The organism is Massilia suwonensis (assembly GCF_042655665.1).
GTDB lineage: Bacteria > Pseudomonadota > Gammaproteobacteria > Burkholderiales > Burkholderiaceae_D > Telluria > Telluria suwonensis.
Map to the genome: position 1 here is coordinate 560,219 of NZ_JBHSMR010000014.1, position 112,091 is coordinate 672,309.

Genomic DNA, 112,091 nt, shown 5'->3' on the forward strand with positions numbered 1-112,091 from the left:
TCATGAAGTCCTTGATCACGCGGTGGAAGATCGTGTTGGTGAAGTGACCCTTGTTCACGTAGTCCAGGAAGTTGGCAACGGTCTTCGGCGCTTTCTCGGCGTCGAGTTCGATGGTGATGTTGCCCTTGTTAGTGGTCAGCAGTACGGAGGTCATGTTGGATCCTGTTCTATTTGTTGAAGAAACCTGCAAGACGCTTATTTTACAACTTATTGAATGCGCTTCTCGCCTGTCAGGACGGTCGTGGAGCGGATCACGATCGGCGTCACCGGCACGTTCTGCATGCCGCGCATGTCGTCGACCATCACGGCCTTGATCTTGTCGACCGTTTCCTGGCCCTGCACGACGCGCCCGAACACGGTGTAACCGGTGCCGTCCTGGCCCGGATAATCGAGGCCGGCATTGTCGTTGACGTTGATGAAGAACTGCGAGCTGGCGGAATTCGGATCGGCGGTACGGGCCATCGCCAGCGTGTAGGGCTTGTTCGACAGTCCGTTCTTCGATTCGCTCGCAATGGGCTTACGAACTCCAGGCTTGTCGATCAGCTTCTCGGTATAGCCGCCGGCCTGGATCATGAAGCCGTCGATCACGCGGTGAAACACCGTGCCTTTATAAAAGCCGGACTTTACGTATTGCATGAAGTTGGCCGTGCTCTTCGGTGCGTGCTCGGCGTCGAGCTCGACCACGATGTCGCCCATGGTGGTCTTGATCGCGACCTGCGGATTCTCGGCGGCGAAGGCGTGTCCGGCAAAGCTCAGGGCCAGCGCGGCGGCGGCAAGCCGGGTGAAGAGTGCGCGGCGGGATTGTTTTTGTGCGTGCATGGAGCGTCTCCTCGGTGGACGTGGCGCAAAGCCCTGTCAAGTCTTTTGCAGAAAAATAAACCTGAGCCATATGCGGCCAGTCGGGATTTTATCAATGCTATACTTTGCGCAGAACGTCCCATTCTATCAAAAGTAGTGGTATCCAAGAACAACAAAGAGGGTTGACGGTTCCGACGCAAGACTCCAATCCCGACGCGCGCTTCTCATACGGCGAACGTGTCCGGGATTCGTATTGCTCGGGCTTCCGATCCCCTCTCGAAACATCGTCACCCATGAGCCAATTAAAGATCTACAACACGCTGGCGCGCGAAAAACAGGTATTCGTCCCGAAGGAAACCGGCAAGGTCGGCATGTATGTCTGCGGCATGACCGTCTACGACTACTGCCACGTCGGCCACGCGCGCATGATGATGGCCTTCGACCTCATCTATCGCTGGCTCATGGAATCGGGTTACGAGGTCAAGTACGTCCGTAACATCACGGACATCGAAGACAAGATCATCAAGCGTGCTGCCGAGAATGGCGAAACCATGTCCTCGCTGGTGAGCCGTTTCACCAAGTACATGGACGAAGACATCGCCGCGCTCGGCATCCTGCAGCCCAATGTTGTTCCGCGCGCCACCGAGCACGTGCCGGGCATGCTGTCGATCATCGAGATGCTCGAAGCCAAGGGCCTGGCCTACCGCAGCGACGACGGCGACGTCAACTTTGCTGTGCGCAAGTTCGAAGGCTACGGCAAGCTGTCCGGCAAGTCGCTGGACGACCTGCGCGCCGGCGAACGCGTCGACGTCAACACCGGCAAGCACGATCCGCTCGACTTCGTGCTGTGGAAAGCGGCCAAGGAGTCCGAGCCGGAGGAAGCCAAATGGGATTCGAAGTGGGGCCGCGGCCGTCCGGGCTGGCACATCGAATGCTCGGCCATGAGCTGCGCGACGCTGGGCGAGCACTTCGACATCCACGGCGGCGGCCAGGACCTGCAGTTCCCGCACCACGAGAACGAGATCGCCCAGAGCGAGGGCGCTTTCGGCGGCCCGATGGTCAATTACTGGGTCCACAACGGCTTCGTGCGCGTCGATAACGAAAAGATGTCCAAGTCCCTGCGCAACTTCTTCACCATCCGCGACGTGCTCAAGAAATACGACGCCGAAGTCGTGCGCTTCTTCATCGTGCGTACCCATTACCGCAGCCCGCTGAACTATTCCGACGCCCATATCGACGACGCCAAGGGCGCGCTGACGCGCCTCTACACGGCGCTGAGCGACGTCGATCTCGGCGGCGAGACCCCGGCGGTCGACTGGGACGAGGCCCATGCCCAGCGCTTCCGCGAGGCGATGGACGACGACTTCAACACCCCGCTGGCCGTGGCCGAGCTGTTCGACCTGGCAAGCGAAGTCAACCGCACCAAGTCGCTGCCGGCCGCGCGCCAGCTGAAGGCCCTGGCCGGCGTGCTGGGCCTGCTCGAGCGTGCGCCGCAGGAATTCCTGCGTGGCGGCAGCAGTGCAGGGGGGCTGGGCGAAGCCGAGATCGGCGACCTGATCGCTGCCCGCGCCGCCGCCAAGAAGGCGCGCAACTTCGCCGAAGCCGACGGCATCCGCGCCGAGCTGCTGGCCGCCGGCGTCATCCTGGAAGACAAACCGGACGGGACGACGAACTGGCGTCGCGCATGATGGCAGCGGAAAAGGACAACGGCGGCGCGAGCGTGCCGGAATTCGAGGTGCCCGCGTACTGGGCCGAAGCCAAGGAAGAGCTGATGCGGCGCGACCGCATCATGAAGCGCCTCATCCCGCAATTCGGCGACATGCACCTGAAAGGGCACCCCGATCCGTTCACGACCCTGGCCCGTTCGATCGTCGGCCAACAGGTCACGCCGAAGGCGGCCGACGCCGCCTGGACCAAGCTGAACGCCTGCTGCCCGAAGCTGACCCCGGGCGCGATCATCAAGCTCGGCGCCGAACAGCTGTCCGCCTGCGGTCTCTCGAAACGCAAGACCGAATACATCCTCGACCTGGCCGACCACTTCAAGGCCAAGCGCGTGCACACCAACCTCTGGTCCGAAATGGACGACGAGGCGGTGATCGCCGAACTCGTGCAGATCCGCGGCATTACCCGCTGGACCGCCGAGATGTTCCTCATCTTTAACCTGCTGCGCCCGAACGTCCTGCCGCTCGACGACGCCGGCCTGATCCAGGGCATCAGCCAAAACTATTTCTCCGGCGAACCGGTATCGCGCAGCGATGCGCGCGAGGTCGCCGCCAACTGGGAGCCGTGGCGCACCGTCGCCACCTGGTATCTGTGGCGCAGCCTCGATCCGGGTTCTGCGTCAGGATTGGCGTCCGCAGCGGCGTCCGGTACGGTAGAATAGCGCCAAATCGCCAGCGCGCCGTGTCCATGCCCGCGCGTCCCGGCCACAGAACAACCCCGGAGGTACAATGACTAAAACAACTTTCCTCAGTTTCGAGCAGCCTATTGCCGAGCTCGATTCGAAGATCGAAGAGCTGCGTTTCGTCCAGGACGATTCCGCCGTCGACATCTCGGAAGAGATCGACCGCCTCGACAAGAAGAGCCAGCAGCTCACGAAAGACATCTACGCCAAGCTGACTCCGTGGCAAGTCTCGCAGATCGCGCGCCATCCGCAGCGTCCTTACACGATGGACTACGTGAACGCGATCTTCACCGACTTCCACGAACTGCACGGCGACCGTACCTTCGCGGACGACCAGTCGATCGTCGGCGGCCTCGCGCGTTTCAACGGCCAGGCCTGCATGGTCATCGGCCACCAGAAGGGCCGCGACACCAAAGAGCGCGCGATGCGCAATTTCGGCATGCCGAAACCGGAAGGCTACCGCAAGGCCATGCGCCTGATGAAGGTCGCCGAAAAGTTCAACCTGCCGATCTTCACCTTCGTCGACACCCCGGGCGCCTTCCCGGGCATCGACGCCGAAGAGCGCGGCCAGTCGGAAGCGATCGGCCACAACCTGTACGTCATGGCCGAGCTGAAAGTGCCGCTCATCGCCACCATCATCGGTGAAGGCGGCTCCGGCGGCGCGCTGGCGATCGCCGTCGGCGACGCGGTGCTGATGCTGCAATACTCGACCTATTCGGTGATTTCGCCGGAAGGCTGCGCCTCGATCCTGTGGAAGACCTCGGAACGCGCGGCCGACGCCGCCGACGCCCTGGGCCTGACCGCGCACCGCCTGAAGGCGATGGGCGTGATCGACAAGATCGTCACCGAACCGCTGGGCGGCGCCCACCGCGATCCGAAAGGCATGGCGCAGATGCTCAAGCGCGCACTGGCCGACACCCTGCGCCAGTTCCAGGGCATGAAGACCAAGGACCTGCTCGAAGCCCGTCACCAGAAACTGATGGCTTACGGTAAGTTCAAGGAAACGACGCCAAGCGACGAGTGAGTCTTGTTCAGTGAGTAGCGCAGTTGAGTAAATTCGAAGCCGGGTCCGTCCCGGCCAGTTTCGCGCGCGCACTCGCTGCGCTGCGCGAACAGTTTTCCCCTTCCTCCATAGCGATCGCCTGCAGCGGCGGCCTCGATTCGATGGCCTTGCTGCAGCTGGCTTCCAGCTGGTGCCAGGCGCAGTCGCTGCCTTTGTCCGTTTTCCACGTTCACCATGGGCTCAGCCCGCATGCCGACGCCTGGCAGAGCCATGTCGCGGCAGCGGCCAGCGCGCGTGTTCTGAGGTTCGACGTGCGCCAGGTGGCCGTCGATGGCGCCGGGACCGGCACCGAGGCGGCGGCGCGCAAGCTGCGCTACCGCGCGCTCGGCGCCATGTGCCGCGAACACGGCGCGACGTTGCTGCTCACCGCCCACCATCTCGACGACCAGGCCGAAACCGTGCTGCTGCAACTGCTGCGCGGCTCCGGGCCGGCCGGACTGTCCGGAATGGACGCGGCCAACAGCGCGCCCGAACTGCTGGGCAACCCGGATCTCGTGATGGCGCGGCCCTTGCTGCCCCTGTCGCGTGCGGAACTCGAAGCCTACGCACGGGATGCGGGCCTGGCATGGGTCGAGGACGAGTCCAACCTGGATCCGCGCTACGCCCGCAATGCGTTGCGTCACCAGGTGATGCCGGCGCTGGCGCAAGCCTTTCCCGGCTTCCAGGCCAGGTTCGCGCGCAGCGCCGCGCACGCCCAGTCGGCCCAGCGCCTGTTGACGGAGTTGGCGGCGCAGGATCTGGACGCGACCCTGGTCGACGGTGCCATCGACGTCGCCCGCCTGCGGAGCATGAGCCTGGACCGCGTCTACAACCTGCTGCGCTACTGGTTTGCCGGACAGAACCTGGCGATGCCCTCGACCGCCTGGCTGGGGGAACTGGTGGCGCAACTGATCGAGGCGCGACACGACGCACAGCTGCTGGTCACGCACCCGGCCTGTCACCTGCGGCGCCACCGCGACCGCCTGTACGTCACACCCAAGCTGCCCGATCTTCCCGGCATGCGCGACCCCGACGACGAGGGCGTGCTCGAGCGGGAGGGAGAATCCTTCCGCTGGCAGGGCGAGGTCAGCATCGCGTTTCCGGATTACGGCGGCGTGCTGCACTTCGAAACGGGCGAGCCGGGCATCGGCTTCGACCCGGCCTGGCTGCGCCGGCAGGAGCTGGTGATCGATTTCCGCAAAGGCGGCGAGCGCCTCAAGCTGGCCGCGAACCGGCCGACCCGTCCGCTGAAAGCGCATTACCAGGCTGTCGACATTCCCGCCTGGGAACGTACCCGTTTGCCGATCGTCAGCAGCGGGCGCGACTTGCTGTTCGCCGCCGGGTTGGGCATGGATTGCCGTCACTTCGCCGCCGCCGCCGACACCGTATCCCTGCGCTGGGAAAGCACAGCGAAATAGTTTCTATTCGAAAAGCGTATTACTTTATTTTCTTTTCATATAGCTTTTCGAACTTCCCCTCATTGCGATCTTGCAGTGCAACATGCTAGAGTAGGTGTTCCCCTTTTCACCTTTACATGCTGGGAAGCTTCCTGTTATGGCATTAATTGTCCACAAATATGGTGGTACGTCGATGGGTTCGACGGACCGCATCAAGAACGTCGCGGCCCGCGTCGCCAAATGGCACGACGCCGGCCACAAGATCGTCGTGGTGCCGTCGGCGATGTCGGGCGAAACGAATCGCCTGATCGGCCTGGCAAAGGAAATCATGGCGCAGCCGGATCCGCGCGAGCTGGACATGATCGCCTCGACCGGCGAGCAGGTCTCGGTAGGCCTGCTGGCGATGGCGCTGCTGGCCATCGGCAAGGACGCCGTCTCCTACACCGGCTGGCAAGCCGGCATCCGCACCGACTCCGCCTTCACCAAGGCGCGCATCCAGTCGATCGACGACACGCGCGTGCGCGCCGACCTCGACGCGGGTAAGATCGTCATCATCACCGGCTTCCAGGGCATGGACGAAGAGGGCAACATCTCGACGCTGGGCCGCGGCGGTTCGGACACCTCGGCCGTGGCGATCGCCGCCGCGCTGAAGGCCGACGAATGCCTGATCTACACCGACGTCGACGGCGTCTACACGACCGACCCGCGCGTGGTCGACGAAGCGCGCCGCCTGGAAAAGATCACGTTCGAAGAAATGCTGGAACTGGCCTCGCTCGGCTCGAAAGTGCTGCAGACCCGCTCGGTCGAGTTCGCCGGTAACTACCAGGTCCCGACGCGCGTGCTGTCGTCGCTGACCAACCCCCTGATGCCCTTGGAAGAAGAAGCCAAGTCCGGCACCCTGATTTCGTTTGAGGAAGAAACCAACATGGAACAAGCCGTCATCTCCGGTATCGCATTCACCCGTGATGAAGCCAAGATTACCGTCATCGGCGTGCCGGACAAGCCGGGCGTCGCTTTCCACATCCTGGGTCCGGTGTCGGATGCCAACATCGAAGTGGACATGATCATCCAGAACCAGTCGGTGGACGGCAAGACCGACTTCACCTTCACCGTGTCGCGCAACGATTACCAGCGCGCCATGTCGGTGCTGGAATCCCAGCGCGACGAGCTCGGCTACACCCGCCTGGTCGGCGACGCCAAGGTGTCGAAGGTCTCGGCCGTCGGCGTCGGCATGCGCAGCCATGTGGGCGTGGCCTCGCAGATGTTCCGCACGCTGGCCGAAGAGGGCATCAACATCATGATGATCTCGACTTCCGAGATCAAGATTTCGGTCCTGATCGACGAGAAATACATGGAGCTCGCGGTCCGTGCCCTGCATAAAGCTTTTGACTTGGAAAAAGCTTAACTTTTTCCATATTTTTGGCCGTGTCGCCTTGACCAAACCGGCACCGGCCATTAAGATGCTTGCACTCAGCGCTAGCGCAGTTTGCTGGAGTTGATTGGAGACGTGGCCGAGTGGCCGAAGGCACATCCCTGCTAAGGATGCATATGGCTTATACCCGTATCGTGGGTTCGAATCCCACCGTCTCCGCCAAGTTACAAAAGAGAAAGCCACCCACTGGGTGGCTTTTTCTTTTGTAACTTGGCGGAGACGAGGAGAGCGCCTTCGCGCTCTCCGCGTGGGATTCGAAGCGGTGCGCATATTTGCGCACCGGCGGCCCGCGGGACGTGGGCGAATCCCATCGTACCTATAAGCCACCGCCAGGTGGCTTCTATTTGGTATTTTGGTTTTGATCACGGCCTGCGCTTCCGCCCCACCATCCCCGCCCGCAGCAAATGCCCATGCTTCACCACCCCATTCCCCGGCCGTGCCAGCACCAGCGCCAGATCCGCCGTCAGCCGATGCAGCGACAACAGATCCGCCGCCGCGTCCAGCGCCCAGCGCCCGAGCGCCGCATCGCCTCCTTCGACTTGCATAACGATCCGGTGCAGGGAGGCCAGCAGCAGCGCATTCTGCGCCAGCCGCTCGTGCAGGCCGTCGAAGGCCAGCGCCTCCATCACCCTCTCCTCATGCGCCAGGTCCGCTTCGATCGCCGCCACGACCGCCTGGAAGGCCGCGCAGAATGCGGCATCCGGCTCCGCATGCAGCTGATGTATCCGCACGAACAGCAGCTTGCGCGCATGGCGCAGGGCGGCCGCGGCCGTGTGGGATGTGGAGGAGGAAAGCGGGACCATCGCGAACTGCGCCTGAGATGTTCTGACCGAATGCGAGGCTCTTCGTGCCAGACCAAGATGTTAGGCCATCATCTCCCCGCCGGAGTTCCCGCGTCGCTTGCATAGGTGGCCCGAATTCGACACGGAACAGGCTTCTTATCGCCAGTCAAAGTCGCCTGTGCAATGCGGTGGGAGCATGGTTCGTTTCCAGGAAGCGCGGAGCCGGCATGGACGATTTGCTGCGGTATTTCGAGGAAGAGCTGGGCGTGTTCGGCCAGTATGCGCGCGAGTTCCGCAGCCGTTTTCCGAAGCCGGCCGGCGAGCTGCACATCGCCGGCGAAGCCTACGAGGACCCGAGCGTCGCGCGCCTGATCCAGTCGGTCGCGCTGCTCAGCGCGCGCATCCACAAGCGGCTCGACGACGACCATCCGAAATTCACGGAGTCCCTGCTCGAGAGCCTGTATCCGCATTACCTGCGCCCGCTGCCTTCGTATTCGGTGGCCCGGCTGGCGGCTGTGGGACAGGACACGGGCGAGTTCGCCAGCATCCCGCGCGGCACACCGCTGCGCAGCAGCCCCGTAGCCGGCACGGTCTGCCAGTTCCGCACCGTGTACCCGGTCCTGAGCGGCCCGCTGCGCATCGTCCACGCGGCCTTTTCCATCCCCATCGGCACGCCGCGCGGGGCGCGCCTGCCGCGCGGCGTGACGGCCGCCGTCGCGCTCACGCTGGAAGTGAAAGGCGGACTCGCGGCGCTGTGCGCCCGCGGCCTGGGCCGGGTGCGGCTCTTCGTCGACGGCGAGCCTTCGCTGCGCGCCGCCCTCATCGACGCGCTCTTCATGCGCGCGCGCGGCGCCTGGGTGGCGGCCGGGGCCGCCCCTGGCGAACCCTGGCTGGCGCTGGACGCGGTCCCGCTCGGCCTGGCCGGTTTCGACGCGGACGAGGCGCTGCTGCCGGCGCCGGCGCGCTCGCATCCGGCCTTTCGCCTGCTGACCGAGTATTTCGCCTATCCGGAAAAATTCCACTTCATCGACATCGACCTGCGCGAGGCCGCACGCCGCCTGCCTGCGGGCTGCGAACGCTTCACGCTGCACGTCGGCCTGGCCGGGATGGCCGGCGACGGCAGCGCCGCGCGCGTGCTGGCGCAGCTGGGAGCGCGCCACCTGCTGCCGGGCTGCACGCCGGTGGTGAACCTGTTTCGCAAGGCGGGCGACCCGATCCAGCTCTCGCACACGCGCGCCGAATACCGGCTGGCGGCCGACGGCGCGCACGCGGCCGCCTACGAGATCCACAGCATCGACCGGGTCAGCGTGGTGCGCGAAGCGCGCGGGCAGGCCAGCGTCACCGCATTCGGTCCGCTGTACGCCGTGCGCCAGGGCGGGGACGCGGCGCCTGGCCACTTCTGGGTCGCGCGGCGCGACGAGGCGCTGGCGCGGACCAGTCCCGGCCACGAGATCAGACTGTCCCTGGTCGATCCGGATTTCACGCCGAACGAGCTCGCCAATGCCACGCTCTCCACCGAACTGACCTGCTCGAACCGCGATCTGCCGACCCAGCTTCCGATGCAGCCAAACACCGGCGGACCCGGCGCCGACCTGCTGGCCGATTCCGCAAGCGGCGCGGTCGCCTTCGGCCTGCTGCGCAAGCCGACGCCGAGCTGGCGTTTCGCGGCAGGCGACGGCGCCCACTGGCGCCTGATCGCGCACCTGGCCCTGTGCCACGCGGGCCTGACGACGGCCGATCTGCCCGACCTGCAGAAGATGCTGGCCCTGTACGACCTGCCGCGCTCGCCGAGCGCGCGGCGCCAGATCGCGGGAATCGTGGGCCTCGAACACGGCAGCACGCGCGCCTGGCTCAAGACCCGGCCCGTGTCCGCGCTGATGCCGGGCGTGGCCATCCGCATGACGCTCGACGAGGAAGCCTTCGCCGGCAGTTCGCTGGCGGTGTTCGCGCAGGTGATGGACCGCTATTTCGCGCTGAACAGCCAGCTCAATTGCTTTATCCGGCTGGCGATCGTCTCGCACGGAAGCGGAGAGGAATTGTTCGCATGCGCCCCACGCACCGCCGAGCCACTACGCCCCTGATCGAGCGCCTGATGGCGGCGCCGCAGGAATTCGAATTCGTCCAGGCGGTCTCGATCCTGCTGGCCTGGCTGGCCGGGCAGGGCCTGCCTTTCGACGCGGCCCTGCGCGACTGCCTGCGTTTCGAGAACAGCCTGCGCCTGGGCTTTCCCGCCTCCGAGATCGAAGCCATCGTGCACGCCGAGGCACCGGCCGGCGAGGAGGGCGGGCCCGGTCACCGGTTCACGGTCACGCCGGCCTTCATGGGGCTGCTCGGCGCGCACGGGGTCTTGCCGGCCCACGTCACCGAACGCATCGCCGCCTGGCAAGGCGCACACGGCGACGCGGCGCCGCGCGCCTTTCTCGACCTGCTGTCGAACCGCATGCTCGCCTTGTTCTACCGCGCCTGGCGCAAGCACCGGGTCGAGCACATGGCGGCGCCGGCGAGCGGGCGCGATGGCTTCCGGCCGCTGCTGCTGGCCCTGGCCGGCTGTGCGTCCAGCGGCCAGGCAGGGACCGCGCCGCCCGTGCCGGACGAGCTGGTCGCGCATTTCGCCGGCCTGCTGCATCAGCAGCCACGCTCGGGCCTCGCGCTCGAACGCCTGCTGGCCGAATACTTCGGCGTCGGTATCGCACTCGAGGAGGCGGTCGGCTACTGGGACCGCCTGCAGGCCGGCGAACAGGCCGCCCTGGGCGTCAATGCCGAGCTCGGCGAGAATGTGCTGCTGGGCGAGCGCAGCTGGCGTCCGGACCTGCGCGCGCGCCTGCGCATCGGTCCGCTGGATGCGGCGCGCTTTGCGTACTTCCTGCCCAGCGGCGCAGGCAGCGCCGCCTTGCGCGCCATCCTGCGCCGCTTCGCGCCGCCGACGGTCGGCTTCGAAGTGCAGCTGATTTTGCACGCAGGCGAAGTCAGGCCGGTCCAGCTCAGTGGACAAGCAAGTGGACAGCCGGGCGGCCCGGCACGTCTGGGACGCGACAGCTTTCTCGTCACCACCGGCGTGCGCGACGACCGCGCCGACATGCGCTACCTGTTGCTGCCGATGGACCCGCTCACGCCTTAGCCCGGCCCGCCCCGCGCATGCCGCCGGGCGACGGCGGCATGCGCGCATTCGCTGCGCTTACTTCAGGGTCAGATCGGACAAATCGATCGCCTTGCTGTTAAAGGCGACTGCACAGCCCCCGCCAGCCGGATAGGCGTAATCGAAGGCGATCTTGCCCGCGCTGTCGAGTGCAACGAGTTGCGTGCGTTCGCGTGCGGCCGCCACCGAGTAGGTGATGAGGTAGTGGTTCGCTGCAGTCCCTTCGTAGACGCTCGAGCAGATGTCCGAAAAGATGGCCGGCGTCGGGGAATAGGTCCAGGTTTCGGTGGCGGTGCGAGCGTGTTCGTCGATCGCGTAGCGCGAGGGCGTGCTGTAGTCGCGCGTGAGGCCCGCGGAGGTATCGGGCGGCTGGTTGAGGCTGCCGTACCCGTTATTGAAGAGCAGCAGCTCCCCGTTTCCGGCGATCGACAGCGAATGCTGGCCAATGGGCGGCTTGCCTGAATTAAGTTTCAGGCTCAGCGCGCGCAGCGACGGATAGTCCACGTACCAGTGCTTGGTGGTGTCGCCCAGCAGCCACTTGATACGACCGGTTGCGTAGTCGATCTTGACGACGAAGTTCTCGCGGCTCGAAATCAATAGCGAATCGTCGGCGGCCACATAGATGGCCGAGTTCATGTGGAACCAGTCGACACCGTCGCGCACGAAGTTCGACGGATCGTCGCCGCCGGCCTGCATGGCGGCGCGGAAGATGGCGGCCATGTCCCATTCCTTGATGATCTCGCCCGTCTCGCTGACCTCGGCCACGATCGACTCGATGCGCGGCACGCCGCCCTCCAGGGCATCGAGCTCGGCCAGGTAGCCGATTTTTCCGCGAACGAAGTCATGGTGGAAGTTGGTATAACGGGTCGAGGCCAGCGGCCGGGCGACGAAGCTGCCGTTGAGTTCGACCCGGTAGAGAACGGGCGTGGTCGCGCTCCCGACGAGGAAGGCGTCTTCGTTGAACAAGGACGAGATCGAGTTGACCGGCTCGGTACCGATCCAGCGCAAGTTGCCGTCGGTGTCGAGCACCGCCGGCGTGGTCACGCCGTTCTGCAGCATCATGTAGTCGAAGCCGGGCGACACGGCAGCCGTGCGCGGGGTGCGCACCTCCGGCGTGGTGTAGACGGTGGCGGGGCCGGCGTAGGCGGGCGCCGCGATCGTCAGGGGCTGGACGTGGGTCGAGCCGTCGCGAAAGCGCGCGATCAGGGTGACGCCGTTCTGGTAGTTGGCGTATAAGCCGAAGACGGCGAAGGACAGGCGTTTGCCGGCCGCGTTCCAGGCGCCGGTCCGTTCGAGCCGGGCGCGGGTGTAGGTGACGGCGACGGGCTTCGAGAAGGTTCCCGGCTTGGCGGCGACGGTGTAGGAAACGCTGTCGAGATTGGCGAACTCCTCGAGCCTGAGCGCGAGGTTGACGATGAAGGGCGTCGGCCCCGCTGTCTGCTCCGCGACCGAGACGTGGGCCGCCTCCGCATGGGTTTCGTCTTCTTCGGCCAGCCGGCTGCACGCCGCCGCCAGCAGGCAGGCCAGCAGCACCATACAATAACGGGCCGCGCTGTGGATGTGATCTTTCATGCATTCTCCTGGTAAGGAAACCGACGAGTTAACTCTTCGATACGGAACGCGGCAGTAAGTTCAAAGCCGCGGCTTGATCGAGAATGGGATCGGAAGGCGGCGCCGCCGGCGCTTGACCTTCCCACGATGGGAAGGACCAGGATGGCAGCATCGAAAAGCGAGTACCCCATGAACAAGAACATCGACCAGCTTGCCAAGACCGGTGCGGCCAGCTTTGATATTTCCGGTATGACATGCGCCTCCTGCGTCGCGCGTGTCGAGAAAGCCATACGCGCGGTGCCCGGCGTGACCGCTGCCGGCGTCAACCTGGCGACCGAGCGCGCCAGCGTGCAGGGCACGGCGGCGCCCGATGCGGTGCTCGAGGCCGTGCGCCGCGCCGGCTACGAGGCGGCCGTCACGCCCGAGGCGCGGCCGGCGCCTGCGCAAGGCGCGACTCCGGCGCGCTGGCCCCTGTTGCTGGCCGCGCTGCTGACGGCGCCGCTGCTGGCGCCGATGCCGGCCCAGCTCGCGGGCCTCGACTGGTCGCTGCCGGGCTGGCTGCAGTGGCTGCTGGCGACGCCGGTGCAGTTCTGGCTGGGCGCGCGCTTCTACCGCGCCGGCTGGAAGGCGCTGCGCGCCGGCAGCGGCAACATGGACCTGCTGGTCGCGATCGGCACCAGCGCGGCCTACGGGCTCTCCGTCTACCTGCTGCTGCGCGGCGGCGTCCACGGTGTCGGCAACAGCGGCGCCCACCTCTACTTCGAATCCTCGGCCACCGTGATCACCCTGGTCCTGCTCGGCAAATGGCTGGAGGCGCGCGCCAAGGGCCAGACCGTGGAGGCCATCCGGGCGCTGGAAGCCTTGCGTGCGAGCGAAGCCATCGTGCGCAGGGACGGCATCGACATCGCGATCGCCCTCGATGCGCTGCGCGTGGGCGACCGGCTGGTGGTGCGTCCCGGCGCGCGCGTGGCCGCCGACGGCCGCGTGCTCGAGGGCCGCAGCCATCTCGACGAGTCGCTGCTGACCGGCGAGAGCCTGCCGCTGGCGAAAGAGCCGGGCGCGCGCGTCACCGGCGGCGCCGTGAACGGCGAAGGCCTGCTGCTGGTCGAGGTCACCGCTGTCGGACATGATTCGATGCTGTCGAAGATCATCCGCCAGGTCGAGGATGCGCAGGCCGTCAAGGCGCCGGTGCAGCGCCTGGTCGACCGCGTCAGCGCCGTGTTCGTGCCGGTGGTGCTTCTGATTTCGCTGCTCACGCTGCTCGGCTGGGGCCTGGCGACGGGCGACTGGCAGGCGGCCCTGCTCAATGCGGTGGCGGTGCAGGTGATCGCCTGTCCCTGCGCGCTGGGCCTCGCGACGCCGACCGCGATCATGGTCGGCACCGGCGCCGCCGCGCGCCACGGCATCCTGATCCGCGACGCCGAAGCGCTGGAGAGGGCGCACGCGCTCGACACCGTTGTCTTCGACAAGACCGGCACCCTGACCGAGGGCCGGCCGCAGGTCGCCGCGGTGGAGGGCGCCGATCCGGACCTCGTAGCTAGGCTGGCCGGCGCCGTGCAGCGGCACAGCGATCATCCGCTGGCCCATGCCGTGGACGCCTGGGTGCGCGAACGCGGCCTGACGGTGCCGCCGGCCGGCGCCGCGCGCGCCTTGCCGGGACGCGGCGTGCAGGCCGAGATCGAGGGCACGCCGGTGTATCTCGGTAACACGCGGCTGATGGAGGAACTGGACGCCGATACGCGCTTGCTGCAGGCGCAGGCCGCACGCCACGAGAGCGAAGGGCGCACCGTGTCCTGGCTGGCGCGCGGACAGCAGGGCGCCATCGAGGTGCTGGGCCTGCTCGCCTTCGGCGACCGCGTCAAGGAAGGCGCCGTCGAGGCCGTGGCGCGCCTGAAGGCGATTGGTGTCACGCCGCGCATGCTCACGGGCGACAATGCGGGTGCCGCGCGCGCGGTGGCGACAGTGCTCGGCATCGAGGACTACACGGCGCAGGTGCTGCCGCACGAGAAGGCCGAGGCGGTGCGCGCGGCGATCGCGGCCGGCGGCACGGTGGCGATGGTCGGCGACGGCATCAACGACGCGCCGGCGCTGGCCGCCGCCGACGTCGGCATCGCGATGGCGGGCGGCCTGGATGTCGCGATGCACACGGCCGGCATCACGCTGATGCGCGGCGATCCGCGCCTGGTGGCCGACGCCATCGACGTCTCGCAGCGCACCTGGCGCAAGATCCGCCAGAACCTGGGCTGGGCCTTCGTGTACAACCTGGTCGGCATTCCGCTGGCCGCTTTCGGCCTGCTCAACCCGATCCTGGCGGGGGCCGCGATGGCCCTGAGTTCCGTCAGCGTGGTCGCCAACGCGCTGCTGCTGCGCGGCTGGCGGCCGTCGCCATCACTTTCAACCAGGGCCGGCACTGTGCCGGCACCTCAATCGACAGGAGAAGAAACGATGTATGAACTGACCGTGGAAGGCATGAGCTGCGGCCACTGCGTGGGCCGCGTCACCAGGACCGTGCAGGGACTGGACCAGGAGGCGAAGGTTGAGATCGACCTGGCCAGCAAGATGGTCAGGATCGACAGCCGCGCGGACCTGGACAAGATCGCCGCCGCGATCGACGAGGCGGGCTATCCGGTGACTGGGCGCTCGAACGCTTAAGTGTTCGAAAGAGAATATTTCGGCAGCTTGTGGCGCCATGACCACGCTTACCAATTGTCAATAAAAGTTGATGCTGGTAAGCTCCTGTTGTCGAAATATTCATAAGGAGGCCGCAGTGGCCTGGATCGTCCAGCTATTCATTGCGCGCCGCCGCAAGAACCAGCACGAACTCGCGGGCCGCGCCGCCGAAGTCGTTGCGCACGTGCTGTCCGACATCGGCATCGACCGCTTCCTGAACGGCACCATGCTGATCGACCACCGCCTGCGCGTGCGCTTCGTCAGCTGCGGCGTCGACATCGGGAGCGTGCATGCGGCCGTGCGCACCGATACGCTGGCCGAGGCCAGGGTGCTGCGCAGCGGCGACGGCAGCCTGGCCCTGGCCGCGCAGGCCCTGCAGCAGCAGGTCGTGCGCCTGGTCGAGGAATTGATGGCCGCCTTCCTGAGCCAGTCCGCCACGCTGCGCGGCTTGCCCGCGCGCCGCTACCGCATTGCCGAACGCAAGGCCGCCGCCTCGAAATAAACCCGCGTGATCGCGGGATCGAGTTCTTCCACCGCGCGTTCCAGGCGCGCGATCGCCAGGTCCACTTCGTCGATGCGCATGCCGCGCTTGAAGCGCACCGCCGCCGTCAGCAGCACGTCCTCGGGGCCGAGCTGCATCGTCATCAGCTGGCCGACCGTCTCGATGGCCGGATCGGCGCGAAAGACTTCCTTCAGTTTCCCGGTCTGCTCGACGCCCACGCTTTCCCCCAGCAGCAGGGCGCCGGTTTCGCGCGCCAGCGTAAAGGCGGCGCCCACCAGCAGCAGGCCGATCGCGATCGAGGCCGCCGGATCGATGTAGGGATTGTCGAACAGGTGGCCGAGCCAGATGCCGAGCGCCGCCACCACGATCCCGAGCAGGGCCGCGCTGTCCTCGATGAAGACGGTGAAGGTCGAGGCGTCCTTGCTGGCGCGGACCGTCTGCCAAAGAGAAGCGCCGGGTTTGCGCTTGCCGTTCAGTGCGCGGCGCGAAACGTTCCAGCTGTATCCTTCGAACAGGAAGGCCACGCCCAGCACGACGTAGTTCCAGGTCGGGTCGCCGAGCGGCTCCGGCGCGCGCAGACTGTGGATGCCGTGCACGATCGAGAGTCCGCCGCCCAGCGAAAACACGGACAGGGCCACGATCAGGGCCCAGAAATACACGGCCTTGCCGTAGCCGAAGGGATGGCGCGCGTCGGGCTTGCGCGCGGCGATCTTTTCGCCGACCAGCAGCAGGAGTTCGTTGCCGGTGTCGACCGCGGAGTGGATGCCTTCGGCCAGCATGGCGGCGCTGCCGGTGAGGGCGGCGACGGTGAATTTCGCCGCGGCGATGCCGAGGTTGGCGACGATGGCGGCGTAGATCACCTTGCGGCTGTCGGGCGCATTTTCTTGTTCGGTCATCTTGGTCTTGTCGGGAGGAGGTTGGCTTGAGGTCCAGTCTAGCGATTTCGCAGCTTTCGAAGGGCACGCCTGCAAGCGAGGGGTGGCGATGAGCGTTCGCAACCTCAATAAACTGTTCGCGCCGCGCTCGGTGGCCCTGATCGGCGCCTCGAACCGGCCCGGCAGCCTCGGCGCGACCCTGCTGCACAACCTGAGCGCGGGCGGCTTCGCTGGCGCGATCTACCCGGTCAATCCGAAGCACACCGAGCTGGCGGGCCTGCCGGTCGTGGCCAGCGTCGCCGACCTCGCGGCCGCGCCCGACCTGGCCGTGATCTGCACGCCGCCCGCCACCATCCCGGCGATCATCCGCCAGCTGGGCGAGAAGGGCACGCGCGCGGCCATCGTGCTGAGCGCAGGCCTGGCGGACGCGCGCGACGAGCGTGGGCGCTCGCTGAAGCAGGCCATGCTGGATGCGGCCCACCCCTACCTGCTGCGCATCCTGGGGCCGAACAGCGCCGGGCTGCTGGCCCCTGCAATCAAACTGAATGCGAGTGTCGCCAACAGCGGCGCGCTGCCGGGTCGGATCGCTTTCGTCTCGCAATCGGGCGCCCTGATGACGGGTGTGCTGGACCGGGCGCGCTCGCGCGGCATCGGCTTCTCCCACTTCATCGCCCTGGGCGACTCGAGCGACGTCGACCTCGGCGACGTGCTCGATTACCTGGCCAGCGACGGCGCGACCGGCTCGATCCTGCTGTACGTGGAGCACCTGCGCTATGCGCGCAAGTTCATGTCGGCTGCGCGCGCGGCGGCGCGCAGCAAGCCGACCCTGGTGCTGAAAGCCGGCCGCGCCGGTGCCGGCGAACGCGCCGCCGCCAGCGAGAGCGGGGCCCTGGCCGGCATGGACGACGTGTTCGACGCGGCCATCCGGCGCGCCGGCATGCTGCGCGTATTCACCACCGAGCAGCTGTTCGCGGCGGTCGAAACGCTGGCCCACGCCAAGCCGCTGCACGGCGAACGCCTGGCGATCGTCGCCAACGGCGCCGGTCCCGGCGTGCTCGCCTTTGACGCGCTGGTGTGCGGCGGCGGCACTGCGGCGTCGCTGGCGCCCGAGACTGTGGCAAGCCTGGCCGCGCTACTGCCTGCGGGCGGCCGAACGAATCCGGTCAACCTGCACGGCGACGCCGAGCCGGAGCGCTACCGCCAGGCCCTGGAGCTGCTGCTGCGCGATCCGAACACGGATGCGGTGCTGGTCGTGCACGCGCCCACCGCCAACGTCGACAGCGCCGACATCGCGCGCGCGATCGCGCCGCTGGCCAAAGGCGCCTCGCGCAACGTGCTGTCCTGCTGGCTGGGCGGCGATTCGGTCGCGGGCGCGCGCGAGATCGCATCAAGCGCCGGCATCCCGACCTTCGACACGCCCGAAGACGCGGTCGCGGGTTTTCTCCAGATCGTGCACTACCGGCGCAACCAGAACCTCCTGATGCAGGTGCCGCCCTCGGTCTCGAGCATCGCCGCCAGCGAGCGGGGCACGGCGCGCGCGCTGGTGCGCGAAGCCCTGGCCGCGGGACGCTACCTGCTGTCCGACCCTGAGACCAAAGCCATCCTGCGCGCCTACGGCATGTCGCTGGTCGAAACGCGCGCGGCCAGTACCGTCGACGAGGCGGTCGCGGCCGCGCGCGGGATCGGTTTTCCTGTAGCGGTGAAGATCCTGTCGCCGGACGTGATGCACAAGTCCGACGTCGGCGGCGTGGCCCTCGACCTGGACTCGGAAGCGGCGGTGCGCGCGGCGGCCCAGCGCGTGCGCAAGCGCCTGCAGGAGATGCGGCCGGACGCGCGCTTCGAGGGCTTTTCGGTGCAGGCCATGGCGCGCCGGCCGGAAGGGCATGAACTCATTCTGGGCGCCGCCACCGATCCCGTGTTCGGGCCGGTGATCCTGTTCGGCCAGGGCGGCATCGCGGTGCAGGTGGCGGACGACCACGCGGTCGCGCTGCCGCCGCTGAACGCCGTGCTGGCGCGCGACATGATAGCCCGCACGCGCGTCTCCCGGCTGCTGGCCGGCTACCGCAACCGGCCCCCAAGCGACATGGACGCCATCGTCGCCACCCTGGTGCAGGTCTCGCGCCTCGTTTGCGACATCCCGGAGATCGTCGAACTCGACATCAATCCGCTGCTGGCCGACGCCAACGGCGCCATCGTGCTGGACGCGCGCATGCGTCTGGCGCTGGCCGACCGCTCCGGCAGCACCCTCGACCGGCTGGCGATCCGGCCCTATCCGCGCGAGCTGGAAGAGAGCATCGATTTCGGAGGCGGCCAGCTGCTGCTGCGCCCCGTGCGGCCCGAGGACGGCCCGGCCCACCTGCGCTTCTTCGACGCGCTCACGCCCGACGACGTGCGCTACCGCATGTTCGTGCGCATCCGCGAACTGAATCCCTCGCAGCTGGCGCGCTTCACGCAGATCGACTATGACCGCGAGATGGCTTTCATCGCCACCCGCACCGGTCCTGACGGTTTGCCGGAGACCCTTGCCGTGGGACGCGTCGTGGCCGACCCGGACAACGTCAGCGCCGAATTCGCGGTGACGGTGCGCTCCGACCTGAAGGGGCAGGGACTTGGGAAAATCCTGATGCAGAAGCTGATCGACTACTGCCGCCTGCGCGGCACGCGCGAGATCGTGGGCGAGGCGCTGCCGCAGAATAACCGGATCATCGGACTGGTCAAGAAGCTGGGCTTCGAAGTGTTCCCGGCGAGGGAGGAGGGGGTGCGCAAATTCAGGTTAGTGCTGCGGTGAAATAATATTTCACGCAAAAGAGGCATGTGAAATATTATTTCACTGGTGTTCATGCGGGCGTTGAACGCGTGGGCGGAGGATCCGCCCACCTTACGGGGCCGATATCCAATCCTAGCGCCGGAAGCGCACGTCTTCCGTTACCACCTTCGCGTCGCCCTTCGGCTTCTTCGGTTTCTTCGGCTTCTTGATCACCTCGCCGCTGGCATTCGTCTCCGGCACCCGGTGGTCCGGCGCGAAGCCGGGTTCCTCGACGCGTTCCAGGGCCTGGCGGGTCAGGCCCTCGATCGCCGCCAGCTGGTTCACCTCATCGGCGCAGACCAGCGAGACCGCTTCGCCAGTGGCGCCGGCGCGGCCCGTGCGGCCGGTGCGGTGCACGTAGTCCTCGGCGACGATCGGCAGGTCGACGTTCACTACTACCGGCAGGTCTTCGATGTCGAGCCCGCGTGCGGCGACGTCGGTGGCCACCAGGATGCGCACCTCGCCCGCCTTGAAGCGCTCCAGCGCGCGCAGGCGCGCCGGCTGCGGCTTGTCGCCGTGGATCGAGTCGGCCGCGATGCGCTTGGCCGCCAAGAGCTCGACCAGCTCGTCGACGCCGCGGCGCGTTTTCACGAAGGCGAGCACCTGGCCCCAGGCATGCTTCTTCAGCAGGTGCAGGAACAGTTCGGCCTTGCGCTTCTTGTCGACCGTCACCACCCACTGCCTGATCGCCTTGACCGTGGTGTTGCGCGGCGCCGTCTCGATCCGGACCGGGTCGCGCAGCAGCCGGTTGGCCAGCGCGCGGATCGGATCGGAGAAGGTGGCCGAGAACAGCAGGGTCTGGCGCTTCTTCGGCAGGGCTTCCAGGATCTGGTCGAGTTCGCGCGAGAAGCCGAGGTCGAGCATGCGGTCCGCTTCGTCGAGCACCAGCATCGTCACGCCGTTCAGTTTCAGGGCGTTCTGGCGCACCAGGTCGAGCAGGCGGCCGGGCGTGGCCACCAGCAGGTCCACGCCTTTGCGCAGGTTCATCATCTGCGGATTGATGCTGACGCCGCCGTAGGCCACCATGGTGCGCAGGGGCAGGCCGGCGCCATAGGCCTTGACGCTCTCGTGCACCTGCTCGGCCAGTTCGCGCGTCGGCACCAGCACCAGCGCGCGCGCCGAATTGGGCGCCGCCTGGCCTTTCATGGCGAGGCGCTGGAGCAGGGGCAGGGCGAAGCCGGCCGTCTTGCCGGTGCCGGTCTGGGCCGCGGCCATGACGTCGCGGCCGGCCAGCACGGCGGGAATCGCCTCGGTCTGGACCGGAGTGGGTGCGTTGTAGCCGAGCGTGGCGAGGGTGCCTGCGATCTGGTCGATCAGGCCGAGCGAAGAAAACGACATGTAAACCTTGAAGCGAATGAACAGCCGACAGTGTAGCGCGCACTGGCCTCGGCGGACAGTGCGGTGCGGGAGTGCGTCGCCCTAGAAGTCGCGCTTTAGAAATCTATAAAGCAGACCAGGGGTTTTGCCGCAATCGGCTTGACCGGCTCCTTACGGCCCTGGCAGGCGCTGGCCAGCAGACAGGCCAGGACGACGGCGCCGCAGCGCACAACATGCGATCTCATGGCGATTCCTCCTCCGCCTTCATGATACGCCTCCTTCCTGGGCACCGGCCTCAGAAACGATAGGACACGGCCGCGCGCAGCACCGGATACACTTTGTAGTCCGAGGTATCGTCGGCCAGGCGCGCCTCTTCCGCCGCGACGTCGCGCGCCAGGCGTTCGCACAGGACGGTGGCGACCACGCAGCCTTCGCTGCGCAGGCTGACCCGTGCCGAGCCCTGGTAGAACACGCCGAGGTCGCCGCCGAAGCTCCAGCCGCGCTCGCTGTTCAGGGCATTGCCCCAGCCGATGCCGAGATAGGGCGCCGCCTTGCGGAAGTCGACCTTGCCGCGCAACAGGCCGACGTCGGCGGCGCTGTAGCGGGTGCCGTTCAGGCTGAAGCTGCCGAGCTGGTCGGGTGCGGCGGTGGCGTCGAAGCGCGTGTCGTTGTAGAGCACGCCGGCCGTGACGCGGAAATTACCCCCCGCCCGCGGATACCAGTCGAGCAGGGCGTCGACCGTCTGCAGCTTGCCGTCGAGGTCGTATTCGACCTGGCCCGAGCGCTTGGTGAAGTCGTGCTTGAAATAGTTGAGGCCGACCCGCCCGTTCAGCCCCGGGGAGATCGGCAGCACCAGGTGGGCGCCGACCCCGGTGGTGCCGAGGTCGAGCGTGGCGCCGACCTGAGCCTGGGCCGATATCGTGGTGAAAGTGCCGGCGGCGAGCAGGCAGGCGCCGCTCAGCAGGAGAGGAAGACGGCTCATCGAAGACCTCGCATGGGTTGTCCTTGTTCCGATTGTAGCGAGGCCGCCGTGACGGCCCGCGTTCTATTCCGCGCAGAAAGGAGACTGATGGATTTTGTAAATGTGTGTTGCAACGTACAAAGTCTTCACATTGCGTCTGATAAAGTTCGGCCAACATCACTAGAGAGGACTTCCATGAAATCCCCGATCCGTTCCCTGATTCTCGGCGCCGCCCTCGTTGCCGCCGCCCTCCCGGCCATGGCCCAGACCAACGTCAGCATCAACATCGGCCAGCCCGGCTTCTACGGCCGCATCGACCTCGGCGACTTCGCCCAGCGTCCGGTGGTCTACACCCAGCAGCCAGTCATCATCCGTGAAGTGCGCCACGTGCGCACCGAGCCGATCTACCTGCGCGTGCCGCCACGCCACCGCCAGAACTGGTCGCGCTACTGCGGCCGCTACGAAGCCTGCGGCCGTCCAGTGATGTTCGTGCGCGACGACTGGTACACGAATACCTATGCGCCGCATTACCGCGAGCGCCACTACCGCGAGCGTCCGGTGGTGCGCGAAGTCGTGCGCGAGGTGCGCTATGTGGAACGCGACGACCGCCGCGACCACCACGACCGTCACGACAAGCACGACAAGCATGACAAGCATGACAAGCACGGCCACGGTCATGGCAACGGCCACGGTAATGGCCACGGCCGCGGCCACTGACACGCTTCGATGTTCCCGCGCGGCCATGGCCGCGCTCGATTTCTCCTCCGGGTGTACACTTGCCATGTAGCCAATAACCGGCTCGGCCGGCGGCAGGACAAACGGAGGAAAGTTTGCGAAGCGAAATCGTCATCGTAGGTGGTGGGGCGGGCGGACTGGAACTGGCCTGCAAACTGGGGCGCAAGCTCGGCCCCGCCAAGGTCATGCTGGTCGACATGCGGCTCTACCATATCTGGAAACCCTCGCTGCACGAGGTGGCCGCCGGCACCCTCGACATCCACCAGGAGGGCCTGTCCTACCAGATGCTGGCCCACGATAACGGTTTCACCTTCGTCTACGGCCCGATGACCGCACTCGACCACGAAGCGCGCCGCCTCACGGTCGGCGCCGTGCGCGCGGCCGACGGCGAGGACGTGCTGCACGAGCGCAGCATCGAGTACGGCTCGCTCGTGATGGCGGTCGGCAGCACCTCCAACTACTTCGGCGTGCCCGGCGCGCGCGAACACACGATTTCCCTGAACGCCACCGAAGACGCCGAACGCTTCCGCCTGCGCATGCTGCGCCTGATGGCGGTCGCCGAGCAGGCGCGCGAAGAGCGCAAGGACATCGACGCGGCCCTCGACGTCGTCATCATCGGCGGCGGCGCGACCGGCGTCGAACTGGCGGCCGAACTGCGCGAAGCCTCGGGCGTGTACGCCACCTACGGCTTCTCGCGCCTGCAGGTGAAACGCGACGTGCGCATCACGCTGCTCGAAGGCGCGCCGCGCATCCTGGCGCCGCTGCCCGAACGGGTCTCGAACGCGGCCCTGAAACTGCTCGACGAGCGCGGCATCCGCGTCGTCGCCAACTGCCGCGTCACCAGGATCGAGGCCGATCGGGTGACGGACAACGACGGCAACGTCTATCCCGCAAGCCTGTGCGTGTGGGCGGCCGGCATCCGCGCTCCGGAATTTCTGGGCGCGCTCGGCCTGCCGGTCAACAAGGGCGGCCAGATCGAGGTCGACGGCAACCTGCGCGTGAAGGGCGTGGCCGGCGTGTATGCGCTGGGCGACTGCGCCGCCTGCATCGACGCCTCCGGCAAGCCGGTCCCGCCGCGCGCCCAGGCCGCGCACCAGCAGGCCGACTACCTGCTCAAGGAATTCCTGCGCCGCGCGAAGGGCAAGCCGCATGACGACAGGCCGTACCAGTACCGCGACTACGGCTCGCTGGTTTCGCTGGGCAAGACGACCAGCGTCGGCAGTCTGATGGGCTCGCTGAGCGGGGCCAGCTGGTTCGTGGAGGGGATGATCGGGCGGGTGATGTACACCAGTTTGCACCTGATGCATCACCAGGCGGTGCTGGGGGCGGTGCGCACAGGGGTGCTGGCGGTTGCGCGGTTTTTGATTCGCAGGACGACGCCGCTGGTGAAATTGCATTGACCGTCGGGTGTGCATGAACACGTAAACGCGTGGGCATGCCCACCCTACGGTGCACTGCCGCCGCGGACGATGCATATGTTTCCGTGCGCTTTACCCCGAGATCGACGCGTAACGTAGGGTGTGCATGCCCACGCGTTACGTGCCGATGAACACCCGACTGCCTGCCAACTTACGCCCCGGCGCGCTCCCGCGGCAAAATCATCGTCAACGCGGTCCCGCCGCCGTCGACGCCGGAAAGCGTCAAACTCCCACCCAGCGCCCGCGCCCGTTCGCGCAGCAGGCGCAAGCCGTGGCAACGCAGCGATTCCGGCGCCGGCGGTTCTTCCAGCCCCACACCATCGTCGCGCACCGTCAGCATCAGCTGCTCGCCATCGTCGTCGAGGATGACGTCGACCGCCCGCGCCTGCGCATGGTTCAGGGCATTCCTCAAACCTTCCTCGGCGCAGCGCAGCAGCGCCACGCCCTGTTCGCGCGGATAGGCGTCGTCGTCGTCGGGCAGGCTGACGCGCGCCGTCATGCCGTGCTCCTGGCCGAACTCGGCCACCAGCTCGGTCAGCGCCGCCTTGATGCCCAGAAATTCCAGCTTGTCGTTCCAGAGCCCGAGCTGGACCTTGCGGTTGGTTTCGATGATGCCGTTCAGCAGGCTCTTCATCTGTCCCGCGCGTTCCTGGGCCTTGGGGTCCAGCAGCCCCTTGGACAGCAGCCCCAGGTGCATGGTCAGCGCCGTCATCGACGAACCCAGGCTGTCGTGGAGTTTGCGCGCAAGCAGGCGCCGCTCGTCGTCCCAGCAACTCATCAGGTGGGCGACCAGCTCGGTCAATGCGGCGGTGCGTTCTGCAACCAGCCGTTCCAGGTCCGGGTCGTGGTGTTGCGGGTCCGGTGCGGTCATCGTGGGCTCGGTTGAATGTTTCCCAAATCATACAACACCTCGGTCCGGGAAGTGCGCACACTGAGGCGTCTGCGTGCGCTGCCGAACAGTACATCGAGCCGTTTCGGACGATGCTGGAGTCCTGGAAGCCTTAATAAAACCATCACACCTTCAAGGAGTTCTCATGCCTGATACCAACAAGCCAATCGACGCCGTCGAACTGCTGACGCAGCAGCACCGTGAAGTCGAAGAGATGTTCGAGCGCTTCGAGAAGATGACCGACCGCGCCAAGGTCAGCAAGAAGAAGCTGGCCGACGAGATCTGCAACGCCCTGATCATGCACACCACGATCGAGGAAGAGATCTTCTATCCGGCCACGCGCGAAGCGAGCGAGGATACCGAAGACATGGTCGACGAAGCCGTCGTCGAGCACGCCTCGGCCAAGGACCTGATCGCCCAGATCATGGAAATGGATCCGGACGACGACCTGTACGATGCGAAAGTGAAAGTGCTGTCGGAAATGATCGACCACCACGTCGAGGAAGAAGAGAAGGAAATGTTCCCGAAGACGAAGCAGCTGAAACTCGACCTCAAGGCCCTGGGCCAGGAAATGCAGGCGCGCCAGAAAGAGATCGAAGCGTCGCAGTAAGCCAGGCACGCAGCATAAAAAAAAGCCGCACGGTCAGTTGTGCGGCTTTTTTATTGGCGCTGCCGGCTCAGCCGGCGGACGCCGGTAGCGGCGAGGGCTCGCCCAGGGCGCCGAGCAGCTGGGCGATGTCGACCGGTTTCACCAGGTGCATGTCGAAGCCGGCTTCCAGTACGCGGCGCTGGTCCTCGGCCAGGCCGTAGCCGGTGAGGGCGATCAGGCGCATGGCGCCGGTAGCCGGATTGGCGCGCAGGCGGCGCGCCACCTCGTAGCCGTCGATGCCGGGCAGGCCGATGTCGACCAGGGCCACGTTCGGCAGGTGGGCGGTGGCCAGGGCCACGCCGTCCAGGCCATCAGCCGACTGCAGCACCGGGTAGCCGTACACGTCGAGCATGGTGGCCATCATTTCGCGGCCATCCTCGTTGTCTTCGATCAGCAGCACGGCCGGCTTATTGGGCACACCTGCGGCGCTGGCGGCGGGCAGGACGGCTTGCGGCGCGGCCGCCGCTTGCGGCGCCTCGGCGCGCGGCAGGCGGATCGTGAAGGCGCTGCCTTCGCCGGCGCCGCCGCTGGTGGCGCTGACGCTGCCGCCGTGCAGTTCGACCAGGCGGCGCACCAGCGACAGGCCGATGCCCAGGCCCCCTTGTGCGCGGTCGAGGCTGATCGAACCCTGCACGAACACGTCGAACACGTGCGGCAGCAGGTCGGAGGCAATGCCGACGCCGCTGTCGCGCACGCTCAGCAGCACCTCGTCCGCCTCGGCGCCGATCGTGATGTCGATGGTGCCGCCGGTCGGCGTGTATTTCAATGCGTTGTCGATCAGGTTGGTCGCGATCTGCTCGAGGCGGGTCGGGTCGCCGTCGACCCAGTTCGGCGCCAGGTCGACGTTGATGCGGTAACCGCCGGTGCGGCCGGTGGCGCGGAAGGTGTCGAGGCAGGCGCCGACCAGGCTCGCCATGTCTACGGGCTTACGGGCCAGCAGGATCTTGCCCGACATCGCGCGCGACAGGTCGAGCAGGTCGTCGACGATGCGCGACAGGTGCTGGGTCTGGCGCTGGATGATCTGGCGTGCGCGCGAACCCATTTCGGCGTGCGCGCCCGGCATGTCGATCAGGGCCGCGGCGCTGGAAATCGCCGACAGGGGATTGCGCAGCTCGTGGCCCAGCATGGCCAGGAATTCGTCCTTCGCATGGCTCTTGCGCTCGGCCGCCTGGCGTTCCTCGATCTCGCTCATCAGGCGCTCGTTGGTCGCGGTCAGCTCGAGGGTGCGCTGCGACAGCTTTTCGGTCTGGCGCCGCAATTGTTCGTTCTTGTTGGCCAGGGCGACGAAGACCGAGACCTTGGCGTGCAGGATCTGCGGGATCACCGGCGTGAACAGGAAGTCGGCGGCGCCGCGCTGGTAGGCCTTCAGGCGGTCGATCTCGTCGGCCAGGAAGGCGGTCACGAAGATGATCGGGATGTCGGCGGAACGGGCGCGCTGGTGGATCGCCTCGGCCGTCTCGAAGCCGTCCATGCCGGGCATGTTGACGTCGAGGATGATCACGGCGAAATCGTGCAGCAGCACCTGGCGCAGTGCTTCCTGGCCGGAACGCGCCGCCAGTACCGTATAGCCGGTTTCCACGGCCCATTGGTCCAGCAGGCTCGTCAGGGCCAGCAGGCTGGCAGCATCGTCATTAACGACCAGAATCTTTGGTTTGTCGGTTGTTGGCACGTCGTTCCTGCTGCGTTCGTCGAAAAGGGCCAGAATTGTCGCGGTCTGAAAGGATAGCAGAGCGTCGCGTGTTTTCCAAAGTAAAGACACAATTGGCGCGTGCGAATGATAGCACGGCAATTTCTGGTGTTTACAGGCAATCGTGCGCGCGCTGCCCGGGTGTTGCATGTTCGCCAGCGCACATACTCTTGCAGGCGTCCATGCGATAGTGGAAGCGACTCTCCGGAGACGGATCGGCCCCGGGGAACAGGCTGCTTACTTGAGAGGACAAAAAATGAATATCGATACGATTGTTACCGAGCAGTACCATGGCAAATCGCCGCGAGAACTGGTGGATTGTCCGCTGACCGCCCTGTCCGGCATCGGCGAGAAAGAGGCGCAGGCGTTGCAGGATGCATTCCAGGTGAAAACCATCGGCGAACTGGCCCGGCACCAGGCCATCGCGAACGCCTTCGCCATCGAGATGATGGCCGCCCCCGGCTCCCTGTCGGCCTCGGAAACGGCCAAGGAAACCCTGCTCGACGACGCGGTCGAGATGACTTTCCCGGCCAGCGATCCGATTTCGGTCGATGCCGGCATCACGCGCATCGAAGTCGCGCCGGAGAAGGTCGAGGCCGCGCGCGACCACCAGAATGCGTCGGCGATTGCGGCGCACAATGAAGAGGCGTGCGGGCAGACGAATGTCGGTACGCCGCAGACGCAGTCGAAGGATGTCGGCACGGCTTGATTGACGGTTGAGGGGCGCCCTATGGCGCTTCACCGAAGCGGCACATGCTTGCAGTAATGTAGGCATGTGCCGTTGTCGTTTGCGGTGAGGTATACGTAGGGTGGACTCCCGAGTCCACGCGTACGTGCAGCGGCACGCCGCACAGTTTCCGCAGAAACGCGGCCTGATATTGAAATTAGGGCTATTGGCCCATCACACGTCGAAACGCGTGGACTCGGGAGTCCGGTGAGTCCGTCATTAAGGCCATTGGCCTTAATGACCCCTACGTACCGCGGCTATTCTACTGTTACCTGTGCGGCACCAGCTCCGGCACGGCCTGCTTCGCCGGCGTCTTGATCGCCTGCTGCGGCTTGCTGCCCGTCGAGCAATAGCGGTTCTTGCCCGCGCGTTTGGCTTCGTACAGCGCGTAGTCGGCAATGCTGATCAGCGCGTCCACCGATTCGGCGTCGTCCGGATAGATGCTGATGCCGATCGAGGTCGACAGGCGCAAGGTGAGGTCGTTGATGAAGAAGGGCTCGCACAGGGCTTCGACCAGCTTGGCGGCCGGACCTTGCGCGTCGGCCAGGCTGTGGATGTCGCCCAGCACGACCATGAATTCGTCGCCGCCGAGACGGGCAACGGTATCTTCTTTCCGTGACGAGGCCAGCAGGCGCTGCGAGACCATCTTCAGGATCTCGTCGCCATAGGCGTGGCCATAGGTGTCGTTGATCGCCTTGAAGCCGTCCAGGTCCAGGTACATGATCGCGGCCTTGGCGTGGCTGCGGTTGGCGTGCTGGAGGGCCGTTTCGATGCGGTCTTCCAGCAGGCGGCGGTTCGGCAGGCCGGTGAGGGCGTCGTGCAGCGCCAGTTCCTGCTGGGCGCGGCTGTACTGGGCCAGCTCCTTATAGAGCAGGCGTACTTCGAGCATGTTGTGGATGCGCTTGTGCACTTCCAGCAGGTCGAAGGGCTTGCTGATGAAGTCGCGCGCGCCGGCTTCCAGGGCCGCGATCTTGAAACTCGGTTGCGCCGTGAGGGCCAGGACCGGCAGGTAGCCGCCTTTTTCGATTTCCTTCAGGCTTTTCATCACCTGGAAACCGTTCAGGCCCGGCATTTGCAGGTCGAGCAGGATCAGGTCGTAGTTGTGCTCGCGGTGCAGCGGGCAGACCTGTTCCGGCTCCATGGTCGAGCTGACATTGGCGTAACCTTCCTCGCGCAATATCTCTTCCATCAGTTCGATATTGTCGGGCGAGTCGTCCACGACCAGGATTTTGGCGTTCAAAATTTCTTGTCTGCTCGGCATGCTTCTTCTCGTCGAAATAGGTACTGGAAGGAAACTAATTTCACTTCAGGAATCCAACTTTCCCACTTCAAGTAGTCTAACAAAGGCCCAAGAATTTCTTGTAGGACAGCGCCGCGTCCGATAGTAGGAACTTCAAGTGCGCTTTCTGCTCGCTGCCGGACGCACCAGCGACCCCACCGCGTCGATCAATTCGCTCGGCTCGACCGGCTTCGAAATATGCGAACTGAAGCCCGCTTCCAGCGCCCGCAGCCGGTCTTCCGAACGGGCAAAGGCGGTCAGGGCAACCGCAGGCAAGAGGCCGCCGCGGTCGCGCGGCAGAGCCCGTACCCAAGACAATAACTCAAAACCATCGACTTCGGGCATGCCGAGGTCGCTGATCAGGATGTCCGGCATCTCGGCCTGCAGGGCGGAAAAGGCCTCGCGTGCGCTGGCCGCGATGCGCACTTTCGCATGGCAGTCGGTCAGGATGCGGGCGATCAGCTCGCGCGCGTCGCGGTCGTCGTCGACCACCAGGATCGAGGCGCCGGTCAGGTCGCGCAGGGTCAGGTCGGGCGCGGCCGGCGGCGTGGTGCCGCTGCGGATCATGCTGGCGCGGCGCTCGGCGCGGGTCTGGACCTTGGCCACGGGCAGCTCGAAGGAAAAGCTGGAGCCGAGTCCTTCGCCCGGGCTGTCGGCGCGCACCGTGCCGCCATGCTGCTCGATCAGGTGTTTCACGATCGCCAGGCCCAGCCCGAGGCCGCCGTGGCGCCGCGTCATCGAAGCGTCGGCCTGGCGGAAGCGCTCGAAGACGTGGGTGATGAATTCCGGCTTGATGCCCGAACCCGTGTCGCGCACCGTGACGGCCACCGAGCCTTCGCGCCGGCCCAGTTCCACGGTCACCAGCCCGTCGCGCGGGGTGAACTTGATCGCATTCGACAGCAGGTTCCACACCACCTGCTGCAGGCGCGCCGGGTCGCCCGCGATCATGCCCGGGTCCGCCTCGTAGCGCTTCTCGATGCGGATGTTTTTCGCATCCGCCGCCGGACGCACGGTTTCGATGGCGGCGTCGAGGAAGCCTTGCGGGTTCAGGGTCTGCATGTCGAGCAGCACCTTGCCCGAGGTAATCCGGCTCATGTCGAGCAAGTCCTCGATCAATTGCGCCTGGGCGCGGGCATTGCGCTCGATCGTCTGCAGGCCGCGCTGTAAATCGTTTTCGTCCTTGCCGCCGCGGCGCAGCACCTGGGCCCAGCCGAGGATGGCCGACAGTGGCGTGCGCAGTTCGTGCGAGAGGGTGGCCAGGAACTCGTCCTTCATCTGGCTCGAGCGCTCGGCTTCGGCGCGCGCCTCGCGTTCGCTTTCCAGCAGCACCTTGCGCTCCTCGGCGGCCTGCTGGGCCGCTTCGTACAGGCGCGTATTGTCGAGCGCGACGGCGGCCTGGGCCGCGATGCCGCGCACGATGCGTTCGGTGCGTTCGGTGAACACGCCCGGTTCCGGATGCCCGAAGAACATCGTTCCCAATACCTCGCCCGAACCGGCCATGACCGGCACCGACAGGTAGCTGCGCACGGTCGGCTGGCCGGACATCAGGCTGAACTGGGTCGGGCTGGGGCCGTAGCGCGGGTCGTCGGTGATGTCGCTTGACCTGACCAGGCCGGCGCCGCGGAAGCTGGGCCCGAACAGGGCGCTGGCCTGCGGCTCGCCGAAGCTCTGGAATTCGTTGGCTACCCCGCCGGACAGGGTGTAGAGCGAGAATTGTGGCAAAAGCGTGGATCCATCGCTTTCCTTGCCGTGGTAGAAGAAGGCGCCGAAGCGGGCGCCGGCGATGCCGCTGGCGGCGTCGGTCGCCACCTGCAGCAGCGAGCGCAGGTCGCGCGTCGAGGCCAGGGCGCTGCCGGTGCTGTTGAGCAGTTCCAGCACCTTGGATTCTTCGCGCAGGGCCTGCTCGACGCGCTTGACCTGGTCGACATCGGTGTTCGTGCCGAACCAGCGCACGACTTTACCGTTGCGGTCGCGCACGGCGTTCACGCGGGTCAGGAACCAGCGGTACTGGCCGTCGGCGCCGCGGATCGGATATTCCATCTCGAAGGGTTCGCCGCTGCGGATCGAGGCGCGCCAGTGCTCGAGCATCGCGGGCAGGGCGTCTGGCTCGACCGTGTCCTGCCAGCCCCAGCCCGTCGCATTGTCGGGCGTGGTGCCGGTGTACTCGTACCAGCGCTCGTTGAACCAGACGATGGCGCCGTCGGCCTGGGCCATCCAGGCCAGCTGCGGGATGGTGTTGGCGAGCGCGCGCAGCACTTCTTCGCTCTGGCGCAGGCTGTCTTCCGCGTTCTTGCGCGAGGAAATATCCTGCATCACGCCGGTCATGCCGGTGACGCTGTCGCGCAGCGCCGGGTTGGCATAGTCGGCGCGTCCGACCAGGGCGATCCAGCGCGCCTGGCCGCCGTCTGGCAGCAGGCGGCATTCGATGTTCAGGTCGCTGTGCGAGGCAAAGGCGTGCAGCACTTCGCGGCGCACACTTTCGCGGTCGGGCTCGTCGAGGCGCGCGCGCAGCTCGGGCCAGGCCAGCGGCTGATCCGGCGCCAGGCCGAGGATCTCGGCGGCGCGTTCGCCCAGGCTGACGCGGTCGCTCTCCGCATCCCAGCGCCAGTCGCCCAGGCGGCCCGCCGCCAGCGCCACCTGCAGGCGGCTGTTACCGTCGATCAGGGCCTGCTGGTCGGCGCGGCGCCGCGTGACGTCGTGAAAATACAGGGTCAGCCCGTCCGGCGACGGGTACATGCGCGCCTCGATCCAGACCGCCAGGCGCGGATAGAAGAATTCGCGGCTGCCGGTCTGGCGCGAACGCATCGCGCGTTCCAGTTCGGTGGCCAGGTTGCTGCCGTTGAGCTCTTCGAATTCGTCCCACAGGCGCTTGCCGAGCAGGCCTTCGCGCGTCTTGTTCAGGGGCGCCAGCAGTTGCAGGGCGCGCCCGTTGACATAGGTGATGTGCCAGTCGAAGTCGACCGCGCAGAAGGCGTCGGTCAGGCTTTCCAGCATGTTTTCCATGCGCGCATTGGCCTGGCGCAGCGCTTCCTTGGCCGCCATCAGCTCGGCTTCGGCCTGGCGGCGCGCGGCCAGTACGTGGGTCGCATTGCGCAGCGCCGCCGAGCGCATCAATTCGAGGTCGTCGCGGTTTTCGCTCACGCGGCGCCTCCGGAACAGGGAACAGGTTCAACAGCAATCATGGAAAACTTCACGCTCGGCAGGGCAAGGACAGGGCGCACGGACGCCCGCCGCCGCCCGGCACCTGGCCATTCTAGCCCGGCCGCTTCGATGGCCCGCACACGGCTGGCCGCCACTCAGGCGCCCGCCCGCAGCTGGCTCGCCACTTTCCCGAGGGCGTCCTGCAGCTGATCGAGTTCGTAGGGCTTCTGCAGCGACTGGTAAGGAAAGTCGAGGTGGCGCAGCAGCATGTCGCCGTAGCCGGAGGCGAAAATCACTTTCAGGTGCGGATACTGCTCGCGCGCCTGGCGCGCCAGGTCGACGCCGGACATGCCGGGCAGGCTGACGTCGGTAAACAGCACGTGGTAATGGTTGGCGGCCAGGCGCGCCAGCGCATCGTCCGGATGGGCCACGCCGTCGGCCTCGTAGCCGAAGGCTTTGAGCATCTCGCAAACCAGGTACTGGGAATCGAGGTTGTCCTCGACCACCAGGATGGACAGGGTGCCGGGTTCTTCCGCAGCCGGCGACGCTTCGCTGGCCGTACCCAGTGCGCACAGCACACCGTCAACGCCGACCGGCGTGAAATACAGGTCGAAACGCTCGCCGCCGGCGCCGAAATTCACTGCCGCGCCGGTAACGCAGGCCGCTTCGCCGCGCCGCGCCTGCGTCAGCGCCTCGCCGGCCGCGGCAAAGGGCGGCGGCAGCACGGCAGGCACCGAACCGCCCGGTACCCGGCTGAAACCGGGACCGGCCAGGGCGCCATAGGCTTCGTTGCACAGGACGATCTGCTGCTCGCCCCAGGCCAGCAGCATCGGCAGGGGCGTATTGAACATCAGGTCGGCCGCCACCCGCAGCGGCTGCGGCCAGCCGGTGGGATCGCCGAGCGCGCTTGCGCTCCAGTCGTAGGAAGAAACGGTGCGGGCGGACTTACCGGAAGCGAGCATGGGACACGGCCTGTTGTGTATTCGAAAACATGGCCGAATCCTACACTAAATGGCTCGCGCCTGTCGGCACGCTGCCGCGCAGGCGATCGCATCCTCGAGCCGGTCGTTGCCCCAGAACATTTCGTCGCCGACGAAAAAGGTGGGTGCGCCGAAGACGCCGCGGCGGCTGGCCTGTTCGGTGTTGGCGCGCAGGTGCAGCTTGTTCCCCGGTTCCAGTGCGGCGGCGATGACGGCGTCCGGATCCGGCACCAGGCCGGCGAGTGCCGCGCGCACGGCTGCGGCATCGTCGATCTCGCGGTCTTCGACCCAGTTCCGGCGCATGACGCGGCGGCAGAATTCCCCCATCCACGTTTCTTCTGCGCCCAGGACGGCGACGCGCATCGGCAGCACGGCGGCGCGCGGAAAGACGCAAGGGCGGCGCCATTCCAGGCCATACTTTTGCGCCTGGCGTTCCATGTCGCGCCACATATGGCGGCCTTTGGCTTCCTGCAGCACGAAAGGAGAGGTGCTCCAGCCGAGTTCGCGGAAAACGGGGCCCAGCAGAAAGGGGCGCCAGAGCAGGGGTACGCCGGCCGCTTCGGTCAGTTCCTCGATGCGCATGAGCGAGAGGTAACTGTAGTTGCTGCCGAATTCGAACCAGAATTCAAGGGACGCTGCTTGGGTCATCGCGAGGTCTCCAACCATCGATATTGCAATGATAACAAGGCTGCGCTGTGCAGGCGCAAAAAAAAGCCCGCTCAATGGAGCGGGCTGAATCTATTTCCGAGGAGGAGAATAGAGGAGACAGGAAGAATTATGCCGCACAGCAACATGCATTGCCAATTTAGATTACTGATGACAGTCATTGATGTTGCATATGGCTGATCCGCCCGCGTACACGGTATGCACTTGCTTGGTGCATTAGAGAAAATGTTTTAACATGATATATGTCACGAAACAATTTACGGCTTCGGCGTACGGCAGCGTTCCGTCCGCTGCCGAGTCTGGCGAACCGGGTGTGCGCCAGGCGTTCTTGCGCTGCGATAGACGGCGCGACCTGCAGAATTAACCCCGGCCCATGATTCGATACCGCCTTGCCCGAACCCCGCAGTCGTCTCCTCCGTCGCCCCGGCGCCGGCAGGCGGCCGGCCGTGCGGCGGCCTGGTCGCTCGTCCTGGCGGCGGCGGTGTTTGCGGGAGGCATGCTGCCGCCGCCAGGCGCCTATGCACAGCAGGGCAGCAGCCAGGCCCTGGAGCGCCGGGTCAAGGCCGCCTTTCTCTACAAGTTTCTCGGCTATGCCGATTTCCCGGCTTCCGCCTTTGCCGACGGCGCCGCGCCGGTCACGATCGGCGTGATCGGGTCCGACGAGATGGCGGCCGAACTGGGACGGGTGGTGGCCGGACGACAGGTGCGCGGTCGTCCGATCGTCGTGCGCACGCTGCGCGAAGGCGATCCGGCCCCGGTTCACCTGCTGTTCGTCGCCGGCAGCGACAGCGCGCGCTCGGCGCGCATCCTGCGTGCAGCCTCCGGCGCCTTGCTGCCCGTCACCGAGTGCGAACTCGGCCTGCAGAACGGCAGCGTCATCAATTTCAGGATCATCGAGGAGCGGGTGCGTTTCGACGTCTCGCTCGACTCCGCAGAGAGGAATAACGTGAAACTCAGTTCGCGCCTGCTTACGGTCGCAAACCGCGTAGTAAAGGGAAACAGCTGATGCAGTCCCGCCAGCACCTCAACGACGGCGGTTCCGTCCGCAGCAAGCTGATCAAGATGGCCGTGTTCACCACGCTGGCCGCCTTGCTGTCGGCCTCGATCGCCATGCTCCTGCTCGACCTGCGCACCTTCCAGCGCTACTGGGTCGACGACCTGACCACGCAGGCCGACATCATGGCCAGCGTCACCGCCCCGGCCCTGGCCTTCAGCGATGCCGCCGCGGCAGGGCAGCAATTGGCCGTGCTGCGCGCGCGTCCGCAGATCCTGGCCGGCGCCGTCTACGCCAATACCGGCGCCCGTTTCGCCACCTACACCAAGGCCGGCACCGAACAGGCGCTGCCGCCACGCCCGCAGCCGGCCGGCTACCGCATCGAACACGGCGAGCTCGAGGTCTGGCACAACATCGTCGAGAACGGCGAGGCCGTCGGCACCGTCTTCCTGCGCTCGCGCTACGGGCTGGTGGATCGCCTTCTTAATTATGGCGCCATCCTCGGCGGCGTGATGCTGGGCGCGCTGGTGATCGCGGCCCTGGTCGCCTCGCGCCTGCAGGCGGCGATTACCCGTCCGCTCGAAGCGGTGACCAACGTGGCGCGCCAGGTGATGCAGCAGCGCGACTTCACCCTGCGCGTGCCGGGCAATAACAGCGGCGAGATCGGGGTGCTGGTCGAAGCCTTCAACGACATGCTGGCCGAGATCGGGCGCCGCGCCGAAGCCCTGCAGGCCGCCAACCGCACCCTCGAACACGAGATGGACGTGCGCCAGAAGGCCGAGAATGCGCTGATCGTGGCCGACCGCAGGAAGGACGAATTCCTCGCCACGCTCGCCCACGAGCTGCGCAACCCGCTGGCGCCGATCCGCACGGGCCTGGACATCCTGCGCATCCGCAGCGGCGACGCCCAGGCCACCCAGCGCGCCACCGACATCATGGAACGCCAGCTGCGCCAGATGGTGCGCCTGGTCGACGATTTATTGGACGTCTCGCGCATCAATACCGGCAAGTTCGCGATCAAAATGGGCCGCGTGGAGCTGAAGGCGGTCGTCAACGACGCCCTGGAGGTGGTGCGCTCCTACATCGAGCTGCACGGCCACGAGCTGGCGATCGACCTGCCGGACCGTCCGGTCTTCCTGCATGGCGACGCGACGCGCCTGGCGCAGATCCTGTCGAACCTGTTGAACAACGCCGCCAAGTACACCAACCGCGGCGGCAAGGTCACGCTCGGCGCCCGCGTCGAGGACAAGACCCTGGTGCTGGAAGTGAGCGACACCGGCATCGGCCTGGCGCCGGAGATGCTCGACTCCGTGTTCGAGATGTTCGTGCAGGTCGATTCGACCCTGGAGCGCACCAACGCCGGCCTGGGCGTGGGCCTGTCGCTGGCGCGCAAGCTGGTGGAACTGCATGGCGGCACCATCGCGGCCTCGAGCGAAGGCCTGGGACGCGGCAGCCGCTTCACGGTGCGCCTGCCGATCGTGGTCGACCCGGAGCCCCTGAGTAAACCAACGCCGGCCGCCTTCATCAGCACCGAGACCTACCGTATCCTGCTGGCGGACGACAACGTCGACTTCGTCAACAGCATCGGCGCCTTGCTGACCGCCATGGGGCACAGCGTGGTGATCACCCACAACGGCCCGGACGCGCTGGCAGCCGCGGCGCGCTTCTGCCCGGACTATGCTTTCCTCGACATCGGCCTGCCGCAGATGTCGGGCTACGACCTGGCGCGCGGCATCCGTAAGCTCAGCTGCGGGCCGATGACGGTGCTGATCGCGGTGACCGGCTGGGGCCAGGAAAAGGACCGCCAGCTCGCCTTCGAGGCCGGCTTCGACCATCACATGGTGAAGCCGGTGCGCTTCGAGCAGATCGAGGAAATCCTGGGCAACCGCAGCATCATCAAGAAATTACGCACCTGAGCCGTGTGAAACGAGAACAGCGGGAGCGCTTGCGCGCCCCCGCTGTGCAGGCGTCATGACAGCACTGCCGTGCCGCTACCTGGCCTTGCGGCGCCGCGCCAGGAAGCCCAGGATGCCCAGGCCGCCCAGCATCATGCCGTAGGTGCCGGGCTCGGGCACCGGCATGAGCATCATCGCCCCGCCGAAGGACGCGCCGTCGTCCGATACCAGGTTGCCGTTCACGCGGATGTAGTAATCGCCCGCGCTCAGGTTGCCCCCGGCCACCGTCCAGACATCGGTCGCCCCGGTCTGCAGGGACGAGCCCTGGCTGAGCAGGGTGTCGTTGCCGTCGAATAGCCAGATGCCCGTGATGTCGAGCCCGACGTCGGCGCTGCGGCTGACCGAAGCGACGATGGCGTCCAGGTTCTGGCCCACGGTGCCGCTCACGGTGAACGTGAAGCGGTCGGCGAAGGTGTTGCCGCTATTTCCCTCCTCGAAGCTGTCGCCGAAAAAGGCGGAGCCGTCGACCAGGTCGAGGGCCTGTGGCGGACTGCTGATGTCCGTTTGCGCCCAAGCTGCCGGCGGACCGAGCGCTGCGCTTGCCAAGACCGCTGCAGCAATCAATGATTTTTTCATGGAGTCCTCTCGCAAGTGTCGGCCGCGTCCTGCGGCCGGGTAATGGCAATCGGGGACTTCATGCTAGCAAAGGGATCCGCCTGTTTGCGTGGTTTGCAATGGCTGTGACGCTATGGCGACATTCGATGACGCGTGGAATGTTTCGCACAAATGCCGCGGCACGCATTGCTCTTCATAGGAGGCAGCTCGAAAGGCAATTGTTGAGCGGAAAAGGGAAGCGCGTTGCTCGGATAACGTCGGCGCCGTCCTACAAAAACAGAAGTCGCCTTCCTGTGCTGAGCTAAGCCCCGTTTAAGACTCGCCTTGGCTTAGCTTGCTGAATGAGAAATGAAAACAGGGCAAAAGCACGGCAGAAAAGAAAAATGGCCCAGAATCGCTTCTGAGCCATTTTCTTGAAACTGATGGTGCGGCTGGCAGGAATCGAACCCACGACCCCTTGGTTCGTAGCCAAGTACTCTATCCAGCTGAGCTACAGCCGCCCGAAGCACGCATTATAGCGGGGCGTGGTCGAAATGGGAAGCTTTCTCTTGCGTCAGCAATCGGTAGCAGGGAGGCGCAAAACGAAAAAGGCCAGATCTTGCGATCTGGCCTTCCTATTCGTTGGTGCGGCTGGCAGGAATCGAACCCACGACCCCTTGGTTCGTAGCCAAGTACTCTATCCAGCTGAGCTACAGCCGCCCGAGGCACGCATTATAGCGGGGTGTTGGCAGAATGGGAAGGGGAGAATTGCGATGCCGAAACATCCGGAGTCCGGAAACGAAAAAGGCCAGATCTTGCGATCTGGCCTTCCTATTCGTTGGTGCGGCTGGCAGGAATCGAACCCACGACCCCTTGGTTCGTAGCCAAGTACTCTATCCAGCTGAGCTACAGCCGCCCGAGGCACGCATTATAGCGGCGCGTTGTTCAAATGGGAAGGGGCGTAGGGTGGTCGGCTATACCCTGTTGTGTGAATATCGTTGGCATCAGCGCCGCCCACGCGTGACGCTCGCAGTCCGTTGGCGCGTGTAGAAACGAAAAAGGCCAGATCTCGCGATCTGGCCTTCAAATTAGTTGGTGCGGCTGGCAGGAATCGAACCCACGACCCCTTGGTTCGTAGCCAAGTACTCTATCCAGCTGAGCTACAGCCGCCCCGTGGAACGCATTATAGCAGCGGCGTCGGCGTTGCGGAAGTCTTAATTTATTACAACTATCCAGGTTCCTCTGGTAGATTGGAGGTTCTGTATCCGATTTCGAGACACTATGTTGGGCACTACCTTGCGCGGGGGGCGCACTGCGGCGCGCCACTCACTGGCAGCCATATTGGCAGCCATGCTGGGCATGCTGGCGCCGAGCGCCGGCGCGGCCGCCCCGCGCAACCTGCGTTTCGAGCACGTGTCGATCGAACATGGCCTGTCGCAGGAATCCGTCCTCACCATCCTGCAGGACCGTCAGGGCTTCATGTGGTTCGGCACCCAGGCCGGCCTGAACCGCTACGACGGCTACAGGATGACGGTCTACCGGACCGACCCGCAAGATCCCGCTTCGCTGCCCGACAGCTTCATCAATGCTTCCTTCGAGGACTCCGAAGGCCGCCTCTGGTTCGGCACCAAGGGCGGCCTGGCGCGCTTCGACGCGGCAGCGGGGAAATTCGTCCGCTATGCGCTGGCCGACGCCGGCACGCCGGGCGACGGCAACCGCAGCGTGAACGCGATCGTCGCCGACCGCAACGGTATCCTCTGGCTCGGCACCAACGACGGCCTGAAACGCTTCGATCCCGCCAGCGGCGCCTTCACCACGATCCGCCATCCGGCCCACGACGGCGCGGCGGGCGGCGACATCGTCAACGCGCTGGCCTTCGACGGCCATGGCGCGCTCTGGGCCGGCACGGCGCGCGGAGTGGGGCGCCTGGCCCCGGGCGCCCATCACCTCGAACACTTCGCGCCGCTCGATGCCGATCCGCGCCGCGCGCGCGTCAACGCGCTGTCGATGGGACCGCGCGACACGCTGTGGGTCGGCACCGACGCCGGCCTCGAGGCCTGGAAGCTGGCGGACGGCGCGCCGCGTCCGCGTGCGCTCGGTCGTGACGAGGGCATGGGCGAGATGCGCGTGCTGGCGCTGTACCACGATGCCGGCGGCACGCTCTGGGTCGGCACCGACGCCGAGGGCGTGAAGTGGCGCGACCCGACCGACGGCCATTTCGTTTCCTACGCCAACCGGCCGCTCGACGTCCACAGCCTGTCCGACAACCAGGTCGGATCGATCCGCATCGACCGCAGCGGCACGCTCTGGGTCGGCACGCGCTTTCGCGGCGTCTCGCGCACCGACCTCGCCAGCGGCGGCTTCTCCAACTTCAGCTTCCGCCCCGACGGCGGCTACCGGATCGGCTTCGAAAAAGCGCGCGACGTCGCCGTGCGCCCCGACGGCAAGCTCTGGATCGGCACCTTCGGCGGCGGCCTGGTGCTGCTCGACCCCGAGACCGGCCATACCGAGCAGCTGCGCCACCAGGACGGCCGCGCCGATACCATCCCGAACGACATGGTGCACAGCCTCGCCATCGAGGGCGGGCGGCTCTGGGTCGGCACCGCCGGCGCGCTGGCCTGGAGCGCGGTCGGCGGCGGCCCCTTCCACCGGGTCGAGCTGCCGGGCCTGGGCACGGCGCCGGTCAACGACGTGCAGCGCACGCGCGACGGCATGCTGTGGGTGGTCACGCGTGCCGGCCTCTACCAATTAGGCGAAGACCTGCGCGTGCGCCAGGTCTGGCGCCACGATCCGCGCACGCCCAACAGCCTCGGCGACAATTCCCTGTACGGGATGGTCGAGGACGCGCAGGGCATCCTCTGGCTCGGTACAGACAACGGCGTCGACCGTTTCGACCGCAAGAGCGGCCTGTTCACCCACTACCGCCACGACCCGCATGATCCCTCCAGCCTGCGCCACAACCGCATCTATGGGATGACCCTGAGCCGCAGTGGCACGCTCTGGGTCGGCACCGCCGGCGGCCTGCACCGCATGGAGCAGGGCGCCGACGGCAAGCCGGCCTTCCGTCTCGTGAAGCTGATCGACGCACGCGAACCGCTGCCGATCGGCGCCGTGCTGGAAGACGCGCGCGGGCGCCTGTGGGCCAGCATGACCGACGGGATCAGCCGCTTCGATCCCGCCACCGGGCAGTACAAGCACTACACGGCCAAGGACGGCCTGATCGACGGCACCTTCTTCGTCGGCTCGAGCGCGCAGGGACCGGACGGGCGCATGCACTTCGGCGGCGTCAACGGCCTGAGTTCCTTCATGCCCGACGCGATCCGCGACAACCCGTATCCGCCGCTGGTGCGGATCACCGATTTCCTCGTCTTTAACAAGCCGCAGCGCCTCGCCGCGCCGATCGAACGCACCAAGGAGATCACGCTGACGCAGCGCGAATCCGTGTTCTCGCTCGAATTCGCCGGCCTGCATTACGCGGCCCCCGCCAGCAACCGCTATTCCTATCGGCTCGAGGGCTTCGACCAGGGTTGGGTCGAGACCAGCGCCGACAAGCGCTACGCCACCTACACCAACCTGGATCCGGGCAGCTACGTATTCCGGGTCCGCGCCAGCAACAAGGACGGCGTCTGGAGCGAGGCGCCGGCGGCGCTGACGATCACGATCACGCCGCCCTGGTGGAAGAACTGGTGGTTACGCCTGTCGGCGCTGGCCCTGCTGGCCGCGGCGGCGGTCGGCGCCTACCGCCTGCGCATCCGCGCGCTGCTCCAGCAGAAGGGCGTGCTCGAGCGCGAGGTGAACGCGCGCACGGCCGAACTGGTGCTGCAGAAGGACGCGGCCGAACGCCGCAAGCGCGAAGCAGAGGAGCAGGGCGAAGCGGCCGACAACGCGCGCCGCAACATCGCGCTGCTGTCCGACATCGGCCGCCGCCTCACCGCGAACCTCGACACCGAGGCGATCATGACCACGCTGCACGAGCACGTGATGGTCCTGATGGACGCACCGGTATTCGGAGTCGGCGTCGCGCGCGAGAGCGGCGACCTGTTCGACATTCCCTACGCCTTCATCGACGGCCGGCGCTGCGCGCCCCACGTGCGTGGGCGCCGCGATCCGCGCCAGCTGGGCGCCTGGTGCTTCGAGCACGAGCGGGAAATCTTCATCGGCGAGCTGGCCGCCGACGTGCCGCGCTATGTGCCCGAGTTCGACCCCGCGGAGGTCGCGGCGGCTTCGCTGCCTTGCCAATCCGAGGCGATGCGCGGGCGCCTGCCGCAGTCGCTGCTGTATGTGCCGGTCGTGGTCGGCCAGCGCGTGCTGGGCGCGCTCACGGTGCAGAGCTTCACGCCGCGCGCCTACCAGCGCGTGCACCTGGACATGCTGCGCACCCTGGCCGCCTATGTCGGCGTCGCGCTCGACAACGCCCAGGCCTACCGCCGCCTGAAGGACGTGCAGGGCCAGCTCGCGGCCCAGGAAAAGCTGGCCTCGCTCGGCTCGCTGGTGGCCGGCGTGGCGCACGAACTGAACACCCCGATCGGCAACAGCCTGCTGATGGCCAGCACCCTGCACGACAAGACGCTCGATCTGTCGACCGCGCTCGACACGGCGGCGCTGCGCCGCTCCGAGCTCTCCAGCTACATCGGTTCGGCGCGCGAAGCTTCGGAGCTGATCATGCGCAGCCTGAACCAGGCGGCGGAACTGGTGAACAGCTTCCGCCAGGTCTCGGTCGACCAGGCCAGCGCCCAGCGGCGCCGTTTCGACCTGGCGCGCGCCTGCCAGGAAATCGTCGCCACCCTGATGAACAAGGTGCGCCTGGCCGGCCACGTGCTGGAGCTCGACGTGCCGGCCGGGATCGTGATGGACAGCTATCCCGGCCCGCTGGGCCAGGTGCTGATCAACTTCGTCAACAACGCGCTGCTGCACGCCTTCGAGAGACCGGGCGGCCACATGCGGCTAGCGGCCAGCCTGATGGAGGGCGACTGGGTGCGTATCGCATTCCGCGACGACGGGCGCGGCATTGCGCCGGCCCACCTGGCGCGCGTGTTCGATCCCTTCTTCACCACGCGCATGGGGCAGGGCGGCACCGGCCTGGGCCTGAACATCGCACACACCATCGCCACGTCGCTCCTGAATGGCGCGATCCGCGTCGAGAGCATCGCCGGTGAAGGCACCGTTTTCATCCTCGAGCTGCCACTCAGAGCGGCCGAGGCGCGACATCCGACAACTACCGAGGAGAGGAAACTGCACGCATGAGCATCATCACGACGATCGAGGATCTGCGCGTCCTGGCAAAAAGGCGCGTGCCACGCATGTTCTACGACTACGCCGACGCCGGTTCCTGGACCGAATCGACCTACCGCGCCAACGAAAGCGATTTCGCGAAGATCAAGTTCCGCCAGCGCGTGGCCGTGAACCTGGAAAACCGCAGCCTGAAATCCACCATGATCGGCCAGGAAGTGGCGATGCCGGTGGCCCTCGCCCCGACCGGCCTGACCGGCATGCAGCACGCCGACGGCGAGATCCTGGCGGCGAAGGCGGCGGAGAAGGTCGGCGTGCCCTTCACGCTGTCGACCATGAGCATCTGCTCGATCGAGGACGTCGCAAGCCGCACCACCAAGCCGTTCTGGTTCCAGCTCTACGTGATGAAGGACCGCGATTTCATCAACCGCCTGATCGACCGCGCCAAGGCGGCGCGCTGCTCGGCCCTGGTGCTGACGCTCGACCTGCAGGTGCTGGGCCAGCGCCACAAGGACCTGCGCAACGGGATGACGGCGCCGCCGAAACTGACGATTCCGAACATGATCAACCTGGCGACCAAGCCGCGCTGGTGCTGGAACATCCTGCGCACGCCGCGCCGCCAGTTCGGCAACATCGTCGGCCATGCATCGAGCGTCTCGGACATGAGCTCGCTCTCGTCCTGGACCTCGCAGCAGTTCGATCCGGCCCTGTCCTGGGACGACGTCGCCTGGATCAAGGACCGCTGGGGCGGCAAGCTGATCATCAAGGGCATCATGGATGCGGAAGACGCGTACCTGGCCGTCAAGAGCGGCGCCGACGCGCTGATCGTGTCCAACCACGGCGGCCGCCAGCTCGATGGCGCGCAGTCCAGCATCGGCGCGTTGCCGGGCATCGTCGACGAAGTCGGCAGCCAGATCGAAGTGCACATGGACGGCGGCGTGCGCTCCGGCCAGGATGTGATCCGCGCGCTGGCGCTGGGCGCGAAGGGCGTCTACATCGGCCGGCCTTTCCTCTACGGCCTGGGCGCGATGGGCGAGGCGGGCGTGGCGCGCTGCCTGGAGATCATCCGCAACGAGCTGGACCTGACGATGGCCTTCTGCGGGCTGCGCGACGTGCGCGACGTGGACCGCAATATCCTGCTTCCCGGGACCTGGTAGGCCGCACAGTAGCATTTCCTGAACGGAACGATGTGTTTTATCACCCCTGTGATAGCATCGCCGGGTTACTTGCCTCTTCGGCATCCTTGCATCGATTACATGGCCACATCGTTCCGTTTCGACCAGCCAGCCAGGAAAGCGCCCGCGCATGGCTGAGTTCTCGCCAGCCCAGCCCATGTTCGACTGGCGCGAAGCGCTGTCCGCCTGGCGCCAGTCCCCGCGCCTGAATACGGCTTTCGTTCTTTCCACCGCGTTCCACGTGCTGCTGCTGTGCCTGGCCGTCGGGGGCGAGACGCTCGGGCTGCCGGGGTTTCATTTTCCGTGGGAAGAGCGGCGTATGGGGCCGAACGAATTGCGCGTGCAGCTGGCGCCTGCGCCGGCGCCGCCGGTGGCCGCGCCGCCTGTGCCGGTCGAGGCGCCCAAGCCTGCGCCGGCAGCGACGCCGCCCGCCCCGATACCCGAGGCAGCGCCGGCGCCCAGACCGGCGCCAAGCCGGCCGTCGCCGCTTGCTGCTGCGCCTGAAGTGACTGCACCGGCGCCCGCGCCTGTACCGGCTCCCGCGCCGGCACCCGCTCCAGCCGAGCCGGCGCCGCCGGCAAAGGCGGCGCTCGCACTGGCGCCTACCCCTGAAGAGACGGCGCCGGCACCGGCCGAAACAGCGGCACGGGAGAACGCCGAGGCGCAGGCGCGCGCCGAAGCGCGCGCGCAGGAAGAGGCGGCCGAACAGCACTTGCGCCAGCTGGCCCTCGAAGCGGACGCCCGGCGCGAAGCGGCCCGTTTGATCGCCGAGCAGGAAGAGAGCGAACGCCGGGAGGCCGCGCGCCGCCAGGCGGAACGCGAGGAAGGGGAACGCCAGGTCCGGGCGGAGGCAATGCGCCAGGAAGAGCAAAGAGCGGCGGCCGCACGCGAGGAAGCGGCCCGTCAGGAGCTGGCGCGGCAGGAGGCACAGCGTCAGGAACAGCAGCGCCAGGCCAGCGCACGCGAGGAAGCAGCGCGGCAGGAACAGGCAAGACAGACCCAGCTCGAAGCCGCGCGCAGGGAGGCGGCACAACAGGAACAGGTACGCCTGGCGCAGCTCGAAACAGCGCGGCAGGAAGCGAACCGGCAGGAACAGCAGCGCCAGGAATCGGCTCGTCAGGAGGCAGCCCGCCAGGAAGCCGCACGACAGGAAGCGGCACGACAGGAAGCGGCACGACAGGAAGCGGCACGACAGGAAGCAGCCCGTCAGGAAGCGTCACGACAGGAAGCGGCCCGTCAGGAGTCGGCCCGACAGGAAGCGGCACGACAGGAATCGGCACGTCAGGAAGCGGCACGACAGGAAGCCGCACGCCAGGAAGCAGCCCGTCAGGAAGCCGGCCGCCAGGAAGCCGCCCGACAGGCGGCAGAACAACAGGCGCGGGCACAGCGCGAAAAAGCCGAACAGGAAGCCCAGCGCGAGGAACGCCTGCGCGCCATCGGCAAGCAGCTCGACGCCGAAAAGGCCCAGCGCGACGCCGCCGCCAAGCTGCCGCCGACGGTGAGCAGCCTGCGCCGCGGCTGGCTGTTCGGTCGCGCCGACGCCAACGCCGAGCTGGTCGCCTATGCGCAGGGCATGAGCCGCAAGATCGAGATGAACATGACCTTCGACACCGTGCGCGAATTGGTAAAACAGGCGCGGGTCCAGCCGGTGGTCACCGTGGCGGTGCGCGCCGACGGTTCGGTCGAGAAGGTGACTTTCGAGCTGTCCAGCGGCGTCCCCGCACTCGACGCGGCGATCCGCAAGGTGATCGCCGACCAGGCGCCTTACGGCCGCTTCCCGCCGGCGCTGGCGCAGCAGTACGACGTGGTCGAGATCCGCCGCACCTGGATCTTCGACGTCGCAATCCGACTGGAGTAATACTTAGGGGTGGTCGAGGCCATTGGCCCCGCCCACCCCCACATCATCCGACCAGGTTCGTCGCCCGTCCCGCTTCCCACGCCTCGATATTATCGACCAGCATATCCGCCAGCGTCTGCATCGCGCCGCTGCTGGCCCAGGCCACGTGCGGCGTCAGGATGAAGTTCGGCAGGCGCAGGCCCAGCAGCGGGTTGTCCTGCGCGGGCGGCTCCTTGCTCAGCACGTCGAAACCGGCGCCGCCGATCGTGCGCCGCATCAGGGCTTCGGCCAGCGCGGCCTCGTCGACCAGGCCGCCGCGCGCGGTATTGATCAGGATGGCGGTCGGCTTCATCAGGCCCAGCTCGCGCGCGCCGATCATGTGGCGGGTGGCCTCGCTCAGCGGCAGGTGCAGGCTGATCACGTCGCAGCTGGCGAGCAGCTCGTCCAGCGGCAGCTGTTCGACGCCCGGCTCGCTCACTGGCGAGCGCGAGGTAACGACGACCTGCATGCCGAAGGCCTGCCCGATCTGCGCCACGCGCCGGCCGAGGGCGCCATAGCCGACGATGCCGAGGCGGCTGCCGGCCAGGTCGCCGATCGGGTGGTCGAGCAGGCAGAAGCGGTTCGAGCGTTCCCAGCGGCCCGCTTCGACGTCGGCGACATAGGCGCGCAGGTTGCGGCGCAGGGCCAGCATCAGGGTGAAGCAGTGTTCGGGCACCGAGATGCCCGAGTAATTGCGGATGTTCGCGACCGCGATGCCGCGCGCGCGGCAGGCGGCGAGGTCGACGTTGTCGGTGCCGGTCGCGGCCACCGCCACCATGCGCAGTTCCGGCAGCTGCTCGATCACATCGGCACGCAGCGGCACCTTGTTGGTGACGGCGACCGTGGCGCCGCGCAGGCGTTCGAGCACCTGGTCGGGCGCGGTGGCGGGATAGTCCAGCCAGTCGTGGGCAAAAGCGGGACGGCGTACCTTGGCAAGCAGGCTGTCGCGGTCGAGGAAGACGATCTTGTGCATGGCGCGCTCCAGGGGAGGGGAGCGCATATTGTAGAGCATGCGCCCGATTGGCGATGAAAAGGCGGCGGACGAAAAAAAAGACAGGGCGTACCCTGTCTTTTCGGGGGCTATGGTGGGGCCCGAGCGGCGCGTTTTGCGCTTCGTTATTTGGTGGTGGCGGTGGTCGTGGTGGTGTGCGTCGTGTGCGCAGTGGTGTCCGCCTTGTGTTCGGCCTTGGCTTCCGCAGCGTCGGCCTTGGCTTCGGCTTTCTTCTTGCTGGCCTTCTTCTGGGCCTTGGCCTTGTCCTTCGCGGCGTCCGCCTTCGCTTCGGCGACATCGGCCTTGGCTTCGGCATTGGCCTTCTCTACCTTTGCATCGGCTTTCGCGACTTCCTTGGCTGCCTTGGCCTCGGCCCTGGTTTCAGGCTTGGTCGCCTGCGTGGCGGTCTGGGCGAATGCCGAGGTGGCGAACAGGCCGGCGATCAGGGTAGCGACGATTTTGCTCATGGTCTTTCCTTCAGGATGGGGAAAAGAGGGGAACCTGGACGGCGTTCCGGCAGTCCGGCGGTCCGGCGGTCCGGCGAACCGGCTGCTGTGCCGATAACGCCGGCCGCCGCGACAGCGTTGACGTCCTTTTACACCCTGTTACAAAGACGCCAGGGCTGAGGCCGGGCGCGACGGTTAGCTGCCGTACAGTCGCCGCGCATCGTCCTGCCTACACTGAGCGCACTGGAATAGAGCAGGAGTCCGCCATGCCCGACAAGCTCGCGCTATATAAATCGAAACGCGATTTTTCGATCACTTCCGAACCCGCCGAGGGCGGCACGCCGGCGAAAGACGCGCTGACCTTCGTGATCCAGAAGCACTGGGCCAGCCGCCTGCACTACGATTTCCGCATCGAGCTCGACGGCACCATGAAAAGCTGGGCCGTACCGAAAGGCCCCAGCTACGATACCCACGACAAGCGCATGGCCGTGCACGTCGAGGACCATCCGATCTCCTATTCGGATTTCGAAGGGACCATTCCCGAGAAGCAGTATGGCGCAGGCAAGGTCATCGTCTGGGACAAGGGCACCTGGGAACCCGAAGGCAATCCGCACGAGGGCTACCGCAAGGGCAACCTGAAATTCCGCCTGCATGGGCACAAGATGCACGGCAACTGGGTGCTGGTACGCATGAAGGGCCGCGGCGACGAGAAGCAGGAGCCCTGGCTCCTGATCAAGGAAAAGGACGATTACGCGCGCCCGGCCGAGGAGTTCTCGGTGGTCGACGAGATGCCCGACAGCGTCAAGGCGCTGCCGATGCCGGGCACGAGCGAGAAAGTGCCGGCGAAGGTAAAGGAAAAGGCGCCCGCGACGAAGACCGCGGCGAAGGGCAAGCCCGCCGCCAAGACCGCGCGCACCACCAAGGCCAAGGCCGACACCGCCGCGGCGAAGGCGGCGGACAAGGCGCGCGACGCCAGCTTGCCCGAAGGCGTGGTCGGCGCCCAGCTGCCGAAGGAGTTTGCGCCGGAACTGGCGACCCTGGTCGACGCGCCGCCCGCCAATCCCGAGGAATGGGTGTTCGAGGTCAAGTTCGACGGCTACCGCATGCTGACCCGCATCGAGAACGGCGAAGTGCGCCTGATCACCCGCAACAACAACGACTGGACCGATAAACTAGGCCCGCTGCAGAAGGAGCTCGAGAGGATGGGACTGCCGGACGGCTGGTACGACGGCGAGATCGTCGTCCACGACGCCAACGGCCGCCCAAACTTCGGCCTGCTGCAGCTGGCTTTCGACGGCAGCAACCGCGCCGAGATCATGTATTTCATCTTCGATGCGCCTTACCTGGGCGGCTACGACCTGCGCAAGGTGGCGCTGGTCGAACGGCGCGCGCTGCTGGAAGGCGCCTTGAAGCAGGCCAAGCAATCGAAGCTGGTGCGCTTCTCCGACGAGTTCGGCGACGACCCCGAAGGCCTGGTCGCGGCCGCCTGCAAGATCGGCCTGGAAGGCGTGATCGGCAAGCGGCGCGATTCGCATTACGTCTCGCGCCGCTCGCCCGACTGGATCAAGCTCAAATGCGGACTGCGCCAGGAATTCGTGATCGTCGGCTATACCGACCCCAAGGGCTCGCGCAAGGGCGTCGGCTCGCTGCTGCTGGCCACCCACGACAAGGAGGGCGTCCTGCGCTACGCGGGCAACGTCGGCAGCGGCTTCAATGCGGAGAGCCTGCGCGACGTCACCGCGAAGCTCAAGGCGCTGGACACCGACGTCAGTCCTTTCCCGCCGCGCACGGTCCCGGGCCGCAAGCACCACTGGGTGAAGCCGGAACTGATCGCCGAAGTCAGCTTTTCCGAATGGACGGAAGCCGGCGCCGTGCGCCACCCGGTGTTCCAGGGCCTGCGCAGCGACAAGCCGGCCGCCGGCATCACGCGCGAACTGCCTGTACACGTGAAGGATATCGAAATGAACGACGAGGACGCACCGCAAAACGAGCCGCCCGGCATGGTCGAGGGCAAGCTGCCCGCGACCCTGAAGATCACCAACGGCGACCGCGTCGTCGACGAGAAGAGCGGCGCCACCAAGATGGACGTGATCCGCTACTACGCCCTGGTCGGCAAGCTGATGATGGAGCATCTGAAGGCCCGCCCGGTCTCGCTGGTGCGGGCGCCGAGCGGCATCAAGGGCGACCTGGTCTTCCAGAAGCACGCCGACATCAAGAAGCTGCCCGGCATGAAGAACATGGACCAGGCGCTCGACCCGGAGCACCCGCCGATGCTCGAAGTGGGCAACATCGCCGGCATCCTGTCGGCGGCGCAGTGGAACGCGCTCGAATTCCACACCCAGAACGCCACAAGCAAGGCCTACGACACGCCCGACCGCATGGTGTTCGACCTCGACCCGGGCGAGGGCGTGGAATGGCCGGCGATGCAGGAAGCGGGGCAGGTGATGCGCGCCTTCCTCGAGGAGCTCGGCCTGTCCCCCTTCCTGAAAACCAGCGGGGGCAAGGGCTTGCACGTGGTGGTGCCGGTCAAGGGCGGCAAGGATTGGGACACGGTCAAGGGCTTCTCGCAGGCGATCGTGCAGCACCTCGCGAAAACTCTGCCCGACCGCTTCTCGGCCAAGAGCGGCGCCAAGAACCGGGTCGGCAAGATCTTCATCGACTACCTGCGCAACGGCCAGGGCGCCACCACCGTCTGCGCCTGGTCGGCCAGGGCGCGGCCAGGACTGGGCATCTCGGTGCCGCTGGCTTGGGACGAACTCAAGACGCTCAAATCCAGCGACCAGTGGAATGTGCTGAATGCGCACACGCGGCTGGATACGGGGAACGATCCGTGGGAAGGGTATGCGAAGGCGGCCAAGACGCTGACGGCGGCGATGAAGCAGTTGGGCTACAAGCCGTAACGAATACCTTGGGAACGCGGCGCTGTTGCGAAAGGTGTCGGTGGTACGTTCAATCCGCATGGGCTCAGAGAGCCCATCCTACGGGAGGCGCCGCAGGCCGTTAGCTTTCGCGACGCGGCGAGCGGCACAGTTAGCGTGATTCGTAGGATGGGCTCTCCGAGCCCATGCGGATCAAGAACACCATTAACGCATCAGGCCTCAGCCCCACAAGCTTTAACTTAATCGACGTTCCGCCCCAAGCGCTTCAGCGCCGCACGCACCCCGCGCCCATAGGCCGGATCCGCCTTGTCGAACTGCAGCAGCTGCCGCTCCAGGATCTCGTCCGTCACCTGCGACAACGGCCCCGCCAGGTTCTCGCACAGGATCTGCCTCGCCTCGTCGCTCATCAGCCAGAACAGGTTGCCTGGCTGCGTGTAGTCGTCTTCCTGGCCGCGGAAGTCGAAGCGGCCCGCATTGCCGCCCAAGGGCAGTTCCTGCTCGCCATGGCCCATGCCCGTGGCGCCCTTGCCGACCGCATCGATGGCCGCGTAGTTGGGCGCCGCGCCGCCGTTGGCGATCGCCATCGCACCGTCGCGCTGCTGGTTGTGGAAGGGGCAGCGCGGGGCGTTCACCGGCAGGTGCTGGTGGTTGGTGCCGACCCGGTAGAGCTGGGCGTCGTGGTAGGCGAACAGGCGGCCCTGCAGCATCTTGTCCGGCGAATAGCCCATGCCCGGCGGAACGTTGGCCGGCGAGAACGCGGCCTGCTCGACCTCGGCGTGGTAGTTCACCGGATTGCGGTTCAGTTCCAGCACGCCTACCGGCAGCAGCGGGAAGTCGCCGTGCGGCCAGACCTTGGTCAGGTCGAACGGGTTCCAGCCGGTGCGCGCTTCCCACTCAAGCAGTTGCTGGGGCGTGGCTACCTGCACCAAGACGTCCCACTGCGGGAAGTCGCCGGCGGCGATCGCATTGAACAGGTCGCGCTGGGCGTGGTCCGGGTCCGAGCCGGCGATGCCGACCGCCTCGGCGGCGCTCAGGTTCTTGATGCCCTGGCGCGTCTTGAAGTGCCATTTCACGTAGACGCGCTCGCCCGCATCATTGATCAAGCTATACGTGTGGCTGCCGAAGCCGTCCATGTGGCGGTAGCCGTCCGGGGTGCCGCGGTCGGAGAACAGGATCGTCACCTGGTGCAGGCTTTCCGGCGCGCGGCTCCAGAAGTCGAACATCATGTTCGCCGATTTCAGGTTGCTGTCCGGGAGGCGCTTCTGGGTGTGGATGAAGTCGGGGAACTTGATCGGGTCCTTGATGAAGAACACCGGCGTGTTATTGCCGACCAGGTCCCAGTTGCCTTCTTCCGTGTAGAAGCGCAGGGCGAAACCGCGCGGATCGCGCTCGGTGTCGGCGCTGCCTTTCTCGCCGCCGACGGTCGAGAAGCGCAAGAAAGTCTCGGTCTGCTTGCCGACCTGGCTGAACAGTTTGGCCGTCGTGTAGCGGCTGATATCGTGGGTCACGGTGAAGGTGCCGTAGGCGCCAGAACCCTTGGCGTGCACCACGCGCTCGGGAATGCGCTCGCGGTTGAAGTGCTGCAGCTTCTCGATCAGGTGGAAGTCCTGGAGCAGCAGCGGGCCGCGCGGGCCGGCGCTGAGCGAATTCTGGTTGTCGGCGACGGGGATGCCGGAAGCGGTGGTCAGGCGGGTCATGCGTTCTCCTCATGCAATTGATGAAATTGATGAGAAGATTTTACTTATGGCTGAGTAAAAGATAAATTTGATTGATTTGATTTTATCGATAGGAAATTTCTACTGCGCCCGATAGCGGCACTCAGGGCCGGATGCCGTAACGATCGACGAAGGTCCTGACGCCGCCGGGATCGCGCGCCAGCCAGGCCTCCAGGGCGGGACGGTAGGATTCCTTGTACAGCAGCAGAAGGATGGCCGGCTCGAGCTGGCCATCCTTGGCAAAGGCGAGCATCTGCCGCAGCGCCGGATCGGCCAGGCGTTCTTTCGGGTTCTTGCCCGCGTCGGCGGCATCCTGCAATGCGCTGCGCCATGCCCCGAGTTCGATGTCGAAGGGCGCCAGGGCCTTGCCCTGGTCGCTGGCGTCACTACGCAGCTTGACTTCGGCGAGCGCCAGCAGCATCCGGAAGTTGCCGTTCGCTGTGCCTGCCTGCTTGCCGACGTCCTCATTGACCTGCACTTCGAAGCCCTTCCTGGCGCCGTCGGCCACCACCTTGATCCCGCGATACAGGGCGAGACGTTTGAGCGGAAGGCCGGCGCCGGCGCGCAGCTGGTCCAGCCTGGCCCAGTTCGGAAGCTGGGACGGTTCGGCCGCGATGCCGGACAGGAGGGCGCCTTCCGCGTCCCTGCGCTTGTCCTGCTGCGCGAGGGCATCGGACAGGAAGCGCCAGGCCTGCGCATTGCGCGGCTCGATCTCGGTCGCGCGCCGGAACAGGCCTTCGGCCTCGCGCCACCGCCGGCGGGCGTAATGGCAGTCGCCGGCGCCGACCCAGGGGAGGGAACTGAGCGGGTCGAGCGGCATTGCCTGCTGGTAGAGGGCGAGGGCCTCGACGTAGCGGCGGCTGGAAAACGCGGCCTCGGCTTGCACCAGTACCTCGTGTGCCTCCGGCTGCATCGGGCGCAACACGCTGGCGCCCTCGTTTTCCAGGTTGCGCAGGGCTTCCTGGGCCATCGGATCGTCCGGATCGAGTTCGAGCGCGCGCCCGGCCATCGCGCGCGCCTGTTCGCGCAGCTTCTGCGGCTGCGGTGCGTCTCGCGACAGCTTCTCGAGCAGGGAAGCCGCCATCGAGAAGGGGAAGGACGACTGGGGGGCGGCAGCACGGGCCGCGTCGAAACGGTCGAAAGCTTCCTTGTACAGGCCTTTGGTGGCCAGGGCCTGGCCTTCATGGATGTGCTCGAGGCAGGCCGTGTTGCAAGCCTGGGCGGCAAAGGCGGCAGGCAGGGCAGAGCTCAAGGCAAGGCTCAAGGCGAGGGAAAGATGGGCGCGCATCGTCGTTCCTGAAAGAGGAAACGCATGCTAACCCGGCAGGACAGTCCTGTGTCTATCCAAATGTCACAATAGAAAGAAACGCCGCGGCCTTGCACCGCGGCTGTATACCGCAACAGCGATTAGTAACGGCGTGGCGCGCTGGTCGTGCCGTTATAGGTCTGCTTGTTCATCTTGGCCTGGATTTTCTTCCAGATGAAGCCGGCGATGGCCATCATGATCATCTTGCGCATAAAAACCTCCTTGTAGGGTGACGGCGTCCTGCCGTCGGTTGGATGTGTGCTGCTCCTGCTGGCCGCCAGTGCTGTCAGCCCGGCGACTCGTTCTTGAAAATGCCCCGGATGTTCATCGCCATCAGCGCGACCTGCAGCGAGATCAGGGCCCAGGCTTCGTCGTGCACGCCCCAGACGATCCACAACAGGTTACTGAGGATGAACATCCAGAAGCCGAAAATGCGTTTCCTGGCGTTCTTCGATCCGATCATGAAGGCGGCGTACAGGCTGACCGCCATCGCGGGCCATTGGAGGAAGTCGAGAAATTCATCCATCCGTCACGCCGCCTTCTTGCGGCGAACGGGCGCCTTGGTACTCTTCGCCGCGGCCTTCGCGGCCGGCTTCTTCGCGGCAGCGCGCTTCGGCGCCGCCTTTGCCGCAACGGCTTCCTTGCTGGCAGCGGCCGTTTTGCGGCGTGGCGCCGGTTCCTCGTCTTCGTCCTCCTCCGACGGCTTGCGCGCGCGCTTCGGCGGTGGCGGTTCGTCGTCGTCCTCGTCCTCCTCGGCGGCGGCCTTCTTGCCCGGCTTCTTGCCCAGGCTGGCTTGCAGCAGCGAGACCAGGTCGATGACGTTGGTCGCCTTGGCCGGCTTCTCGTCCGGGTCGGGCATGGTGATGGTCTTGGTCTGCTTGGCCTTCACCTTCTTCTCGATCATGGCCATCACGTCTTCGCGGTAGGTGTCGTGGTACTGCTCCGGTTCCCAGTCCTCGCTCATGCCCTCCACCAGGGCCAGCGCCATCTTGAGCTCCTTGTCGCTGACGGCGGTCTTGGCGGTCTTGCCGGGGATCTTGAGGTCGGCCGCGTCGCGGATCTCGTCGGCGTAGCGCAGGGTGTTCATCACGATGGTGTTGCCGACGCAGTGCAGGGCGGCCAGGTGCTGCTTGACGCGGATGACGACGTTGGCGATGCCGATCTTGCCTACTTTTTTCAGCGTGTCGCGCAGCAGCGCATACACCTTGTCGCCGCCCTTGCCCGGGGCGAGGTAGTAGGGCTGGTCGTAGTAGGTCAGCGGGACTTCGGAAGCGTCCACGAAAGCCAGGATGTCGATGGTCTGGGTCGCTTCCGGGTTGGCGCGGCGCAGGTCCTCGTCGGACAGCACGACGTATTCGCCGTCGGTGTACTCATAGCCCTTGATGATGTCGTCCCAGCCGACTTCCTTGCCGGTGTTCTTGTTGTAGCGCTTGAAGCCGATCGGGGAGAAGTCGCGCCGGTCCAGCATGTGCAGGTCGAGCCCATTGTTGCTGGTCGCCGGATACATCTCGACCGGGATGTGCACCAGGCCGAAGCTGATCGCGCCTTTCCACAAGCTGCGTGCCATAGTCAATTCTCCCTGTTGATTATTCGCCGACGCTGCCCGTCACCGGCAGCACGATGCCCGTGATGTAGCTCGAGCAGGCGTTCGAGGCCAGGAACACGTAAGCCGGCGACAGCTCTTCCGGCTGGGCCGCGCGGCCATAGGTCGTGCTTTCGCCGAAGTGGACGATCTTGTCCGGCGACTGGTCGGCGGGATTCAGCGGCGTCCAGACCGGGCCCGGCGCCACGCAGTTCACGCGGATGCCTTTGTCGAGCAGGTTGGCCGCCAGCGACATGGTGAAGGCGTGGATCGCGCCCTTGGTGCTCGAATAGTCGAGCAGGAGCTTGGAACCCTTCAGGCCCGTCACGGAACCCGTGTTCACGATCGCCGCGCCGCGCTTCATGTGGGGCAGGGCGGCCTTGGCCATGTGGAAGTAGCCGTAGATATTCGTGCGCATGGTCTCGTCGAAGCGCTCCTCGGTGATGTCGAGCAGCGAGTCGGCGTGTTCCTGGAAGGCGGCGTTATTCACCAGCACGTCGAGGCGGCCCCACTGGGCGACGACGGTGTCGACCGCCTGCTGGCAGAAGTCCATGTCCTTGACGTCGCCGGCGATGGTGACGCAGCGGCGCCCTTCGGCTTCGATGCAGCGCTGGGTCTCAGCGGCGTCTTCGTGTTCGTTCAGGTAGAGGATGGCGACGTCGGCGCCTTCGCGCGCGAACAGCACGGCGACCGCGCGGCCGATGCCGGAATCGCCGCCGGTGACGATCGCCACCTGGCCTTCCAGCTTGCCGCTGCCCTTGTACTGCTCGGCCATGAAGCGCGGCTTGACGTCCATCTGCGCTTCCAGGCCCGGCTTGGCCAGGTGCTGGGCCGGCATCGGCGGCACCGGCTGCTCGGCGCCGATCTGCACCGGCTTCTCGCCTTCTTCCTTGGCGCCGCTGGCGTCGTGCTGGTCCTGGCGGTTCTGGATCGCTTTCTGGTGGTTCGCTACATCGTCCTGGTTGGCCATCGCTGCTCCCTTTTTCGCATACGTGTTCATATTCAAACCAGTATCGGCCGCACGATTGGACCCGACGGTGCGCTGTCACACACAGGTCGCCTGTTCGGTCGCCCTCATTTATGTCAAAATTGGCATCGTTATGTAACAAATATGCATGTCGAGGAGAAAACCATGTCCCAGCAGGCCGCGCCGCAAGGCTCACGTACCGGGTTGTTCGTCAACCCGGCCGCCGCGCGCCGCGCCGAGTTCGCCGCCGCCTGCGGCAGCCTGTTCGGCGAGCTGAGGGTGGCCGACGGCGCCGACGGCGCGCTGGCGCTGCCCGGCCTCGACCGTCTCGACCTGCTGGTGATCGATCTCGAACGCTTCGATCCGGAACTCGACCACGCCGACCTGGCGCGCCTGGTGACGGCGCGCGCCGGCGCCCCGACCTTCGTCCTGTGCCCGTTCGCCAACGCGCGCTGGCTGCCGGCCCTGATGGCATGCGGCCCGATCGACTACGCGATCGCGCCGCTCGACGACGAGGCACTGCTGGAGGCGGTGCGCGCGCGCCTGGCGCGCGGTCCGGCCCCGCTGCCAGAGCCCAGCCCGCGCGAACGCGAACTCGACGCCCTGCATGCGCTGCGCACCCGGGTGCGGCTGGCGCTGGGCGAAGGCGAGGACCTGGCGGCGCTGTCCGAGCGCCTGTGCCAGGCCCTGTGCAGCTGGCCGGGCGTCGCGCATGCGGCGCTGTTCTACCTGCAGCCGGGCGGCGACCTGCAGCTGCAGGCCCAGCATGGCGAACGCACGCTGAACCTGGCCAAGGTGCTGGGACGCGGCGAGCGCCTCCTGCAGTCGCCGCTGCGGCACGCTTTTCCGGGCCTGCTGGCCGCCAGCGCGAACACCATCGCGCTGCTCGACGACCTCGATAAATCGGGCGAGCCGGCGCTGGCCGACAAGCTGCGCGCGCACGGCGTCCAGATGGTGCTGGCCTTGCCGATTCCGTCGAGCGGCCCCGGCGCGCCGCGCGGCTCGCTTTGTTTGCTGTTTCGCGCGGCGCGCCGCTTCAGCCGCGACGAACTCGATACGCTGGCGGAACTTGCCGACCTGGCCGCGGTCGGCCTGCGCCTGGCGGACCTGAACCGCGAGGGCGAAGAGATGCTGGTGCGCGTGACCCACTTGTCGACGCTCGACGCCCTGACCGGCATCGCCAACCGCCGCCACGGCGAGACCCTGATGGAACAGGAGATCAAGCGCGCGCGCCGCTACGGGCATCCGCTGGCCCTGATCGCCTTCGACATCGACCGTTTTAAAGGCGTCAACGACCGCTACGGCCATCCGGTCGGCGACATGGTGCTGCGCGCGGTGGCCGATGCCGCCCAGAAGCTGGTGCGCGCCAGCGACGTGCTGGTGCGCGCGGGCGGCGAGGAATTCCAGGTGATCGCACCGCACACCAGCGCGATCGACGGCCTGAAAGTGGCCGAGAAGCTGCGCACGGCGATCGAGGCGACCGCGATGCCGGGCGTGGACCAGGTGACGATCAGCCTGGGGGTGGCCCAGCTCGGCGAGCACGAGAGCGCCGATTCGCTGACGGTGCGGGTGAATGCGGCGCTGGCGCGGGCGAAGCGGGCGGGGCGCAATTGCGTCGAGCTGGCGATGGGGTAGGTGTGGCGTTGATCTGTGGGCACGGGGCGGCCACCCTACGGTATGACTGACAGTTAGCGGCAATCGAGCGGTATTTGCAGGGTGGGCGCCCCATGCCCACCAGATACCAGGCATTGCCCCAATTTCCGCCGTGTCCCTCCGCCGTGCTACCCTTGCGCCTTTGAAACAAACGAACGACGCAATGCTGCACTGGCTGAAGCACTACCGGCGCGCCATGCTGCCCGGCGACATCAGCGCCGGGGTGGTGGTGGCGATGATGATGATCCCGCAAGGCATGGCCTACGCCCTCGTGGCGGGATTGCCGCCCGTGGTGGGCATCTACGCCAGCATCGTCCCGCCCGTGCTGTACGCCCTGTTCGGCACCAGCAGCACCCAGTCCGTCGGCCCGATGGCGATCATCTCGCTGATGACGGCCTCGACCCTAGCCCCGCTGGCGGCCGCCGGGACGCCCCTGTACACGACCCTGGCCGCCCAGCTGGCCCTGCTGTCCGGCCTGGTGCTGCTGGCCTGTGGCCTGCTGCGCATCGGCTTCATCGCCAACTTCTTCTCGCGCCCGGTAATGAGCGGTTTTACGATCGGCTCCTCGATCGTGATCGCCCTCGGGCAGCTGCCGGCGCTGCTCGGTACGCGTCCGCCCGCGCTGCACCTGCCGAGCGCGCTGCTCGGCGTCGGCTCGCTGGCGCTGCTGCTGGCGGCCAGGAGCTGGTTCGCGCCGCTGCTGCGCCGCCTGGGCGTGAAGCCGGTCGTGGCCGACATCGGCGCCAAGCTGGCGCCGATGGTGGTGGTGCTGGGCGCGACCGCGCTGGTGCCCGTACTCGGCCTCGAAGCGCTGGGCGTGCACACTACCGGCAAGGTGCCGGCCGGGCTGCCGATTGTCACGATCGCAACCTCGAACCAGCACTGGCAGGCGCTATTGCAGCCGGCGCTGCTGATCGGCTTCATGGTCTTCCTGATCAGCATGTCCGGGGCCCAGACCCTGGCCCTGAAACGCGCCGAGAAGCTGCACAGCAACTACGAACTGATCGGCCTGGGCGCCGCCAACGTCGGCAGCGCCCTGACGGGCGGCTTTCCCGTCACCGGCAGCATCTCGCGCTCGGCGGTGAATTTCGCGGCCGGCGCCAACACTCAGCTTGCCAGCCTGATCACGGCCAGCCTGCTGGCCCTGGCCCTGGTGGCGCCGACCGCCTGGCTGGCCCTGCTGCCGCTGCCGACCCTGGCCGCGACCATCATCGTCGCCGTGCTGGGCATGCTCGACACCACGACCCTGCGCACCGCCTGGCGCTATGACCGGGCCGATGCCGCCGCATTGCTCGCCACCGCCGCCGGCGTGCTGGCGCTGGGCGTCGAGGCCGGCGTCGTGATCGGCGTCGCGCTGTCGATGGGGGCGCTGATCTGGCGCGCCAGCCGACCGCACATCGCGGTGCTGGGCCGGATCGCGGGTACCGAGCACTTTCGCAACATCGAACGGTACAGCGCCGACACCGCCGCCGGCCTGCTCCTGCTGCGGGTCGACGCCCAGCTGTTTTTCGGCAACGTCGAGGCCGTCAACGAGCGCATCGAGGACGAGCTGGCGGACCACCCGGGCACGCGCCACCTGGTACTGGTGCTGTCGGCCGTGAACGCGATCGACACCTCGGCCCTGTTCGCCCTGGGCGAGCTGAACGCCATGCTGCGTGCGCGCGGCGTCGGCCTGCACTTTGCCGAGGTCAAGGGGCCGGTGATGGATCGCCTGAAGCAGAGCGCGCTGCTCGGCGAGCTGAACGGCAAGCTGTTCCTGAGCACCGCCATGGCCTGGGACGAGCTGTCGCGCGAATAGATGCGCCGTGACGGTGCATCCATGCTGGTGCAGCGGCGGCCGAGATGCACCAGGCTGGTGCATTTTCACGGCGCGCGGGCCGGATGAGCAGGCACGAATCCTGCACGGCCTTCCTTGTGGACAGAGGAGGACACATCATGCAGGTGAGGATGTTGGACGCCGCCGGCGTGCGGCAGCATGCAGCCCAGTTGCGCGCGCTGCTGCTGGATGCGGTCGCGCACGGGGCCTCGGTCGGCTTCGTCATGCCCCTGGGCGAGGCCGCGGCGGACGCCTACTGGAGCGATGTGGCGAACGCGGTCGAGGCGGGCCATCGGATCGTGCTGGTCGGCTGGCGCGATCACGTGCTGACCGGCACCGTGCAGCTCGACCTGTGCATGAAGCCGAACGGACTGAACCGCGCGGAAGTGCAGAAGCTGCTGGTGCACAGCGGGGCGCGCCGCGGCGGCGTGGCCACGGCCCTGATGGGGGCGCTGGAGATGCAGGCACTGGCGCTGCGGCGCGGCCTGCTGTTCCTCGATACCGAAGCCGGATCGAGCGCCGAAGCGCTGTACGAGCGGCTCGGCTATACGCGGGTGGGGGAACTGCCGGAATACTGCGCCACCCCGAGCGGGGCTTGGCGGCCGACTGCGATCTGGTACAAGACTTTGTTCCTGCGCGAACGCAAAGGCATGCGCGCAGCGTAAGAGCGCAGGCGGCTCAGGCCTTGCGGCGGTCCGGGCCGATGTGCGGCGGCGCCAGCTTGATCGGCGCGGCATCCTGCGGACGCAGGGCCTGGCGATCCTTGTAGACGGCGGCGATCGCCGCCATGTCGGTATCCTGGTCGCCGGTCAGGTGGACGATGTCGACCACGCCCAGCTCTTTTTTGCCGTAGTCGATGTAGACCAGCACCAGCGGCACCCTGGCAGCCGTCGCCAGGTGGTAGAAGCCGCTCTTCCAGTGCGGACGGTAGCTGCGCGTGCCTTCCGGCGTGATGGCGACCCAGCACCATGGCTCGGCGTGCATGCGTTGGGCCAGCAGGCGCGTCGCACCCATCGGCGCGCGGCGGTCCACCGCCACGCCGCCCCAGTAGCGCATGATCGCGCCCATCGGGCCGCGGAACAGCGAATCCTTGGCCAGCCAGCGGAACTGCAGGCCGAGCGCCCACTTGCCGAGCAGGCCGATCAGGAAGTCCCAGTTCGAGGTGTGCGGGTAGACGACGGCAATGCCGTGCGGGCCGGGGAGGGGCCGGTAGTGCAGGTTCCAGCCGATCATGTTCAGCAGGCGCAAGGCGGTGCGCTGGCCCCAGGTAGGCAGGGCCGCCGGTCGCATCAGGGTGTCGCTCATTATTTCTCCGCTTATTTCTTCGCTTATTTCTTCGTCTAACCGCCGGGGAGGCGGCCGTTTTATTCTGGTTTGGCTCGGGCAAGGCGCAAAAAGGATTACCTTGCGGAAAACGAAGCGGAGGATTTTATAGCGCTACGGCAAGAGCGACAAGCAAAAAAACTGGTCTGTTGTAAGCACGGGCCGTATCATGTCCGACTCTTTTGTCAGAATGCTCACCATGGACATCACGATCTACCATAACCCGCGCTGCAGCAATTCGCGCAACACGCTGGCGGCGATCCGCGAAGCCGGCCACGAGCCGCGCATCGTCGATTACCTCGCCACGCCGCCCACGCGCGAGGAGCTGATGAGCATGTTGGCCGCCAGCGGCTTGCGCGCGCGCGACGCGATCCGCAGCAAGGAAAGCCTGTACGCCGAACTCGGGCTCGATGCCGAGGGCGTGAGCGACGAGGCCCTGATCGATGCGATGCTGGCGCACCCGGCGCTGCTGAACCGTCCCTTCGTGGTCACGCCGAAAGGCGTGCGCCTGTGCCGCCCGCCAGAAACCGTGCACGACATCCTTTGATCCTGGGAGAGGCCGGGCACCGCCCGGATTAACGCACCGCCTCGAAGCCCTGGTTCTCCATCCCGCCGTCCGGCATCGACTCGTGCTGGAAGGCGCCGATGTCGAAGCCGGTTGCCTGGCTGCGCGGCTTGCCCTCGAAGTCGGGCTCGGCCGCCTCGAGCGGGACGCCGCGCCCGATCGCGGGCGACCTGGCGCTGAGCCGGAAATCCGGCGTGCCGGTGCGGCTGTATTCGAGGAAGGCCGGTTCGGCCGCGATCGTCCCGACGTGCTGGCGCCCCTGGGCCAGGTGCCAGTCTTCGGCCCCGTTCTGGAACACCAGGTTGTTCACGTAGCGGTTGTTGCGCCCGGTGGCACCGTGCTCGAGGATGCCCTGCTTGTTGTCGAAGACGATGTTGTTGGCCACGAAGCTGTGGTCGTTGGGCCCCTGCGAATAATAGAAGTCGCCGCCGCCGACCGCGATGCCCTGGCCGGAGGATGACACGGTGTTGCCGATGATGTCCACGTGGTGGGCGTCGTTCCAGAGCTGGATGCCGGCGCCGGAAACGCGGTAGACCACGTTGCTGCCGATGCGCGCCTGGGTGCTGACGTAGATGCCGCGGTGGTGCGGGCAGTCCAGGGGACCGATGTCGTGCACGTTGTTGCCGATGACGTCGGCCTGCTTGCCCTTGTAGTAGCTGTCCACCCGGATCCCGGCGCCGCCGGCCGGCTCGCAGGGAATGTCGAGGGCGACGTGATGGACATGGTTGTGGCGGATGTTGTTGTAGGAACCGCTGTTGTAGATGCCGTTGAGCCACTTGGTGCCGCTCTGGTACTGGAACCCGTCGATGTCGAAGCCGATGATGTCGACGTAGCTGCCGCGGTTGTCCCAGCCGCTGGTGCTGCCCGAGCTGAGCGGCGGGACGATCTTCGCGCCCCAGCGCTCGGACGAGACGAAGATGATGCGCGCCTCGGCGCTGCCGCTGACCCTGGTCTGGAAACCGCCCATGTACTGGCCTGGCGCGACGTAGACGGTGGTGCCCGGCGTGACGACCTGGGCCGCGCGCGCGATCGTGCGGAAGGGTTCGCTCTGGGTGCCCGGGTTGGCGTCCGACCCGCCCGGCGCCACGAACAGGTTGGTGCGCACGACTTCCGGGATCACCAGCTGCTCGGAAGAACCTTCGCGCAGGCGGCAGCCGCCGAGCACAAGGAGAAGCAGCAGCGCGAGCGCACCCCACAGGACGGCGAGCAGCGCACTGGCTCGCAGGGAAGCGGGAGAGTCGGGCGGACCGGACATGGCAAGACCTCGTGGGCGGCGGACACCAACGCAGTGTCGCCCGGCGCGAACGTCGCCCGGCCCGGTTTGCTCAAGTTTGTCCTTGAGCGTGCGCAACGTGAGTCACGCAAGCCCATGCATGGTCGGACTTGCCTCAGCCGGCGCTCACCACCTGCGGCATATACGCCTCGATAAACTCGGGCGGCATGCGGCGCGGCCGGCCGCCGCTGATGTCGATGCACACCAGTTCCCAGCGCCCGCGCAGCACGGTTACCCCGTCGCGCGAGCGTACCAGCTGGAAACGGCGCTCCATCGACAGCTTGCCGTCGCCGCCGACCAGCCAGGTGCCCAGCAGCAGTTCCTCGCCCAGCAGGGTGGGCAGGATGTAGTCGTATTCGCCGCGCCGGATCGCCATCGCCCGGTCCAGGCGCCGGTAATCCTCGATGCCGAGCCCGAGCGACTCGGAATGCGCCCAGCCGACCTGCTCGCACCAGCGCACGTACACGGCATTGTTCGTGTGGTTCAGTCCATCGATGTCGTCCGGCCCGGGGGCCAGGGACAGGGTATACGGTTGCGGATAATCCCAGTTCATGCAGGTCTTTCGAGGCGCGGCCCGTGGGCGCCGGCACAGCCGCCGGCGCGGGCAAAGCGCTATTCTAGCCGGAGCGTGGACTCCCTGCCGGGCTGGGCAGCGCGCTCCTCCATTTGTCTTGCCAAAGCCGGGAAGCGACGGCCCGGCGTGCTCTGATCCAGGTCAGCCGTGCGCGCCGAACTGGCGCGGTCCTGGCGGCGTCGAACAGGAAGATGCGGACCTGGAGCGCGGCGTGTTCACGATCATCCTGCTTTTATATGTGCAGCTTCATCTCGAGGTGACGCTCGAGAGCAGCAGCCTGCGCGGCGCATATCTCACGCGCGCCGAATGCGAGGCCGCGGCCGTGCGCGCGCGCGGACCGCTGCCCACGCCGCAGGGCTACGCCGCCGCCTGGCACGACGCGGTCTGCCTGCCGATCGAGCGCGAAGTGAAGGTCAAGGAACTGGCGCCGCTCGACCTGCGCCATTTATATGAACGGCCGCCATCCGGTTGCGCGGCCGAGGGGGCCTGGCGCCGGCTGGCGCAGATGTGCGCCGCTGCGGGGAAAGAAGGCGAGGGCGCTGCTGCGCCGGCGCGCGGCAGGCCGGCAAACGGCAGCTCGCGGCGCGACGGGGCGCATGCGCGACCGCGGCGGAAAGATGGCAGGAGCCTAGTGCCGGGTCCAGCGCACGCCGCTCGGGCAAGCGGTGCCGCCGGCGCCCGCGGTGTCCGCCGCGCCGAAGCCCGTGACCAGGCCGCCGACGCTGCCGCTGCGGTAGCAGGACACGCGCGCGCCGACAGTCTTGCGATAGATCATCACGCCGTCAGGCGAGGTGTAGCTGTCCAGGGTGACGGTGCGGGTGCTGCCGCTGCGCGCGCCGGCAACGGCGTCGGCGAAGCGTTCCCATTTGCGGTCCGGTTCGGCCGTGATGGGGCTGGCGCCCTTGCGCAGCTCGCGGTCGACCCGGCCCGCCATCGCTTTCGAGCTGACGAGCAGATCGCCCGGCAGGGCCGTGGGCGCAGGGTCGTGCGGCAGGCCGGCAGCATCGGGGTCGGCAGGCGGGGCCGCCGGTGCCTGCACGGTGATGGAAGGGGGTTCCACGGATGGCAGTGCAGGCGCGCTGCCTGCCGGACGGCGCACCCGCCTGGAAGGCGGCGGCGGGGCGTCCGGGGCGGCTTGCGGCCGCGCCAGCGGCTGCACCGGAACGAAGACGGACACGCGCGGCGGCGGATCGCGCTGCGCTGCGCCGCGCGTGGCGCCGAACCAGGCCAGCACCAGCAGCAGGTGCAGGCCCAGGGTCAGCGCGAGCGGCGCCCACGAGCGCGTGCCCAGCCTCGATGCGGGCCAGGCCGCGACGTCCCCGCGCGCCACTGCTTACTTCGGCGCCGTCATGGCCTGCTTGATGGTCACGCAGCGCTGGTCTTCCTGCTGGGCGTCGATCAGGGCGCGGCGGGTGCCGGCCGACAGGTCCTTCATGCGGGCCACGGCCTCGCTCAGGCGCTTGACGCTGGCCGGCGTGCAGTTGGCCGGGATCATGGTGCCGGCATAGCTGCGCATGTAGACCGGACCGGCCGCCTTGTCGATCGCCGGCAGTTGCGCCAGGCGGCGGTCCGCCGTCTGTTCGGCCAGTTCGCGCTGCTCGGTCGGATACAGGCTGCCCATCGCGGTGCGGATCTTCGAGAACGGCAGGTCCGTCTTCAGGTTCTCGACGGTGCCCAGCCATTGCGCCTTGACGGCCGCATCCGGGCGCACGACGGTGGCGGCGAGCGCGGCGGCCTGGCCGCTGTCCGACTTGTCGCGGGAGGCTTCCTGCTCGACCAGCGCGGGAGCGCCGGCGACGTTGTAGCGGTTCAGGCGGCCGATGATAGCCCAGCGCAGGTCCTGGTTGATGTTCAAGCCGTCGACCGTGACCGTGCCCGCCAGGATGCCCGACAGGCGCTCGAGCGCGGCCGGGGTGCTGGCCAGGCCCAGGTAGGTGTTGAACCAGCGGCGCTGGAAGTTCTCGTTGCCCTTGCTGGCGATCGTGCCGTTCCAGGCCATTTCCTCGAGCGCGGCGCGGGTCTGCCGCGCCCAGGCCGTCTGCAGGCCCATGGCGTCGATGTAGTGCTTGGCGGCGGCGACCTTGCCGAGCACGTCGCCCAGCAGGGTGTAATCCTTTTCCTGGGGCGCGTTGGCGAGGGCGGTCTTGATGAACTCGTTCAGCGGCAGCTTGCCGTCACGTACGCCATCCCACAGGCTCTGCCACAGCATGGTGCGCAGCAGCGCATCGTCCACGTTCGCCAGGCTGGTGCGCGCCGTCTCGAACGAACGTTTGTCGAGCTGGACCTTCACGAAGCCCCAGTCCTGGTAGTTCGGGTAGACCAGGTCCGGGCAGGCCGTACCCGCCAGCGCCGGAACCTTCGTGGTGGCACCGGCGTAGGTGACCGGCACGGTCTGCAGCGCCACCAGCTTGCCGCCTTCGACCTTGAAGGTTGCAACCTGCACGCGCTGTTCGCGCAGCGTCGGAAGAAGCTTGCTCGGCGCGGTCTGCTGCAGCGTGAAGTTCTTCACTTTACCGTTGGCGCACGTGAAGTTCGCGGCGATCGTGTTCACGCCCGGCTCGTACAGCCACTGTTTCGTCCAGCCCGACAGGTCGCGGCCGGCCGCTTCGCCCAGGCTGCCGATGAAGTCGTCGAGCTTCGCGTTCTGGTACGAATACTTGACCAGGTAGTTGTGCACGCCCTTGCGGAAGGTTTCCGCGCCCAGCAGGTGGCGCAGCTGCATCAGGGTCGAGGCGCCTTTCGAATAGGTGATCGCGTCGATGTTGTCGAAGGCGTTCGCGGTCGAGGGCACCGGCACTTCGATCGGGTGGGTGTTCGACTTCTGGTCCTGCACGTAGGCGGCCTGCTTGCCGGTCGAATAGAAGTGCTGCCAGGCGTCCTTGAACTCGGTCGCCTCGGCGGTGGCCAGTGTGCCCATGAAGGAAGCGAAGCTTTCGTTCAGCCACAAGCCGTTCCACCATTGCATGGTGACCAGGTCGCCGAACCACTGGTGCGCCATCTCGTGCATGATCACCGAAGCCAGCGACTGGCGCTGGGCGTCGGTCATCTTCGCCTTGTGCAGGAAACCGCCTTCGGCGAAGGTGATCGCGCCGGCGTTTTCCATCGCGCCGTACAGGAAGTCCGGCACCAGCAGCTGGTCGTATTTCTCGAACTGGTAAGGGATGCCGAAGTAATTGTCGAAGAAGGCCAGGCCATCCTTCGTGTAGCGGAACCAGTCTTCCGGCGTCACCTGGCTTGCGACCGACTGGCGCGCGAACAGGCGCATCGGATACTTGCCGCTCTTGTCTTCCCACACCTTGTACGGGCCGGCATGCAGCGAGAAGTTATACGGGCTCAGTTTCTTCGATTTCGGGAAGATCCAGCGTTTGTTGGCACCCGCCTCCTCGATGCGCGTCTCGCGCGTGGTCGACACCACCTGCCAGTCGGCCGGTGCGGTGGCCGTGACCTGGTAGGTCGCCTTCAGGTCGGGCTGGTCGAAGACGGCGAACATCTGGTGCGCGGCGGCCGGTTCGAAGTGCGAGTAGGTGTACACGCGCTTGTCGACCGGGTCGACCATGCGGTGCAGGCCTTCACCATTGGTGCTGTGCAGGCGCTCGTAGGCGATGACGACGGTGTTGCGGCCCTTGACCAGGTCGGCGGCGGCAATCGTCACGAACCAGTTGTTGTACTTCGCGTCCACTTTCTTGCCGTTGACCGTGACCGATTGCACGGTCGCCTTGTCGAGGTCGATCGTCAGCGGCGCGCTGTTGTCGTTCAGGTCGAAGCTGGCGGTGGTGACGCCGCTGAAGCTCGGGTTGCCGGTCAGCGTGAATTCGAGCGCATAGTCGACGTTCGACACGCGCGCCGAACGGGCGGCGGCATCCTGCTGCGACAGGAAGGCGTTTTCAGCGCGCGGCGCGGGAGCGGCTGCGTGTGCGGACGTGAAGGCGAAGGCGGAAGCGGCGAAGACGGAAGCGACGGTGAACGCGATGGGCGTTGCGGCGCGAGGTGCAAAGATGGTCAAGATGTGTCCCTGTTTCTGTGGTGCGCCGCCAGCCGGCGCAACTTATGAATCGCGCAAGAATAGCATGGGAGACAGGGCAATCACAGGGGCAAACGTATGCCCCTGCGCGACATGCATACGTCGTACATATGCGGTAAATACGGGCGCCGTTCGTTTTAAGGGCCGAAAAAAAAGGCCGGCGAAGAACCGGCCCAGGTGCGGTCGTGCGAGAGCTTGTCAGGCCTGCAGGAAACCGTAGTCGGTATAGCCTTCGGCGCCGCTGCCGTAGATCACCTCGGGACGCAGCGGGTTCAGCGGCGCGCCGCTTTGCAGGCGCTGCGGCAGGTCTGGATTGGCGATGAACCAGAGGCCGAAGGCGATCGCGTCGGCATTGCCGGCAGTGAGCAGGCGCTCGGCGGTCTCGACCGTCATCTTTTCGTTGGCGATGAAGGCGCCGCCGAATTCCTGCTTCAGCAGCGGACCGAGGCTGTCTTCGCCCACGGCTTCGCGCGCGAAGATGAAGGCGATGCCGCGCTTGCCGAGCTCGCGCGCGACATAGCCGAAGGTAGCAACCGGGTTCGAGTCGCCCATGTCGTGGGCGTCGCGGCGCGGCGCCAGGTGCATGCCGACGCGGTCGGCGCCCCAGACGTCGATGCAGGCGTCCGTCACCTCCAGCATCAGGCGTGCGCGGTTTTCGATCGAACCGCCGTAGGCGTCGCTGCGCAGGTTGGTGCTGTCCTGCAGGAACTGGTCGAGCAGGTAGCCGTTGGCGCCGTGGATCTCGACGCCGTCGAAGCCCGCCTTCTTCGCGTTCTCGGCGCCCTTGCGGTAGGCGGCGACGATGCCGGCGATCTCGTCGAGTTCGAGCGCGCGCGGGGTCGCGTATTCGCGCTTCGGACGCACCAGGCTGACGGTGCCGGCCGGCTTCACCGCGCTCGGGGCGACCGGGGCGGCGCCGTCCAGGAAGACCGGATCGGAAATGCGGCCCACGTGCCACAGCTGCATGACGATGCGGCCGCCGGCTGCGTGCACGGCCTTGGTGACCTGTTTCCAGCCCTCGACCTGCTCATCGGACCAGATGCCCGGCGTGTCGGCATAGCCGACGCCCATCGGGGTGACCGAGGTCGCTTCCGACAGGATCAGGCCGGCGCTGGCGCGCTGGACATAGTATTCGGCCATCAGGGCGTTCGGCACGCGGCCGGGACCGACGGCGCGGGCGCGGGTCAGCGGCGCCATGATGACGCGGTTCGGCAGCTCGAAGGCACCGATCTTGATGGGGTCGAACAAAGTGGTCATGCTGGATCCTTAAGCGGTCAAGTCGGGGCATCTTACGGGATGCGCCGGATTCCTGCCGAGACCGCCTCATTTTCGCCATCGAACCGGCCTCGACGGGGCGCGGTGCTATACTGCCGGCCACTTTTTGTAGCCGGGCAAGCCCCGTGGGAATCGGAATGAGCTGGATTTATCTGGTGGTGGCGGGCCTGCTGGAAGTGGCCTGGGCCGTCGGCCTGAAGTACACGGAAGGTTTTACCCGCCCCGTGCCCTCGGTCCTGACGCTGCTGGCCATGGCGGCCAGCGTCGGCATGCTCGGCCTCGCCCTGCGCCACCTGCCGCTCGGCACGGCCTACGCGGTCTGGACCGGCATCGGCACCATCGGCACCGCCGTGTTCGGGATGATCATCCTGAACGAACCGGCCGGCGCCCTGCGCATCGGCTCGATCGGCCTGATCGCGCTCGGGATCGCCGGGCTGAAGCTGCTGACGCCGGCCTGATTGGCGCAGGCGAAAAAAAAGCAGGCACAAGGCCTGCTTTCTCATCCAGGGCAGCGCATCAGAAACGGTAGCTGATGCCCACGCGAACAACCGGGTACAGCTTGAAGTCCTTCACTTCCTCGGCCAGGTCGGCGTTCTCGGCCGCGACGTCGCGCGCCAGCTGCTGGCACAGCAGCGCAGGCGCGGTGCAATTGTTCGATGCCAGTTGCGTCTTCGGCGAACCCTGGAAAGTCACGCCAAGGTCGGCGCCGACGCTCCAGCCTTCCGCCTTCACCGCGTTGCCCCAGCCGATGCCAAGGTAAGGGGCTGCCTTGCGGAAGTCGATCTTGCCGCTCAGGTCGCCGACCAGGGCGGCGTCATAGGCGCGGCCGTTGACGGTGTAGCTGCCGCCGCTCGGCTTGGCGCGCGCGTCGATCTTGTTGCCGTTGTAGACCACGCCGCCGGTGACGCGGAACACGCCGTCGAAGGGGTGGTAGTCGAGCAGGGCATCGGCCGTCTTGAGCTTGAGCTTGAAGTCGTATTCCAGGTCCGAGGTGTTGCCGTCGTAGGAATAGTTGGCGACGTTTAGGCCGACGCGTGCATTCAGTTTGCTGCTCAGCGGCGTGCTCAGGTGCAGGCCGAGACCGGTGGTGCCGAGGTCGAGGGTGGTGGCGAGTTCGGCGGCATGGACGCTGCCCGCGGCGAATGCGGCAAGCAGGATCGAAACAATCTTCGTGGCTTTCATCTGTCTTCCAAAAGGTTCAGCAAGTGCGTTGGATTGCCGTACGGCAACTACAAGGCCGCAATGATAGAAGCCCGGAGCGCGCGGGGCAAGCACTGCTGCGAAGCGGAGACGGATCTGTTGTGGGAGGACGACAGCAGGCGCGGCGCGCGAAGCGCCGCAACCCGGGAGGAAAAACGTGGACGAACGGCCCGGCCGCGGGCCAGGCCGCCAGGGTCGATCAGCGGTAGAACGCCTCGACCTTGCCCTTCAGCTTGATCAGCATCGGCTTGCCCTTGCGGTCCAGCGTCTTGCCGGCGGCCACCTTGATCCAGCCTTCGCTCAGGCAATACTCTTCGACGTCATGGCGGTCCTTGTCGTTGAAGCGGATGCCGACTTCGTGCTGGAAGACGTCGCGGTTGTGGAAAGGGCTGCTCGGATCGATCGAGAGCCGGTCTGGGAGTGGGGGGAGGGTTGCGGTATCGGTCATGGTGCCGAATTATCCACTAGTTCGCGGGCGGGGACAACGGCGCACGCTTGCGGCGCTGTCCCCGCATGCCATCAGCCGCGTCCGAATTCCGGATTCGCCCGCGTCAGGTAATACCACTCGGAGTTCGCCCCCGCCTTCGCATCCGGGAACAGGATGCGGCCCGAAAATTCTGCCAGCACCGGCGTGCCGTCGGCGCGCGTGCCGATCTGCTCGCCCTCAGCCACCGGATCGAAACTGGCCCACGTACGCGAGAAGCTGTCGCCCGCATCGAGCTTGTCGTACACGGCCACCATGTGCAGCGCTTCCATTTCCTCGAACGGAACGGGCTCCGGCTCCGGCGCCTCGATCAGCTTCAGGAAGGCGAGCGTGTTGACGATCGCGTCGTAGGCCACCTGCGGCGCTTTCGGGTCGACGTGCTGGCCGCATTCCAGGGTCAGCGCGTAGCCGCCCGTGGTGCGCATATATTCGGTGGTGCCGACGCCGTAGCGCAGCACGGTTTCCAGTTCCGCCGCATTCCCGCGCGAGCGGCGCTGCACGCCGCCGCCATAGGCCGCCATCCAGCCGGTCACGAAGCGGCGCACGCCCAGGCGGCGGGCGAGGGCGCGTTCCTGTTCGGCATGCTTGAAGGGCTCCAGCGGGCCCTCGTTGTTGACCGGGCCGACCATGACGAAGGGCTCGCCGTGCGCGGCATTGAAGGAGTGCAGGTCGAGCAGGACGTCGTGCTGGGCCAGCAGCGGGCACAGCCAGTTGGCGATGCGGTCTTCGAAGTCCTGCGGATCGACTTTCGGGAACAGGTTACGGTTCAGGTTGCGGTCGCCGTTGCGCTCGTTCTTGAAGTAGGCGAGGGGATTGACGACCGGCACGAAAGTGACGCTGCCGGCCGCAATCTTGCGCTCGCCGCTGTCGAGTTCCGCCATGATGCGGCGGATCGCTTCGGTGCCGCAGGTTTCGTTGCCATGGGTCGCACCCATGATGATCACGCTCGGACCTTCTTCCAGGCCGGTATAGTTGACAAACTTGAACTGCAGATTCGGTGCGGAAGCCATGCAAGATGATCCAAAGAAATATCGGTGCCGACATTTTATCGGGAAAAGATGGTATGTGCGGGAGGCGCATGGCATGATCCGGCACCTTCACCATTTGACTATCCGATGAGCTCTCCCCGCAGCGCCCGCCTGCATGGCCTCGACACCCTGCGCGCGCTCGCCGTCACGCTGGTCGTCCTGCACCATTACACCCTGTTCGTGTCGAACGACGACCATACCTTCGGCTGGGTCGGGCAGATCGGCTGGGCCGGCGTCGACCTGTTCTTCGCGCTCTCGGGCTACCTGATCGGCAACCAGATCTTCGTCGCGTTGAAGACGGAAAGCGGCCTGTCCCTGAAATCCTTCTATGCGCGGCGCCTGCTGCGCACGCTGCCGAATTACCTGGTGGTGCTGGCGATTTATTTTCTCTGGCCCGCCGTGGGCGAGGACGCGCCGCTCGCGCCCCTGTGGCGCTACCTGACGTTCACCCAGAACCTGGGCCTGGCGCCGGGCACTGCCTTTTCGCACAGCTGGTCGCTCGCGGTCGAGGAGCAGTTCTATCTGCTGCTGCCGGCCCTGGCCCTGCTGGGCGCGGCGCTGCATGCGAAGCTGCGCCTGCGCATCGGCTACGCCTGGGCCTTCGTCGCCTGCGTGATCCTGGGCGGCATGCTGCTGCGCTTCCAGCTCTGGAGCGGGCACGTCGATGCGCACAAGTATGGGATTTACTTCTATTACAAGCTGATTTATTACTCGAGCTTATGCCGCCTCGACGAGCTGGTGGCCGGCGTCGCGCTGGCGCTGCTGCGTAACCAGCATCCGGCGTTGTGGACCCGCATCACGGCGCACGGCAACCGCACGCTGCTCGCGGGGCTGGTGGTGCTCGGCGCGACCTTCTGGCTTTTCCTCGACAACCACTACGGCGTGGCCGCGACCGTGTTCGGCTATCCGCTGCTCGGCATCGGCTTCGGCCTGCTGATCCTGGCCGCGCTCTCGCAGCGTTCGCTGTTGCGCGACCTGCGCGTGCCGGGCGCGGGGGCGCTGGCCGTGTGGTCATACGCGATCTACCTGACGCACCGGGCCGTCGGCGAAGTCGCGGCCGCTCCGCTGCAGGACCTCGGCTACGGACCGCAGACAGCGGTCGCGATTGCGGCCCTGCTGGCCCTGTCGGTACTCGTGGGCTGGCTCCTGTACCGGCTGGTCGAGACGCCGTTCATGCAGCTGCGCGAACGCTACGTGCCCAGCAACCTGACGCGGCCGATGTTCAGTACAGCGGCTAATTCAGGTCGATGACGTCGAAAGCGGCCGGCATCGCGCCGAGGAAGGCGAGCGTCGCATGGATGCGTTCGCGCATGTCCTGCTCGCGGGTCGCCTCGATCGCCGCGCGCAGGCCGGGCCGCGCCTCGATCGTGTACGGGCTGCGGTAAGCCTCGATCAGCAGCGCCACCAGGTCCAGCGGCGGCGCGCCGGGCGAGCGGCGCAGGCGCGTGTCGATCACGCCAAGCAGGGTGCGCTGCATGGCCGGCGTCGGGTTGGCGATATGGGCGAAGACGGAAGGGGTGTTGGCGATCGAGACGCACAGCGCGCGCTCGATGGCTTCGGGCTTCAGGTCGGAAGCGATGTCGAACCAGGCGCGGTCCCAGTGGGTGCGCGCGTACGGATGGTTCGGTGGAAAACGGTCGATCGTCTCGAAGCCGAGCGCATGGCTGGCTTTCGACAGCAGATCGAGGAAGATGGGATACAGGGGCATGCCCGGCAGTGTAACGCAAGCGCGCCGGGCGATCCAATGACCGCCCAGGCGCGCATTAAATCTAACTTCAGGCCGCGAAACGCCCGGCCCGGAAGTCCTCGACCGCCTGGTGCAGCTCGGCCTGGGTATTCATCACGAAGGGACCGTACTGCGCGATCGGCTCCTTCAGTGGACGGCCTGCGATCAGCAGCAGGCGGGTGGGACTGGAGGCTTTGACGACGACGCCGTCCGCGCCTTCGGCATTATCCAGGATCGCCATCTTCGTCTGCGGCACGCCTTTGCCGGCAACGACCGCCTCGCCGCGGAACACGTAGACGAAGGCATTGTGCCCGGCGGGCAGCGGCTGCTCGAAGGAAGCGCCCGCAGGCAGCTCGATGTCGAGATAAACCGGCTCCGTACCCTCGCGCTGCACCGCGCCCGCGACGCCATGCGAAGCACCCGCGATCACCTGCACCGTCGCGCCGGCGTCCGTCGTGAAGCGCGGCACCTCGGCGTTCGGGATGTCGCGGTACCAGGGTTCGCACAGCTTGTCCCTGGCCGGCAGGTTCAGCCAGAGCTGGAAGCCTTCCATCAGGCCTTCGTTCTGCTCGGGCATCTCGGAGTGGATCACGCCGCGTCCCGCCGTCATCCACTGCACGCCGCCGTCCGTGATCAGGCCCTCGTTGCCGCCGCTGTCGCGGTGGCGCATGCGTCCGGCCAGCATGTAGGTGATGGTCTCGAAGCCGCGGTGCGGGTGCTCCGGGAAGCCGGCGATGTAGTCGCCGGCCTTGTCGCTTCCGAAGGCGTCGAGCATCAGGAAGGGATCGAGGCGGCGCTGCAAGGTGTTGGTGAGAACGCGGTTGATCTTGACGCCGGCGCCGTCCATCACGAACTGGCCGCTGATCACGCGTTCCACGCCGCGTGGACGCGCCACGCGCTGTTCAAGTATTGCGTTCATTCTCATCTCCTTGGTTATGCCGCCAAGCGATTTACGCCAGTGCGGCTTCGATGGTGGCGTCGGCTTCCGCACGGCCCTTGGCCGATGCTTCCGGACCCATGGACTGCGCTGCCGAGTGGATGAAGGTGTGATCCGTCATGCCCAGGAAGTTCAGCAGCATGCGCACGAAGGGCACTTGCGGATCCGCGTCCGCCGGATAGATGCCGCCGCGCGCCGTGGCCACGTACACTTTTTTACCCTTCAGCAGGCCTTCCGGACCGGTCTCGGTGTAGCGGAAGGTGACGCCGGCACGGGCGATGGCGTCGAACCAGGCCTTCAGCTGCACCGGAATGCCGAAGTTGTACATCGGCGCGCCGATCACGACCACGTCGGCCGCCTGCACTTGCGCGATCAGGGCGTCGTCCAGGGCCACGCGGGCGGCCTGCTCGGCAGTGCGCGATTCGACCGGGGTGAACAGCGCGCCCAGTGCCGCTTCGTCCAGCTGCGGGTGCGGGTCGCGCGCCAGGTCGCGGGTGACGACGGTGGCGCCGGGATTGGCGGCGACCAGTTTGGCGACGACGCTGTTGGTGACGCGGGTCGATTCGGATTCGGCGCCACGCAGGCTGGAGGTGATCTGGAGGATGTTCATGTTTGTGTCCCTTGTTGAAGTGGTGTTCGGTGTTTCGATGAGAGACACTTTATCAGTTCCAAAATCAATCCAGAAGACGCTAGAATGGATAACATTATTCAACCAGTGGAACAATCATGGAAGTCGAACCGAACGACCTGGTGCTGTTCGCCCGCATTGTCGAAGCCGGCAGTTTCAGCGCCGCGGCCACCCGCGTAAACCTGCCGAAATCGACCGTCTCGCGCCGGATCTCCCTGCTGGAAGCGCGCCTCGGTGAACGCCTGCTGCAGCGCACGACCCGCAAACTCATGGTGACGGAGTTCGGCGCCAGCCTGCTCGAGCATGCGCGCAAGGTAGTCGAAGAGTCGGAAGCGGCCGGCGCCCTGGCCCAGCACCGCCAGGCCGCGCCCAGCGGCCGCCTGCGCATTTCGCTGCCGGCCGACTTCGCCAATCTCGGCATGAGCGCGATGATCGGGCGTTTCCTCGAGCGCTATCCGGCGGTGAGCGTGGAACTGGACCTGTCGCCGCGCCGGGTCGACCTGGTCGCGGAAAACTTCGACATCGCGATCCGCATGGGAGATTTGCCCGACGACGCCAGCCTGGCCGCGCGCCGCGTCACCCTGCAGCGTTTCGGCCTGTACGCCTCGCCCTGCTACACGGCCGTGCGCGGCCTGCCCGAGCATCCCGACGACCTGCTCGGCCACGACCTGCTGTGCCTGCTCAGCCGGGGCGGCGGGCCGGTGTCCTGGGTACTCTCGCGCGGCAAGACCCGCTGGGAACGCGAACTGCCGGCGCGCCTGACGGCCAATTCGCCCGATCTGCTGGCGCGCATCGCCTGCAGCGGCGCGGGCATCGCGGCCAGCTCGGAGCTGTTTGCCGCGCCCCTGCTGAAGAAGGGAGAACTGGTACGGGTGCTGCCGGAGTGGGACTTGCCCGCCGCCACCGGCTGGGCCGTCTTTCCAGGGCGGCGCCTGATGCCGGCCAAGACGCGGGCGTTCCTGGATATGATGGAGGAGATGTTTTGCAAGGAAGTGGGCGGCAATCGCTAGCCCCATTCATTTCCCGACCTGAAGCGAAACAAGAACATGACGATTCGACCCGGACGACTACTCTTCGTGGCGGCATCGATGCTGGCCGCCGCAGCGCCGTTGCCGGGCCGCGCTTTCACCGCGCCACCGCCCGCACCGCCTTGCGTGCCCGCGAAGGCGAGTGTGTCGGATGCTGCGCTGGGTGCCATCATCGCGAGTGACGCGGCCGCGCATATCCAGCACTGCGCCGTCAAGGACCTGGCTGCGCGCGGCGCCGCTGCCATGCCTGTCGTCCTTGCCATGCTCCGCTCCGACAAAGGCGCGCCCCTGATCGGGGCGCTGGAGACCGTGGCCGCCATCGGCCCCGATGCGCATGCCGCGTTGCCGCTCCTGATGGCGCACCTCGCTCGACTGCCCGCGGCGCTGAACGGACTGTACCGTGAGCTCTACGATGCGGTGGGGGCCATCGGAGCGGCTGCGCGGCCGGCGATCCCGCTCCTGCTCGACAGAACCGGCGATCCCGGTCACGCCCGCCATGCGCTGCGCGTGCTTGGCGGGCTGGGGAAATACGACGGACGCGTCGTTCCTCACCTGAGCGCGATGCTGATCGACGCGACGGATACCCTGTGGGTACTCGATGCCCTGACCACGATCGGCAAGGACGCGCGCGGCGCACTGCCGGCGGTCCTGGGCGCGCTGGAACGGGCGAAGCTTGGCGGTGACAGCTGGGAAGGCGCGGCGGCGCTGGAAGCCCTGGTGGCTATCGGCACGCCCGGCGAGAGCGTTCCCGTCCTCACCGGCTTGCTCGACCATCCCGTGCTGGGCCGGGCTGCGGTCGAGGCACTTTCGGCCCGCGCCGGCGCGAATGCGCGGCAGGTGAAATAGCAGCGGCAGACAGGCTGCGCCCCGGCCTCAGCCCATGCGTTCGCGCCGCGCCGTGGCAAGGATGAAGGCGCCGAAGCCGGCCTCGATGGCGGCACCCGCAAACGCGCCCGCCGCGGCGCTCGCGCCCAGCGAGCCCAGCGCATAGCCGGCCAGCGCCAGCACCGCGCCGAACAGCAGGTAGATGCGCATGCCGTAGAGTGTCTCGAAGGTGAGGTAGCGGCCGCCGATCACGAACAGCATCGCCGGGAAGAACCAGTCGAGGCGCAGCATCGATACCGCATAGGCCAGTGGCAGCGCCAGGATCATCCAGATGGTCGTGCTCAAGGCCAGCGTGCCGAGCGGATTGCGGCGCGCATGCCTGGCCGGGCGCCCCAGCAGTTTGAGCAGGGCGAGCGCGACCGGATGGATCAACATGCCGCCGATAAAGAGCGCCCACACGGCCTGGCGGGGAGACTGCAAGAGGCACACCATGCTGGCGACGAACCAGACGGTGGCCGAGGTCAGGATCCCTGGCGCGCCGTCCATGTAGGCATGGCGCATGTCGCGTTGTGCATCGGCGACGCTGAGGGTGTCGGAAGCGAGGGATGCAGTCTGGCGCGCGTCGTTCATGGCAGGCCCGGCGGAGAATGGTTGAGCCCATCCTGCCACGAAACACCTGCCGCGGCAACTCAGGCCGGCCGGTTGCCCATCATCTCGCCCAGGCGCACCTTGCGCTCCGGCGCCCAGTCCGGATTGAAGGCGATGGTCTTCTCCTTGAACAGCATGACGACCGTGGAGCCGAGCAGGAAGCGTCCCATCTCTTCGCCTTTTTTCAGCACCACCGGCGACGCGTCATAGGTCCACTCCGAGATGCGGCCGTGGCGCTGCGGGTTGACGACGCCATGCCAGGGCGTTGCCATGCTGCCGACGATGGTCGCGCCGACCAGCACCATGACGAAGGTGCCGAACTGCTCGGACTCGAATACGCAGACCACGCGCTCGTTGCGTGCGAACAGGCCGGGCACGCCGCGCGCCGTGGTCGGGTTCACCGAGAACAGGGCGCCCGGCACGTAGATCATGCGCGTCAGGCGGCCGTCGCAAGGCATGTGCAGGCGGTGGTAATCCTTGGGGCTCAGGTACAGGTTCGCAAACGAGCCATGCTGGAACAGGGCGCCCAATTGCGCATCGCCGCCCACCAGCTGGGTGGTGGTGAACTTGTGGCCCTTGGCCTGCAGGATGTGGTGGTCGTCGATCGAACCGAACTGGCTGATCGCGCCGTCCACCGGGCAGACGAAGTCGGCCTGGGCCAGCGGACGCACGCCGTCCTTCAGCGGACGGGTGAAGAACTCGTTGAAGCTCGGGTAGCTGGCGATGTCGGAGTTAGCTGCTTCTTCCATGTTGACGCCGTACTTGGCCACGAACCAGCGGATCAGGCGGGTGGTCACCCTGCCGCCGCGGTGGCCGGCGACGCGGCCGGCGAACGAGGTCAGCGCCTGCTTGGGCAGGACATATTGCGGCAGTACTTTGAAACGGTCGGACACGGTGGCAGCCCTTTATTGCTTGTGATGATGGCGAATTATAAATAAGGGGCGTGCCGGTGCATATCTTTGTTTGCGTGGGTACGCCCCGTGGCCAGTGTAGCGCATCGCTTCCGGACACCCCCGTCCGTGGCTGTCGTGAACATGCATATCGAAAATATATTCTCCAAAGCATCTAAATGTGCCCGAACTAATGGACAATACATTCTCATAAACTTGGCATTCTGATATGTATATCCTCGCTCCGATTCGCATGACCCTGCTGGCCGCCGCGCTGGCTTCCGCTTTTCCCGCCCTGGCCCAGCAGACCACCACGAGCGCGCCGAAGACCGATGCCGCCCAATCCGCGAGCGACCAGAAAATGCAGAAGGTCGAGGTGCGCGGCATGGCCGACAGCTACGACCCGCGGCGCGACGACACGGCGACCAAGATCGTCGTCACCCAGGAAGAAATCGCGAAATACGGCGACACCAGCGTGGTCGACGTCCTGAAACGCGTGCCCGGCATCACGGTCAGCAGTCCGAACGGGCGCGGCGGCGAGGTCCGCATGCGCGGCCTGGGCGCCGGCTACACGCAGATCCTGATCAACGGCGAGCGCGCCCCGGCCGGCTTCAGTATCGATTCGCTCTCGCCCGACGTGATCGAGCGCATCGAGGTGCTGCGCGCGGCCAGCGCCGAATACTCGACCCAGTCGGTGGCCGGCACCGTCAACATCGTGCTCAAGAAAGTGGTGCGCGCCGGCCAGCGCGAATTCAAGATCGGCGCCCGCACCGGCAGCGGTTTCCAGGGCCCGACCGCCAACCTGCAGCTGTCCGACAAGCTGGGCAAGATGTCCTACTCGGTCGCCGCCAGCGTGATGGCCGAACAGTTCGGCCGCGACGTCCTCAGCGACGAGAATGCCTTCGACGCGGTCGGCGTCCCGGTCCAGATGCGCGACATCGCCGGCGCCGAGGACGGCCGCCTGAAACTGTTCAACCTGGCGCCGCGCCTGAACTGGGCGCTCGAAGGCGGCGACACCCTGACCTCGCAAAGCTTCGTGAACTCGGCGCGCTTCCGCCTGCACAACCGGCAGACCACCAGCACGACCCTGGGCGCGCCGGCCCCGTATCCGGTACTGGACAGTTCCGTCCGCAGCGACAACGACGTCGTGCGCACCGAAGTGAACTGGGTGCACAAGCTGGCCGACGGCGCCAAACTCGACGTCAAGGCCAGCCTGATCGGCGGCTGGAACACGACCGACAATCGGCGCTGGACGCCGGCCGGCGCACCGCGCGCCGTGGACAACCTGGTGCACCTGGAAGCGGACGAGCAGGGCGCGACCACGGTCGGCAAGTACAGCAAGACCATCATGCAGGGCCACCAGCTCGGCATGGGCTGGGATGGCGGCTGGTCGGTGCGCAACGACAGCCGCGAGGAATTCGAGGCGGGCGCGCGCGTCTTCCCGGCGCTGCCGAAAGGCGAGGAGTCGACCTCGAAGGTCGCGCGCCTGGCCCTGTACGCGCAGGACGAATGGAGCCTCACGCCGCGCCTGTCGGTCTACCTGGGCGCGCGCTGGGAAGGCATCCGCACCACGACCGAGGGCAATACCTTCGACACCGGCCGCTCGCGCTCGAGCGTCTGGAGTCCGGTGCTGCAGACCCTGTGGAAGATCCCGGACACCAAGGGCGACCAGGTGCGCTTCGCCGTCACCCGCACCTACAAGGCGCCGAGCTTCCAGCAGCTGATCCCGCGCCGCCAGACCTCGATCGACAACCGTTCGACCGATCCCGACTTCGCCGGCAACCCGGACCTGCAGCCGGAACTGGCGCTCGGCTTCGACGCATCCTACGAGCACTACTGGGCCGAGGGCGCGCTGTTCTCGATCAGCGGCTCGATGCGCCGTATCGACGGCTACACCCGTTCGCTCGTGAACTTCGACGGCGCGCGCTGGGTGGCGATGCCGATGAATGCCGGCGAAGCCAGCACCCGCGGCCTGGAACTGGAAACCAAGTTCCCCCTGAAGGCGCTGGTGAAAGATGCGCCGGCCATCGACCTGCGCGCCAGCGTGTCGGCCAACTGGTCGAAGGTGGACGGCGTGCCCGGTCCGGACAACCGCATCGACGGCCAGACCCCGCTGTCGAGCACCCTCGGCATCGACTACAAGACCGGCCAGCTCACCACGGGCGCCAGCTTCGTCTGGAAGCAGGGCGGCCTGGTGCGCATCTCCGACCGCCAGACGGCGACGCTGCAGACGCGGCGCGACCTGGAAGCGACCGCGCTCTACAAGTTCAATCCGAAGTACCAGCTGCGCGTGGCCCTGTCGAACCTGCTGGGCCAGGACTTCGTCAACCAGGGCAGCTTCCTGGAAGAGGGGCGCGGACTGGTCGAGCGCGAGACCCGCTTCAAGGCCGGCCCGAGCGTGCGCGCGACCCTGGAGCTGAAGTTCTGAACGGTCCGCTAGCTTAAACGCATCGCGGCGGCGCCGCAGGCGATCAATACGACCGCCAGCAGGCGCGCGCGGCCGATGCGCTCGCGCAGCACCAGCGCGGCGATCGCCGCCGCGAACAGGATCGAGGTCTCGCGCAGGGCCGCCACCAGCGCCACCGGCGCCAGCGTCATCGCCCACAGCGCGATCCCGTAGGAAGCCGCGGACAATGCGCCGCCGCCCAATAGCAGGCCGGGCCGGCGAAGCGCCGCGTCCAGCAGCGCACGGCGTTCCTGCGCCGTCCCTTGTGCCACCAGCGCCAGTGCGGTCAGCGCGAACAGCCACATCGTGTAGCCCGCCGCCGCGCCGGAGCGGCGCACCCCGACGCCGTCGATCAAGGTGTACAGGGCGATGACGCAGGCCGTGGCCAGCGCCAGCAGCGTGGTGCGGCTGGTCGTAAGCCTGTCCGCGCGTGCCTGGCGCCGGGCGTCGAGGAAGATCGCCAGCACGCCGCCGCAGACCAGGCCGAGGGCCAGCCATTGGCCCGGGCGCAGGTGTTCGCCCATGACGAGACCGGCCAGGGCGACGAGGGGCGGCGCGCAGCCGCGCATCAGCGGGTAGGCGTGACTGAGGTCGCCGTCGCGGTAGGTGGCGGCGAGCAGCCGGTAGTAGACGGTTTGCGCCAGGGCGGAGGCGGCGATGAAGGGCCAGCTGGCGGGAGCGGGCGCGGCCACGAAGGGCAGGCCGGCGGCGCACAGCAGGCCGGAGCCGGCCACGATCGCCATCGTCGGCACGCCGCTGGCGGCGTGCCGTTTCAGCAGGACGTTCCAGAGCGCGTGCATCAGGGCCGCGCACAGGACGGCGGCGATGACGAATCCATTCATATGCGTGGAGGAATAAAAAAGGCCCGGCAGAGCCGGGCCATTGTAGTGCAGCGGGTGCCTACGTGAATTACTTCACGCGGCGGCGCATTGCGCCCAGGCCGAACAGGGCGATGCCGAACAGGGCGACCGAACCTGGCTCAGGCACTTCGTTGAACTTGAACTGGCCGTTGTTGCTGACCAGGAACTGCTTGCCTGGAACGTTGCTGTAGGTGCCTGGGGTGGCGCCTGCGAGGCAGCCTGCGCCGGTATAGCCGGAGTACTGGCAGACGAGTTCGCTGACCAGGGTTTTGTCAGGCGAGCCGACGGTATTGGCGTTGGTGAAGGCGAACGCGAAATTCTTCAACTGGGACATGTCGACGTCCTTGTTGTTGTAGAAGTAGCCCGGAGCCAGCGCACCTTTCGCCGCGGTAGCGAAGACGCTGACGTCGCCATTGTTGGTCGGGTCTCCGTTGGCGTTCACGCGGCCGCCGCCACCTGCCAGGATCGTGAACTCGCCGATCAGGTTGCCGAGGTTGGCGCCATAGTAGCCATCGGTGCCGGCGTACTTGTCGTTCACCGGGTTCTGGTACATGCGGATGGTGCCGCTGGTGAACTGGAAGGCGCCGCTGAAGTTGCCGGTACCCTTTGCTTCCATCGTCGCGGTGATGTTGCCGCCTGCGTAGGCGACCGGGAAGAGCGAGCTCAAGCCGCCTTTGCCGTCCGCCTGGACGATGTTGAACACGGCGTGTTCCACGAAGCTGAACGAGGTCGGGCCGGTGTTGGTCAGCTGGATGAAACCGTTGCCGTTGACGTCCAGGTATTCAATGATGTTGCGGCCGGTTTCGAGGCCGCCGCCGATCGGGTTGAAGGTCCAGTTGTTCATGACTTCTGCCTGCGCGGCGCCGGCGGCGAGGGCGATGGCTGCAGCGCAGCCGAGTTTTTTCAGAATGCTCATGTTCTTGTCTCTCAGGTAGTGGTTGGAACTGCTTCCTCTTTAGCAACAACCGTGCCAGCTGGAAATATTTTATAAAAATCAATTAGTTGCGTTTTTGCATGTCCAATTGCGTTTACTCACTGTAAAGATTTTCGACAGGAAAAACGCGTTTTCATGCGGCATCTCGCCTGCGTCGCTGCCGGAAGTAGCGCAGCGCCGCCAGCACGGCCAGCGCTTGCATCGCGGCCGACAGGAAAAAGGTGCTGCCGATGCGCGGGTCGCTCGGCGGCAGGTGGCTCACGGCGCCGAGGATGGCCGAGCCGACCAGGGGCATTAGGACGACGCCGATGCTGTTGATCGACTGAAGTGAGCCCATCAGTTCTCCCTGCTCGCCGGCGTCGGTCGCGCGCGAGACGATGCCCTGCAGGGCCGGTCCGGCGGCGAAGGCCAGCAGGTTGCAGCAGATGAAGAGGTACATCATCCAGCCCTGGGTCGCCAGGCCGTAGAGCACATAGGTGATCGCGCCCGACGCCAGGCCCAGCACCGCCAGGCGCGCTTCTCCCAGGCGCCTCAGCAGGACGGCCAGCAGCCAGGCCTGCACGATCACGGTGGCCAGGCCGACGCAGAACAGGGCGATGCCGTTGTCGCGCGGGCTCCATCCGAAGCGGAAGGTGGTATACAACACCCAGGTGCCTTGCGTCATCATCTGGGCGAAGGTGCTCAGCGTGAAGACGATCACCAGGCCGCGGACGTCCTTGCGTCCGAACAGGCGTTTCAAGGCGTGCAGGGGATTCACGCGCTGCCAGTCGAAGGGGCCGTGCACGCGCTCGGGCAGGGATTCGGGAACGAAGCGCCAGCCGTAGACCAGGTTGAGCCCGGCCAGGCCGGCGGCCACCCAGAACGGCAGCGTCAGCGAGATCTCGCCCAGCAGGCCGCCCAGCACCGGACCGCAAATGAAACCGATGCCGAAGGCGGCGCCGATCTTGCCGAAGCTTTTGGCGCGGTTCTCCGTCGTCGAGACGTCGGAGGCGTAGGCCGAGGCGACCGACATGCTGGCCGCCGACACGCCGCCGATCGCGCGCCCGACGAAGAGCCAGGCCAGGCTCGGCGCCCAGGCCGTGACCAGGAAGTTCAGGCACATCCCGCCCATCGAGTACAGCAGCACGGGACGGCGGCCGACGCGGTCGCTGAGCGCGCCCAGCATCGGCATGAACAGGAATTGCAGCAGGCCGAACACGGCCGCCAGCACGCCGTACCACAGCGCCTGCTCGTCGCGGCCTGGCACGAACTGGCCGACCAGCACCGGCATCACCGGAATGATCAGACCGATGCCGAGCACGTCGATGAAGACGCTGACCAGCACGAAGCCGAGCTTGCCGGCCGGGGCCTTCGTTGCAGGCGGCAGCACGGCGCTCATGCGGCCTTGCCCAGCCACTCGGCGGCGAACTCGTCGCGGAAGGCCAGCAGGCGCGCCAGGCGCCGCTCGGCCAGGGCGCGGCCGGCCTCCAGCTGCATCATGCCGGGCAGGCGCGCCAGCTTCACCATGATGTGGTCGAGCGTCCAGGCGCCGTCGTCGTAGGCGCGCTCCAGTGCGAGCGGATCGCCCGGGTGCGCCAGCGCGCGGCCCATGCGTCCCGAGATATAAAACATGCGCGCCAGGCCGACGGCGCCGAGGGCGTCGAGGCGATCGGCATCCTGCACGATCTTCGCCTCGATCGTGCGCGGCGCGATCGCGGCCGAGAAGCTGTGCGCTTCGATCGCGTGGGCGACGCCGTCGAGCCGGCCGGCGGGAAAGCCGAGCTTGGCCAGTTCGCTGCGGGCCAGCTGCGCCGCCCGGGTCGAGGCCTGGGCACGCTCGGGGTGGTCCTTCGGCAGGTTGACCAGGTCGTGCAGATAACAGGCGGCCATCACGACCAGCGCGTCGGCGTCAGGGTGGTATTCGAGCAGGGCCTGGGCGCTGCGCCAGACGCGCTCCAGGTGGCTGGCGTCGTGGGCGCCATCGGTATCGGCCATTGACGCGGCGGTGGAAGCGGCGAGGGCGACCAGGCGCGGGCGCCAGGCGCTCAGTTCAGGGGACAGCATCGGACTCCAGTTCGGGTGGGCTGCTGGCGCGCTGCGAGAGCGCGTCGGCATCGAGGTTCTTGTGGCGCGGCACCCAGCGCAGCGTGGTGCCGGGCAGGCGCGCCAGCAGGGCCAGCGCGCGTTCGCGGTAGGCTTGCAGCACGGCGGCGCGTTTAGCCGGCGGCGCGGCGACGTCGTCGAGCACGACGCGGCTGTCGCCGTAGACGGTGAGCTCGCGCGCGCCCTGGGCCAGGGCCGCTTCCAGCACGGCGATCAGGGCCAGGTACTCGGCCTCGCTGCTGTTGCCGTAACCGGCTGCCTGCGACAGTTCGACCAGTTCGCCGTTCGGTCCGAGCAGGCGCGCGCCGATGCCGCAGCGGCCCGGATTGGGCCGCGCCGAACCGTCGAACCAGGCGCGCCAGGCGGTCGGCGCACCGGCATGGCGCGCCTGGCGCAGGGCCAGCGCGGCGGCGCGGGCGGATCGGCGCGCCAGTGCGCGGGCGCGTTCGGCTTCGCGCAGGGCGGCGCGTTCGGCCAGCAGGGCGGGCAGGCCGGCGGCGCCGGCGCTGGCGGCGAGCGTGATGCGCAGCGCCTGTTCCAGCGGGAGCTCTTGTTGCAGGGCCAGCTTGCGGCTGGCGGCAAGTTCGGTACGGTTGGCGGCGCCTTGCAGGCGGTCGAGTTCGGTCATCGCGACAGCATAACCGCTTTTATCGCGCACGCAAAAAAGCGCCCCGCAGGGCGCTTGGTGGAGGACAGCCGTCGATTATCGGCGGTACGGATTGTCCGGACGGTAGTCGCGCTCGTTGCGGACGCCGTCGCCGTCCATGTCGCGGTCGCGGCGGTTCGGCACGCCGTCGTTGTCGAGATCGCGGTCGTAGCGGTTCGGGATGCCGTCGCGGTCGGTATCGCGCCCGCCCATGCGGCCATGGCGCTCGTAGCGGTCCGGCACGCCGTCGCGGTCACGGTCGCGGTAGGCATAGCCGTCGCGGTAGCCGTCGTGGCGGCCGCGATTGTCGTAGAAGCCCTGGCCGCGGTAGCCGTCGCCGCGCGGGCTCCAGTACCCCTGCTGCATGTACCAGCGGCCGCCGCGTTGCTGCCAGGCCGGCGGCGCGTACACGTAGCCCGGACGTTCGACGATGTAGCTGCCCGGTACCCAGTGGTGGCGGTGGCCGCGCCACTCCCAGTAACCCGGCGACCAGATGTAGCCGCGGCGCACGGTGGGCGCGCGTTCGTACAGCGGGGCCGGCGGGGCCGAGCCGATGTAGAGTTCGACGTTCTGTGCCATCGACGGCAGGGGCGCATAGGCGGCGCCGAGGGCGATCAGGGCAGCGAGGGCGAAGGGGGATTTCATGTTCGTTCTCCATCTCCAAAAGCGGATGATTCAATATATCAATCGCTTGAGCGAAATGGGGCGTTTGACGCATGTGCTTACAACTGAAACAGATTGCAGCAGCTGGGTACGACAGAAGTGAGGCGGGGTAAGGAAGAAGGAGTGCGCGGGTACGCCTGATCAGGCGCCCCGGCGCACACGGGCAATCAAATGCGGCTCCCGGCTTTGCGCTCGGCCAGCACGGTCGGCTGTTCGGTGCCCGGGCGCTTGCCCTTGACCACCACCACGGCCATCTTGGTTTCGGTGGCGATGCTCGAATCCTGGATGGCGGCCGGGCGGGCCTGGGCCTGTTCCAGCGGGCTGCCGACGAAGCTGGCGCAGCTGGCGGCGGCGAGGGCAACGACGAAAACGGCTTCCATGTGCTTGGCGAGGTTCACGGTGTTTCTCCTTGCGGGTGGGTTTGCGATGTGTGCACTGTAGCCAAAGGACCTTCCTGTCTCCATCGGATTGCGACGAGGTGCATGAAAAGCGGGATGGCCTGCACAAAAGCGGGTGCGACGCGCCGCTCGCAACGTCGCTCAACTCGGCGCTAACGGCGTGCTTTTCCCGTCCCCTCCGCTAGACACGGGCGGACGCGGCCGATCCCGGCCGTGCGATGAGGGAGAAGCGATGTTCGCCACGGTATTTGCCGGACTGGCCGGGTTGGCCGGAAGCGGCCGCGCATGGCGCCGCGCGCGCAACCTGCGTGCGGGGCGCGTGCGCAGCAGGCCTCGGATTGCCGCCGTCGCCTGGCAGCCGGGGCCGCGCCTGTGGCTGGCGCTGCCCGCGCTTGGACTGGTGCTCGGGGGTGCGCTGCTCATCGCCCAGCACGCGCGCTCGCTGGCCGCGCTGGCCCCAGGCGCGTCGAGCGGCGGGCCGGTGCGCAGCCTGGGCGCCTTCCAGCCGGCGCTGCCGGGAATCTCGTTCAGCGTTCCCGCCACCGCCGGCGTCACGCTGAGTGCGCAGCCGGGTGGGGCCTTGCTGGTCGTGTCGCACATGCGCGGCGAGCGGCCCGTGGTGATCGACCTGTGCAGCCAGGCGCTGGCGGGCAGCGGCGGACGGCTGGCGCCGCTGCGTATCGGCTACCCGTTCGCCGAGGCCGCGCGCTGGGCGGCGCGCAACGCCGGCGGCGCCGCTGCGCTCACGCTGCGTAACGTCGTGCTGGCCGGCGCGGGCATGCCGAAGGTCGACATCACGGGTTCGCTCGGCGGCGCCCTGCGCCTCGGCTGGCAGGGCGACGCGCGCTGGATCGGCGACGTGGGCGCTGGCGCGATCGCGCGCGGCAGCAAGGGAATGGCGATGCTCGGACGCGAAGGCTGGCTGGTCTGGGGCGAGGACCGGGCGCTGCGCATTACGCGCCGCGCGAATGCCGCCTGCGTCCAGGGCGGCGACCTGGTGCTGACTTCGTACGTCCCCGGCGGCGCGGGCGGTGCGCTCGTGGCCGCGTTCCCCGAACACGGCCGGGCCCGCAGCCTGCGCCTGGCGCCCGGCGACTACCGCGTGCCGGGCGAGGCGCCGGCGGCGCTGGAAGACGGCGCGCTGTTCGACGAGCTGCTGGCGCGCGGCCTGGTGCGCCTGTCGAAGGGCGGCATGATCGAAACCGTCCCGCGCGACCTGGCGGCCTGGCGCGCGGCCGATCCGGCCCAGCGCACGGCCGACCTGCGCAGCTGGGACGGCGTCGTGCTCGATGCGGGCGGCCGGCGCCTGCTCGAGCGCCTGCATGCGCGCGCCGACGGCGCCTACGTGCGCGAGCAGATCCGCGTCTTCAACGGCGAACGGCGCCTGCTTGCCTGGCGCCTGCGTCCCGGTGCGCAAGCCGCCTGGCTGGCCCAGGCCGGCGCCATCGCGGCCGCCACCAGCGAAGCCATGCCGCTGGGCGCCGCGCGCCTGTTCGACAGCCTGCCGCAAGGCTGGGCGCCCTGGCAGCGCATTGCCGACTGGCCTGCGAACGGCGCCAACGCGCGCCTGAGCCTGACGCTGGCGGCGCCCGCGCGCGGCGGCGAGCGCATCGAATTGATGCTGGCGGGGCGGGTGCTGTCGGTCGAGGGTGCCACCGTCGCCGGCAGCCGTCCTGTTTGCAGCGGACGCGCCTGCAGCGCACCCGACGAGGTGCGCGAACTGGTGCTGGCGCCGCAGCCGGGCGTGCGCCGCATCGTGATCGAAGCGGCCCCGCTCGACCTGGCGGCGATGGGGGGCAATGGCGACGCGGCCTATCGCCATCTGCAGGTGCGCGATGGCCAGCTGGCCTGGCAAGCCATCGCACAGCCGGCGCGGGCCGCCACGGCCGCGCCGGTGCCGGTGCAGCTGGCCGACAGGAGCGGCGCGCCGCTGTGGGAAGCGGGCAGCGCGACGGCCGCCGCGCGCGCTGCCGGCCTGGCGACCCTGCTGGGACTGGATGCGCGCCACGGCAGCAGCATCGCCGGCATGCTGGCGCGTTTGCCGGCACCGAGCGGCCGACCGCACGCGGCCACGCTCACGCTCGATCTCGACCTGCAGCGCAGCAGCCAGGCAGTGCTCGACTGCGTCGGCCTGCGCCGCGGCCAGTGGGACGGCGCGCGCTGCAGCGGCGGCGTGAACCCGCCAGCCAAACGTCAAGCCGGCCTGGTGGTGCTCGACACCGGCAGCGGCGACATCCTGGCCGCCGCCGGCAGCGGCCTGGCAGCGAACGCCCCCTGGCCCGAGCTGCGCGACTTCGACCGCGTCGATCCGGCGCGCAGCCCGCTGCGCCAGAGCGCCTTCCAGCACGACGGCGGGGCCGAGCGCAGTCCCGGCTCGACCTTCAAAATCGTCAGCGCGCTGGGGCTGGAGCTGGCGGCGCAGCGCGATCCCCAGCTCGACGCGCTGCTGGGCGGGATGCCGCTGGCCGGGATCAACGCCTATGCCGCGGCGCGCGGCTACGCCTTCCGCACCGACGGCGCCACCTATCCGCTCGGCGGCAGCGGTGCGCGCATCACCAACTTCCGCGACGGCACCCTCGACCGGCGCGCCCAGGACGGCAAACTCGGCCTGTCCCAGGCGCTCACCTATAGCCTCAACACCTGGTTCGCCTGGGGCGCGGAACTGAGCGACGCCAGCCTGCTGGGCAAGCCCCAGGGCGGCGTGCCCAGCCTGCGCGCGCTCGACGCGGCGGCACTCACCGGCGTGCGCCCCATCCTCGACATGGCCGAGCGGCTCGGCTTCGAACGCCCCATGCCGCTCGACGGCGGCCTGCTGCCGGCCGACTACGACTGGCGGAACTGGGACGCGCTGCAGGCCAGCGTCGCCGGCTTCGACCCGATCGGCACCCGCCACGAGCTGCGCCAGATGGCGATCGGCCTGCGCATGCAGGCCACGCCGCTGCACATGGCGCTGGCGGCCGGCGCGGTGGGCGAGGGCAGGGCGATCAACCCGCGCCTGCTGCTGGCGCTCGACGGACGCCAGGCCGAGGTCACGCCGGGTGCGCCGCTGGGCGTGCGCCTGGACCGCATCCGCGCCGGCCTGCACGGCGTGGTCACCCATGGCACGGCGGCCAGCGCCTTCCGCGCGCCGGAATTCGAGCGCCTGCGCCCCGGCCTGTTCGGCAAGACCGGCACCGCACCCGTCGGCGACGAGGGCCAGGCCACGGTCTGGTTCACCGGCTGGCTCGAGCCGGGCAGCCTGCCGGGCCAGACCCGGCGCCTCGCCTTCGCGGCCTTCGTCAGCCGCTCCGAGGCGACCGGCGGCGAGCACGCGGCGCCGATCGTCGCGGCCCTGCTGCGAACCATGGCGCAAAAGCCTGAACAGAAGGACAAGTAGGCCTCTCCAGCGCGCCTCGATTGTGTGTTTCTGTGGCATGATTTACAAAATCCCTTATCGGGCGGATACGTCACTGGAACAAGAGGAAGGTATGCGTTTGCCGGGAACCCGGTATCAGGAACCAGGCTGGGAGCAGGTGCGCAAGCTGCTCGGCGCCTGTTCACTCGACGTGTTCATGCACTGCGACCTGGCGGGGCTGCTTGCCGAGACACAGGTCGAAGAAGGCCCAGGCCTGTACGTGGACCTGCTGGCCGAGCGCCTGCACGCGGCCGCGCGCAGCCCGCGCGGACAGGCGGCCGGCAACAGCTATGGCGACAGCGTCGCCGAACTGGCGCTGCTGCTGGCCTACGAACTGGCCGCGCGTCCGGCCGACTGGGAGGCCATGCGCACAGCGCTGGCCGCCGAGCACGCGCGCCAGCCTGCTTTCTGGCGCCAGCCCGGCGGCGAAGCGCTGCTGCGCAAGAAGGTGAACGACATGTTTGCGCTATTGCGCGACAAGGTCGACGCCGACAACTACCAGGTGGCCTGCGGCCGTCCCTGCAGCCCGAACCGTATCTACGCCTACCGCATGCTCGACACGGCCTACGGCGAGATCGCGCGCCTGTTCGCCGCCTGGCGCGAGCACCGCGCCCAGGTCGGCGCCATCCTCGGCCGTCCGCTCGACAGCGTGCTGCCGATCGAAGTGCGCCAGCTGGCCTCGATCCGCGGCTGCCGGCCCGAATGGATCCTGCGCTGGAGCGCCACCCTGGAACGCTTCACGGGATCTCCCGGGCCGCTGCACACGCGCTCCAAGCGCTTCGACAGCCTGAAGGAAAACGCGGAGAAGATCGGCGAGATGCTGGCCGAGATCGGCGAATACGAAGCCCTGTCCAGCAACCGCGACCGCGACTGGCTGCAGGATGCCGACACCTCGGCCGCCTGGCTGGAAGACTACTGGCGCGTGCTGGACGAATCCGAGGCGGGCAGCACGCCGGGGCCGGACTTGATCCTTGAAGCGCTGGAAGACGAAGACGACGCGGACGCGCCGCCGCTTCCGGACGCCGGTCTGGAGGCCAACGAGCCCGAACTGGCGCTGCGCGCGCAGTTGGTTTCACTGCCCCCCGGCTTTGTACAGGCAGCGGCGGCAGCGCAAGAACCCGACAGCTGGAGCGCGCGCATGCTGGCGCTTGAAACGCCCGCCGTGCGCCTGGCCGTCTACCTGAAGCTGCTCGGCCCCGGGGACGACAGCTATCCGGACGCCTGGCGCGACCCGGCGACGAATGCGCTGCCGACCATGGCGCAGCTGGCGGCGCTCGACGCCGTGTCGCTGCCGACGCTGCGCAAGCGGCGCGACGCCGCGATCGCGCGCCTGCACGGGGCGGCATCATCGAATGAAAGAGGCAGGAGGAGCGAATGACGAATACCGATACCAGGCTGCGCGAACGCCTGCTGCTGGGCGCGCGGGTCGAAGGCGACCGCCTGATGCTGGCGGACGCCGTGCTGATCGCGGCGCTCGACGGCAGCCGTCCGCTGCGCCCGGCCGAACGCGCCGCCTTGCAAGGCTCGCCGCTGACGACGCGCCGCCTGCGCACGCTGGCCTTGGCGCGCCGCGCCGCCGCCAACGACACCTGGCGCGGCAGCGGCGGCATGCTGCGCGCCGCCGACAGCGGCCAGGCTTTATTGGAACTGGCCACCGACGACGGTTGCTGGCGCCTGCATTTTCTCGATGGCGCGCGCGTGATCCTGCAGCTGGTGGCGGACGCTCCTTTCGCAGCACGCCTGCTGCGCGAGTCGCCGCACCTGCGCGTGCTCGACGGCGCGGGCCAGGAACTGCTGGCTGGGCGCCTGGACCGCGACGGCGAGCTGGAAGGCGCTTGGCCTTTCGAGGACGAACCCGCGGCGCACCTGCAGCGCCACGGCGCCGTCTTCAGCGTGGAAGCGGCGGTGTAGGCGATGATGCTCGACCTGTTCAAGCGCATGGCGCGCGCACCGTCCTTCGATGCCACGGGACTCGGCACGCAATTGGTCGCCCGCCCCGCGCCCGCGGGCTGCCTGCTGCCGCCCGGCGCCGTCGGCGTCGCCGTGGATGCAGGCGGCCACACGCGCCGCGTCGCCGCCGGCGGCCGCTTGACGCTGACGGAGAACGAGAGCGGCTGGTGCTTCCATCCCGGTCCCTACGAATGCGATCTCGTGCCCTTTGCCGCCGCGCCGGAGATCGGCCTGCGCGTGCACTTCGCGATCGACAGCCCGGACCCGCGCATGACGCAGCAGCGCTTCGATTTGTTCCTGTCCAGCGAAGGGGCGGGCGAGCTGGCGCTGGCGGCGCTGGCCGCGCGCATCGAAGCGGCGCTGCAGCGCGAACTGGCGCAGGGCAATCTCGAACTGCCGCCCTGCACCACGCTGGACGAATGGAATGCCTTCCGCGCCGGTTTCAACCAGTTGCTGTACACCCGCTTCGGCGTGACGGTGGACGATTGCGTGCCGGTCGACCTGGCCGGCACGCGCGACTTTGCCCGCGGGCTGGCGGCGCGCGCGCAGGCTGCGGCGCCGGTCGTGATACCCGATCTTCCCGTACCGGCGCAGGACGTCGCCGACCCTGCGCGCGACGATGCCCGCGCCTTGCGCCGTCTGTTCCTGGAACTGCCCTGCGTGATGTGCCGCGTGCGCCAGGCGGCGCTGCCTCAGGGCCAGGACCTGTTCCACCAGCAGCAGGCTCTATTGCAGCGCCTGGACCTGGTCTGCCTGGCCGCATCGACCATGCCGGCGCTCGGCCTGGCCGCGCCCGGCCAGCCGCTCGACCAGCAGAACCAGCTGCGCCGCGCGCGCCACAGCCTGCGGGCGGCGGGCGCGCTCGACGAAGCCTGGGCTTTGCTGGCGCGCCTGGAACGGGCGGAAGACGAGGGGCTCGACGCGCTGTTCGACGAGGCTGACCGCATCGTCGCCAATCTCGAAGCCGAGCTGGAAGCGCGCAAGCGCGTGCTGGCGGAGGAGGTCGCATGAACGCGCCTCTGTTGAAACGGCCCGAGACCGTGTCGGTGCGCAGCCGGCTGCAGGACGGCGGCTTCGTCACCGTCACGGCGACACGCCGCCCGCGCGGCGGACGTGCCGACGTCAAGTGCAGCGCCCCCGGCGCACCCCGGCTGGCCGCGCGCATGGCGCTGGTTGCGCGCCTGGCGCGCCACACGGAAGCGCGCTACGACAGCCGCGACCAGGTCGTGATCGGCATGGACCGCGCGCCCGGCGAGCAGGAGCGCGACTGGGAGCTGGCCGTGGTGCTGGCCGACCGCGCGGTACGCGGCCTGCTGGCTTTACCGCTTGAGGCGATCGCGAACGGCTGGTCCGACGACTGGCAGCGCGGCCGCGTCGAAGGTCACCAGGTTGCGGACCTGCCGGCCGATGCGCTGCGCGGCGGGCCTGGGAATCTGCAGCATCTCGGTGCATTGCTTGGCCAGCCCGATGCCGCCGCTTCCGTCTCCAGCGCACGCGCCTGGTTCCCGCTGCACAGCGGCGGCATCAACGACAGCCTGTGCTGGGTCGAGGTCAGCGTCTATCCTTTGGCGCCGGGGGAAGATGTCGGCGACGAGGCGATCGGCGTGCCGGGAATGGACGGCGTGCGCCAGCAGGCCGTGCGCCAGGCCCTGCTCGGTGCGCGCCACTTCGACGGCGCCGCGCAAGCGCGCTGGCGCACAACGGTGCGCTTCGGCCAGGACGGCCTGCACGGCAGTTCCTACGAGCTGGCCCTGGTGCTGGCCGACCGCCTGGCGCGCGGCCGTGAGTTCGTGCCGCGCGGGCGCATCATCGCCAGCGGCGCCTCCAGCGCCTGGCATGCGGGACTGGTGGAAACGGTCGAGGGACTGGGCCCGAAGTGCGCGCTGATCGCGCGCGAGGCGCAAGCCGGCGACCGCGTCCTGCTGCCGCGCGCCTGGGAAGCAGACCTGCCTCCAGGCCTCGCCGATGCGCTGCGCAGCAAGGGCGCCAGCCTCGCCTGCGTGGACCGTATCGGGATCATCTAGAATACGCATCAACCAAAAGGAAAGAGATCATGGCCCAGATGTTCGGTTTTGGCGGCAGCCGCTGCCCGCGCTGCGAGCACAGGAATGCGGGCGGCGCCGGCTATTGCGCGGCCTGCGGCATCACGCTGGGCGCGCCGCGCACGCCGGTGCTGGTCGATAACCGCTGGATCGCCGGTCCCGACGAACTGGCCGTGTTCTTCGGCGTGCGCGCGCTGTCCGGCCTGTTCGTGAAAACCCTGCGCGTGCCGGCCACCGCGCGCGCCTACATTTTGCAGGGCGGCCAGGCCACCGAAGTGCCGCAGGGCGAATACGAGATCGAGGGCTTCTTCTCGCGCCTGAACCACCTGCTGCGCGACGGCCACGCTGAGATCCTGGTCACGCGCACGGGCGCGTTGCCGGTCGACTTCAGCTTCGACGACCTCGAGACCGCCGAGCACCTCGCGGTCGGCGCGCAGTTCAGCGTCAGCGTGCGCATCGAAAACGTGCCGGCCTTTGCGCGCCACTTCATGACCATGCCCGGCACCGTGACGACCGGCCAGCTGCGCGATTTGCTCACACCCGCGGTGCGCCAGCTGGCATCCGAGTTCGTCGGCGCGCGTTCGCTGCGCGAGATGGCGGGACGGCGCGAACTGCGCGCCGAATTCGACGAACGCCTGCAGGGTGCGCTGCGCCTGCTGCTGGCCGACTACGGCCTCGGCGTCGTTGCGGTCGACACGCTGGCGCTGCGCCACGATAAATTCGACGCCAACCGCGCCCGCATCGGCACCCTGTGGCTGGCGGCCGACGAGCGCCGCGTCAAGCTCGAGCACGCGCGCCAGCTCGAGGAACTGTACGACGAAGGCGAGTGGCACAAGATCACCCGCGAAGAGCAGAACGCGCGCCTGCGCCTGCGCCAGCTGGGACTGCGCCAGAACGAGACCCTGGATCGCGCCGAGCTGACCCTGGCGAACGCCGAACGCGCGCAGGCCGTGCGCGCGCGCGAACTCGACCTGTTCGCGCGCGTGGCAGAATCGAAGTCGCGCCGCGAAGCCGTCGAACGCGGCGCCGGCGAGATCCTCGCCGAACTCGAACACGAGCTGGCGCAAAGGCGCGGCCAGCGCGCGGTGGAACAGGCCGAGTGGCGGCAGCTGCAGGGGCTGGCCGCGATCCGCATGCGCGGCGCGCTCGAAGTGGCGCAGCAGGAAGCGCTGCAGGCGCGCACGCTGGCGCGCCAGCGCTTCTCGCAGCAGCTGTTGACCCAGCAGATCCGCAACAAGGTCGAGCAGGCCAAGGAGATCGAAGACGCCTCGCGCCAGCGCGCGGAACTGGCGCGCCTGCGCGCGCTCGAGGAGGAGGCGGCGCAGCGCGCGCGCGCCCTCGACGAGGAAGAACACAAGGCCCAGTTCGACCTGCTGGTGCTGGCCAACACCGCGCGCCGGCGGGCGCTGGAGCGTGAGGAGGAATGGCTCGAACTGCAGGGCCAGGCCCGTGTGCGCGAACACTCGCGCGCCGACGACCTGGAAGCTGAGGCCGTGAAGCAGCGCCTGGAGGCCTTGCGGCGCGAAGGCGGCCAGCAAGAGGCGATTGCCCAGCACGAGAAGCTGCTGCGCACGATCGAGGCCGAACACCGCCAGGCGCGCGCGGCGAAGGAGGTCGAGCTGCTCGGCGAGGAGCGCCTGCGCCAGCACGCCCTGGAACTGGGGCGCCTCGAGATCGCGCGCAACGAATCGATCGGACAGATGGACGACACGGCGAAGCTGGCCGTGGCCGCCGCGCCGAATGCGGCCGTATTGGCTGATTATCTGAAAACGCGGGTGCACGCGGGCATGGACGCCGACCAGCTGGCGGCCCTGGCCGGCGTGGTTGCGGCCGGCGGCGCAATGAGCGCGATGGATGCGCTGCGGCTGGCCCAGGAAACGCTGGAGCGCGAGCGGGCGCGGCGCGAGCTCGAGGTCGACAAGGACCGGCGCCACCAGCTCGACCTGCTGGCGTTGCAGAACGACGTCAACAAGACGGCCCTGAACGCCCAGGCCCAGGCCGTCGCGGGCACAAGCCGCGCCTGCGCCAACGGCCATCCGGCGCGGCCCGAGGACCGTTTCTGCGGCGCCTGCGGCGCGCCGCTGCCTTGAGCGGGACCCGATGCAAACCGCCATCGACAAGATCCGCGAACTGCGCGCACTGCACGAGGACGGCCTGCTGAGCCGGCAGGAGTTCGACCAGCGCAAGAACGCGATCCTCGATGCCGCCCATGCGCCGGCGCAGGCGCCCGCCGCGCCGACGTCTTCGCGCGGCACCGAGCTGGGGCTGATGGCGGGCCAGCAGGTCGGTCCGCCGAACCGGCGCTACCGCCTCGAGCGCCTGATCGCGCTGGGCGGCATGGGCCAGGTCTGGCAGGCGACCGACCTCGCCACCCATGCGGAGCTGGGCCACAGCGCGCAGGTGGCCTTGAAAATCCTGTCGCCGGAACTGACCGAAAGCGCCAGCCACGCCAAGCTGCTGGTGCAGGAAGCCACGCGCGCGCGGCGCCTGGCGCACGAGCACATCGTGCGCGTCTACGACTGGGCCCAGGACCCGGCAACCAGCAGCTATTTCGTGATCATGGAATGCCTGGAGGGCGAGGACCTCGACAGCCTGCTGGCGCGCGAAGGCGCGCTGCCTTTGGCGCGGGTGCTGGCGCTGCTGCGGCCCGTGGCCGAGGCCCTCGACTATGCCTGGGAGCGGCATCGCCTGGTGCATCGCGACATCAAGCCGGCCAACGTCTTCGTGACCGCGCGCGGCGACGTCAAGCTGCTCGACTTCGGCATCGCCGCGCGCGCCCGTGCCGGCGGCCGTACTGCCACCGAGGCGCCGGCGCTCTCCGGCACGCCCGGCTACCGTGCGCCCGAAGCCGGGTCGCCCGGCAGCGTGCCCGCGCGCCAGCTCGACGTGTATTCGGTGGCGGTGATGGTGCACCAGATGGTGAAGGGCCTGGCGGCGCCGGCCATCGGCGAGCCGCCGCGGCCGCAAGAACTGAACGACGCCCGGTGGGAGGCCTTGCGCAGCGGTTTTGCGCAAGACCCCGCGGCGCGGCCGGAGAGCGTGACGGCGCTGCTCGACCGGCTCGCCGCGCCCGATGCGCCTGCATCCGTGCCTGACGCGATCGTCGTCGAACCAGCCGTGCCGGCAGCGCCCGAGCCGATACCGGCACCGGAACCAGAACCAGTGCCCGAGCCCGTCGACAGCCAGGCGGACGAGCGCAGCCGCAACCTGGCTGCAGCCGCCGCCCAGGCCGCCCGCCAGCAGCTGCGCGAACAGCAGAAACGCGAGCGCCTGGAAGCGGAAGCGGCGCGCCGGGCCCGCCGCGACGCCCTGCGCGAGCAGCTGGCCGCGCGCCGCGACGAGGAAGTGGCGAAGACGCGCCAGGCCCAGGACGAGGCCCAGCGCAAGCTCCTGCAGGCCAAGGCGGCCGCGGCCTACCTGGCCGAACAGGAGCGCGCACGCAAGCAGCCCACCCCGCAGGAGGCGCCGGCCCCCGCACCAGCGGAGCCGCCAACCCTGCTGCGCGACCGCTTCCTCGACACGGAAGGAGCGGCCCCGGAACTGGTCGTGCTCCGCGCCGGCCGTTTCCAGATGGGCTCCCCCGAGCACGAGCGGAAAATCGCCATGGCCTGCGGCGCCCAGAAGAACTGGCTGGCGCGCGAAACGCCCCAGCACTGGGTCGGCATCGCGCGTCCCTTCGCCATGGGCCGCTATCCGGTGACGGTCGGAGAATGGCGCGTCTTCGTTGAAGCGACCGGCTGGCAGCCCGGCGGCGAGGTCGACTGGTCGGCGCCGGGCTTCCCGCAGACCGACATGCACCCGGTGGTCGGCGTGAGCTGGGGCGACGCCCAGCGCTACGTGGCCTGGCTGAGCGAGCGCACCGGCCGGCGCTACCGCCTGCCCAGCGAGGCGGAATGGGAATACGCCTGCCGCGCCGGCACCAAAACCGCCTTCAGCTTCGGCGACGCGATCGACACGAATCTCGCCAACTACGACGGCAACTTCACCTGGAACGGCGGCGCCCGCGGCGACTACCGGCGCGGCACCACGCCGGTGGACCATTTCGCGCCGAACCCCTGGGGCCTGCACGACATGCACGGCAACGTCTGGGAATGGGTGCAGGACGTCATGCACGACAGCTACGAGGGCGCGCCGCTCGACGGCAGCGCCTGGGAAGAAGGCGGCGAACGCGCGCGCCGCATCCTGCGCGGCGGGTCCTGGCTGTACAACCCGCGCTACCTGCGCTCGGCGCTGCGCAACGGCTTCTCGGCCGTGATGTCGAACGATATCGTGGGGTTCAGGGTGGTACGCGAACCCGACGAAGAGGGCGCGCCGGACGAGCGCTGACTCCACCCTACGGTACGCGGCAGTCCGCTGACCGCGATTTCCTCGGGGTAGCGTGTGGGCGCCGCCATGCGGCGGGCGTAGGCTTGTGGGGTGATATTTCTATCGCACCCAGGAGGCGTGCCATGAAAATCCCCGAAGAGCTGCGCATTCCCGCGATCGTGTTCGGACTGCAGGCGGCGCTGCTGGCCGGCTGCGGCCTGATCTTCATCGTGATGCTGACGCAGGGGCACTGAAGGCCAATGCCAGTCATTTAAGCAGAACCGTTGTTGGCTTCGCCAATTTTTTTCTGTTGTAGGGTGGGCACTCCGTGCCCACGCGTTACGTGCGCCTCTCGCATACGTGGCTCGGACCGATTGCTAGCAGCTACGACACTTAATTGTCAGGTTCGGTACAAGCGGCTTGGGCACGGCCGTAGGTGAACGCACGAGCTCGTACCGCGTGGGCACAGAGTGCCCACCCTACGGTGCCGGCGCAAGGCCATTGGGGCCCGGTCGGCAAATTCAGGCGCCGGCGGCGCGGCGGTCTTGCGCTGCCCGTTCCTGGCGCAGTACCAGCGTGGCTGGCCCCTTGCGGTGTTCCGGATAGGGCCGGGCGGCGAAGCGCGCGCCTTGCGGCCAGCCCGACAGGCCCGCCGTGTTCACGGTCGGGCTCAAGGCGGTCTCGACGCCGCTCCTCGGATCGAGGTGCCAGAAGCCGCCGTCGCGGTGGAACAGCAGCGGCAGCCCGAGCGCGGCGAGGCGCGGCGCGGCCTCGAGCTTGCGTTCCGCATCCATCACATAAAAGGCTTCGTGCTCCATGCCGGCATCCAAGCGGTGCAGCAGGATCCCGTTCGGCAGCACCGCCGTCACTTCCAGCACGGCCACCCCCGGAATGCTGGCCGTGAGTTCGATGCGCATGCCGGGACGCAGCGGCGTCGGCGCATGCTTGCCGGGCCAGGCGCCGTCGACCAGCAGGCCGTAGCGCGACACGTCCTCGATCTCGAAGCCCTCGCGTCCGCGCCGCAGCAGCGCGTGGCGGCTCGAGATGCGGCGCGTCAGTCCCTCCAGCACGAGGCCGGATTCTCCGTGGTGCATCAGGCGGATGTCGGCATCGATCGCACCCGGCTCGTTGCGGCCGATGACGCATTCGTCGAGGGCGAACAGGCGCAAGTAACGAGGAGAATGCGGAGGACCGTGCGCAGCGTCGTGTACCAGGCAGGCCGTGCCGGCCGGGCAGGGATGCTGCGCGGCTTGCTCCGGCACGTCGATCTCGAGCAGGTCCTCGTCCCAGGCGATGCTGGAAAAGCCGAGGTCGATCTTGCCGCCGCCCTCGTTGTCGAGGTCGAGGTGGGCGATGCCTGCGTTGGTCGCGCGCAGGTCGATGTCGAGCGCGCCGCCGCCAGTCCTGGCTTTCAGGCGCGCGATCGAGGCATCGTCCGCATGCACGCGCACGTTTTTATGCGTGGCGAGGAAGGTCTGGTGGATGTCGTGCAGGCTGGCGTCGGCGCGCGGCGCCAGGATGAGTAAAGTGGCGATCCAGGTGCGCGCGGCGGCCTGCGCGCGGCTGTGCAGTTCGAGTTCGATGCGGTACTGGCCGTGTTCGAGTCCGCGCGAGGAGAATTCGAGGAAGACCGGCAGCCACTCGCCGCGCACGGTGCGCGTGAAGCTGTGGCGTTCGCCGTTTTCCAGCTGCAGGCGCGAGCTCGCCAGCAGGGTGACCCCGGCCGCGGCGTCGAGCGGCATGCCGCGCAGTTCCAGCTTCAGTACTTGCCGGCCGCCGGCCGCGCGCGGGTCGAAGCCGCTAATGTGCAAATGCGGGTGCAGGTGCGGGCGCGGTGCGGCGGGTGCGGGGATGGGCGCGGCCGACGGCAACGGCGCCTCGTTCGACGCGGATGCCTGCGGATGGCCATGCGTGCAGGTGCTGTCCCCTGGCATCACCCAGACGGTGCAGTGCGGATGATCGGGATTGTTGCAGCGGTTCATGGCAGGCCTCGTGGACCGGGGAAGCTTACGCGGATTCGCCCAGCCGTGGCGCGCGCTTCCGGCCGCTTGAAGTTGATTTAGTGCATCATTTCCTATTGTAAAGCAAACCTTATTGCGGGAGCGCGGTTTCGTCGCGGGCGGCGCCATGGACGCGCAGCACGATGGCGGTCAGGTTGTCCGGCTGCAGGCCGAGCGGCGGATGTGTCTCCATTTCGCCAAACAGGGCGTCCAGGCAGGCCTGGGCAGAGTCTTGGGCGAACAGGCGCGGCCAGCGCGCGACGAACTCGGCGGGGTCGCGGCAGGACCAGAAGCCGTCGGTGGCGAGCAAGTAGGTCGCGTCCGGCCGCAGCGTGACAGCGCGGCGGTCGGGCAGGGCGCGCAGCCAGGGCGGCAGCGTGTTCCCATCCAGTGCGACCAGGCCATCGTCGAGACGGGCCGGATCGAGCAGCGTGTTCCCGAGGATGAAGGCCTGGGCGATCTGGGGCGCGTGGCTGCCGTGCACGTGGTGGCGCCAGGCCTCCTCGTCGAGCAGCCCGCCGATCGCCAGCACGGTGGCCGGGACGTGGTCGACGCTGAGGCAGCTGACCGCCTGCGGCGTGATTTCGTAGAGGCGCGAGTCGCCCGCATGCCACAGCAGGGGAGGACCGGACGGCGGGATCTCGAGCATGGTCAGCGTGGTGCCGGGACGCGGCGCCGCTTCCATCAGGGCGTCGAAGCGCGCCTGGAGCGTGTGGTGCAGGCTGTCGAGATGCCGGGTGAGCGTGGGGATGTCGGCGCAGGCGGGGATCGCGAGCAGGCCGGCCGCGACCGACTCGGCCGCCTCGCGCCCGTGGCCGTGCCCGCCCATGCCGTCCATGACGGCCAGGCGCCGGTGGCCTTGCGGCCAGTGCGCGAGCTGGGCCGATTGCGTCCGGCCGTCGCGCAGGTAGGTAGCGCGGCCGGTGCCGTCGATCACCAGGAAGTTGTCCTGGTTTTCGAGGCGCTGGTGGGGGCCGGCGCCGATCCGGCTGGCCGCCGCGACCTCGAACCGGCGGTCCTTGTGTGCGCCTTTAGGCATGCTGCTTCGCTCCTTCATCGATGGCATATCGTATGGTATGTTAATGCCTGGCCCAATCCTCGCACGCCATGCTGATTCGACCCTTCGATACCGCCGACCTGCCCGCCTGCGCGCGCCTGCTGCGCGCCAGCGCCATCGAATTCATCGTCCACGAATCGCCGCCCGAGGGCGCCTGCACCTTCCTGCGCGAGAACGACGAAGAGGGCATCCGCAATTACGTCGCGGCGGGGCACGTGTACCACGTGGCGGTCGATGGCGGCGAGCTCGCCGGCTTCATCGCCATCCGCGACAACAGCCATGTCTTCCACCTGTTTATCGACAAGCGCTGGCACGGCCAGGGACTGGCGCGCAAGCTGTGGGACACCGCGCGCGCCGCTTGCCTGGCACGCGGCGGCAGCGGCGCCTTTACCGTCAACGCCTCCAACTACGCGGTGCCGGTCTATGCCTCCTTCGGCTTCGAGCGCACGGCGCCGACCCAGTGCGTAAAAGGCCTGTACTTCAACCCGATGCGCTTCGCTCCTGCGTAGCAATCAAGGCCGCCGTTCGTCCGCCCGGCGCAGCCACAGGCTGCTGGCCCAGCCTTCATAGCGCTGGCCGCCGGCCTGCGCCGTGACCTGCCACCAGTCGCCGTCGCGCCGTCCGGTCGCCTCGACGACGGCGCCGGCCGGCAGCACCAGCATGCGCGGCGCGCCGGTGCCGCGCGCGGCGCGCAGGTTGAGGGCGTCGGCCACGCGGTAGCTGCGTCCGGCCAGCGGCAGATCAAGCGAGGCTGCCGCTAGCGGCGCAAGCGGACGTGCCGGCGCCAGCCAGGCCCACAGCGCGCCGCCGATCAGACCCGTTCCCAGCACCAGCACGGCCAGCGCGCGCGCGTTCGGGCGGCGCCACCAGGCGCCCGGCGTGCAGCGCGCCGCCAGCACCAGCGTCAGCAGCAGGCCGGCAGCCGCGCAGGCCGGCAGGAGCAGGGCGCCCGACATTCAAGCCTCGACGCGCAGCACGTAGTGGCCGGCGACGATGTGGTGCCCGAGCGGGACCAGGTAGGGCTTGTCCTCCTGCGCCTCGATCGCGGCCACGAAGCCGAGCTTGTCGTCGAGGTGGTACAGGGCCTGGGTCGTCGATTCGGGCGTCACGCGGTAGCCCTCCGCGCCGGCTTCGAAGCCGAAGGCGAGGCGCGACAGGCCGAGGCGGTCGGCGCCTCCCAGGTCCGCGCCGTCTGCGCTACGCAGGCAGCCGGCGTCCAGCACGCGCAGGGCGGCAAGTGCCGGCGCCGCGCGGCCGAACACGTGGCGCGCGCCGCCGTTCACAGGCAAGCCCGGCGCCTGCGGCAGGCAGACGATGGCGCTGTAGCGCTCGGCCATCTGCGCGCATGGCGCCAGCACGCGCACGTCGACGCCGTCCACCGGCGCGAAGCGGTTCGGTACGCCGATGCGCTGGCGGCCGTCCGCCGTGATCGCGTACACGGCGTCGCTCGCATCGAGGGCGAAGCCGAGCAGGCCGCCGGGCTGCAGCGGGCCCACGCCCAGGTCGGGCTGCAGGCCGAATTCGAGGCTGGCGGCGCCGGTATCGCGGTAGCGCGACAGGCGCGGCAGGGCCAGGGCGGCCAGGCTGACGCGCTGGCGCAGCACCGGCGCGTAGGTGGCGTCGTGGCTCGGGATCGGGGCGGCGGGCGCGGCGCGGTGCAGCACCGGCACGGCGGTCAGTTCGGCGTCGTCGAGATTGCGCGCACGGGTCTTCCAGACCGCCGGCGGACGCGGCGCCGGCGGCGCGCTTACCGGACGCGGCGCGGCGGCGATCTTCGCCTGCGCCGGCGTGACCTTCAGCAGCAGGCGCGCCGGGGCGGCTGTGGATGCACGGGCGCGGATCGTGTAGTAGCCGGCGGCGGCGTCGAACGTGCATTCGAGCGTCTCCTTCGGGCGCACCTGCACTTCGAGCGGCGCATCCGGGCCGTCGTTGATGAGGAGGATGCTGCCGTCCACGGCGAAGGGCCAGCCCGGCACGGCGTGCGTGGCATGGGCCGCGTCCGCGCCGAGCACCGTCAGGCGTCCGTTCGGGTAGACCGGGCAGACCGGCTGCCAGATCGCGCTGTCGCGCGAGACGCTGACCGTGTACTGGACTTCCTCGCCCGGCGCCGGCAGGTAGACGGCGTGGCCGAACTTGACCTCGACCTGGCCCGGTTCCAGGCTTTCCGAGCCGAGCACGTGGTAGCGCACCTCGTCAGGCCCGAGCAGGTCGCCGAAGTCCTTCTGGTGCAGGGCCTGCAGGGTCTGCGCCAGGTCGCGCACGCGGGCGCCGCGGGTCAGGTGGCGGTCGTCGTCGACCTCGTCCTGCGGCAGCACCAGGGTGACGTGCGAAAAGCAGCGGGTGGCGGCGCGGCCGCGCTGTTCGCGCGGGGCGCGTTCCAGCAGGTCGCGCAGCAGCGGACGGCGGCTCAGCAGGGCCAGCCCCGGCGCTTGCCACAGCGCTTCGGCATTGAACACGTCGCTGACGCGGTTCAGGGTTTCGTGTTGTACGTAGACCGGCATGATGGGTTCTCCTCGATTGGTCGGGCGGTGCTGCCCATGGCTAGCAGGGGGAAGATGAAAAACAGCAGGTGCGAGCCGCCGGCGGACAGGAAACTCATCGGCTGGCCCATGATCGGAAAGAAGGCGAGATTGGTACCCCAGGACAGCAGGAAGTGGCCGAACACGAAGGCGGCGCCGCCGCACAGCACGAAGCAGCGGAAGCGCCCGAGCCAGGCCTGGCGGTAGTCGCGCGCGGCGCTGCCCGCCCGCCAGGCGCACCGAGCGGCGTGCAGCAGCGCGCACAGGAACAGCGCCTGCAAGACCCACAGCAGCAGGCCCGCCGCCAGGCCGTGGCGCTGCAGCAGGAAGGAGGGCGCGAAATCGTCCTGCACGGCAGGAATCGCCAGCGCGGACAATGCGCCTTGTCCGAGCGCGGCCACGCCGAACAGGCCGTCGGCGCCGCGCCAGCCGCCCTCCCGAATCGCCTGCGCGCCCAGCAGCAGCTGCTGGCCCGTATGCGGATGCGCGCCCGGATCGAGCCAGACCCCGAAGCGCTCGCCGTAGAACTGCCATTGCGCCGCCTCGCCTGGCGCGGCGCCGCGCAGCACGAACAAGGCGCAGCAGCAGATGCCGGCCAGCGCCAGCACCCCGAGCGCGGGCCGGGCGCGGCGCGCCGCGCAGGACCAGGCCAGCAGCATGGATGCACCCCAGACCAGCAGCAGGATCAGCGGAGAATAATCGTCGACCTGGACCAGGGCCACGGCCAGCAGCAGCACGAACAGCAGGACCGGCGTGGTCAGGCGCAGCCAGCGCAGCAGCGTGCCGCCGCCATGGCGTTCGCCCAGGCCGAGCGCAACGCAGTGCGCGGTCAGCACCGTCAGCGCGAGCTTGGCGAATTCCACCGGCTGCAGGTCGAACACCCCGGTCTCGTTGCCCCAGCCGACCTGCAGCAGCAGCGCGGCCAGCGCCGCGCCGGCCAGCAGCAGGAGGCCGATCTCGACCTGCGCCTGGGCCGGCGGCTTGGCGTGCGTGAACAGGGGGACGGCGCCCAGCAGGCCCAGGCCCAGCGTCGCGGCGGCAGCTGTCTTCTGGAAGTGGCGCAGCCAGGCCGTATCCGGCGCGCCGCTGCCCAGTTCCAGCTGCAGCAGCAGGCCCGCGGCCAGCAGCAGCACGCCGATGCGCAATACGGCAGCGGTGCGCGGCGCGGTGACTGCGTGCCACAGCGCGGCCCAGGACAGCAGCAGCGACAGCGTCACGCCGGGCGCATTGCCGCCGCGCTGGGCCAGCAGCAGGCCGAGGCCAGCGCAGGCGAGGGCGATGCCGGCGCCCAGGCGGATGCAGGAGACCCAGTCCTTGCGTGCCCGCCGCGCCAGCCAGGCCGCCAGCAGGCCGGCGCCGAGACAGGCTGCGGCCCAGGCGCCGGCCGCCGGTGGCGAGGACCAGGCATCGCGCCGCTCCCACTGCCAGCTGACGCCGGGCGGCAACTCGGTGCGCGCCTCGGGAAACAGGGCGACCCGGCCCGTCGGACGCAGGCGCAGCACCTCGCCGCTTCCCTCAACCAGCAGGCGCGTGCGCCCGGCCGTCATGGCGCTGATGCCGGCCAGCGGCTGTTCGCGCAATGCCAGGTCCTGCGGCAGGCCGTTCTCGTCGACCAGCAGCGGCACTCGCTCGACGCCGGTGGCGGCCAGCAGGACGGGCCTGCCGTCTTCAAAAGTCAATTGCGCGCTGCCGGGCGCCGCATCGGCATTGCCGACCTGGGTCGCGCAGGAGAGGTTGCCGCCGAAGCGCAGCGGACGGTCCACGCTGAGCGCGCGCGGCGCCAAGCGGTTGTAGAGTGCCAGCAGCTGCTTGCCCGGACCTGCGCCTGGGCAGGAGTCGAACGCGGCGCCGTCGCGGCGCAGGCTCGCGCCGTCATACGTCCACGCGTGGGCGCCGTCGCTGAAGCGCACCGTGCCCGCGTTGGCCGCCTCGATCCGGTACAGCGTCGCGCCGAGCCGCCATTGCTGGCCCGCGGCGAGCGCACGCGCACCGCTGCGCAGGCGCTCCTCGCCGCGTTCGAAACGCAGGCCGTGGACGCCGTCGGCGCTGGCGGCGAACCAGGCGCCGCTCGCATCGCGGCGCAGGCGCAGGTGGCGCGTGCCGGCCTGGGGCGCGGCCAGCTCGGCGCGCCCGAGCACGGTCTCGGCGCCGCGGGGGAGCCTGATCTCGACGGCGGCCGGCAGCCAGGCCTGCGGCGCACGCAGCAGCGTCAGCGCCTGCAGGACGCACAGCAGCGCGAGCGCGGCTGCCGCCAGGCTCTTGAAACCGAAGCCGCGCATCATGCAGCCCTCGCCGGCGCATCGGCGCGCGCCGCCGCGATCATGCGGCTGATCGCCAGCGCATGCGGCGGCCGGTCCTGGGGCCGCCGCGCCAGCAGCGCGCGCAGCAGCGCCAGGGCCGCCTGCGGATCACCTTCGCCACCGCAGCAGCCGAGAAAGCGGACGGCTTCGTCCTCGCCGAGGATGGGCGGGCAAGCCTCCTTCAATTGCGCCGCGCCTTCTCGCCCGTGTGCACGAAAGGCGTCGCCGCAGGCACCGGCGTAGCGCAGGGTCGCACCGCTGGTGACGAGCCAGTAGAACAGGGCGCCGAGGGCGAAATAGTCGGCGCGGGCGTCGGTCAGGTAGCCGGCGCCGGCGGGGAAAAACTGTTCCGGCGCCTGCCAGCTGGCGGTGCCGGCATAGGAATGCGCAGCGAGGTCGGCCAGGCTGCGGTTGGTGCCGAAGTCGGCCAGTTTCAGGCTGTCGTTCGCCGCGTCGAGCAGCAGGTTCGACGGCTTCAGATCGAGATAGCGCCAGCCGTGCTGGTGTACCTTGGCCAGGGCCGCGTTGACCTGGGCGATCCAGGCCAGCGCCCGCGCCAGGCCGATGGGGCGGCCCTGGGCCGTCTCCTCGGCCACGTGCGCGGCCAGGTCGCCGTCGAGCAGTTCGAGGGCGAAGGCGGGCAGGTCTTCATGGCTCCCGTGGTCGAGCAGGCGCACGATGTGGCGGCCGTCCCAGGGCGCGAGCGCGGTCAGGAAGGCGATCTCGCGCGCGGCGCATTCGCTCCAGCGCGCACGCAGCGCGGGCTCGGCACGCTCCATCTGCGTCCGGTTGACGAGCTTGAGCGCGACTGGCGCGAAGCCGTCACGCTCGGCGCGCCAGATCGTTCCGTAGTTCGACTGCGCCAGCTGCGCGCGCAGCCGGTAGTGGCCCGCCTTCAGCGTCACGATGTCGCCCGTCTGCTCCATGCTTCCCCCTGGTCGTCGCGGCCGTGATGCCGCTGCGGACAGCTAGCCGGGGGCGAATGAAAAAGCGGGACGAAAAAAAACCGCATCCGAAGATGCGGTTCTTGTGGAAGCGAGGCCCGGATCAGCGGCGGTAGCCGTCGCGGTAGCCGTCACGATAGCCGTCGTGGTCGCGGTAGCCGCGGCCGTCGCGATAGCCGTCACGGTAACCATCGCGGTCCCAACCGCGGCCATGGTGATAGCGGCCGCGCGGCTCGACATAGACCACCGCCGGTTCGCGGTAGTAGCGCGGCTGTTCGACGTACACGGGACGCGGCTGCACGTACACCGGGCGTGGCTGGTAGTAGTCGACCGAGGCATAGCCGCGGTTGTTGTAGTAACGGCGGTCGTCGTGGCCGCCGATAGAGTTGCCGACCGCCGCGCCGAGCACGCCGCCCACCAGGGCGCCGCCGCCGCCACCCGCACTGGCGCCGATGGCTGCGCCGAGCACCGCCCCGACCGCCGTGTTCGTGCCGCGGTCGCCAGCGAATGCCGAGGGCGAGACGGCGACAGCGGCCAGGATCACCGCACCAAAGCATTTTTTGTTCAACATGGCTTTTCCTTTTTTGCCTCAACGAGGATCGACATGATCGCTGTGACGCCGGGGCATGGAACGCACTATAGACCCGGCCGCCGCGGGTCGCACGGGCTAATACAGATTCTTACAACTGATCGGCAGTCGGTAACATTATTCTGGCAACCCTTGCAGATCGACCATGACTCCCCATGTAAGCAAGGTTGCTAGCCTCCCTCGAGTCACCATGTCCGCACGCCGTAACCTGCTCGTCGTTTTGTCCTTGCTGGTCCTCCTGCACGTCTACATCGGCGTCCGCCTGATGCCCGCCCTCGGCCTGGGCCTTACGGGCATGCTGGCCGGCACCGTCTTCCTGCTCCTGTCGACGGTGCTGGTGCCGGTCGGCCTGCTGTCATCGTCGCTGCGGCGCCGGCGCTGGTCGGAGCAGCTGGCCTGGCTCGGGCTGCTGGCCATGGGCCTGTTCTCGTCGCTGCTGGTGTCGACCTTCGTGCGCGAGCTGCTGCTGGTGGTGGCCGCCGTTGCCGGCATCGGCAGCCCGGCGCTGGACTATTACAGCGCCCTGGCCGTGCCGATCGTGGCGCTGGGCGTGACCATCGTCGGCTTCGTCAACGCCCGCCGAGTGGCGCGCGTCAAACGGGTCGACGTGCCGATCGAGGGCTTGCCGGAGCCGCTGCACGGCTATTCGATCGCGCAGATTTCCGACATCCATGTCGGCCCGACGATCAAGCGGCCCTACCTGAACGCGATCGTCAACCGCGTGAATGCGCTGGAGGCCGACGCGATCGCGGTGACGGGCGACCTGGTCGACGGCAGCGTGCAGCGCCTGGCCCTGCATACCCAGCCGCTGGCGCGCCTGTCGGCGCCGGACGGGGCGTTTTTCGTGACCGGCAACCACGAATACTATTCGGGTGCGGAAGAGTGGATCGCCGAGCTGCGGCGCCTGGGCCTGACCGTCCTGCTGAACCAGCACGTGGTGCGCCGGCGCGGCGAGGCGGCGCTGATGATCGCGGGCGTGGCAGACTATACGGCCCACCATTTCAATCCGGCGCACCGCAGCGATCCGCAGCTGGCCGCGGCCGGCGCGCCGAGCGACCTGGCCGTGAAGATCCTGCTGGCGCACCAGCCGCGCAGCGCGCCGGCGGCGGCCGAGGCCGGGTTCGATTTGCAGCTGTCGGGGCATACCCACGGCGGCCAGTTCTTCCCCTGGAATTTGTTCGTGCCGCTGCAGCAGCCCTTCGTTGCCGGCCTGCACCGGGTGCGGCGCTTGTGGGTGTACACCAGCCGCGGCACGGGTTATTGGGGACCGCCGAAGCGCTTCGGCGCGCCCTCGGAAATCACCCTGGTCCGTCTCGTGCCCGCCTGACAAGCTTGTAAAGACAGCAAATTCCCGGCGGATGCGCTATCGTTCTGATCCTCAACTTCCAGAGGATCGTCCGCATGACCCGTCTCCGCCATCCCGCCTTCGGCGTACTCGCCGCCGCCCTGTTCGCCGCATTGCCGGTCGTCTCGAGCCAGGCCGCCAGCCCCGGTAACGATCCAGCCGCGCTCGCCAGGATCCGCGACGCCGCCCTGCAAAGCGATTACGCCTGGGAACGCACGGCGGACATGACCGACCTGATCGGTCCGCGCCTGTCGGGTTCGAAAGGCGCGGCGGCGGCCGTGACGCAAGTGGCCGAGGCCATGCGCAAGCTGGGCGCGAAGGTGACGCTGCAGCCGGTCAAGGTGCCGCACTGGGTGCGCGGCCAGGAGACGGGCGAGCTGGTCGAGTACCGCGGCCGGCCCGAGGGCATCAGCCAGCGCGTGGTGCTGACCGCGCTGGGCGGCTCCGGCGCGACCCCGGCCGCCGGCCTGACGGCACCCGTCGTGGTGGTGTCCAGCTTCGATGAGCTGAAGGCGCGCGGCGCTGAGGTCAAAGGCAAGATCGTGCTGTTCGACGTGCCCTTCGACCAGTTCATGGCCGACCGCGGCCTGGCCGGCCCGGCCTATGGCCAGGGTTCGAACTACCGCACCAACGGCCCGCGCATGGCGGCCGAGCTGGGCGCGGTGGCGGCGCTGGTGCGCTCGGTCGGCGGCGCCAACTACCGCCTGCCGCATACCGGCGCCACCAACCTGCAGGATGGCGCGCGCATCCCGGCCGCCGCCGTCACCGTCGAGGACGCGATGCTGATGAGCCGCCTGGCCAAGCGCGGCCCGCTGAGCATGCGCCTGGTGCTGACCCCGCAGATCCTGCCCGACGCCGACAGCTACAACGTGATCGCCGACCTGCCGGGTACTGAGAAACCGGAGGAGGTCGTGATCGTGTCCGGCCACCTCGATTCCTGGGACCTGGCGACCGGCGCGCACGACGATGCGGCCGGCGTGGCCAGCGCCATGGCCGTGTTCGAGACCTTGAAAAAGCTCGATTACCGGCCGCGCCGCACGATCCGCCTGATCGCCTGGATGAACGAGGAAAACGGCACGCGCGGCGCGCGCACCTACCTCGAGGCGAACACGGCGAACGCCGCGACCCACATCGGCGCAATCGAAAGCGACAATGGGGCAGGGCGTCCATTCGGCCTGCGCGCCAGCGTGCCGGCTACGTCGAGCCGCCTGTTCGCGCCGCTACAGGCGGCCCTGCAGCCGATCGGCGCCGGCGTGTTCCAGCGCCAGGATGCGCTCTCGACCGGTGACCTGTCGGGCCTGGAACGTGCCGGCGTGCCGAGCTTCGCGCCGCTGATCGACACTTCCAGCTATTTCGACTACCACCACACCGGCGCCGACACGCTCGACAAGGTCGACCCCGACAACCTGCGCCGCCACGTGGCGCTGATGGCGACCACGGCCTGGTTCCTGGCGAACGTCGAGGAGCCGATCGGCCGCGCGGTGGTGCCGGCGCGGTAAGGACGAGCAGGGGCCGCCCGCCTCATTCGTTTCCGTCCGGCAGCGATACGGACCGGGCGCGGCCTACCCGGCAGTTCTGGTAGGCTTTCGTGCTCATCTCGCTCAATGGAGGACACCATGGCTGGTCGGAAGCAACTGATGGGACAGCGCATCGCCGTGCTCGCGGCGGACGGCTTCGAAAAAGTGGAACTCACGGCGCCGGTGGCAGCATTGCGCACGGCCGGCGCCGAAGTGGACATCATCTCCCTGCGCGCGGGCAAGATCCGCGGCATGAACCTGCACGTGCCCGCGGAACTGATTCCGGTTGACTGGACGGTCGACGAAGTGACCGGGCGCGACTACGACGGCCTCTTGATTCCCGGCGGCTTCATGAACCCCGATGCGCTGCGCCAGTCGAGCGATGCGCGCGACTTCGTGCGCGCTTTCGACCTGCTCGGTAAACCAATCGCGACCCTCTGCCACGGACCCTGGGTGCTGGCTTCCAGCGGCCTGCTGCGCGACCGCTCGGTGACATCCTGGCCCGGCATCCGCGACGACATGGTCAACGCGGGCGCCATCTGGCTCGACCAGGAAGTGGTGCGCGACGGGAACCTCGTGACCAGCCGCGGCCCGCAGGACATGCTGGCTTTTGTCCGCGAGATGATCCAGCTGTACGCGGGCGGCCCGGCGAGCAAGGAGGCACTGCGCCGCCGCCACTCGGACCCGCAGCGCGAATCGCCGACCGCCGTTACGGGCGCGGCCATGCGCTGGATACCGCGTTCGCCGCTGGGTGCCGTGCTCGGCCTGGCCCTGGTCGGTGTCGGCGTGATGGCGGCCAGCCGCAAGAAGGGCGGCGAGCACATTTCCGCCACGGAAGCGCGTTCGGCCTCGGTCTAGTCGGCGCTGATGCCGGCATCGGCGTCAGTCCGGCGCCGATGCTTCGCTCGCGTCCTCGCGGACCCGGCAGGCTTATTCGATCAGCACCCGCCGCACGGCGCGCGCGTGTCCGCGGAAAGGCCGGCCGTACACGGTCTGGATGCCGCTGGCGAAATTCTCGCCCCAGACCAGCTGCGAGCGGGTCTCGTGCGCTTCGGACGACCAGTACCATTCGCGCTCGAATTCCTCGCGCAGGTTGGCGAACAGCAGCGACAGTTCGCGCCGGCTCGGCAACTCGCCGCCCTGGGACGCGGCCCAGTCGAGCGCGCCCGGCCAGCCGACGTCGGCGGCCTCGCCTGGGAGCAGGATCAGGTGGTGGTCAGGCCCGCCATCCTTGCCCAGGATGACGCCTGCGTAATGTTCGCCGTCTTTCAGCGTTTCGCGTAATTGCATATAGATGCCCATCGGTGTCCTCGCACGTCGGTATGGTTGATCCGGTCATGCAGATTCGACACCGGCCTCGGCGCCTTAGTTGCCTGGCTAGGTAGACATAGATCAGAAGCTGTTCGATTTCAGCAGGATAAATTGTTTTTATCCTTTGTTTGTTTGGGTAAATTTATCTGTAGAAAGGCCGCGCTTGTCTCTTAAGGAAGACATAACATTCAAGACATATGATGTAACGCAAACACAACCCGCAACCAGCTCTTGAACAATCAAACTCTACGTGTAGAATCGATTGCTTCACGTTGCGGGTCGGGGCAGAGGTCCCGGTAGCGCGGGCCCTGTCAGTGCTCCCGGCAGCAGAATCGAAAACGGTAACCGGCATCATGTCACGCATCGCGCATCACGCATCCTCGAGTTTCGCTTTCTCCCGCGGTGAGGCCCCGGCCGGCACCGCCATCCCCGCCCGCGTTCCGCGGCATCCCGCCTGGCTTGCCTGAGCTCGGCCGGCGCCGCGCGCCGTGCCCGAGCTTTCCACCCAACGCCGCCGCGCCGCGGCCCCGAATGATGGTTCGGCTTCGCCCGGACCGTAACCAATGGACATGCAATGAACACGAAACAAGCACAGCAAGTATCCGCCGTCGATGGCGCTCGCCGTCCACGCCGCGACATCGCCAAGCAGATGGTCGAACGCGGCCAGCGCCTGCGCAGCCGCGCCGGCGTCCTGATCGGTCTGTCGCTGGGACTGGTGGCCCTGCTGACGGTGCTGGAATAAGAGCGCCTGACAAAACAGCCAGGGCTGCGTTGCAGCGCCTCGCCGTACCCTCGTACTGTCTTCGGCGCTGCGCCTTGCTTCGCTTGCTCCGGCCCCGCACTCGCAGCCCCTGACAGTCTTGTTAGGCGCTCTAAGGGAAGCGCCGCTTCCCGGCTGCTCACTCGGGCAGCGGCATCGCCATCTGCGGGCTGTCCGCGGTCGGCCGGTTCAGCTGCGGCGTGACCTTGAACCATTCGAAGGCGTCCGGCGGCAGGGCGGCGCGGCGCGCCAGTTCCAGGGCTTGCTCCGGGCTGATGGCGGGATCTAGCCAGAGCGCGGCGTCGGCCGCTTCCAGCACGACCGGGCGCCGGTCGTGGATGTCGAGCATGCCTTCGGCCGCGTCGTCGGTGACGAGCACGAAGCCGGCCTCGGCGCGGTGTTCGGTGAAGGGACCGAAATTGGCCAGCGCCAGCATGTAGAGCGGCGCGCGGTCCTTGCGGTGGATGTGCCAGGGCTGCTTCTTGCCCTTTTCGCCGGTCCATTCGTACCAGCCCTCGGCCGGGACGATGGCGCGGCCGTTCTTCATCAGCCGGCTCCAGTAGCGGTTGGTGAGCTTGTCGAGGCGGGCGTTGATCGAGATCGGCAGTTTGCCTTCCGCCCATTTCGCGCGATAACTCCAGA

General features: G+C 67.8%; 94 protein-coding genes and 5 tRNA genes (2 of these 99 running past the window's edge). 42 read left to right on the top strand and 57 right to left on the bottom strand.

What is annotated here, in order from left to right; all coding sequences use genetic code 11:
- Together ACFPQ5_RS22930 and ACFPQ5_RS22935 are read right to left on the bottom strand one after the other, a co-directional pair.
- Window positions 1-154, bottom strand: the start of a protein-coding gene (locus ACFPQ5_RS22930; RefSeq protein ID WP_379761160.1) for a peptidylprolyl isomerase. The gene continues 338 nt to the left of window position 1, outside the view; 154 of the gene's 492 nt are visible here — the first part of the coding sequence; its start codon is at window positions 152-154; its stop codon lies beyond the left edge, outside the window.
- A gap of 53 nt (window positions 155-207) precedes the next feature.
- Complete coding sequence (locus tag ACFPQ5_RS22935) at window positions 208-819, bottom strand: peptidylprolyl isomerase (protein ID WP_379761161.1); 612 nt, start codon at window positions 817-819, stop codon at window positions 208-210.
- 272 nt (window positions 820-1,091) lie between these two features.
- Here ACFPQ5_RS22935 and cysS point away from each other — a divergent pair, with 272 nt between their 5' ends.
- The 6 genes from cysS (at window position 1,092) to ACFPQ5_RS22965 (ending at window position 7,235) form a co-directional block, all read left to right on the top strand.
- Window positions 1,092-2,486: a cysteine--tRNA ligase gene (gene cysS, locus ACFPQ5_RS22940; protein ID WP_379761162.1), complete on the top strand. Its 1,395-nt coding sequence runs from the start codon at window positions 1,092-1,094 to the stop codon at window positions 2,484-2,486.
- Window positions 2,486-3,181 (top strand): DNA-3-methyladenine glycosylase family protein, encoded by a 696-nt coding sequence (locus ACFPQ5_RS22945; RefSeq protein WP_379761404.1) that lies wholly within the window; start codon window positions 2,486-2,488, stop codon window positions 3,179-3,181. Before cysS ends, ACFPQ5_RS22945 begins: the two co-directional genes overlap by 1 nt.
- Window positions 3,182-3,248: 67 nt before the next feature.
- Window positions 3,249-4,226 (top strand): acetyl-CoA carboxylase carboxyltransferase subunit alpha, encoded by a 978-nt coding sequence (locus tag ACFPQ5_RS22950; protein WP_136221131.1) that lies wholly within the window; start codon window positions 3,249-3,251, stop codon window positions 4,224-4,226.
- 23 nt (window positions 4,227-4,249) lie between these two features.
- On the top strand, window positions 4,250-5,662 hold the full coding sequence (gene tilS / locus ACFPQ5_RS22955; RefSeq protein ID WP_379761164.1) for a tRNA lysidine(34) synthetase TilS: 1,413 nt from the start codon (window positions 4,250-4,252) through the stop codon (window positions 5,660-5,662).
- Between the two features lie 136 nt (window positions 5,663-5,798).
- Entirely contained in the window at window positions 5,799-7,046 is a 1,248-nt protein-coding gene (locus ACFPQ5_RS22960) for an aspartate kinase (protein ID WP_379761166.1), read from the top strand.
- A 96-nt stretch (window positions 7,047-7,142) separates the two neighbouring features.
- Window positions 7,143-7,235 (top strand) — tRNA-Ser (locus tag ACFPQ5_RS22965).
- A gap of 200 nt (window positions 7,236-7,435) precedes the next feature.
- Here the strand turns inward: ACFPQ5_RS22965 and ACFPQ5_RS22970 are convergent.
- The gene (locus ACFPQ5_RS22970) at window positions 7,436-7,876 is read right to left on the bottom strand and encodes a hypothetical protein (RefSeq protein ID WP_379761168.1); all 441 of its coding nucleotides are present in this window, start codon (window positions 7,874-7,876) and stop codon (window positions 7,436-7,438) included.
- A 206-nt stretch (window positions 7,877-8,082) separates the two neighbouring features.
- On the opposite strand from ACFPQ5_RS22970, the gene tssF reads away from it, so the two are divergent.
- Both tssF and tssG read left to right on the top strand, forming a co-directional pair.
- Window positions 8,083-9,936, top strand: a complete 1,854-nt coding sequence (gene tssF, locus ACFPQ5_RS22975; RefSeq protein ID WP_379761170.1) for a type VI secretion system baseplate subunit TssF — start codon at window positions 8,083-8,085, stop codon at window positions 9,934-9,936.
- Window positions 9,900-10,973, top strand: a complete 1,074-nt coding sequence (gene tssG, locus ACFPQ5_RS22980; protein WP_379761172.1) for a type VI secretion system baseplate subunit TssG — start codon at window positions 9,900-9,902, stop codon at window positions 10,971-10,973. Before tssF ends, tssG begins: the two co-directional genes overlap by 37 nt.
- A 57-nt stretch (window positions 10,974-11,030) precedes the next feature.
- Here tssG and ACFPQ5_RS22985 read toward each other — a convergent pair whose 3' ends face one another.
- Window positions 11,031-12,563, bottom strand: a complete 1,533-nt coding sequence (locus ACFPQ5_RS22985) for an aryl-sulfate sulfotransferase (protein WP_379761174.1) — start codon at window positions 12,561-12,563, stop codon at window positions 11,031-11,033.
- Window positions 12,564-12,731: 168 nt separating this feature from the next.
- On the opposite strand from ACFPQ5_RS22985, the gene ACFPQ5_RS22990 reads away from it, so the two are divergent.
- Complete coding sequence (locus ACFPQ5_RS22990; RefSeq protein ID WP_379761176.1) at window positions 12,732-15,194, top strand: heavy metal translocating P-type ATPase; 2,463 nt, start codon at window positions 12,732-12,734, stop codon at window positions 15,192-15,194.
- A gap of 115 nt (window positions 15,195-15,309) precedes the next feature.
- The gene (locus ACFPQ5_RS22995) at window positions 15,310-15,714 is read left to right on the top strand and encodes a hypothetical protein (protein ID WP_379761178.1); all 405 of its coding nucleotides are present in this window, start codon (window positions 15,310-15,312) and stop codon (window positions 15,712-15,714) included.
- On the opposite strand, the gene ACFPQ5_RS23000 is transcribed toward ACFPQ5_RS22995, so the two are convergent.
- Entirely contained in the window at window positions 15,675-16,610 is a 936-nt protein-coding gene (locus ACFPQ5_RS23000; protein WP_379761180.1) for a cation diffusion facilitator family transporter, read from the bottom strand. The genes ACFPQ5_RS22995 and ACFPQ5_RS23000 overlap by 40 nt on opposite strands.
- A gap of 88 nt (window positions 16,611-16,698) precedes the next feature.
- Between ACFPQ5_RS23000 and ACFPQ5_RS23005 the strand changes: the two genes are divergently transcribed.
- Complete coding sequence (locus ACFPQ5_RS23005; protein ID WP_379761182.1) at window positions 16,699-19,377, top strand: bifunctional acetate--CoA ligase family protein/GNAT family N-acetyltransferase; 2,679 nt, start codon at window positions 16,699-16,701, stop codon at window positions 19,375-19,377.
- A 111-nt stretch (window positions 19,378-19,488) separates the two neighbouring features.
- Here ACFPQ5_RS23005 and ACFPQ5_RS23010 read toward each other — a convergent pair whose 3' ends face one another.
- The 3 genes from ACFPQ5_RS23010 to ACFPQ5_RS23020 form a co-directional block, all read right to left on the bottom strand.
- Window positions 19,489-20,733 (bottom strand): DEAD/DEAH box helicase, encoded by a 1,245-nt coding sequence (locus ACFPQ5_RS23010; protein ID WP_379761184.1) that lies wholly within the window; start codon window positions 20,731-20,733, stop codon window positions 19,489-19,491.
- 95 nt (window positions 20,734-20,828) lie between these two features.
- A complete protein-coding gene (locus tag ACFPQ5_RS23015) occupies window positions 20,829-20,957 on the bottom strand; it encodes a hypothetical protein (protein WP_379761186.1) in 129 nt (42 codons plus the stop codon).
- 50 nt (window positions 20,958-21,007) lie between these two features.
- Window positions 21,008-21,694: a hypothetical protein gene (locus ACFPQ5_RS23020; protein WP_379761188.1), complete on the bottom strand. Its 687-nt coding sequence runs from the start codon at window positions 21,692-21,694 to the stop codon at window positions 21,008-21,010.
- Window positions 21,695-21,868: 174 nt separating this feature from the next.
- Between ACFPQ5_RS23020 and ACFPQ5_RS23025 the strand changes: the two genes are divergently transcribed.
- On the top strand, window positions 21,869-22,390 hold the full coding sequence (locus tag ACFPQ5_RS23025; protein WP_379761190.1) for a hypothetical protein: 522 nt from the start codon (window positions 21,869-21,871) through the stop codon (window positions 22,388-22,390).
- A 113-nt stretch (window positions 22,391-22,503) separates the two neighbouring features.
- Window positions 22,504-23,808: an NAD(P)/FAD-dependent oxidoreductase gene (locus tag ACFPQ5_RS23030; RefSeq protein WP_379761192.1), complete on the top strand. Its 1,305-nt coding sequence runs from the start codon at window positions 22,504-22,506 to the stop codon at window positions 23,806-23,808.
- Window positions 23,809-23,977: 169 nt separating this feature from the next.
- Here ACFPQ5_RS23030 and ACFPQ5_RS23035 read toward each other — a convergent pair whose 3' ends face one another.
- Complete coding sequence (locus ACFPQ5_RS23035) at window positions 23,978-24,697, bottom strand: sensor histidine kinase (RefSeq protein ID WP_379761194.1); 720 nt, start codon at window positions 24,695-24,697, stop codon at window positions 23,978-23,980.
- 163 nt (window positions 24,698-24,860) lie between these two features.
- On the opposite strand from ACFPQ5_RS23035, the gene ACFPQ5_RS23040 reads away from it, so the two are divergent.
- Window positions 24,861-25,325, top strand: a complete 465-nt coding sequence (locus ACFPQ5_RS23040) for a hemerythrin domain-containing protein (protein WP_379761196.1) — start codon at window positions 24,861-24,863, stop codon at window positions 25,323-25,325.
- A 67-nt stretch (window positions 25,326-25,392) separates the two neighbouring features.
- Here ACFPQ5_RS23040 and ACFPQ5_RS23045 read toward each other — a convergent pair whose 3' ends face one another.
- Window positions 25,393-27,033 carry a response regulator gene (locus ACFPQ5_RS23045; protein ID WP_379761198.1) on the bottom strand — a complete coding sequence of 547 codons (1,641 nt, stop codon included), beginning with the start codon at window positions 27,031-27,033 and terminating at the stop codon, window positions 25,393-25,395.
- 274 nt (window positions 27,034-27,307) lie between these two features.
- Here ACFPQ5_RS23045 and ACFPQ5_RS23050 point away from each other — a divergent pair, with 274 nt between their 5' ends.
- Window positions 27,308-27,760, top strand: coding sequence for a hypothetical protein (locus tag ACFPQ5_RS23050; protein WP_379761200.1), 453 nt, complete (start codon window positions 27,308-27,310; stop codon window positions 27,758-27,760).
- A 286-nt stretch (window positions 27,761-28,046) separates the two neighbouring features.
- Here the strand turns inward: ACFPQ5_RS23050 and ACFPQ5_RS23055 are convergent, their stop codons facing one another.
- The 4 genes from ACFPQ5_RS23055 to ACFPQ5_RS23070 form a co-directional block, all read right to left on the bottom strand.
- Window positions 28,047-29,039 carry a GGDEF domain-containing response regulator gene (locus ACFPQ5_RS23055; protein ID WP_379761202.1) on the bottom strand — a complete coding sequence of 331 codons (993 nt, stop codon included), beginning with the start codon at window positions 29,037-29,039 and terminating at the stop codon, window positions 28,047-28,049.
- Window positions 29,040-29,171: 132 nt separating this feature from the next.
- Complete coding sequence (locus ACFPQ5_RS23060; protein ID WP_379761204.1) at window positions 29,172-32,198, bottom strand: ATP-binding protein; 3,027 nt, start codon at window positions 32,196-32,198, stop codon at window positions 29,172-29,174.
- A gap of 155 nt (window positions 32,199-32,353) precedes the next feature.
- Entirely contained in the window at window positions 32,354-33,160 is an 807-nt protein-coding gene (locus tag ACFPQ5_RS23065; RefSeq protein ID WP_379761206.1) for a response regulator, read from the bottom strand.
- Between the two features lie 45 nt (window positions 33,161-33,205).
- The gene (locus ACFPQ5_RS23070) at window positions 33,206-33,826 is read right to left on the bottom strand and encodes a 2-hydroxychromene-2-carboxylate isomerase (RefSeq protein ID WP_379761208.1); all 621 of its coding nucleotides are present in this window, start codon (window positions 33,824-33,826) and stop codon (window positions 33,206-33,208) included.
- Between the two features lie 391 nt (window positions 33,827-34,217).
- Between ACFPQ5_RS23070 and ACFPQ5_RS23075 the strand changes: the two genes are divergently transcribed.
- Window positions 34,218-34,850 (top strand): TOL_0243 family YfiR-like periplasmic protein, encoded by a 633-nt coding sequence (locus tag ACFPQ5_RS23075; RefSeq protein ID WP_379761210.1) that lies wholly within the window; start codon window positions 34,218-34,220, stop codon window positions 34,848-34,850.
- Window positions 34,850-36,754: a sensor histidine kinase, YfiR-like protein-associated gene (locus ACFPQ5_RS23080; protein WP_379761212.1), complete on the top strand. Its 1,905-nt coding sequence runs from the start codon at window positions 34,850-34,852 to the stop codon at window positions 36,752-36,754. Before ACFPQ5_RS23075 ends, ACFPQ5_RS23080 begins: the two co-directional genes overlap by 1 nt.
- Before the next feature lie 75 nt (window positions 36,755-36,829).
- Here the strand turns inward: ACFPQ5_RS23080 and ACFPQ5_RS23085 are convergent, their stop codons facing one another.
- The 5 genes from ACFPQ5_RS23085 to ACFPQ5_RS23105 form a co-directional block, all read right to left on the bottom strand.
- Complete coding sequence (locus ACFPQ5_RS23085) at window positions 36,830-37,369, bottom strand: FxDxF family PEP-CTERM protein (protein WP_379761214.1); 540 nt, start codon at window positions 37,367-37,369, stop codon at window positions 36,830-36,832.
- Between the two features lie 402 nt (window positions 37,370-37,771).
- Window positions 37,772-37,848 (bottom strand) — tRNA-Arg (locus ACFPQ5_RS23090).
- 122 nt (window positions 37,849-37,970) lie between these two features.
- Window positions 37,971-38,047, bottom strand: a tRNA-Arg gene (locus ACFPQ5_RS23095).
- Between the two features lie 119 nt (window positions 38,048-38,166).
- Window positions 38,167-38,243: transfer RNA gene (locus ACFPQ5_RS23100), tRNA-Arg, on the bottom strand.
- Between the two features lie 177 nt (window positions 38,244-38,420).
- Window positions 38,421-38,497, bottom strand: a tRNA-Arg gene (locus ACFPQ5_RS23105).
- 111 nt (window positions 38,498-38,608) lie between these two features.
- Between ACFPQ5_RS23105 and ACFPQ5_RS23110 the strand changes: the two genes are divergently transcribed.
- The 3 genes from ACFPQ5_RS23110 to ACFPQ5_RS23120 all read left to right on the top strand — a co-directional run bounded on the left by ACFPQ5_RS23110 (window position 38,609) and on the right by ACFPQ5_RS23120 (window position 45,589).
- Window positions 38,609-42,571 (top strand): sensor histidine kinase, encoded by a 3,963-nt coding sequence (locus ACFPQ5_RS23110; RefSeq protein WP_379761216.1) that lies wholly within the window; start codon window positions 38,609-38,611, stop codon window positions 42,569-42,571.
- Window positions 42,568-43,713, top strand: a complete 1,146-nt coding sequence (locus ACFPQ5_RS23115) for an alpha-hydroxy acid oxidase (RefSeq protein ID WP_379761218.1) — start codon at window positions 42,568-42,570, stop codon at window positions 43,711-43,713. Before ACFPQ5_RS23110 ends, ACFPQ5_RS23115 begins: the two co-directional genes overlap by 4 nt.
- A gap of 148 nt (window positions 43,714-43,861) precedes the next feature.
- Window positions 43,862-45,589: a TonB C-terminal domain-containing protein gene (locus ACFPQ5_RS23120; protein WP_379761221.1), complete on the top strand. Its 1,728-nt coding sequence runs from the start codon at window positions 43,862-43,864 to the stop codon at window positions 45,587-45,589.
- 43 nt (window positions 45,590-45,632) lie between these two features.
- On the opposite strand, the gene ACFPQ5_RS23125 is transcribed toward ACFPQ5_RS23120, so the two are convergent.
- Both ACFPQ5_RS23125 and ACFPQ5_RS23130 read right to left on the bottom strand, forming a co-directional pair.
- The gene (locus ACFPQ5_RS23125; protein WP_379761224.1) at window positions 45,633-46,580 is read right to left on the bottom strand and encodes a D-2-hydroxyacid dehydrogenase; all 948 of its coding nucleotides are present in this window, start codon (window positions 46,578-46,580) and stop codon (window positions 45,633-45,635) included.
- A gap of 143 nt (window positions 46,581-46,723) precedes the next feature.
- On the bottom strand, window positions 46,724-47,065 hold the full coding sequence (locus ACFPQ5_RS23130; RefSeq protein ID WP_379761228.1) for a hypothetical protein: 342 nt from the start codon (window positions 47,063-47,065) through the stop codon (window positions 46,724-46,726).
- A 245-nt stretch (window positions 47,066-47,310) separates the two neighbouring features.
- Here ACFPQ5_RS23130 and ligD point away from each other — a divergent pair, with 245 nt between their 5' ends.
- Entirely contained in the window at window positions 47,311-49,944 is a 2,634-nt protein-coding gene (gene ligD / locus ACFPQ5_RS23135) for a DNA ligase D (RefSeq protein WP_379761230.1), read from the top strand.
- A 218-nt stretch (window positions 49,945-50,162) separates the two neighbouring features.
- On the opposite strand, the gene ACFPQ5_RS23140 is transcribed toward ligD, so the two are convergent.
- The 5 genes from ACFPQ5_RS23140 to ACFPQ5_RS23160 form a co-directional block, all read right to left on the bottom strand.
- Window positions 50,163-51,620: a catalase gene (locus ACFPQ5_RS23140; RefSeq protein WP_379761232.1), complete on the bottom strand. Its 1,458-nt coding sequence runs from the start codon at window positions 51,618-51,620 to the stop codon at window positions 50,163-50,165.
- 121 nt (window positions 51,621-51,741) lie between these two features.
- Window positions 51,742-52,926 (bottom strand): tetratricopeptide repeat protein, encoded by a 1,185-nt coding sequence (locus tag ACFPQ5_RS23145; protein WP_379761234.1) that lies wholly within the window; start codon window positions 52,924-52,926, stop codon window positions 51,742-51,744.
- Window positions 52,927-53,230: 304 nt separating this feature from the next.
- Window positions 53,231-53,470 (bottom strand): hypothetical protein, encoded by a 240-nt coding sequence (locus ACFPQ5_RS23150; RefSeq protein ID WP_379761236.1) that lies wholly within the window; start codon window positions 53,468-53,470, stop codon window positions 53,231-53,233.
- A 3-nt stretch (window positions 53,471-53,473) separates the two neighbouring features.
- On the bottom strand, window positions 53,474-54,511 hold the full coding sequence (gene ku, locus ACFPQ5_RS23155; RefSeq protein WP_379761238.1) for a non-homologous end joining protein Ku: 1,038 nt from the start codon (window positions 54,509-54,511) through the stop codon (window positions 53,474-53,476).
- Between the two features lie 19 nt (window positions 54,512-54,530).
- Window positions 54,531-55,496, bottom strand: coding sequence for an SDR family oxidoreductase (locus ACFPQ5_RS23160; RefSeq protein WP_379761240.1), 966 nt, complete (start codon window positions 55,494-55,496; stop codon window positions 54,531-54,533).
- A gap of 162 nt (window positions 55,497-55,658) precedes the next feature.
- On the opposite strand from ACFPQ5_RS23160, the gene ACFPQ5_RS23165 reads away from it, so the two are divergent.
- From ACFPQ5_RS23165 to ACFPQ5_RS23175, 3 genes are all read left to right on the top strand, one after another.
- A complete protein-coding gene (locus ACFPQ5_RS23165) occupies window positions 55,659-57,128 on the top strand; it encodes a GGDEF domain-containing protein (protein ID WP_379761241.1) in 1,470 nt (489 codons plus the stop codon).
- A gap of 181 nt (window positions 57,129-57,309) precedes the next feature.
- Window positions 57,310-58,944: a SulP family inorganic anion transporter gene (locus ACFPQ5_RS23170; protein WP_379761243.1), complete on the top strand. Its 1,635-nt coding sequence runs from the start codon at window positions 57,310-57,312 to the stop codon at window positions 58,942-58,944.
- A gap of 149 nt (window positions 58,945-59,093) precedes the next feature.
- Window positions 59,094-59,627 carry a GNAT family N-acetyltransferase gene (locus tag ACFPQ5_RS23175; RefSeq protein ID WP_379761245.1) on the top strand — a complete coding sequence of 178 codons (534 nt, stop codon included), beginning with the start codon at window positions 59,094-59,096 and terminating at the stop codon, window positions 59,625-59,627.
- 13 nt (window positions 59,628-59,640) lie between these two features.
- On the opposite strand, the gene ACFPQ5_RS23180 is transcribed toward ACFPQ5_RS23175, so the two are convergent.
- A complete protein-coding gene (locus ACFPQ5_RS23180; protein WP_379761247.1) occupies window positions 59,641-60,267 on the bottom strand; it encodes a 1-acyl-sn-glycerol-3-phosphate acyltransferase in 627 nt (208 codons plus the stop codon).
- 217 nt (window positions 60,268-60,484) lie between these two features.
- Here ACFPQ5_RS23180 and arsC point away from each other — a divergent pair, with 217 nt between their 5' ends.
- On the top strand, window positions 60,485-60,832 hold the full coding sequence (gene arsC, locus ACFPQ5_RS23185) for an arsenate reductase (glutaredoxin) (RefSeq protein ID WP_379761249.1): 348 nt from the start codon (window positions 60,485-60,487) through the stop codon (window positions 60,830-60,832).
- Window positions 60,833-60,860: 28 nt separating this feature from the next.
- Here arsC and ACFPQ5_RS23190 read toward each other — a convergent pair whose 3' ends face one another.
- From ACFPQ5_RS23190 to ACFPQ5_RS23215, 6 genes are all read right to left on the bottom strand, one after another.
- Window positions 60,861-62,105, bottom strand: coding sequence for a DUF1565 domain-containing protein (locus ACFPQ5_RS23190; protein ID WP_379761251.1), 1,245 nt, complete (start codon window positions 62,103-62,105; stop codon window positions 60,861-60,863).
- 133 nt (window positions 62,106-62,238) lie between these two features.
- The gene (locus tag ACFPQ5_RS23195) at window positions 62,239-62,676 is read right to left on the bottom strand and encodes an acyl-CoA thioesterase (RefSeq protein ID WP_379761253.1); all 438 of its coding nucleotides are present in this window, start codon (window positions 62,674-62,676) and stop codon (window positions 62,239-62,241) included.
- Window positions 62,677-62,929: 253 nt separating this feature from the next.
- Window positions 62,930-63,142: a hypothetical protein gene (locus tag ACFPQ5_RS23200; protein ID WP_379761255.1), complete on the bottom strand. Its 213-nt coding sequence runs from the start codon at window positions 63,140-63,142 to the stop codon at window positions 62,930-62,932.
- Window positions 63,143-63,325: 183 nt separating this feature from the next.
- Window positions 63,326-64,027: a hypothetical protein gene (locus tag ACFPQ5_RS23205; RefSeq protein WP_379761257.1), complete on the bottom strand. Its 702-nt coding sequence runs from the start codon at window positions 64,025-64,027 to the stop codon at window positions 63,326-63,328.
- A 3-nt stretch (window positions 64,028-64,030) separates the two neighbouring features.
- Window positions 64,031-66,700, bottom strand: a complete 2,670-nt coding sequence (gene pepN / locus ACFPQ5_RS23210; protein WP_379761259.1) for an aminopeptidase N — start codon at window positions 66,698-66,700, stop codon at window positions 64,031-64,033.
- Window positions 66,701-66,916: 216 nt separating this feature from the next.
- Window positions 66,917-67,975 (bottom strand): alkene reductase, encoded by a 1,059-nt coding sequence (locus ACFPQ5_RS23215; protein ID WP_379761260.1) that lies wholly within the window; start codon window positions 67,973-67,975, stop codon window positions 66,917-66,919.
- A gap of 155 nt (window positions 67,976-68,130) precedes the next feature.
- Here ACFPQ5_RS23215 and sugE point away from each other — a divergent pair, with 155 nt between their 5' ends.
- Window positions 68,131-68,451, top strand: a complete 321-nt coding sequence (gene sugE / locus ACFPQ5_RS23220) for a quaternary ammonium compound efflux SMR transporter SugE (protein WP_379761262.1) — start codon at window positions 68,131-68,133, stop codon at window positions 68,449-68,451.
- 58 nt (window positions 68,452-68,509) lie between these two features.
- On the opposite strand, the gene ACFPQ5_RS23225 is transcribed toward sugE, so the two are convergent.
- The 3 genes from ACFPQ5_RS23225 to ACFPQ5_RS23235 all read right to left on the bottom strand — a co-directional run bounded on the left by ACFPQ5_RS23225 (window position 68,510) and on the right by ACFPQ5_RS23235 (window position 70,687).
- A complete protein-coding gene (locus ACFPQ5_RS23225) occupies window positions 68,510-69,175 on the bottom strand; it encodes a hypothetical protein (protein ID WP_379761264.1) in 666 nt (221 codons plus the stop codon).
- Between the two features lie 217 nt (window positions 69,176-69,392).
- Window positions 69,393-69,641: a DUF3297 family protein gene (locus ACFPQ5_RS23230; RefSeq protein ID WP_136221085.1), complete on the bottom strand. Its 249-nt coding sequence runs from the start codon at window positions 69,639-69,641 to the stop codon at window positions 69,393-69,395.
- A gap of 71 nt (window positions 69,642-69,712) precedes the next feature.
- The gene (locus ACFPQ5_RS23235; protein WP_379761267.1) at window positions 69,713-70,687 is read right to left on the bottom strand and encodes a M14 family metallopeptidase; all 975 of its coding nucleotides are present in this window, start codon (window positions 70,685-70,687) and stop codon (window positions 69,713-69,715) included.
- A gap of 105 nt (window positions 70,688-70,792) precedes the next feature.
- Here ACFPQ5_RS23235 and ACFPQ5_RS23240 point away from each other — a divergent pair, with 105 nt between their 5' ends.
- Complete coding sequence (locus ACFPQ5_RS23240) at window positions 70,793-71,956, top strand: acyltransferase family protein (protein ID WP_379761269.1); 1,164 nt, start codon at window positions 70,793-70,795, stop codon at window positions 71,954-71,956.
- On the opposite strand, the gene ACFPQ5_RS23245 is transcribed toward ACFPQ5_RS23240, so the two are convergent.
- From ACFPQ5_RS23245 to ACFPQ5_RS23255, 3 genes are all read right to left on the bottom strand, one after another.
- A complete protein-coding gene (locus ACFPQ5_RS23245) occupies window positions 71,940-72,413 on the bottom strand; it encodes a hypothetical protein (protein ID WP_379761271.1) in 474 nt (157 codons plus the stop codon). The two genes, ACFPQ5_RS23240 and ACFPQ5_RS23245, sit on opposite strands and share 17 nt — an antisense overlap.
- Before the next feature lie 67 nt (window positions 72,414-72,480).
- Entirely contained in the window at window positions 72,481-73,350 is an 870-nt protein-coding gene (locus tag ACFPQ5_RS23250) for a pirin family protein (protein ID WP_379761273.1), read from the bottom strand.
- A 31-nt stretch (window positions 73,351-73,381) separates the two neighbouring features.
- Entirely contained in the window at window positions 73,382-73,978 is a 597-nt protein-coding gene (locus tag ACFPQ5_RS23255; protein ID WP_379761275.1) for an FMN-dependent NADH-azoreductase, read from the bottom strand.
- A gap of 116 nt (window positions 73,979-74,094) precedes the next feature.
- On the opposite strand from ACFPQ5_RS23255, the gene ACFPQ5_RS23260 reads away from it, so the two are divergent.
- Window positions 74,095-75,006, top strand: a complete 912-nt coding sequence (locus ACFPQ5_RS23260) for a LysR family transcriptional regulator (protein WP_379761277.1) — start codon at window positions 74,095-74,097, stop codon at window positions 75,004-75,006.
- A 36-nt stretch (window positions 75,007-75,042) separates the two neighbouring features.
- Entirely contained in the window at window positions 75,043-75,870 is an 828-nt protein-coding gene (locus tag ACFPQ5_RS23265; protein WP_379761279.1) for a hypothetical protein, read from the top strand.
- A gap of 27 nt (window positions 75,871-75,897) precedes the next feature.
- Here ACFPQ5_RS23265 and ACFPQ5_RS23270 read toward each other — a convergent pair whose 3' ends face one another.
- Both ACFPQ5_RS23270 and asd read right to left on the bottom strand, forming a co-directional pair.
- The gene (locus tag ACFPQ5_RS23270; RefSeq protein WP_379761281.1) at window positions 75,898-76,479 is read right to left on the bottom strand and encodes a DUF7010 family protein; all 582 of its coding nucleotides are present in this window, start codon (window positions 76,477-76,479) and stop codon (window positions 75,898-75,900) included.
- Between the two features lie 59 nt (window positions 76,480-76,538).
- Window positions 76,539-77,390 (bottom strand): archaetidylserine decarboxylase, encoded by an 852-nt coding sequence (gene asd / locus ACFPQ5_RS23275; RefSeq protein WP_379761283.1) that lies wholly within the window; start codon window positions 77,388-77,390, stop codon window positions 76,539-76,541.
- 226 nt (window positions 77,391-77,616) lie between these two features.
- Between asd and ACFPQ5_RS23280 the strand changes: the two genes are divergently transcribed.
- Window positions 77,617-79,815 carry a TonB-dependent receptor plug domain-containing protein gene (locus ACFPQ5_RS23280; RefSeq protein ID WP_379761285.1) on the top strand — a complete coding sequence of 733 codons (2,199 nt, stop codon included), beginning with the start codon at window positions 77,617-77,619 and terminating at the stop codon, window positions 79,813-79,815.
- Between the two features lie 8 nt (window positions 79,816-79,823).
- On the opposite strand, the gene ACFPQ5_RS23285 is transcribed toward ACFPQ5_RS23280, so the two are convergent.
- The 7 genes from ACFPQ5_RS23285 to ACFPQ5_RS23315 form a co-directional block, all read right to left on the bottom strand.
- Entirely contained in the window at window positions 79,824-80,675 is an 852-nt protein-coding gene (locus ACFPQ5_RS23285) for an EamA family transporter (protein ID WP_379761287.1), read from the bottom strand.
- A gap of 67 nt (window positions 80,676-80,742) precedes the next feature.
- A complete protein-coding gene (pepA, locus tag ACFPQ5_RS23290; RefSeq protein ID WP_379761289.1) occupies window positions 80,743-81,609 on the bottom strand; it encodes a flocculation-associated PEP-CTERM protein PepA in 867 nt (288 codons plus the stop codon).
- 151 nt (window positions 81,610-81,760) lie between these two features.
- Window positions 81,761-83,005 (bottom strand): TCR/Tet family MFS transporter, encoded by a 1,245-nt coding sequence (locus tag ACFPQ5_RS23295; protein ID WP_379761290.1) that lies wholly within the window; start codon window positions 83,003-83,005, stop codon window positions 81,761-81,763.
- The gene (locus ACFPQ5_RS23300) at window positions 83,002-83,670 is read right to left on the bottom strand and encodes an HD domain-containing protein (protein WP_379761406.1); all 669 of its coding nucleotides are present in this window, start codon (window positions 83,668-83,670) and stop codon (window positions 83,002-83,004) included. Before ACFPQ5_RS23300 ends, ACFPQ5_RS23295 begins: the two co-directional genes overlap by 4 nt.
- Window positions 83,657-84,337: a ribonuclease HI family protein gene (locus ACFPQ5_RS23305; protein WP_379761292.1), complete on the bottom strand. Its 681-nt coding sequence runs from the start codon at window positions 84,335-84,337 to the stop codon at window positions 83,657-83,659. The genes ACFPQ5_RS23300 and ACFPQ5_RS23305 overlap by 14 nt, the downstream gene beginning before the upstream one ends.
- A gap of 75 nt (window positions 84,338-84,412) precedes the next feature.
- Window positions 84,413-85,000 carry a YXWGXW repeat-containing protein gene (locus ACFPQ5_RS23310; RefSeq protein ID WP_379761294.1) on the bottom strand — a complete coding sequence of 196 codons (588 nt, stop codon included), beginning with the start codon at window positions 84,998-85,000 and terminating at the stop codon, window positions 84,413-84,415.
- Between the two features lie 185 nt (window positions 85,001-85,185).
- Window positions 85,186-85,416, bottom strand: a complete 231-nt coding sequence (locus tag ACFPQ5_RS23315) for a hypothetical protein (RefSeq protein WP_379761296.1) — start codon at window positions 85,414-85,416, stop codon at window positions 85,186-85,188.
- A gap of 232 nt (window positions 85,417-85,648) precedes the next feature.
- Here ACFPQ5_RS23315 and ACFPQ5_RS23320 point away from each other — a divergent pair, with 232 nt between their 5' ends.
- From ACFPQ5_RS23320 to ACFPQ5_RS23350, 7 genes are all read left to right on the top strand, one after another.
- Window positions 85,649-88,792, top strand: coding sequence for a penicillin-binding transpeptidase domain-containing protein (locus ACFPQ5_RS23320; protein ID WP_379761298.1), 3,144 nt, complete (start codon window positions 85,649-85,651; stop codon window positions 88,790-88,792).
- A 91-nt stretch (window positions 88,793-88,883) separates the two neighbouring features.
- Entirely contained in the window at window positions 88,884-90,188 is a 1,305-nt protein-coding gene (locus tag ACFPQ5_RS23325; RefSeq protein ID WP_379761300.1) for a hypothetical protein, read from the top strand.
- Complete coding sequence (locus tag ACFPQ5_RS23330) at window positions 90,185-90,721, top strand: hypothetical protein (RefSeq protein ID WP_379761302.1); 537 nt, start codon at window positions 90,185-90,187, stop codon at window positions 90,719-90,721. Before ACFPQ5_RS23325 ends, ACFPQ5_RS23330 begins: the two co-directional genes overlap by 4 nt.
- A 3-nt stretch (window positions 90,722-90,724) precedes the next feature.
- Window positions 90,725-91,771 carry a hypothetical protein gene (locus ACFPQ5_RS23335; protein ID WP_379761304.1) on the top strand — a complete coding sequence of 349 codons (1,047 nt, stop codon included), beginning with the start codon at window positions 90,725-90,727 and terminating at the stop codon, window positions 91,769-91,771.
- A complete protein-coding gene (locus ACFPQ5_RS23340; protein WP_379761306.1) occupies window positions 91,768-92,784 on the top strand; it encodes a hypothetical protein in 1,017 nt (338 codons plus the stop codon). The genes ACFPQ5_RS23335 and ACFPQ5_RS23340 overlap by 4 nt, the downstream gene beginning before the upstream one ends.
- A 29-nt stretch (window positions 92,785-92,813) precedes the next feature.
- Window positions 92,814-94,892: an SPFH domain-containing protein gene (locus ACFPQ5_RS23345; RefSeq protein ID WP_379761308.1), complete on the top strand. Its 2,079-nt coding sequence runs from the start codon at window positions 92,814-92,816 to the stop codon at window positions 94,890-94,892.
- A gap of 10 nt (window positions 94,893-94,902) precedes the next feature.
- Complete coding sequence (locus ACFPQ5_RS23350) at window positions 94,903-97,128, top strand: SUMF1/EgtB/PvdO family nonheme iron enzyme (protein ID WP_379761310.1); 2,226 nt, start codon at window positions 94,903-94,905, stop codon at window positions 97,126-97,128.
- Window positions 97,129-97,628: 500 nt separating this feature from the next.
- Here the strand turns inward: ACFPQ5_RS23350 and ACFPQ5_RS23355 are convergent, their stop codons facing one another.
- Window positions 97,629-99,089 carry an FHA domain-containing protein gene (locus ACFPQ5_RS23355; protein WP_379761312.1) on the bottom strand — a complete coding sequence of 487 codons (1,461 nt, stop codon included), beginning with the start codon at window positions 99,087-99,089 and terminating at the stop codon, window positions 97,629-97,631.
- Window positions 99,090-99,198: 109 nt separating this feature from the next.
- On the bottom strand, window positions 99,199-100,146 hold the full coding sequence (locus ACFPQ5_RS23360) for a PP2C family protein-serine/threonine phosphatase (protein WP_379761314.1): 948 nt from the start codon (window positions 100,144-100,146) through the stop codon (window positions 99,199-99,201).
- A 68-nt stretch (window positions 100,147-100,214) separates the two neighbouring features.
- Between ACFPQ5_RS23360 and ACFPQ5_RS23365 the strand changes: the two genes are divergently transcribed.
- Window positions 100,215-100,673 (top strand): GNAT family N-acetyltransferase, encoded by a 459-nt coding sequence (locus ACFPQ5_RS23365; protein WP_379761316.1) that lies wholly within the window; start codon window positions 100,215-100,217, stop codon window positions 100,671-100,673.
- Window positions 100,674-100,676: 3 nt separating this feature from the next.
- Here ACFPQ5_RS23365 and ACFPQ5_RS23370 read toward each other — a convergent pair whose 3' ends face one another.
- From ACFPQ5_RS23370 to ACFPQ5_RS23390, 5 genes are all read right to left on the bottom strand, one after another.
- Window positions 100,677-101,120 carry an SH3 domain-containing protein gene (locus tag ACFPQ5_RS23370; protein WP_379761318.1) on the bottom strand — a complete coding sequence of 148 codons (444 nt, stop codon included), beginning with the start codon at window positions 101,118-101,120 and terminating at the stop codon, window positions 100,677-100,679.
- Window positions 101,121-102,665: a hypothetical protein gene (locus ACFPQ5_RS23375; RefSeq protein WP_379761320.1), complete on the bottom strand. Its 1,545-nt coding sequence runs from the start codon at window positions 102,663-102,665 to the stop codon at window positions 101,121-101,123.
- Window positions 102,635-104,965 (bottom strand): FtsW/RodA/SpoVE family cell cycle protein, encoded by a 2,331-nt coding sequence (locus ACFPQ5_RS23380; protein ID WP_379761322.1) that lies wholly within the window; start codon window positions 104,963-104,965, stop codon window positions 102,635-102,637. The genes ACFPQ5_RS23375 and ACFPQ5_RS23380 overlap by 31 nt, the downstream gene beginning before the upstream one ends.
- Window positions 104,962-105,909: a protein kinase domain-containing protein gene (locus ACFPQ5_RS23385; RefSeq protein ID WP_379761324.1), complete on the bottom strand. Its 948-nt coding sequence runs from the start codon at window positions 105,907-105,909 to the stop codon at window positions 104,962-104,964. Before ACFPQ5_RS23385 ends, ACFPQ5_RS23380 begins: the two co-directional genes overlap by 4 nt.
- Before the next feature lie 121 nt (window positions 105,910-106,030).
- Window positions 106,031-106,498, bottom strand: a complete 468-nt coding sequence (locus ACFPQ5_RS23390) for a glycine zipper domain-containing protein (RefSeq protein WP_379761326.1) — start codon at window positions 106,496-106,498, stop codon at window positions 106,031-106,033.
- 208 nt (window positions 106,499-106,706) lie between these two features.
- Between ACFPQ5_RS23390 and ACFPQ5_RS23395 the strand changes: the two genes are divergently transcribed.
- From ACFPQ5_RS23395 to ACFPQ5_RS23405, 3 genes are all read left to right on the top strand, one after another.
- Entirely contained in the window at window positions 106,707-107,843 is a 1,137-nt protein-coding gene (locus tag ACFPQ5_RS23395; protein WP_379761328.1) for a metallophosphoesterase, read from the top strand.
- Between the two features lie 74 nt (window positions 107,844-107,917).
- On the top strand, window positions 107,918-109,360 hold the full coding sequence (locus ACFPQ5_RS23400; RefSeq protein ID WP_379761330.1) for a M20/M25/M40 family metallo-hydrolase: 1,443 nt from the start codon (window positions 107,918-107,920) through the stop codon (window positions 109,358-109,360).
- 117 nt (window positions 109,361-109,477) lie between these two features.
- Window positions 109,478-110,236: a type 1 glutamine amidotransferase domain-containing protein gene (locus ACFPQ5_RS23405; protein WP_379761332.1), complete on the top strand. Its 759-nt coding sequence runs from the start codon at window positions 109,478-109,480 to the stop codon at window positions 110,234-110,236.
- A gap of 72 nt (window positions 110,237-110,308) precedes the next feature.
- Here ACFPQ5_RS23405 and ACFPQ5_RS23410 read toward each other — a convergent pair whose 3' ends face one another.
- Window positions 110,309-110,668 carry an Lcl C-terminal domain-containing protein gene (locus ACFPQ5_RS23410; protein ID WP_379761334.1) on the bottom strand — a complete coding sequence of 120 codons (360 nt, stop codon included), beginning with the start codon at window positions 110,666-110,668 and terminating at the stop codon, window positions 110,309-110,311.
- 595 nt (window positions 110,669-111,263) lie between these two features.
- Between ACFPQ5_RS23410 and ACFPQ5_RS23415 the strand changes: the two genes are divergently transcribed.
- Window positions 111,264-111,431, top strand: a complete 168-nt coding sequence (locus ACFPQ5_RS23415; protein WP_379761336.1) for a hypothetical protein — start codon at window positions 111,264-111,266, stop codon at window positions 111,429-111,431.
- A gap of 157 nt (window positions 111,432-111,588) precedes the next feature.
- On the opposite strand, the gene ACFPQ5_RS23420 is transcribed toward ACFPQ5_RS23415, so the two are convergent.
- Window positions 111,589-112,091, bottom strand: partial view of an SOS response-associated peptidase gene (locus tag ACFPQ5_RS23420; RefSeq protein WP_379761338.1) — the 3' portion only. It continues 169 nt past the right edge of the window; only the last 503 of its 672 coding nucleotides appear in the window; its start codon lies off the right edge, out of view; it ends in the stop codon at window positions 111,589-111,591.

Bases quoted from the DNA above. Each gene is read 5' to 3' on its own strand.
- ACFPQ5_RS22935 (WP_379761161.1), bottom strand. From the start codon at position 819: ATGCACGCACAAAAACAATCCCGCCGCGCACTCTTCACCCGGCTTGCC.
- cysS (WP_379761162.1), top strand. From the start codon at position 1,092: ATGAGCCAATTAAAGATCTACAACACGCTGGCGCGCGAAAAACAGGTA.
- ACFPQ5_RS22945 (WP_379761404.1), top strand. From the start codon at position 2,486: ATGGCAGCGGAAAAGGACAACGGCGGCGCGAGCGTGCCGGAATTCGAG.
- ACFPQ5_RS22950 (WP_136221131.1), top strand. From the start codon at position 3,249: ATGACTAAAACAACTTTCCTCAGTTTCGAGCAGCCTATTGCCGAGCTC.
- ACFPQ5_RS22960 (WP_379761166.1), top strand. From the start codon at position 5,799: ATGGCATTAATTGTCCACAAATATGGTGGTACGTCGATGGGTTCGACG.
- ACFPQ5_RS22970 (WP_379761168.1), bottom strand. From the start codon at position 7,876: ATGGTCCCGCTTTCCTCCTCCACATCCCACACGGCCGCGGCCGCCCTG.
- tssF (WP_379761170.1), top strand. From the start codon at position 8,083: ATGGACGATTTGCTGCGGTATTTCGAGGAAGAGCTGGGCGTGTTCGGC.
- tssG (WP_379761172.1), top strand. From the start codon at position 9,900: ATGCGCCCCACGCACCGCCGAGCCACTACGCCCCTGATCGAGCGCCTG.
- ACFPQ5_RS22985 (WP_379761174.1), bottom strand. From the start codon at position 12,563: ATGAAAGATCACATCCACAGCGCGGCCCGTTATTGTATGGTGCTGCTG.
- ACFPQ5_RS22990 (WP_379761176.1), top strand. From the start codon at position 12,732: ATGAACAAGAACATCGACCAGCTTGCCAAGACCGGTGCGGCCAGCTTT.
- ACFPQ5_RS23000 (WP_379761180.1), bottom strand. From the start codon at position 16,610: ATGACCGAACAAGAAAATGCGCCCGACAGCCGCAAGGTGATCTACGCC.
- ACFPQ5_RS23005 (WP_379761182.1), top strand. From the start codon at position 16,699: ATGAGCGTTCGCAACCTCAATAAACTGTTCGCGCCGCGCTCGGTGGCC.
- ACFPQ5_RS23010 (WP_379761184.1), bottom strand. From the start codon at position 20,733: ATGTCGTTTTCTTCGCTCGGCCTGATCGACCAGATCGCAGGCACCCTC.
- ACFPQ5_RS23015 (WP_379761186.1), bottom strand. From the start codon at position 20,957: ATGAGATCGCATGTTGTGCGCTGCGGCGCCGTCGTCCTGGCCTGTCTG.
- ACFPQ5_RS23020 (WP_379761188.1), bottom strand. From the start codon at position 21,694: ATGAGCCGTCTTCCTCTCCTGCTGAGCGGCGCCTGCCTGCTCGCCGCC.
- ACFPQ5_RS23025 (WP_379761190.1), top strand. From the start codon at position 21,869: ATGAAATCCCCGATCCGTTCCCTGATTCTCGGCGCCGCCCTCGTTGCC.
- ACFPQ5_RS23035 (WP_379761194.1), bottom strand. From the start codon at position 24,697: ATGACCGCACCGGACCCGCAACACCACGACCCGGACCTGGAACGGCTG.
- ACFPQ5_RS23040 (WP_379761196.1), top strand. From the start codon at position 24,861: ATGCCTGATACCAACAAGCCAATCGACGCCGTCGAACTGCTGACGCAG.
- ACFPQ5_RS23050 (WP_379761200.1), top strand. From the start codon at position 27,308: ATGAATATCGATACGATTGTTACCGAGCAGTACCATGGCAAATCGCCG.
- ACFPQ5_RS23055 (WP_379761202.1), bottom strand. From the start codon at position 29,039: ATGCCGAGCAGACAAGAAATTTTGAACGCCAAAATCCTGGTCGTGGAC.
- ACFPQ5_RS23065 (WP_379761206.1), bottom strand. From the start codon at position 33,160: ATGCTCGCTTCCGGTAAGTCCGCCCGCACCGTTTCTTCCTACGACTGG.
- ACFPQ5_RS23070 (WP_379761208.1), bottom strand. From the start codon at position 33,826: ATGACCCAAGCAGCGTCCCTTGAATTCTGGTTCGAATTCGGCAGCAAC.
- ACFPQ5_RS23075 (WP_379761210.1), top strand. From the start codon at position 34,218: ATGATTCGATACCGCCTTGCCCGAACCCCGCAGTCGTCTCCTCCGTCG.
- ACFPQ5_RS23080 (WP_379761212.1), top strand. From the start codon at position 34,850: ATGCAGTCCCGCCAGCACCTCAACGACGGCGGTTCCGTCCGCAGCAAG.
- ACFPQ5_RS23085 (WP_379761214.1), bottom strand. From the start codon at position 37,369: ATGAAAAAATCATTGATTGCTGCAGCGGTCTTGGCAAGCGCAGCGCTC.
- ACFPQ5_RS23110 (WP_379761216.1), top strand. From the start codon at position 38,609: ATGTTGGGCACTACCTTGCGCGGGGGGCGCACTGCGGCGCGCCACTCA.
- ACFPQ5_RS23115 (WP_379761218.1), top strand. From the start codon at position 42,568: ATGAGCATCATCACGACGATCGAGGATCTGCGCGTCCTGGCAAAAAGG.
- ACFPQ5_RS23120 (WP_379761221.1), top strand. From the start codon at position 43,862: ATGGCTGAGTTCTCGCCAGCCCAGCCCATGTTCGACTGGCGCGAAGCG.
- ACFPQ5_RS23125 (WP_379761224.1), bottom strand. From the start codon at position 46,580: ATGCACAAGATCGTCTTCCTCGACCGCGACAGCCTGCTTGCCAAGGTA.
- ACFPQ5_RS23130 (WP_379761228.1), bottom strand. From the start codon at position 47,065: ATGAGCAAAATCGTCGCTACCCTGATCGCCGGCCTGTTCGCCACCTCG.
- ligD (WP_379761230.1), top strand. From the start codon at position 47,311: ATGCCCGACAAGCTCGCGCTATATAAATCGAAACGCGATTTTTCGATC.
- ACFPQ5_RS23140 (WP_379761232.1), bottom strand. From the start codon at position 51,620: ATGACCCGCCTGACCACCGCTTCCGGCATCCCCGTCGCCGACAACCAG.
- ACFPQ5_RS23145 (WP_379761234.1), bottom strand. From the start codon at position 52,926: ATGCGCGCCCATCTTTCCCTCGCCTTGAGCCTTGCCTTGAGCTCTGCC.
- ACFPQ5_RS23150 (WP_379761236.1), bottom strand. From the start codon at position 53,470: ATGGATGAATTTCTCGACTTCCTCCAATGGCCCGCGATGGCGGTCAGC.
- ku (WP_379761238.1), bottom strand. From the start codon at position 54,511: ATGGCACGCAGCTTGTGGAAAGGCGCGATCAGCTTCGGCCTGGTGCAC.
- ACFPQ5_RS23160 (WP_379761240.1), bottom strand. From the start codon at position 55,496: ATGGCCAACCAGGACGATGTAGCGAACCACCAGAAAGCGATCCAGAAC.
- ACFPQ5_RS23165 (WP_379761241.1), top strand. From the start codon at position 55,659: ATGTCCCAGCAGGCCGCGCCGCAAGGCTCACGTACCGGGTTGTTCGTC.
- ACFPQ5_RS23170 (WP_379761243.1), top strand. From the start codon at position 57,310: ATGCTGCACTGGCTGAAGCACTACCGGCGCGCCATGCTGCCCGGCGAC.
- ACFPQ5_RS23175 (WP_379761245.1), top strand. From the start codon at position 59,094: ATGTTGGACGCCGCCGGCGTGCGGCAGCATGCAGCCCAGTTGCGCGCG.
- ACFPQ5_RS23180 (WP_379761247.1), bottom strand. From the start codon at position 60,267: ATGAGCGACACCCTGATGCGACCGGCGGCCCTGCCTACCTGGGGCCAG.
- arsC (WP_379761249.1), top strand. From the start codon at position 60,485: ATGGACATCACGATCTACCATAACCCGCGCTGCAGCAATTCGCGCAAC.
- ACFPQ5_RS23190 (WP_379761251.1), bottom strand. From the start codon at position 62,105: ATGTCCGGTCCGCCCGACTCTCCCGCTTCCCTGCGAGCCAGTGCGCTG.
- ACFPQ5_RS23195 (WP_379761253.1), bottom strand. From the start codon at position 62,676: ATGAACTGGGATTATCCGCAACCGTATACCCTGTCCCTGGCCCCCGGG.
- ACFPQ5_RS23200 (WP_379761255.1), bottom strand. From the start codon at position 63,142: ATGGCGCAGGTCGAGCGGCGCCAGTTCCTTGACCTTCACTTCGCGCTC.
- ACFPQ5_RS23215 (WP_379761260.1), bottom strand. From the start codon at position 67,975: ATGACCACTTTGTTCGACCCCATCAAGATCGGTGCCTTCGAGCTGCCG.
- sugE (WP_379761262.1), top strand. From the start codon at position 68,131: ATGAGCTGGATTTATCTGGTGGTGGCGGGCCTGCTGGAAGTGGCCTGG.
- ACFPQ5_RS23225 (WP_379761264.1), bottom strand. From the start codon at position 69,175: ATGAAAGCCACGAAGATTGTTTCGATCCTGCTTGCCGCATTCGCCGCG.
- ACFPQ5_RS23230 (WP_136221085.1), bottom strand. From the start codon at position 69,641: ATGACCGATACCGCAACCCTCCCCCCACTCCCAGACCGGCTCTCGATC.
- ACFPQ5_RS23235 (WP_379761267.1), bottom strand. From the start codon at position 70,687: ATGGCTTCCGCACCGAATCTGCAGTTCAAGTTTGTCAACTATACCGGC.
- ACFPQ5_RS23240 (WP_379761269.1), top strand. From the start codon at position 70,793: ATGAGCTCTCCCCGCAGCGCCCGCCTGCATGGCCTCGACACCCTGCGC.
- ACFPQ5_RS23245 (WP_379761271.1), bottom strand. From the start codon at position 72,413: ATGCCCCTGTATCCCATCTTCCTCGATCTGCTGTCGAAAGCCAGCCAT.
- ACFPQ5_RS23250 (WP_379761273.1), bottom strand. From the start codon at position 73,350: ATGAACGCAATACTTGAACAGCGCGTGGCGCGTCCACGCGGCGTGGAA.
- ACFPQ5_RS23255 (WP_379761275.1), bottom strand. From the start codon at position 73,978: ATGAACATCCTCCAGATCACCTCCAGCCTGCGTGGCGCCGAATCCGAA.
- ACFPQ5_RS23260 (WP_379761277.1), top strand. From the start codon at position 74,095: ATGGAAGTCGAACCGAACGACCTGGTGCTGTTCGCCCGCATTGTCGAA.
- ACFPQ5_RS23265 (WP_379761279.1), top strand. From the start codon at position 75,043: ATGACGATTCGACCCGGACGACTACTCTTCGTGGCGGCATCGATGCTG.
- ACFPQ5_RS23270 (WP_379761281.1), bottom strand. From the start codon at position 76,479: ATGAACGACGCGCGCCAGACTGCATCCCTCGCTTCCGACACCCTCAGC.
- ACFPQ5_RS23280 (WP_379761285.1), top strand. From the start codon at position 77,617: ATGTATATCCTCGCTCCGATTCGCATGACCCTGCTGGCCGCCGCGCTG.
- ACFPQ5_RS23285 (WP_379761287.1), bottom strand. From the start codon at position 80,675: ATGAATGGATTCGTCATCGCCGCCGTCCTGTGCGCGGCCCTGATGCAC.
- pepA (WP_379761289.1), bottom strand. From the start codon at position 81,609: ATGAGCATTCTGAAAAAACTCGGCTGCGCTGCAGCCATCGCCCTCGCC.
- ACFPQ5_RS23295 (WP_379761290.1), bottom strand. From the start codon at position 83,005: ATGAGCGCCGTGCTGCCGCCTGCAACGAAGGCCCCGGCCGGCAAGCTC.
- ACFPQ5_RS23300 (WP_379761406.1), bottom strand. From the start codon at position 83,670: ATGCTGTCCCCTGAACTGAGCGCCTGGCGCCCGCGCCTGGTCGCCCTC.
- ACFPQ5_RS23305 (WP_379761292.1), bottom strand. From the start codon at position 84,337: ATGACCGAACTCGACCGCCTGCAAGGCGCCGCCAACCGTACCGAACTT.
- ACFPQ5_RS23310 (WP_379761294.1), bottom strand. From the start codon at position 85,000: ATGAAATCCCCCTTCGCCCTCGCTGCCCTGATCGCCCTCGGCGCCGCC.
- ACFPQ5_RS23320 (WP_379761298.1), top strand. From the start codon at position 85,649: ATGTTCGCCACGGTATTTGCCGGACTGGCCGGGTTGGCCGGAAGCGGC.
- ACFPQ5_RS23325 (WP_379761300.1), top strand. From the start codon at position 88,884: ATGCGTTTGCCGGGAACCCGGTATCAGGAACCAGGCTGGGAGCAGGTG.
- ACFPQ5_RS23330 (WP_379761302.1), top strand. From the start codon at position 90,185: ATGACGAATACCGATACCAGGCTGCGCGAACGCCTGCTGCTGGGCGCG.
- ACFPQ5_RS23335 (WP_379761304.1), top strand. From the start codon at position 90,725: ATGATGCTCGACCTGTTCAAGCGCATGGCGCGCGCACCGTCCTTCGAT.
- ACFPQ5_RS23340 (WP_379761306.1), top strand. From the start codon at position 91,768: ATGAACGCGCCTCTGTTGAAACGGCCCGAGACCGTGTCGGTGCGCAGC.
- ACFPQ5_RS23345 (WP_379761308.1), top strand. From the start codon at position 92,814: ATGGCCCAGATGTTCGGTTTTGGCGGCAGCCGCTGCCCGCGCTGCGAG.
- ACFPQ5_RS23350 (WP_379761310.1), top strand. From the start codon at position 94,903: ATGCAAACCGCCATCGACAAGATCCGCGAACTGCGCGCACTGCACGAG.
- ACFPQ5_RS23355 (WP_379761312.1), bottom strand. From the start codon at position 99,089: ATGAACCGCTGCAACAATCCCGATCATCCGCACTGCACCGTCTGGGTG.
- ACFPQ5_RS23360 (WP_379761314.1), bottom strand. From the start codon at position 100,146: ATGCCTAAAGGCGCACACAAGGACCGCCGGTTCGAGGTCGCGGCGGCC.
- ACFPQ5_RS23365 (WP_379761316.1), top strand. From the start codon at position 100,215: ATGCTGATTCGACCCTTCGATACCGCCGACCTGCCCGCCTGCGCGCGC.
- ACFPQ5_RS23370 (WP_379761318.1), bottom strand. From the start codon at position 101,120: ATGTCGGGCGCCCTGCTCCTGCCGGCCTGCGCGGCTGCCGGCCTGCTG.
- ACFPQ5_RS23375 (WP_379761320.1), bottom strand. From the start codon at position 102,665: ATGCCGGTCTACGTACAACACGAAACCCTGAACCGCGTCAGCGACGTG.
- ACFPQ5_RS23380 (WP_379761322.1), bottom strand. From the start codon at position 104,965: ATGATGCGCGGCTTCGGTTTCAAGAGCCTGGCGGCAGCCGCGCTCGCG.
- ACFPQ5_RS23385 (WP_379761324.1), bottom strand. From the start codon at position 105,909: ATGGAGCAGACGGGCGACATCGTGACGCTGAAGGCGGGCCACTACCGG.
- ACFPQ5_RS23390 (WP_379761326.1), bottom strand. From the start codon at position 106,498: ATGTTGAACAAAAAATGCTTTGGTGCGGTGATCCTGGCCGCTGTCGCC.
- ACFPQ5_RS23395 (WP_379761328.1), top strand. From the start codon at position 106,707: ATGTCCGCACGCCGTAACCTGCTCGTCGTTTTGTCCTTGCTGGTCCTC.
- ACFPQ5_RS23400 (WP_379761330.1), top strand. From the start codon at position 107,918: ATGACCCGTCTCCGCCATCCCGCCTTCGGCGTACTCGCCGCCGCCCTG.
- ACFPQ5_RS23405 (WP_379761332.1), top strand. From the start codon at position 109,478: ATGGCTGGTCGGAAGCAACTGATGGGACAGCGCATCGCCGTGCTCGCG.
- ACFPQ5_RS23410 (WP_379761334.1), bottom strand. From the start codon at position 110,668: ATGCAATTACGCGAAACGCTGAAAGACGGCGAACATTACGCAGGCGTC.
- ACFPQ5_RS23415 (WP_379761336.1), top strand. From the start codon at position 111,264: ATGAACACGAAACAAGCACAGCAAGTATCCGCCGTCGATGGCGCTCGC.